Origin of the sequence: Aquimarina algicola, from assembly GCF_006443095.1 — a bacterium.
Classification (GTDB): Bacteria; Bacteroidota; Bacteroidia; order Flavobacteriales; family Flavobacteriaceae; genus Aquimarina; species Aquimarina algicola.
The window spans coordinates 692,058-807,400 of the sequence record NZ_VFWZ01000002.1; the positions used below are offsets into that span (position 1 = coordinate 692,058).

119 protein-coding genes, 2 tRNA genes and 1 pseudogene (2 of these 122 cut by a window edge) are annotated in these 115,343 nt (G+C 33.3%); 43 read left to right on the plus strand and 79 right to left on the minus strand.

The genetic code is table 11. From position 1 onward, the window contains the following. The 7 genes from FHK87_RS06980 to FHK87_RS07010 form a co-directional block, all read left to right on the plus strand. Positions 1-1,029: the final stretch of a TraG family conjugative transposon ATPase gene (locus FHK87_RS06980; RefSeq protein WP_140591967.1), read on the plus strand. It extends 1,374 nt beyond the left edge of the window; only the last 1,029 of its 2,403 coding nucleotides appear in the window; the start codon falls outside the window, past its left edge; the stop codon is at positions 1,027-1,029. Between the two features lie 4 nt (positions 1,030-1,033). Further along, positions 1,034-1,621, plus strand: coding sequence for a conjugal transfer protein (locus tag FHK87_RS06985; protein ID WP_140591968.1), 588 nt, complete (start codon positions 1,034-1,036; stop codon positions 1,619-1,621). A 2-nt stretch (positions 1,622-1,623) separates the two neighbouring features. Beyond that, entirely contained in the window at positions 1,624-2,466 is an 843-nt protein-coding gene (locus FHK87_RS06990) for a hypothetical protein (RefSeq protein WP_140591969.1), read from the plus strand. A 20-nt stretch (positions 2,467-2,486) separates the two neighbouring features. Then, positions 2,487-3,101, plus strand: coding sequence for a conjugal transfer protein TraK (locus tag FHK87_RS06995; protein ID WP_140591970.1), 615 nt, complete (start codon positions 2,487-2,489; stop codon positions 3,099-3,101). Positions 3,102-3,131: 30 nt separating this feature from the next. Then, positions 3,132-4,070, plus strand: coding sequence for a conjugative transposon protein TraM (gene traM / locus FHK87_RS07000; RefSeq protein WP_140591971.1), 939 nt, complete (start codon positions 3,132-3,134; stop codon positions 4,068-4,070). 23 nt (positions 4,071-4,093) lie between these two features. Further along, positions 4,094-4,924, plus strand: coding sequence for a DUF4138 domain-containing protein (locus FHK87_RS07005; protein WP_140591972.1), 831 nt, complete (start codon positions 4,094-4,096; stop codon positions 4,922-4,924). Between the two features lie 70 nt (positions 4,925-4,994). Beyond that, on the plus strand, positions 4,995-5,294 hold the full coding sequence (locus FHK87_RS07010; RefSeq protein WP_226294127.1) for a hypothetical protein: 300 nt from the start codon (positions 4,995-4,997) through the stop codon (positions 5,292-5,294). A gap of 3 nt (positions 5,295-5,297) precedes the next feature. Here the strand turns inward: FHK87_RS07010 and FHK87_RS07015 are convergent, their stop codons facing one another. The 9 genes from FHK87_RS07015 to FHK87_RS07055 all read right to left on the minus strand — a co-directional run bounded on the left by FHK87_RS07015 (position 5,298) and on the right by FHK87_RS07055 (position 14,884). After that, positions 5,298-6,269, minus strand: coding sequence for a hypothetical protein (locus FHK87_RS07015; RefSeq protein WP_226294128.1), 972 nt, complete (start codon positions 6,267-6,269; stop codon positions 5,298-5,300). Between the two features lie 139 nt (positions 6,270-6,408). Continuing rightward, positions 6,409-6,939 carry a hypothetical protein gene (locus tag FHK87_RS07020; protein WP_140591975.1) on the minus strand — a complete coding sequence of 177 codons (531 nt, stop codon included), beginning with the start codon at positions 6,937-6,939 and terminating at the stop codon, positions 6,409-6,411. A 93-nt stretch (positions 6,940-7,032) separates the two neighbouring features. Then, positions 7,033-10,137, minus strand: coding sequence for an HsdM family class I SAM-dependent methyltransferase (locus FHK87_RS07025; RefSeq protein ID WP_140591976.1), 3,105 nt, complete (start codon positions 10,135-10,137; stop codon positions 7,033-7,035). A 221-nt stretch (positions 10,138-10,358) separates the two neighbouring features. Further along, positions 10,359-11,945, minus strand: coding sequence for a type IV secretory system conjugative DNA transfer family protein (locus tag FHK87_RS07030; protein ID WP_140591977.1), 1,587 nt, complete (start codon positions 11,943-11,945; stop codon positions 10,359-10,361). Positions 11,946-11,950: 5 nt separating this feature from the next. Further along, entirely contained in the window at positions 11,951-12,982 is a 1,032-nt protein-coding gene (mobB, locus tag FHK87_RS07035) for a MobB family relaxase (RefSeq protein WP_140591978.1), read from the minus strand. 11 nt (positions 12,983-12,993) lie between these two features. Then, entirely contained in the window at positions 12,994-13,374 is a 381-nt protein-coding gene (locus FHK87_RS07040; RefSeq protein ID WP_140591979.1) for a BfmA/BtgA family mobilization protein, read from the minus strand. Between the two features lie 428 nt (positions 13,375-13,802). Next, positions 13,803-14,000 carry a hypothetical protein gene (locus FHK87_RS07045; RefSeq protein WP_140591980.1) on the minus strand — a complete coding sequence of 66 codons (198 nt, stop codon included), beginning with the start codon at positions 13,998-14,000 and terminating at the stop codon, positions 13,803-13,805. 11 nt (positions 14,001-14,011) lie between these two features. After that, positions 14,012-14,461: a JAB domain-containing protein gene (locus FHK87_RS07050; RefSeq protein ID WP_140591981.1), complete on the minus strand. Its 450-nt coding sequence runs from the start codon at positions 14,459-14,461 to the stop codon at positions 14,012-14,014. 78 nt (positions 14,462-14,539) lie between these two features. Further along, positions 14,540-14,884: a single-stranded DNA-binding protein gene (locus tag FHK87_RS07055; RefSeq protein WP_099543840.1), complete on the minus strand. Its 345-nt coding sequence runs from the start codon at positions 14,882-14,884 to the stop codon at positions 14,540-14,542. 813 nt (positions 14,885-15,697) lie between these two features. On the opposite strand from FHK87_RS07055, the gene FHK87_RS07060 reads away from it, so the two are divergent. Together FHK87_RS07060 and FHK87_RS07065 are read left to right on the plus strand one after the other, a co-directional pair. Continuing rightward, the gene (locus FHK87_RS07060) at positions 15,698-18,217 is read left to right on the plus strand and encodes a DEAD/DEAH box helicase (RefSeq protein WP_140591982.1); all 2,520 of its coding nucleotides are present in this window, start codon (positions 15,698-15,700) and stop codon (positions 18,215-18,217) included. Positions 18,218-18,232: 15 nt separating this feature from the next. Further along, positions 18,233-18,317 (plus strand) — tRNA-Phe (locus FHK87_RS07065). A gap of 70 nt (positions 18,318-18,387) precedes the next feature. Here FHK87_RS07065 and FHK87_RS07070 read toward each other — a convergent pair. The 4 genes from FHK87_RS07070 to FHK87_RS07085 form a co-directional block, all read right to left on the minus strand. Further along, positions 18,388-18,933, minus strand: a complete 546-nt coding sequence (locus FHK87_RS07070) for a hypothetical protein (protein WP_140591983.1) — start codon at positions 18,931-18,933, stop codon at positions 18,388-18,390. A gap of 68 nt (positions 18,934-19,001) precedes the next feature. Beyond that, a complete protein-coding gene (locus tag FHK87_RS07075) occupies positions 19,002-19,838 on the minus strand; it encodes a DUF932 domain-containing protein (protein ID WP_140591984.1) in 837 nt (278 codons plus the stop codon). 264 nt (positions 19,839-20,102) lie between these two features. Beyond that, complete coding sequence (locus FHK87_RS07080) at positions 20,103-21,899, minus strand: ParB/RepB/Spo0J family partition protein (RefSeq protein ID WP_140591985.1); 1,797 nt, start codon at positions 21,897-21,899, stop codon at positions 20,103-20,105. A gap of 624 nt (positions 21,900-22,523) precedes the next feature. Continuing rightward, a complete protein-coding gene (locus FHK87_RS07085) occupies positions 22,524-23,024 on the minus strand; it encodes a DUF456 domain-containing protein (protein ID WP_140591986.1) in 501 nt (166 codons plus the stop codon). Between the two features lie 177 nt (positions 23,025-23,201). Between FHK87_RS07085 and FHK87_RS07090 the strand changes: the two genes are divergently transcribed. The 18 genes from FHK87_RS07090 (at position 23,202) to FHK87_RS07175 (ending at position 40,325) form a co-directional block, all read left to right on the plus strand. Next, a complete protein-coding gene (locus tag FHK87_RS07090; protein WP_140591987.1) occupies positions 23,202-23,639 on the plus strand; it encodes an energy transducer TonB family protein in 438 nt (145 codons plus the stop codon). 167 nt (positions 23,640-23,806) lie between these two features. Then, on the plus strand, positions 23,807-24,160 hold the full coding sequence (locus FHK87_RS07095) for a BlaI/MecI/CopY family transcriptional regulator (protein WP_140591988.1): 354 nt from the start codon (positions 23,807-23,809) through the stop codon (positions 24,158-24,160). Positions 24,161-24,510: 350 nt separating this feature from the next. Then, positions 24,511-25,428: a M56 family metallopeptidase gene (locus tag FHK87_RS07100; protein WP_226294129.1), complete on the plus strand. Its 918-nt coding sequence runs from the start codon at positions 24,511-24,513 to the stop codon at positions 25,426-25,428. 118 nt (positions 25,429-25,546) lie between these two features. Next, complete coding sequence (locus FHK87_RS07105) at positions 25,547-26,026, plus strand: hypothetical protein (RefSeq protein ID WP_140591990.1); 480 nt, start codon at positions 25,547-25,549, stop codon at positions 26,024-26,026. A 52-nt stretch (positions 26,027-26,078) separates the two neighbouring features. After that, positions 26,079-26,636, plus strand: coding sequence for a crossover junction endodeoxyribonuclease RuvC (gene ruvC / locus FHK87_RS07110; RefSeq protein WP_140591991.1), 558 nt, complete (start codon positions 26,079-26,081; stop codon positions 26,634-26,636). A gap of 34 nt (positions 26,637-26,670) precedes the next feature. Beyond that, positions 26,671-27,807 (plus strand): radical SAM family heme chaperone HemW, encoded by a 1,137-nt coding sequence (gene hemW / locus FHK87_RS07115; RefSeq protein ID WP_140591992.1) that lies wholly within the window; start codon positions 26,671-26,673, stop codon positions 27,805-27,807. Between the two features lie 18 nt (positions 27,808-27,825). Further along, a complete protein-coding gene (locus FHK87_RS07120) occupies positions 27,826-28,617 on the plus strand; it encodes a class I SAM-dependent methyltransferase (protein ID WP_140591993.1) in 792 nt (263 codons plus the stop codon). Positions 28,618-28,620: 3 nt separating this feature from the next. Further along, on the plus strand, positions 28,621-29,370 hold the full coding sequence (locus FHK87_RS07125) for a cyclase family protein (protein ID WP_140591994.1): 750 nt from the start codon (positions 28,621-28,623) through the stop codon (positions 29,368-29,370). After that, positions 29,370-29,726: a DUF4260 domain-containing protein gene (locus tag FHK87_RS07130; RefSeq protein WP_140591995.1), complete on the plus strand. Its 357-nt coding sequence runs from the start codon at positions 29,370-29,372 to the stop codon at positions 29,724-29,726. Before FHK87_RS07125 ends, FHK87_RS07130 begins: the two co-directional genes overlap by 1 nt. A gap of 1 nt (position 29,727) precedes the next feature. Continuing rightward, the gene (locus tag FHK87_RS07135; protein ID WP_140591996.1) at positions 29,728-30,345 is read left to right on the plus strand and encodes a DUF4230 domain-containing protein; all 618 of its coding nucleotides are present in this window, start codon (positions 29,728-29,730) and stop codon (positions 30,343-30,345) included. Then, a complete protein-coding gene (locus tag FHK87_RS07140; protein WP_140591997.1) occupies positions 30,345-30,701 on the plus strand; it encodes an MmcQ/YjbR family DNA-binding protein in 357 nt (118 codons plus the stop codon). The genes FHK87_RS07135 and FHK87_RS07140 overlap by 1 nt, the downstream gene beginning before the upstream one ends. Positions 30,702-30,776: 75 nt before the next feature. Then, positions 30,777-32,546 carry a MutS-related protein gene (locus FHK87_RS07145; protein ID WP_140591998.1) on the plus strand — a complete coding sequence of 590 codons (1,770 nt, stop codon included), beginning with the start codon at positions 30,777-30,779 and terminating at the stop codon, positions 32,544-32,546. An 89-nt stretch (positions 32,547-32,635) separates the two neighbouring features. Further along, positions 32,636-33,124, plus strand: coding sequence for a hypothetical protein (locus tag FHK87_RS07150; protein WP_140591999.1), 489 nt, complete (start codon positions 32,636-32,638; stop codon positions 33,122-33,124). Between the two features lie 76 nt (positions 33,125-33,200). Then, entirely contained in the window at positions 33,201-33,950 is a 750-nt protein-coding gene (locus FHK87_RS07155; RefSeq protein WP_226294130.1) for a DUF6882 domain-containing protein, read from the plus strand. A gap of 136 nt (positions 33,951-34,086) precedes the next feature. Beyond that, positions 34,087-34,956 (plus strand): DUF4349 domain-containing protein, encoded by an 870-nt coding sequence (locus FHK87_RS07160; RefSeq protein ID WP_140592000.1) that lies wholly within the window; start codon positions 34,087-34,089, stop codon positions 34,954-34,956. A 3-nt stretch (positions 34,957-34,959) separates the two neighbouring features. Further along, positions 34,960-35,565 (plus strand): DUF1287 domain-containing protein, encoded by a 606-nt coding sequence (locus FHK87_RS07165; RefSeq protein WP_140592001.1) that lies wholly within the window; start codon positions 34,960-34,962, stop codon positions 35,563-35,565. Between the two features lie 313 nt (positions 35,566-35,878). Further along, entirely contained in the window at positions 35,879-39,901 is a 4,023-nt protein-coding gene (locus FHK87_RS07170) for a chemotaxis protein CheB (RefSeq protein ID WP_226294131.1), read from the plus strand. After that, positions 39,870-40,325, plus strand: coding sequence for a response regulator (locus tag FHK87_RS07175; protein ID WP_140592003.1), 456 nt, complete (start codon positions 39,870-39,872; stop codon positions 40,323-40,325). The genes FHK87_RS07170 and FHK87_RS07175 overlap by 32 nt, the downstream gene beginning before the upstream one ends. Before the next feature lie 20 nt (positions 40,326-40,345). Here the strand turns inward: FHK87_RS07175 and FHK87_RS07180 are convergent, their stop codons facing one another. From FHK87_RS07180 to FHK87_RS07210, 7 genes are all read right to left on the minus strand, one after another. Further along, a complete protein-coding gene (locus FHK87_RS07180) occupies positions 40,346-40,807 on the minus strand; it encodes a BLUF domain-containing protein (RefSeq protein ID WP_140592004.1) in 462 nt (153 codons plus the stop codon). Positions 40,808-40,889: 82 nt separating this feature from the next. Next, positions 40,890-41,081: a hypothetical protein gene (locus FHK87_RS07185; protein ID WP_140592005.1), complete on the minus strand. Its 192-nt coding sequence runs from the start codon at positions 41,079-41,081 to the stop codon at positions 40,890-40,892. A 116-nt stretch (positions 41,082-41,197) separates the two neighbouring features. After that, complete coding sequence (locus tag FHK87_RS07190; protein WP_140592006.1) at positions 41,198-41,629, minus strand: hypothetical protein; 432 nt, start codon at positions 41,627-41,629, stop codon at positions 41,198-41,200. Between the two features lie 205 nt (positions 41,630-41,834). Beyond that, a complete protein-coding gene (locus FHK87_RS07195; RefSeq protein WP_140592007.1) occupies positions 41,835-42,935 on the minus strand; it encodes a DUF4407 domain-containing protein in 1,101 nt (366 codons plus the stop codon). A gap of 124 nt (positions 42,936-43,059) precedes the next feature. Beyond that, positions 43,060-44,961: a M56 family metallopeptidase gene (locus FHK87_RS07200; RefSeq protein ID WP_140592008.1), complete on the minus strand. Its 1,902-nt coding sequence runs from the start codon at positions 44,959-44,961 to the stop codon at positions 43,060-43,062. Beyond that, on the minus strand, positions 44,958-45,329 hold the full coding sequence (locus tag FHK87_RS07205) for a BlaI/MecI/CopY family transcriptional regulator (protein WP_140592009.1): 372 nt from the start codon (positions 45,327-45,329) through the stop codon (positions 44,958-44,960). Before FHK87_RS07205 ends, FHK87_RS07200 begins: the two co-directional genes overlap by 4 nt. A 144-nt stretch (positions 45,330-45,473) precedes the next feature. Beyond that, positions 45,474-46,865: a dipeptidase gene (locus FHK87_RS07210; protein WP_140592010.1), complete on the minus strand. Its 1,392-nt coding sequence runs from the start codon at positions 46,863-46,865 to the stop codon at positions 45,474-45,476. Positions 46,866-47,041: 176 nt separating this feature from the next. Here FHK87_RS07210 and FHK87_RS07215 point away from each other — a divergent pair. Continuing rightward, positions 47,042-47,123, plus strand: a tRNA-Leu gene (locus tag FHK87_RS07215). A 91-nt stretch (positions 47,124-47,214) separates the two neighbouring features. On the opposite strand, the gene FHK87_RS07220 is transcribed toward FHK87_RS07215, so the two are convergent. The 7 genes from FHK87_RS07220 to FHK87_RS07245 all read right to left on the minus strand — a co-directional run bounded on the left by FHK87_RS07220 (position 47,215) and on the right by FHK87_RS07245 (position 55,012). Continuing rightward, positions 47,215-47,901 carry a LytR/AlgR family response regulator transcription factor gene (locus FHK87_RS07220; RefSeq protein WP_140592011.1) on the minus strand — a complete coding sequence of 229 codons (687 nt, stop codon included), beginning with the start codon at positions 47,899-47,901 and terminating at the stop codon, positions 47,215-47,217. Continuing rightward, positions 47,898-48,920, minus strand: a complete 1,023-nt coding sequence (locus tag FHK87_RS07225) for a sensor histidine kinase (RefSeq protein WP_140592012.1) — start codon at positions 48,918-48,920, stop codon at positions 47,898-47,900. Before FHK87_RS07225 ends, FHK87_RS07220 begins: the two co-directional genes overlap by 4 nt. Before the next feature lie 16 nt (positions 48,921-48,936). After that, complete coding sequence (locus tag FHK87_RS07230; protein ID WP_140592013.1) at positions 48,937-49,629, minus strand: family 16 glycoside hydrolase; 693 nt, start codon at positions 49,627-49,629, stop codon at positions 48,937-48,939. A gap of 12 nt (positions 49,630-49,641) precedes the next feature. Next, positions 49,642-51,963 (minus strand): TonB-dependent receptor domain-containing protein, encoded by a 2,322-nt coding sequence (locus tag FHK87_RS07235; RefSeq protein WP_140592014.1) that lies wholly within the window; start codon positions 51,961-51,963, stop codon positions 49,642-49,644. A gap of 165 nt (positions 51,964-52,128) precedes the next feature. Continuing rightward, positions 52,129-52,302, minus strand: coding sequence for a hypothetical protein (locus tag FHK87_RS26110; RefSeq protein ID WP_226294132.1), 174 nt, complete (start codon positions 52,300-52,302; stop codon positions 52,129-52,131). A 119-nt stretch (positions 52,303-52,421) separates the two neighbouring features. Then, entirely contained in the window at positions 52,422-53,174 is a 753-nt protein-coding gene (locus tag FHK87_RS07240) for a hypothetical protein (RefSeq protein WP_140592015.1), read from the minus strand. An 89-nt stretch (positions 53,175-53,263) separates the two neighbouring features. Continuing rightward, positions 53,264-55,012: an AraC family transcriptional regulator gene (locus FHK87_RS07245; RefSeq protein WP_140592016.1), complete on the minus strand. Its 1,749-nt coding sequence runs from the start codon at positions 55,010-55,012 to the stop codon at positions 53,264-53,266. Between the two features lie 337 nt (positions 55,013-55,349). Between FHK87_RS07245 and FHK87_RS07250 the strand changes: the two genes are divergently transcribed. From FHK87_RS07250 to FHK87_RS07270, 5 genes are all read left to right on the plus strand, one after another. Then, positions 55,350-55,658: a hypothetical protein gene (locus FHK87_RS07250; RefSeq protein ID WP_140592017.1), complete on the plus strand. Its 309-nt coding sequence runs from the start codon at positions 55,350-55,352 to the stop codon at positions 55,656-55,658. Between the two features lie 259 nt (positions 55,659-55,917). After that, the gene (locus tag FHK87_RS07255; protein ID WP_140592018.1) at positions 55,918-56,613 is read left to right on the plus strand and encodes an ABC transporter ATP-binding protein; all 696 of its coding nucleotides are present in this window, start codon (positions 55,918-55,920) and stop codon (positions 56,611-56,613) included. Between the two features lie 23 nt (positions 56,614-56,636). After that, positions 56,637-59,120, plus strand: a complete 2,484-nt coding sequence (locus FHK87_RS07260) for a TonB-dependent receptor (protein WP_140592019.1) — start codon at positions 56,637-56,639, stop codon at positions 59,118-59,120. Continuing rightward, positions 59,121-60,575 (plus strand): ABC transporter permease, encoded by a 1,455-nt coding sequence (locus FHK87_RS07265; RefSeq protein ID WP_226294133.1) that lies wholly within the window; start codon positions 59,121-59,123, stop codon positions 60,573-60,575. Further along, on the plus strand, positions 60,572-61,918 hold the full coding sequence (locus FHK87_RS07270; protein WP_140592020.1) for a DUF3526 domain-containing protein: 1,347 nt from the start codon (positions 60,572-60,574) through the stop codon (positions 61,916-61,918). Before FHK87_RS07265 ends, FHK87_RS07270 begins: the two co-directional genes overlap by 4 nt. Before the next feature lie 240 nt (positions 61,919-62,158). On the opposite strand, the gene FHK87_RS07275 is transcribed toward FHK87_RS07270, so the two are convergent. The 6 genes and pseudogenes from FHK87_RS07275 to FHK87_RS07305 form a co-directional block, all read right to left on the minus strand. Further along, positions 62,159-62,452: an HTH domain-containing protein gene (locus tag FHK87_RS07275; protein WP_140592021.1), complete on the minus strand. Its 294-nt coding sequence runs from the start codon at positions 62,450-62,452 to the stop codon at positions 62,159-62,161. Positions 62,453-62,678: 226 nt separating this feature from the next. Then, positions 62,679-62,927: a DUF7660 family protein gene (locus FHK87_RS07280; protein WP_140592022.1), complete on the minus strand. Its 249-nt coding sequence runs from the start codon at positions 62,925-62,927 to the stop codon at positions 62,679-62,681. 137 nt (positions 62,928-63,064) lie between these two features. Continuing rightward, on the minus strand, positions 63,065-63,403 hold the full coding sequence (locus FHK87_RS07285) for a hypothetical protein (protein WP_140592023.1): 339 nt from the start codon (positions 63,401-63,403) through the stop codon (positions 63,065-63,067). A 240-nt stretch (positions 63,404-63,643) separates the two neighbouring features. Further along, positions 63,644-64,081 carry a hypothetical protein gene (locus FHK87_RS07295; RefSeq protein WP_140592024.1) on the minus strand — a complete coding sequence of 146 codons (438 nt, stop codon included), beginning with the start codon at positions 64,079-64,081 and terminating at the stop codon, positions 63,644-63,646. A gap of 23 nt (positions 64,082-64,104) precedes the next feature. Continuing rightward, positions 64,105-64,305: a hypothetical protein gene (locus tag FHK87_RS07300; protein ID WP_140592025.1), complete on the minus strand. Its 201-nt coding sequence runs from the start codon at positions 64,303-64,305 to the stop codon at positions 64,105-64,107. Positions 64,306-64,468: 163 nt separating this feature from the next. Next, positions 64,469-64,965: pseudogene (locus tag FHK87_RS07305) on the minus strand (transposase). A gap of 89 nt (positions 64,966-65,054) precedes the next feature. On the opposite strand from FHK87_RS07305, the gene FHK87_RS07310 reads away from it, so the two are divergent. Further along, positions 65,055-65,324, plus strand: a complete 270-nt coding sequence (locus FHK87_RS07310; RefSeq protein ID WP_140592026.1) for a helix-turn-helix domain-containing protein — start codon at positions 65,055-65,057, stop codon at positions 65,322-65,324. A 56-nt stretch (positions 65,325-65,380) separates the two neighbouring features. Here FHK87_RS07310 and FHK87_RS07315 read toward each other — a convergent pair whose 3' ends face one another. From FHK87_RS07315 to FHK87_RS07335, 5 genes are all read right to left on the minus strand, one after another. Next, positions 65,381-65,785, minus strand: a complete 405-nt coding sequence (locus FHK87_RS07315) for a hypothetical protein (RefSeq protein WP_140592027.1) — start codon at positions 65,783-65,785, stop codon at positions 65,381-65,383. Next, positions 65,786-70,570, minus strand: a complete 4,785-nt coding sequence (locus FHK87_RS07320) for a DUF6443 domain-containing protein (RefSeq protein WP_140592028.1) — start codon at positions 70,568-70,570, stop codon at positions 65,786-65,788. It lies immediately after the preceding gene. 4 nt (positions 70,571-70,574) lie between these two features. Beyond that, positions 70,575-73,832 (minus strand): RHS repeat domain-containing protein, encoded by a 3,258-nt coding sequence (locus tag FHK87_RS07325; protein ID WP_140592029.1) that lies wholly within the window; start codon positions 73,830-73,832, stop codon positions 70,575-70,577. Positions 73,833-73,888: 56 nt separating this feature from the next. Further along, positions 73,889-75,121: an outer membrane beta-barrel protein gene (locus FHK87_RS07330; RefSeq protein ID WP_140592030.1), complete on the minus strand. Its 1,233-nt coding sequence runs from the start codon at positions 75,119-75,121 to the stop codon at positions 73,889-73,891. 282 nt (positions 75,122-75,403) lie between these two features. Further along, positions 75,404-75,643, minus strand: a complete 240-nt coding sequence (locus FHK87_RS07335) for a hypothetical protein (protein ID WP_140592031.1) — start codon at positions 75,641-75,643, stop codon at positions 75,404-75,406. A 39-nt stretch (positions 75,644-75,682) separates the two neighbouring features. Between FHK87_RS07335 and FHK87_RS26115 the strand changes: the two genes are divergently transcribed. After that, positions 75,683-75,859 carry a hypothetical protein gene (locus FHK87_RS26115; RefSeq protein WP_226294134.1) on the plus strand — a complete coding sequence of 59 codons (177 nt, stop codon included), beginning with the start codon at positions 75,683-75,685 and terminating at the stop codon, positions 75,857-75,859. Between the two features lie 50 nt (positions 75,860-75,909). Here FHK87_RS26115 and FHK87_RS07340 read toward each other — a convergent pair whose 3' ends face one another. The 3 genes from FHK87_RS07340 to FHK87_RS07350 form a co-directional block, all read right to left on the minus strand. After that, positions 75,910-76,401 (minus strand): hypothetical protein, encoded by a 492-nt coding sequence (locus tag FHK87_RS07340; RefSeq protein ID WP_140592032.1) that lies wholly within the window; start codon positions 76,399-76,401, stop codon positions 75,910-75,912. Positions 76,402-76,476: 75 nt separating this feature from the next. Then, positions 76,477-76,680 carry a hypothetical protein gene (locus tag FHK87_RS07345; protein ID WP_140592033.1) on the minus strand — a complete coding sequence of 68 codons (204 nt, stop codon included), beginning with the start codon at positions 76,678-76,680 and terminating at the stop codon, positions 76,477-76,479. A 97-nt stretch (positions 76,681-76,777) separates the two neighbouring features. Continuing rightward, entirely contained in the window at positions 76,778-77,029 is a 252-nt protein-coding gene (locus FHK87_RS07350; protein ID WP_140592034.1) for a hypothetical protein, read from the minus strand. Between the two features lie 722 nt (positions 77,030-77,751). Between FHK87_RS07350 and FHK87_RS07355 the strand changes: the two genes are divergently transcribed. Beyond that, positions 77,752-78,963 carry a site-specific integrase gene (locus FHK87_RS07355; protein ID WP_140592035.1) on the plus strand — a complete coding sequence of 404 codons (1,212 nt, stop codon included), beginning with the start codon at positions 77,752-77,754 and terminating at the stop codon, positions 78,961-78,963. Between the two features lie 15 nt (positions 78,964-78,978). Here FHK87_RS07355 and FHK87_RS07360 read toward each other — a convergent pair whose 3' ends face one another. The 8 genes from FHK87_RS07360 to FHK87_RS07395 all read right to left on the minus strand — a co-directional run bounded on the left by FHK87_RS07360 (position 78,979) and on the right by FHK87_RS07395 (position 83,257). Then, entirely contained in the window at positions 78,979-79,224 is a 246-nt protein-coding gene (locus tag FHK87_RS07360) for a hypothetical protein (RefSeq protein WP_140592036.1), read from the minus strand. Next, positions 79,211-79,492, minus strand: a complete 282-nt coding sequence (locus FHK87_RS07365; RefSeq protein WP_140592037.1) for a hypothetical protein — start codon at positions 79,490-79,492, stop codon at positions 79,211-79,213. Before FHK87_RS07365 ends, FHK87_RS07360 begins: the two co-directional genes overlap by 14 nt. A gap of 675 nt (positions 79,493-80,167) precedes the next feature. Beyond that, positions 80,168-81,079 carry a hypothetical protein gene (locus tag FHK87_RS07370; protein ID WP_140592038.1) on the minus strand — a complete coding sequence of 304 codons (912 nt, stop codon included), beginning with the start codon at positions 81,077-81,079 and terminating at the stop codon, positions 80,168-80,170. A gap of 46 nt (positions 81,080-81,125) precedes the next feature. Then, a complete protein-coding gene (locus FHK87_RS07375; RefSeq protein ID WP_140592039.1) occupies positions 81,126-81,401 on the minus strand; it encodes a DUF6166 domain-containing protein in 276 nt (91 codons plus the stop codon). A gap of 212 nt (positions 81,402-81,613) precedes the next feature. Further along, positions 81,614-81,907 carry a hypothetical protein gene (locus tag FHK87_RS07380; RefSeq protein WP_140592040.1) on the minus strand — a complete coding sequence of 98 codons (294 nt, stop codon included), beginning with the start codon at positions 81,905-81,907 and terminating at the stop codon, positions 81,614-81,616. A gap of 33 nt (positions 81,908-81,940) precedes the next feature. After that, positions 81,941-82,183 carry a hypothetical protein gene (locus FHK87_RS07385; RefSeq protein WP_140592041.1) on the minus strand — a complete coding sequence of 81 codons (243 nt, stop codon included), beginning with the start codon at positions 82,181-82,183 and terminating at the stop codon, positions 81,941-81,943. Positions 82,184-82,350: 167 nt separating this feature from the next. Further along, positions 82,351-82,746: a hypothetical protein gene (locus tag FHK87_RS07390; protein WP_140592042.1), complete on the minus strand. Its 396-nt coding sequence runs from the start codon at positions 82,744-82,746 to the stop codon at positions 82,351-82,353. 271 nt (positions 82,747-83,017) lie between these two features. After that, positions 83,018-83,257: a hypothetical protein gene (locus tag FHK87_RS07395; protein ID WP_140592043.1), complete on the minus strand. Its 240-nt coding sequence runs from the start codon at positions 83,255-83,257 to the stop codon at positions 83,018-83,020. 1,016 nt (positions 83,258-84,273) lie between these two features. Here FHK87_RS07395 and FHK87_RS07400 point away from each other — a divergent pair. The 6 genes from FHK87_RS07400 (at position 84,274) to FHK87_RS07425 (ending at position 87,952) form a co-directional block, all read left to right on the plus strand. Continuing rightward, positions 84,274-84,468 carry a cold-shock protein gene (locus tag FHK87_RS07400; RefSeq protein WP_140592721.1) on the plus strand — a complete coding sequence of 65 codons (195 nt, stop codon included), beginning with the start codon at positions 84,274-84,276 and terminating at the stop codon, positions 84,466-84,468. Between the two features lie 193 nt (positions 84,469-84,661). Beyond that, a complete protein-coding gene (locus tag FHK87_RS07405) occupies positions 84,662-85,009 on the plus strand; it encodes a hypothetical protein (protein WP_140592044.1) in 348 nt (115 codons plus the stop codon). Positions 85,010-85,093: 84 nt separating this feature from the next. Beyond that, the gene (locus tag FHK87_RS07410) at positions 85,094-85,633 is read left to right on the plus strand and encodes a helix-turn-helix domain-containing protein (protein WP_140592722.1); all 540 of its coding nucleotides are present in this window, start codon (positions 85,094-85,096) and stop codon (positions 85,631-85,633) included. Positions 85,634-86,001: 368 nt separating this feature from the next. Then, positions 86,002-86,352, plus strand: coding sequence for a cupin domain-containing protein (locus FHK87_RS07415; RefSeq protein WP_140592045.1), 351 nt, complete (start codon positions 86,002-86,004; stop codon positions 86,350-86,352). Positions 86,353-86,587: 235 nt separating this feature from the next. Then, positions 86,588-87,631 (plus strand): beta-1,6-N-acetylglucosaminyltransferase, encoded by a 1,044-nt coding sequence (locus FHK87_RS07420; RefSeq protein ID WP_140592046.1) that lies wholly within the window; start codon positions 86,588-86,590, stop codon positions 87,629-87,631. A 9-nt stretch (positions 87,632-87,640) separates the two neighbouring features. Beyond that, positions 87,641-87,952 (plus strand): co-chaperone GroES, encoded by a 312-nt coding sequence (locus tag FHK87_RS07425; protein WP_226294135.1) that lies wholly within the window; start codon positions 87,641-87,643, stop codon positions 87,950-87,952. 75 nt (positions 87,953-88,027) lie between these two features. On the opposite strand, the gene FHK87_RS07430 is transcribed toward FHK87_RS07425, so the two are convergent. The 10 genes from FHK87_RS07430 to FHK87_RS07465 form a co-directional block, all read right to left on the minus strand. Beyond that, positions 88,028-89,821, minus strand: coding sequence for an alanine racemase (locus FHK87_RS07430; protein WP_140592047.1), 1,794 nt, complete (start codon positions 89,819-89,821; stop codon positions 88,028-88,030). After that, on the minus strand, positions 89,803-90,894 hold the full coding sequence (locus tag FHK87_RS07435; RefSeq protein WP_226294136.1) for a DUF1611 domain-containing protein: 1,092 nt from the start codon (positions 90,892-90,894) through the stop codon (positions 89,803-89,805). Before FHK87_RS07435 ends, FHK87_RS07430 begins: the two co-directional genes overlap by 19 nt. Before the next feature lie 41 nt (positions 90,895-90,935). Then, positions 90,936-91,118, minus strand: a complete 183-nt coding sequence (locus tag FHK87_RS07440) for a hypothetical protein (RefSeq protein ID WP_140592049.1) — start codon at positions 91,116-91,118, stop codon at positions 90,936-90,938. A gap of 651 nt (positions 91,119-91,769) precedes the next feature. Beyond that, positions 91,770-92,063, minus strand: a complete 294-nt coding sequence (locus tag FHK87_RS07445) for a hypothetical protein (protein ID WP_140592050.1) — start codon at positions 92,061-92,063, stop codon at positions 91,770-91,772. Between the two features lie 47 nt (positions 92,064-92,110). Further along, a complete protein-coding gene (locus FHK87_RS26120; protein ID WP_226294137.1) occupies positions 92,111-92,278 on the minus strand; it encodes a hypothetical protein in 168 nt (55 codons plus the stop codon). Next, positions 92,278-92,505 carry a hypothetical protein gene (locus FHK87_RS07450; RefSeq protein ID WP_140592051.1) on the minus strand — a complete coding sequence of 76 codons (228 nt, stop codon included), beginning with the start codon at positions 92,503-92,505 and terminating at the stop codon, positions 92,278-92,280. Before FHK87_RS07450 ends, FHK87_RS26120 begins: the two co-directional genes overlap by 1 nt. Positions 92,506-93,255: 750 nt before the next feature. Continuing rightward, positions 93,256-93,819: a hypothetical protein gene (locus FHK87_RS07455; RefSeq protein WP_140592052.1), complete on the minus strand. Its 564-nt coding sequence runs from the start codon at positions 93,817-93,819 to the stop codon at positions 93,256-93,258. Between the two features lie 134 nt (positions 93,820-93,953). Further along, on the minus strand, positions 93,954-94,469 hold the full coding sequence (locus tag FHK87_RS07460) for a hypothetical protein (protein ID WP_140592053.1): 516 nt from the start codon (positions 94,467-94,469) through the stop codon (positions 93,954-93,956). 415 nt (positions 94,470-94,884) lie between these two features. Then, positions 94,885-95,013, minus strand: coding sequence for a hypothetical protein (locus tag FHK87_RS26515; RefSeq protein WP_262711247.1), 129 nt, complete (start codon positions 95,011-95,013; stop codon positions 94,885-94,887). A gap of 226 nt (positions 95,014-95,239) precedes the next feature. Further along, a complete protein-coding gene (locus tag FHK87_RS07465; RefSeq protein WP_140592054.1) occupies positions 95,240-95,371 on the minus strand; it encodes a recombinase family protein in 132 nt (43 codons plus the stop codon). A gap of 943 nt (positions 95,372-96,314) precedes the next feature. Here FHK87_RS07465 and FHK87_RS07475 point away from each other — a divergent pair. Further along, on the plus strand, positions 96,315-97,097 hold the full coding sequence (locus FHK87_RS07475) for a hypothetical protein (protein ID WP_140592055.1): 783 nt from the start codon (positions 96,315-96,317) through the stop codon (positions 97,095-97,097). Between the two features lie 163 nt (positions 97,098-97,260). Here FHK87_RS07475 and FHK87_RS07480 read toward each other — a convergent pair whose 3' ends face one another. The 20 genes from FHK87_RS07480 to FHK87_RS26125 form a co-directional block, all read right to left on the minus strand. Beyond that, the gene (locus FHK87_RS07480) at positions 97,261-97,515 is read right to left on the minus strand and encodes a hypothetical protein (RefSeq protein ID WP_140592056.1); all 255 of its coding nucleotides are present in this window, start codon (positions 97,513-97,515) and stop codon (positions 97,261-97,263) included. Further along, a complete protein-coding gene (locus tag FHK87_RS07485; RefSeq protein WP_140592057.1) occupies positions 97,512-98,741 on the minus strand; it encodes a hypothetical protein in 1,230 nt (409 codons plus the stop codon). Before FHK87_RS07485 ends, FHK87_RS07480 begins: the two co-directional genes overlap by 4 nt. A gap of 28 nt (positions 98,742-98,769) precedes the next feature. Continuing rightward, positions 98,770-99,060, minus strand: a complete 291-nt coding sequence (locus FHK87_RS07490; RefSeq protein WP_140592058.1) for a helix-turn-helix domain-containing protein — start codon at positions 99,058-99,060, stop codon at positions 98,770-98,772. 585 nt (positions 99,061-99,645) lie between these two features. After that, the gene (locus FHK87_RS07495; protein WP_140592059.1) at positions 99,646-99,906 is read right to left on the minus strand and encodes a hypothetical protein; all 261 of its coding nucleotides are present in this window, start codon (positions 99,904-99,906) and stop codon (positions 99,646-99,648) included. Between the two features lie 408 nt (positions 99,907-100,314). After that, positions 100,315-101,013 (minus strand): carboxypeptidase-like regulatory domain-containing protein, encoded by a 699-nt coding sequence (locus FHK87_RS07500; RefSeq protein ID WP_226294138.1) that lies wholly within the window; start codon positions 101,011-101,013, stop codon positions 100,315-100,317. After that, complete coding sequence (locus FHK87_RS26520; protein ID WP_262711248.1) at positions 100,967-101,092, minus strand: hypothetical protein; 126 nt, start codon at positions 101,090-101,092, stop codon at positions 100,967-100,969. Before FHK87_RS26520 ends, FHK87_RS07500 begins: the two co-directional genes overlap by 47 nt. A gap of 118 nt (positions 101,093-101,210) precedes the next feature. Beyond that, complete coding sequence (locus FHK87_RS07505; protein WP_140592061.1) at positions 101,211-102,083, minus strand: hypothetical protein; 873 nt, start codon at positions 102,081-102,083, stop codon at positions 101,211-101,213. 135 nt (positions 102,084-102,218) lie between these two features. Then, on the minus strand, positions 102,219-102,404 hold the full coding sequence (locus FHK87_RS07510; RefSeq protein WP_140592062.1) for a hypothetical protein: 186 nt from the start codon (positions 102,402-102,404) through the stop codon (positions 102,219-102,221). After that, the gene (locus tag FHK87_RS07515; RefSeq protein WP_140592063.1) at positions 102,370-103,311 is read right to left on the minus strand and encodes a hypothetical protein; all 942 of its coding nucleotides are present in this window, start codon (positions 103,309-103,311) and stop codon (positions 102,370-102,372) included. The genes FHK87_RS07510 and FHK87_RS07515 overlap by 35 nt, the downstream gene beginning before the upstream one ends. A 3-nt stretch (positions 103,312-103,314) precedes the next feature. Next, on the minus strand, positions 103,315-104,475 hold the full coding sequence (locus FHK87_RS07520) for a hypothetical protein (RefSeq protein ID WP_140592064.1): 1,161 nt from the start codon (positions 104,473-104,475) through the stop codon (positions 103,315-103,317). Positions 104,476-104,657: 182 nt separating this feature from the next. Then, positions 104,658-105,437, minus strand: coding sequence for a hypothetical protein (locus FHK87_RS07525; protein ID WP_140592065.1), 780 nt, complete (start codon positions 105,435-105,437; stop codon positions 104,658-104,660). A gap of 15 nt (positions 105,438-105,452) precedes the next feature. Next, complete coding sequence (locus FHK87_RS07530) at positions 105,453-106,544, minus strand: hypothetical protein (protein WP_140592066.1); 1,092 nt, start codon at positions 106,542-106,544, stop codon at positions 105,453-105,455. Positions 106,545-106,701: 157 nt separating this feature from the next. Continuing rightward, on the minus strand, positions 106,702-108,045 hold the full coding sequence (locus FHK87_RS07535; RefSeq protein WP_140592067.1) for a toxin-antitoxin system YwqK family antitoxin: 1,344 nt from the start codon (positions 108,043-108,045) through the stop codon (positions 106,702-106,704). Positions 108,046-108,063: 18 nt separating this feature from the next. Beyond that, positions 108,064-109,035: a hypothetical protein gene (locus FHK87_RS07540; RefSeq protein ID WP_140592068.1), complete on the minus strand. Its 972-nt coding sequence runs from the start codon at positions 109,033-109,035 to the stop codon at positions 108,064-108,066. After that, positions 109,032-112,019, minus strand: coding sequence for a hypothetical protein (locus FHK87_RS07545; protein WP_140592069.1), 2,988 nt, complete (start codon positions 112,017-112,019; stop codon positions 109,032-109,034). The genes FHK87_RS07540 and FHK87_RS07545 overlap by 4 nt, the downstream gene beginning before the upstream one ends. Next, positions 112,016-112,504: a DUF4280 domain-containing protein gene (locus FHK87_RS07550; protein ID WP_140592070.1), complete on the minus strand. Its 489-nt coding sequence runs from the start codon at positions 112,502-112,504 to the stop codon at positions 112,016-112,018. Before FHK87_RS07550 ends, FHK87_RS07545 begins: the two co-directional genes overlap by 4 nt. Before the next feature lie 7 nt (positions 112,505-112,511). Beyond that, complete coding sequence (locus tag FHK87_RS07555) at positions 112,512-113,381, minus strand: hypothetical protein (RefSeq protein ID WP_140592071.1); 870 nt, start codon at positions 113,379-113,381, stop codon at positions 112,512-112,514. Positions 113,382-113,444: 63 nt separating this feature from the next. Next, on the minus strand, positions 113,445-114,242 hold the full coding sequence (locus FHK87_RS07560) for a carboxypeptidase-like regulatory domain-containing protein (protein WP_140592072.1): 798 nt from the start codon (positions 114,240-114,242) through the stop codon (positions 113,445-113,447). A 37-nt stretch (positions 114,243-114,279) separates the two neighbouring features. Continuing rightward, entirely contained in the window at positions 114,280-114,957 is a 678-nt protein-coding gene (locus tag FHK87_RS07565) for a hypothetical protein (protein ID WP_140592073.1), read from the minus strand. Positions 114,958-114,963: 6 nt separating this feature from the next. Next, positions 114,964-115,343 carry the end of a hypothetical protein gene (locus FHK87_RS26125; protein ID WP_226294139.1) on the minus strand. 1,072 nt of this gene lie beyond the right edge of the window, so 380 of the gene's 1,452 nt are visible here — the last part of the coding sequence; its start codon lies off the right edge, out of view; its stop codon occupies positions 114,964-114,966.

Here is a 115,343-nt window from a genome sequence, read left to right on the forward strand (position 1 = left end):
GGTGGCTCTTACACCAAATTCGCAAAACTTTATCCCGAAAAATATACGGTGCTTCGCTATGAAAGTGGAAAGAATCTGGGCATTAATCCTTTTTACATAAGTAATACAAATGACCTGACACCCGAACGCTTGGAAGATTTATCAGTCTTTCTGTTTGAGCTTTTTGCTTCAGATTTAAAGGTTACCAAAGCACAATCGGTTTCGGTCAAAAAGATATTGCGCCATTATTATAACAACACTTCAGAAAATCATTCTTTAGATGGTTTCTACAACTTTATAGAAAGGAATCAGAAAGACCTTCTGAACACCTTAAAAATCCATCCCGACTATTTCAATATTACGAGCTTTCTGCACGTAATGTCCGAATATGTCGGCGATGGTCTATATAGCTTCCTCTTTGAAGTCAGCGAAGACCAGACTTATAAAATCGAGGACAAACGATTGATTGTTTTTGAACTGGATGAAGTAAAAGACAATAAGGAAATCCTGTCCGTGATGTTGAAGCTGATTAAGTCAGCTATCCAAAGAACGATTTGGAAAAACAGGGCAGAAAAAGGTATCATCCTTTTCGACGAGTTTGCCAAGCAATTGAAGTTTGACAACGTACTTGAAAGTGTAGAATTCTACTACCAGGCCATTCGTAAACAAAATGGTGCAATTGGGATTATTCTGCAATCCATCAATCAGCTTCCGAACAATTCCACTTCCGCAAGTATTTTAGAAAATACGCAAGTCATTTACAGTCTAAACAACGAAAAAGGCTATGACGAATTGGTTAAAAGGCTCAATCTATCTAGCCACGATTTAAACCAACTAAAGTCCATCAAAAATAATCTTTCCGGACCACGGAAGTACACCGAAATGTTTATCAAGATTGGAAAGGAAAGCAACATCTTTCGGCTTGAAGTTCCTAAAGAAGTCTATGCAGCTTACTTAACCGATGGCCAGGAAAATGAGGAAATAATGAAGCTCTACAATGAGCATAACGATATGGAAAAAGCAATAATTCAATTCACATCTAAAACATAATATTATGAAGACAAAAATCAAAACAATCTTGTTCGGGCTATGCTTAACGATTACCCTTTTATTGCCTAACGGTGCTACCGCTCAGGGGATGCCAGTTTATGACAATACCAACTTTATCAGTTTGGTAAAATCGCTTGTGGAATCGGCAAAACAGACCTCTCAACTTATCAAGTCCGTAAAGTTCTTGAAAGATGCGAAAGAGGCAATTGAGAAAGTGTCAAGTGTTGTCCAACAACTTAGGGCAGTTGAAGAAATAGCAGCTAACAATCAACGCCTTATCAATGTAATGCAAAACGATTTGCAGGATATTTTAAACTCGCCTTATATCAAACCAGAGGAAGTTACACGAGTTGCGGAATCATTTGATGCCATAGTTCAAAACTCTTTAGACACAGTTGATTTTATGAGCGAAATCCTATCCAGTGATAATCTAAAAATGTCAGATGCTGAACGTGCTGAAGTTTTAAAACAGAAAGAGAAAGAATCTAAGGAAATGGTTTCTAATATCAATACAAAAACAAAACGCTATCGCAATATCATTTCCTTCAGAAAAATGCAGGACAAAATTAATAATAGAGAAACAGATTACTAATAATGACCGCAGCCATACTTTTAGGGATTGGACTGGAATACATTGATGCAGTATTTCAAACCATACAGAACAGTAGCTTTTCGCAATATACTATTGCAGGAATGAAAACGCTTGCTGTATTGTTCTTTCTGGTCAATATCCTAAAAAAATATAATGAAGGTATTGCGGATAAGGATGGTTATACTTGGGGATTAAGTCCGGGGGAATTGACCAAGAATTTTGCCATTGTACTTCTGGTTATATTTTCAACGCAGGTTTTAGGCTTTTTTGATGGCATCTTGGTTTCCATAGAAGCGCAATATCGTGGTACAGCACCAGCTTTATTGCCATTACAGATGCAGGATATTCCTATAGAAGAAGAAATAAATTTTTTAGAGGCCGCTCAAGCGGCAATGGCCTTATTATATGAAGCTCTTGTCACACCACTTTACGGATTCAAAATATTTGCATTTATCATTAGCCTTATCCTTTGGATTTTGGATTTGTTCATCTACCCGTTGTTTCTTGCTGAACGCTACTTTTTATTGGGTATAATGCAAGCCTTTTTCCCGCTGGTTATAAGTCTAGCAGTTTTTGAAAAATTCCGTTCGCTTGCTTACACATTTTTCAAGTTATATGCCGCGGTTTATATGTTGGTGCCTGCATTCTTTCTGGTTAATGTATTTGTAAACGCCCTCTATACTGAAATCAATACGAATTTCTGGACAAACCTTTTTGGGACAGATGTCGGCCAGGGCTTTTTTGCACCTGTGGTTCAGCTAGGGTCAGTTTGTTTCATTGTTTTTCTAAAGTTCAAATTATATAAACGCGCCACATCGTTTACCCTCAGATTATTTACTGCCTAGGGCAGATTAAACATATAAATATGAAAACACCATATAAGAACATATACAACGTCTTAAAGTTGAACCGATTTATCGTGTTGGCAGTTGTCATTTTTGCGATGCTATCGAGCACCTTTTCACTTTGGATGGCTTTTAAGACGAATAAAGAAGCACTTAATAGTGCCTTTGCCATTAATACCGATGGCAGTATTATTCCGCTGAAGCTTGTTACCCAAAAAGAAAATTTCAAAGTAGAGGCATTGGCGCATTTGGACCTGTTCCACAACTACTTCTATAATATCGATGCCAGTAACTACGAACGGAATCTTGAAAAGGCGCTTTGGTTAGGCAATAGTTCTGTGGACAACTTGTATCGTCAGAAAAAAGCCGATGGTGTCTATAATCGATTGCTGCAATACTCACTTGTTCAAAAAGTACTAAGTATTGATTCACAAATCGAAGAACAAAACGGAATATACGTCTTTAGAACGATTACAGTATTTGAAATCAATAGAGGTTCAATAATTGACACCTACGAACTCGTTTCTAGTGGAAATTTAATTCCAGTTGATAGAAACTTTCCAAACAACCCACACGGCTTGTTGATTACGAACTATTTCGAGAACACCTTAAAAAAGATAAACGATGAAAGTTGAGCCGATAATCGGCATTTAAAAACCACAATTATGAAATTAGAAAAAAACAAAATAGTATTTGCTGCGGTATTGGCTGTGATTTTCATATTTCTCATTTCCTATTCAATGATGGTTATGGGCGATGACGAAAGTGAGAACGAAAACCTTGAACAGACCTTGGTTCCGGACTTGGACGAAAACCAAAAAGAATACGATTCCAAGCTTGATGCTATCAATGACCTAAAGGAAGTGCGCGAGAATAACGCACCCAGCATCTACGATGAAAAACTTTTGGATTCCACAGGTCTTTACAATCCGGATTTGCCGGAACTTGAAAAAGAACGCATTGTGGATAGTATATACAATGCAGGTAAAATTCAATACTCTGACAAGAAATACAGAAACTTAGGGCAAAAGAAAGTTGTGAAAAAGAGCGCACAACAAATCGATTCAGCCGAAATAAAACGAGAACAAAAAATTCAAGCCAAAGAATTAGGATTAGAACATCAATTATTCTTTGCTGCTTCGCCAAAACCAAATGAAGTTTCAATTATTGGTAATACAGATGAAATGATATATGTGGTTGTCGATGGCGACCAGGTTGTTAAAGCAAACACTAGATTGCGGATGCGTCTTACCAAATCAGCTACTATTAATGGTAAGTTGATGCCAAAGAATACACCAGTTTTTGGTTTTATAAGCTTTCAGCCAAATCGTGCTTTAATCGAAATTGAGAACATAAAGCATCATCCTACCAAGCTAAAGGCATTCGATTTGCTCGATGGTAGCGAAGGCATCTATGTACAGAACAATTTCAGGTCAGAAGCTACCACAGAAGTTTTAGATGATGTTATTGGTGATATCAATATCCCAACTGTTCCACAGGTCGGTGGATTGACACAGGTATTTAGACGACGTAATCGAAGTGTAAAGGTGACTGTGCTCAACAACTACAAATTAATTCTAAAACCAAAATTACAAGGCCTATAATGGGCATTTAAAAACGCACTCTTATGAAAAAGTATATTATAATTTCATCTCTCATTATTTCCACTTTCGCGAAAGCACAAATAAATGTGGCATTAGATACCATTTATGCAAACGATACTAAAAACGTTGCGCTATTTTTTCCAGAACCAATACGACAAGGCATAACCGGTTCGGATAATTTTGTCTTCAGTTATAATCGTGAAAAGGAACAATATTTTGGATTACTCCAGGCAAAGCCCGGGAAGGAAAGTAATCTACTGGTAGTCAATAGAAATGGTGCAATTTTTTCGTATATTGTAAGATATAAAAAGCAGCTGTCAAAGCTCAATTATTTTATCCCATTATCAAATAGTATTGGTAATGAAAAGCCAATCGTAGCCGATTCGATTCAGGTTGTAACTTCTGAAAAAAATATAGATAACAGAACCTACTATTATCAAAAATTCTGCACCTATCTTCTTAACAGAAACCAACGCATCGGTCGGATTAAGAAGTGCACGCAAGGCATCGTCTTGACCGTTGAGAATATTGTTTTTGATAAAGAAGAACTCTACTTTGTCATCCAGATTGAGAATAATTCTACGTTGGATTACGATTTGAATTTCTTGAACCTTTCCATCGAGACTCGACAAAAAGGGAAAAGGAAATCCTTGCAGAGTTTATATCAAGAACCTATTTACAAGCACCATCTGCTTTCAAAAATTGCAGAAGGCGAAATGATACGGTTAGTTTATGTAATGCCCAAATTCTCATTGTCCAATGACCGTAGGGCAATTTTAGAATTGAACGAGAAAGATGGCGAACGCAATTTAAAACTGAACATATCACACAGATATATCAATAACCCAAATTAATAATATTATGAAAAGATTAGTCATTTACTCACTCGCACTTTTATTCATTTCTTGCTCTGAAACCAAGAATATGTCGCCATCAGAAACTGTAAAGATTGTTGTTGAAAGCTTTTATGCTAAGGATAATGGCACTTTAAAAAAGCATACAACTTCTGATGGTTATGATAGTTTAATGATGATTCAAGGTTTAGTGCCAGATGCAGATAATGATGCAAAGGTTATAATATCGGATGAAGTTATTGAGACCGATACTGCGTGGGTCAAATACAGTTCTAATTATGATAATAAGCCTGGTATCTTTAAACTCATCAAGGAAGATGGTCAATGGAAAGTGACGAGCAAAGGACCGAGAGAGAAAGGGCCTTTTTAATGGTTAATCTTTTAGTTCAACACTAACATAATCAAAATAGATTTTCAATTTTTTCTTTACGAAATTCAAATAATCAATTTCATCTTGGTTAGGCGGGTACTGTCCTGCAATGAACAATAATTTTGTTCTATCGTCATCGTCCTTTTGCACATATGACATTATTTGACCTAAACCCTCTCTAATGCAATCAGAGGCAAAGGCCGATGACTTTACTTCATAGAAATGAATTTCATTTTCTAATTTAACTTTTATGTCAACATAATTTTCCTCAAGTATAACGTTGTCCTTACCGTATTTTTGTTCCAGCTGCTTCTGTAGTATTTCTTGAATTTTGTTGTGTTTTTGTTCTGCAATGTAACTGGTGCTTCCCCTTCTTTTCTGTTTAGATGAACTTCGCAATTTAGTTCCCTTTCTGTTAGTTTTTCTCTTTTTTCCGGTGTTTGTCGTTTTTCCGTTATCACGACCAAATTTCTCATATAGAAAATCAGCAAATTGATATATTGATAAATGGGATGGTTTATTGGCAATAATCAAATTCTGAATTTCAGAAGTTTTAGTTTTTCTAGTAACATTCAACCCATAATATTCAGCAATTTTATGAAGTACGGCTTTCTTAAAAATTGGAATCAATCTTTCGTTTGAATAGAGATAGGCTATTTTCCATTTTACAAAAAGAGTTAGATGTAAATCATCAATTTTTTCAAAGTCTCCCTTTTCGGAATATTCAATAATCTTTAAGATTTCAGCTTTTACGTTTTCAAATGCTTCTTTTCTATTCTCTCCATAGTAACGTTGCCAGGAATAAAGATTGTCGTTTATTAAGTTTTTTGGATTTGCATTTGGGTCACTTCGTTTATAAATTCCAAACTTGCTAGAATTTATACCCTTAATACTTCCCAGAGCTCTAGTTTTGGTTTCCAACCATTGGCAGAATGTATCTTTGTTTCCAACCGAAACATACTGTTCTATCTTCATAGATTTGATGGTCTCGATGTCCCACCTTTCAAGAAATTCGTTGAGTATTTCCCTTGATAATTCAGTATTATTTTCCAAATGAAATTATGGTATTAGTTAAAGTCTTTTTGGAAAGTAAAAACACCTCTTTTATAAACTTTTAGGCACTATTTAAAGAAGTAAAATCAAACATAAAATGTTTTATTACCATATTGTCAGGGTGCTCTGATTCGTAATACTTATCGTGAAAGTGATAGGGTTTAGGTTTCAAAAATTCAAGTTCCCTTTCGTCTTTTTTCAAAAGTTTATTAACCCCATTTACGGTTTTGTCCAAATCTCCTTCGAGTACATACCCAAGTAGGCATCCGTTCTCATATTTATGAGTAACAAAACTGTTAATTCCAGTATCAATATATCGTCGTTTTAAACCAGAATCTTTTTCCTTGAGGTTTTTGGCTTCCATATGGTATTCGTATTCTAGGGATGAATTTATGGTTACCAATCTAAGGTCTATTCTAGGAAGTTTCGCTGCAAAACCCTTTTCCTTTTCTATATTATCTTTAGGCAAATGCTGCTCAACATTTGTAACGATGCTCCACTTTAATCTTAGTGGATTTTCCTTAATGTGTTCGTGCAATTCCGAAGTAATGTCGTTTTCATCCCAGTTGAGTTTGATGACTTTTGTTTCCATAGCTGAAACATAAGATTCTGTTATCAGCTGAAAGCATTTTTCTTCAAAGCCTCTTTTGAAGCTGGCAACTATTACTTTGTTTAATCCCATTTACTATACTTCATTAAGGATTTCCAGTATTAATTCTGAAGCATCTTCAATCGCCATCGATTGAGTCCAGAATCGCCTCTGATTGGGACGAACAATAAAAATCTCGTTGCCTGTTTTATAATTTAATTTTTTTCTGAAATAAATATTGGTTGCTTTCTTTTGCCACAATTCTTTATCCAAGTCCTGCAATATGTCGTGTATATCCACACTAGATATTGAAACTTCCTTCTCGGAATCTTCAAACTCAACCTTAGTTATCATTAAAGGTGAGAAATGACTTATGTTTCCATAAATGGTACAATTAGCATAGAAATCCTGATTTTGTAAAAAGTCATTTAAATGCTGCGAAACCTTTATGGCATAATCTTGAATTTCATTTTTGTTAGTTGGACCAAGAACATATTGATATCTCTTAATCAATAATGGAATGGTAAATTCTACAAAATTGTCTACAATTAAGCTTTCATCGATTGAAAATTCAAAACATTTAGATATATAGCTATCAATCTCCTTTTCAAACTTTTTTGTATTTGTATTGAAAATTTTAGATTCCTCAATTATCATCTTATCATAAATATCAGCAAGATGATATAGGTTCTTTTTGGACAAAGAAAATGGAAGTCGATAAACTTCATTAGGTTTGATTTCTTCTCTTTCTATTCCGATAGATGCCGAACATAAGAAAAGATAATAATAGGCAAGCTTTGAGTTTATAAAACAAGTTAGTCCTTTAAGTACTTTTGAATCAGAATGACTAAACCCTAAGACTTTACTATTAAACGAACAGGCTTCATCTTCATAAGAAGCACAAATTTTCCAATTGGAAAGCCCTTCCTTAATTAAGATATGTGGTGCAGAATAAGTTTTTTTTGCTCCGACGCGTCTAAATACATTAATTGTGGGTAAGTCTTCCACTTGCACGCCATAATACTTTGCATATATTTCCTTTGACGGCTGAGTAAGTCCAGAATTCAAATCTGAAAATGAGTGTGAAACGTAACGTTTAATATTCTTAGGGGCAATGTATCTATTTGGAATTTCGTTATCTACTTTCGGGTTCTTTGTAGAATTATTCAAAAATTGTAATCCAGAGCCCTTGTCAATTTTCTCATCCGATATAAACTGTTCCAGACTGTCTAAAGCATTTAGTTTTTGTATTAAATTAATATCTCTAATTCCACCCCACATTGCAATTTTCCAAATTTTTGAAGTTGGTTTATTGCATTCTTCCCGTGGAAGATATTTTAAATCTGTTCCATCAATGCTAACACCTTCAATAACATTAGATTTAATGTAGGTCTTAGGGGCATAATAGACAATTGTGTCCGATTTTTTCTTTGGTGGACTTTTTCTATAAAATGCAATACTGATTGGTCCAGTTGCTGAACCAAACAATTGACCACCGAAATCTTTAGGTGCATTTCGTAAAATCGAGAAATTATATATTTTCTCTACATAGCATTCATTAAAGAGCCACTTTCTAAAATTTTGATACGTTATTTTGGTGTTCGTCAGTATTTTGGTATTGAAAATCAAAGCGATTTCCCCATTTTCAGAGAAATTGGTTGCCTTATGTAAGAATGGTAGAACCATTTCCTTAGCAAATCCATATTTATCACTATAATCTCGAATAGATTGGGATAAGTTCTTAGTGCCAAAAGGCGGATTCCCCACCACCAAATCAAAGTCTATTTGTTCTACTTGTGGATTTTTCTGAATAGTATCACTTCGGAATAGATTATTGCCTTGTTCGACCAAAGTATCATCTGAAGGGTCATTTATCAAATATGGTAAGCGGTAGTCTTTATTTTGCCAGATTGTCTTAGGATTCAAGTTATCTACCAAAGCCAAATAAAGACTAAAAGCAGCTACCTTGATTGACTGAGGGTGTATCTCTATACCAAATATGTTTTCCGTCAGTAGCTTCTTCAGTTCGTTAAAATCCGTGAGCTTTTCTGCATTTGCATTTTCGTGGCGCTTGACTAGACGTTTAAAACTTTCAACCAAAAAAATCCCCGAACCACACGTTGGGTCCAATACCTTAACATTAAATTCTTTTTCCGTCCTAGAGATTGGCAATTTCTCATTCAATATGAGTTCAACCAGGGAAGGTGGTGTGTAATAAGTACCTGTATCTTGTTTTAAAGTAGGGTTTATTTCAGCAAGGAAGTTCTCATAGATTTCACTTAACAATTCTATTTGAATAATGCTAAAATCGAACAGGCGTAAATCTTCAAAAAGATTCTGTTGTAAGGAATTATCATTACCGTTGATGAAACACTTTCGGATAATCTTTAGGTGTTCTCTAGAAATTGACTCATTACTATCTATAGTAAAAACATTACCATTAAAATATTCTTCCAGTTTTTTAAAAAGTGAATATGTCTTATCTGCATCGTCCAAAATGTCGAAATAAGACTTGGACCCTTTTTTTATTTCTGAATAGAACTTTTCATCAGTTGCGCCTCTGTCCTCTAAATACAATAGAAATAGAGAACGCATTATTATTTTATGAATTAGGTTTATTTCTAAACCTTCCGCTTGTAATTGCTTAGCAGTATAGGTAAGGCTCTCTACAAGATATTTATCTACCCTTCGCTGAAGGCTTATCTTCTTTCTTATGTCATACGCTTCCTCCAATGTCCATATAATACCTGTATCAATGGCAATAGTGGAAAAAAGATTTTGAAGCTGTTTAAGTTTGGTTTTATCAGAGAACTTATAAGAAGCTATTTCGAGTGTTTTAAGCTCCTTCTTATAGTCAAAATCATCTGATTTAATTATAAGAGGTTTCTCGGCACAATTATAAATACGGATTTCAGTTTCCGCATAAACATATAGAAAAATTACCTTTTTGAAGTTCCAGATTTTTTTTTGAGCCTTTGCAACTTGATGAAGAGCCAGGTCATCAAATTTTTCAACCTTTTTTAGAAAAACCGCAGGATAACTATTATGATTTTCGTCGGTACTGAAATAAATTTCATCAATACCGAAGTCTCTCACTTGATTGATTACAACTAACTGACTTTCAGAAATTTGATTAGATTCCGAAGTAACAGAGACGGCCTTGTCCAAGCCTAAGTTTTCTATTATATCAAAATCAATCATATCGAAAGTTGCCCAAAATATCTGATAGTTAGTTACATACTAAATTAATTCCAAAGGTACAAATGATTTTGCGATTTTGATAATCGAAGTTTTACTATTATTTGGAATATTTCCAAATTTATGGATGCGATAGTTTAATGTGCTACCGTTTTAATATTAAAATGAGTTCCTCTAAAAATAAGTTCTATTGCACCACCTACTACACCACCTACAATATTATCTCAATGAGCATTGAATATCGACCTCGCTTCATCATAAACCCGCTCAAAATTCTCTTCTAAATCTGCCTGATTAAACTGCTTCGACACCTGCGGAAGCTCTCTTGGAATACTAGCCAATTTAAACTGTACCTTCTTATCCTTCCCATCTGCATAGGTTATAAATTCGCCCTGTTTTAACCTGAAGAAAACATCAGCACGAATCTTAGGGATTTCTTTTTCTCCAGTCGTAATACGTGTATCAAAATCGAGATTATGTCCACGACTTATACTTTTCGTTGGGTCTTTGATAATTTCAAAAAAGCGTTCGTAATATTTGGCGGTGTCTGGGTCGTTAACTTTACCAAAAAATTGATAGGACAGATTGCTTAAAATTGCTTTGCTTGCTTTATCGCCATACATCATATCATTCTGAATTTTGTCTTGCATCACATAAATAGTAGCAATGTCATAACTACGCAAGGTTGCAGGAATACGGTGCATATTCAAAAGGCGAATGGTAGGCGCTTCTTCCATCAAAAGAAAAGACGGCCTCTGACCGCGCACGCTCATTTGTTTGGTAATGGTATGAATAATAGTTGCAATTACGGGCGAATAGGATGTTTCATATTTTGGATTGTTTACCACAGAAATAATCGCAGGGTTTTCTTCTCTATTGATATTCAAGGGTACTTCGTCTGCGGACAATGCCATAAAAATGCGCTGTGTACTAATTCGTTTCAGAGCATTTGCCAATGTACTCTTGACACCAGCTGTTTGCCTATCTGAATCTTTTCCGCTAATAAAAGCATCTGCCATTGCTCTCGATGTGGTATTGGTTTCTAAAAACTGTATAAGACTGTCCGTATCTAACATTTGATAAATCGCTATCAAATGTGGCAGCGTACAATATTTAGCATAGTCGGTTTTCAGTTTCCAAATCAAACCACCTATCAATCCTTCAGCTGCATCGTTAAAAAATTTGGTTGTTCCAGTCGTTCCTGATTCTCTTTGCTCTAAAAGATTTTCAATCAATACCCGTGACACTTCATTTACACTTTCCTCGTTCTCTAAATAGCGAGGTGCAATAGGATTTACCTTATGGATGATTTTATCAAAGGAAATGACCTTAAACGGAATATCACTATCCTTAAACAATGGATATGCCATTTCGGTCAGTTCAAAATCCTTGTAGTCGTGAATAATTCCGCAAAAGTCTTCTTCCCGGAAATGTTTTAGAAATCCATAAACCACACTTTCGGTTTTTCCGCTTCCGGCGGATCCGATGACGGATGCGCCACGTTTAATATTATCTAGTTTGAAGCTTCCTTTATTCGTAGAAAAACTGACTTGGTATTTTGTGTTTCCATTTTGTGTGTTTTCAGTCTTATGCAGAAAAACATACAATCCTATATTAATTAGCATTAGAGGACACACCAAATACAATACTATCGAAACCAATTCATTCCCTTCAGAAAGATAGAATACGAGAAATGAAAGCATTGCGATATTTAAAATAAACGCATACTTATTTACTCGAAATAGCACATAGAAAACAGTACTGGCCAAACCAATAATTGAAAGTATCGTTATGATATTATCTATCTGCATACTAATTAGATTCCAATGGAACTTGATTTTATGGCCACTTCCGCACCACGCCTTAACCGCTTGAAAACCCGAAGTGCAATCTGCGCCTGAGTAACAGGAATACTTGGAACGATTGGCAATCCTGTTTTCGTCATCATTTTGAAAGCCAATGCTTTTTCGTTAGCTGGTAATTTCATTAAGGCTGCAAAGTAAAGCTTGGGGTTTTTCACAAAATCCTTTCGTGCTTTGTAGGTCTCAGCAAAGTTGCGTTTATAGCCAAAAGTCTTGTCAAACGTCTTTTCTGCTTTCTCAAAAAAATTATCTCTATCAAAACCACGTTTTACGTTCTTTCCGTGCATTTCAACTTCCGAAGCTTTGTGTTTACTTCCTGGGGAAAGACTGATTGAATTGGAAGCATCTTTTCTGCTCACGATGATATGAATATGACTTTGGTTTCCATCTTTTTGCATTCCCTGGACTATCCGTTTTCCATTTTGTTGATGTGGTGCTTGGCGTTCCAGTTTAGCGATTTCCTTTCCCATCCTTTTAATATTCCCTTCAGCTCGTCCTTCCTGAATATTTCGGATTTCGGTTTTAAGCTGAAGTATTTTTGTAGCATACGATTGGTTTTCTTTTATCTGTTTATCCGTTCCCTTAAAGGTTCGTTGATGTTCAATTTTGGCATAGTATTTTATATCGTTTATTGAAATTGGTCTTCCATTGATTTCCCGATTGAAGCTGGCAACATAATCTTTCATCAATTCACGAGTGTAGGTTTTTAAGTCTTGGCTATTGTTCTGAAGTTTACGCAATTCATATTTTGAAGGACTGACTGTGATGGAATAAAATTTAGGTTCTTTCTTTTTCAATTTTGCGGTGTTTCCATCAATCTCTTTTACCACTTCTTCAGCAGAAATCTCATCCCCATATTGATTGAAAAAGTGTTCCATATCCTGTTGTTCTATACCTTCATTTTCTTTCTCTAAATAGCCCACAAAATCTGCTGAACTTTGTGAATAATTATTTCCCAATTTTTGGGCTGTTATTGTAATATACATAGCTCAAAAATTTATAGTTGATTACTTGGTTTTTGCTTTTCACGAAAGCGTACTTCTTTCTTTTCTTCAGCATATTTCTTTTCTACGATTAGCGGTTTTTTAGTTGGCTCTTCAGTTTCAAAAAGAGATTGAATCATCGCCACCGTAGGTTTGGTCTGTGTCTTTTCCACATCCCTCATTATAGCAATAACCGCATTGATTCTTTTGAGTAATTTAGCTTCAATGGTGCGTCCCGTTGGTCCTAATTTTTCCTTTGGTGAAATTTCATTGTAGAAGAAAAAATCGAGCATCGTGGACATTGCCTCTGTGTGTGATTTGAAGTAAGTGCGTGAGAATGTTTGGAAACGTTTTGCTGTTTCCTTTTTAAATCTAATGCCAGTAAATGAGTCCATATTTCGCCGATTTGTCGCAAAATCGTCCCTAAAAATGGGCGTTTCCAGCCCGTTTGTCGCAAATCGTTGATTGTCAGGAAATTAAAATATATTCAAATTGTTGGTAATCAGCTATTTGAAAACGAAAAGGAATCAGAAACATCGCGCAGCGTGTTACCCTCTTGCTATTCCTTTTCGTCCCGCTCGCGGGACAAAAATCCATACAATCTGGTTAAAAAACCGATTGCCATTTTAGGAAAATAATTTTCCGATATGTTATTTTTCGATGTATAAGGGTATCGGCGAAAGTCAAAAATTGGATAACCTTACTTTAATTTGTACGCTGAATTTCAGCATTGTAAAGATACATTTTTTTCTTGAATTGAAATGTGAATTGCATACAAAAACACCCCTAACATTAGAGGTGCTTAAAAAGTAACTTTAGGAAATTAGATGTTGAAAACGAAGTTATACGTGTATAGATTTTTAATCATTTCCTCGTCTATCAACTTGTCATAATCTGCCCCAGTTTCGTCAACATATTCTTGAATAGATTCCCCAAAAAGATGTATAACGTGTTCCCTAGAAACCTGAAAAAGTTCCTCTTGTTTTTCCTCGCTCAAATCTTGAAATTTAATGTAAATCATAGCTTTCAGTTTTACAAAAGTCCATTATCAGAAAAACTGTAATAATCCCCATCAGGTGCAAATATCAAATGGTCAAGAATGGTAATATCGAATAGCTTTGATGCCTTTTTAATTTTGCTCGTTAGTCTCTTATCCGCATCACTAGGTTGTAATTTTCCACTTGGATGATTGTGCGTTAAAATTATTGCCACGGATAGAGATTTCAATATAACCGCAAACAATATTCGTAGGTCTATTAATGTTCCTGTTATACCACCTTGTGAAAGTTGATAGACCCCTTTTACCTTATTGCTATTGTTCAACAAAACCACCTTAAAGGTTTCTTGTATTCCGATAGTATCTTTATCCCAATCCTCAAAAAGAAGTTCGGCTGCATCTTGCGAACTACCAATTTTTTGCCATTTAGAAGATTTCAAACCCCCTTTGTAGCTAATCTTTATTTCGTTAACTTGTGCTTTCATTGTTTATAGTATTTAAAATGTGAATAATGAAAAAAGAGGGCGCATCTTTCGACGGTTACGCCCTTTTTCATTTTAGGTTTACTTATCGCCTTTACTTCCAAGTAAAAGGATTTCATCGGCTACAACTTCCGTAACATAGCGTTGTTCGTTATCATCAGTTGTATAGCTTCGAGTTTTGAGTTTTCCCGATATTCCAACTTCTTTTCCTTTAGCAACATACTTTTCTACTATTTCAGCAGTTTTGCCCCAAGCAACAATTGTATGCCAATTCGTATCTGTTTGCTTTTCGCCTTTGCTGTCTTTGTAATACTCATTTGTGGCTAGTGAAAAACGGGCTACTTTCTTTCCGCTTTCAAGGTTCGTAATGGTTGGTTCTTGTCCAACATTTCCAATTAACTGTACGTGATTTTTAATAGTACTCATAATAAAATATTTAAGTGATTTATATTTCCCCTATTGATTTAAAACAGATTAAATTTTAAGGGGTGTTTGTTCTTTTCTTCTGTGCATCGCACAATGGATAGAGTGGGTTTTGTCAAGACTTTTAGGGTAAAATCAGGTGTGTTTGCGACGTAGTAAAATCCTTAGATTTTCAAGGAAGTAGAAACCTTATTTTTCACTAAAACTCGTATAGTCTTGACAAGTTCCATAAGGGCATTAGCAATTCTTTTAAACGCAGTTGCGTTTGAGCGTACCGACAGTTAAGCGAAATAAGTAGCTGTGGTTAAATTAGAATTGGTTATGTCGTGCCTGTTTTTCGACGACCCGAAAAACAATAAAGGCTTTATCCATTATAAACCCCTTAAAATGTGTAAGGCAGCGGTTCGGTTTTTAAGGATTTTCGAGTGAGGGCTCAAGAAGACCGCGCCGAAAATCCTGTTAAGAAAATCGAAGTGATGTCTTTCCGATGAAAAGGCGGACTTAATTCACAATTTTGGCTCGGGAATGTAGTGTTCCTTCCCAGAGCATCGGGAAGGGTTAGCGGAATGGAAAGCTGAAATTGGGGATTGTGTCCAAGACCTGTATAATGAAGCTCTTTTCTCGGATTGTAGCTTTTCGCGAAATGAAGGGGAATGGGCTGAGTGGGTTATAAAAATAGAATATACTTATTTACTAAAGTTTAAAATGATAATTAAATATTTCTAATTTGACTATGTAAGTATTTATGTTAAAATAACTTACAAGCATTGACCAAATTTTACTATTTTGTTGGTCAAGAAAATAATCGCTGAATTGATGAATATATTTAAGAAAAAACTAGAAGATACAACGCCAAAACAACTCAATTTTGAACCAACTGAACTATTTCAAACCTTATTTCATAAAGAGGGATATGCTTACCTCAGAGGAATTCAAGAAGAGGTATTAAACTCTTGGCATATTATAAGAGCCCAACGAGATGTTCTTTGTAAAATGAATACGGGTTCTGGTAAAACGTTAGTAAGCCTGCTAATGTTGTATTCGAAAATGATAGAAGGTGTTGGACCAAGTCTTTATCTCTGCCCAGATAAACAACTCTTGGAACAGGCTAAAATTCAAGCAAATTTATACGGAATACCTGTTTGTGAAGTTGAATATGCAGGGCAAAGAAGTGTGTTTCCTGATGATTTCTTAAATTCTAAGGCTATACTCCTATGCACATTTCAAAAGTTATTCAATTCCCGCTCAATTTTTGAAAGAGATAACATTGATGTGGGTTCTATTGTTCTCGATGATGCACACGTATGTCTAGATAAAGCTAGGGATGCTACAACATTGTTAATTCCTTTCGGTCACGATTTATCCAAGAGATTACTCAAGTTATTTAAAGGGGATTTAAAATATCAAGCTCCAGGTACTTATCACAGACTAATACAAGGTGACCCTTACGCTAAAATCTTAAAAGTTCCTTACTGGTCTTGGCTCTCACGAAATGAGGAATTAATCGAGCTCATTGGTGAATTTAGTGATGATGATGAATTATTTTTCAAATGGGGATTGATTGCCGACGATTTAAAGTCTTATGATTGCTACGTAGGTCCAAGGGGTATAGAAATAGCACCTGCTTATGTGCCATTTCATAACGTAAGAGCTTTTAATGAAGCAAAACACCGATATATTCTTTCAGCAACATTTGAAGACCAAATAGACTTGATAAAAGATTTAGGAATTGATAAAAATAGTATTAAAAATGCTCTGATACCTAAAGACCGTAAAGATGTAGGACAACGCTTAATCCTAGCGCCACAGCGATTTGATTCGAGAATAACCGATGAGCAGATAATGGCCTTAGCAAAAGATTATTCTAAATCGGGAATCAATGTTATGGTACTGACGCCATCTTCGGAACGGGCAACCAAATGGGAAGACATCGGCGCTGAAAAAATTGAAAATGAAAGTATCAATAAAGATATCGGCAAGCTAAAGAAAAAGAAGGGGCTATTCTATGTACTAGTTAATAGGTATGATGGTGTTGATTTGAATGGGGATATGTGTCGAGTACTTATTCTTGATGGTTACCCATCATTCAGCTCCTACGAACAGCTATATGCAGAACTACGTTTGGAATCTGTAAAAGCATCATTAAAAGCACAAATAATAGAACAAGGATTAGGTAGGGCGGTAAGGTCTGGAAGTGATTATTGTACTGTATTTCTAATGGGTAAAGATTTGCTACAATTTGTAGGTAACAAATCTAATCTTCAGTACTTCACTCCTGTAACTAGAGAACAGCTTAAATTGGGGCTTTCGCTTTTAGATGAAGAGTCTAAAGACAATGCTTTAAAAACAATTAAAGAAACAGCAAGTCTGTGCTTGGTGCAAGATATGAGTTGGCGAGAATACCACTCAGATATATTGTCCAAAATCGAAGTAGATAAAACAGATGACCGAATTTTGAAGAATTTAGAAATTGCTGATGTAGAATCAAGAGCTATCGACCAATTTAGAAGAAGGGATTATGAAGGTGCTAGTAACCTTATTTTAAATGATATTGTGGACTCGGTAGATTTAACTTCTAAACAGCGTGGTTGGTATTTTGAAAAGTCTGCCAATTATTTATTTCTTGATAATGCACCTAAATCAAATGATTTACAATTAAAAGCAGCCCAAACGACTTCGCACATGCTTCAATCTAAAAATGGTCATAGCTATACCAAGATTACAGCTAACGAAGGGCAGGCTATACAGGTGCTTCATTTTATTAAACGCTTTGAGACATCACAAGACTTTAAAATGTATATTGAAAGTCTCTTTGAAAATCTTAGTTTCAGCCAAGATATACCGCATACTAAATTTGAAAATGCTTTGGCAGAAATTGGAAGCTTAATTGGTTTTTATGCACAAGAACCAGAAGCTGAGTTTGGGAATGGTCCAGATGTTCTATGGGTAATGACCGACCAGCATTATCTTGTGCTAGAAGCAAAATCAAGGGCAGTACACGACGTTATCACTAGAGATAACATTAATCAACTTCTAGGCTCTGGTGAGTGGTTTAAGAATCTTTACGGACCAGCAGCTAATCATAATTTGGTTACATTGCAACCGCCAAACATAAAAGGGTGGAATGTAAATACAAGCGAAAACACTCGTGTTATCGATGAAGATTCTTTAAATTTATTGAAGGACAATTTAAGAAGATTTGTTGATGGAATCAATAATTCGGGGTTTATTGCTGCTACAACGAAGGAAATTGCTAACTTATTAGGAATACATAATTTCACGCCCATTGGTTTTAGAACTTGTTATCTCAAGCCAGTTTATTCGAAAAAAGGATAGATTAAGGGTTAAAATATAGATGGCTGAGTGGTCGAAGGCTCCTGATTGAAGTTCAGGCGTACGGGAAACTGTACCGAGAGTTCGAATCTCTCTCTATCCGCAGATACGAAAGTATTTTAGCCCGCAATTTATTTGCGGGCTTGTTGGTTAGAACGGTCTCAACTTACTCTTTAAAAAAGTACTTCCTGATTTTTAGGTAAAATCTTTGCCTCTGATTTTTCAGCACTTTTCAATTTATCTTTTAGCGCCTTTCTTCTTTTATCATAAATCCATCTTCTCAAATTATTCAAAAGACCCGTTTCATATTCTGAAAGTTTGTTGGTTCCTATTTCTTTCATTGCGCCTAACTGGTCCTTATTCTTAAACTGACTCGCATATTGAAGCCCCAGCCAAGTATAAATATTTACCCATTCTGTGGGCATTGGTGCTTCGTAAGTTCTAGGCATCATATATGCTAAAGCCTCAGTAAGTGAAGCCATTTCTTCTTGTTGCATTGAACTTAATAGTCTTGATAATTTTATGTTTTTAAGTATGTCTTTAGGAATTATATCCTGCCAGGCGGATTTAAAAACAACGATTGGGCTGGTAAGACAATCCATAAAATTGAAGACGAAATCGTTATCACGCTTTTTATTAGATTTCAATGTTTTTTCCTTTTCTTGTATCGGTTCACACTCAAAACCAAAGTTAAGTTGTACTGTTTTTATATTATTCATAATATTTAGATTTTAGATGTAAGAGAAAATCCAGTTTAGATAGGTACTGGATAAACCTTTAAATATTCCTAAGCCATTTCATAGACTTCATCGAATAATTTTTTATCTAACCGTTCTTGTTGGCCAAAACTCTTCTTCAATGTATTGTGCAAAACCGAGTTAAAGGCATTGTAGCCTAACCATAGATTCGGTTCTTCATTGAGCAATAAGGCTTCATAGTTCAAAATCTCGATAACCTCACGAGACTTTTTTGAAGGGTCACTATTCTTATCGCTACACTCGTATCTAAACAGTTTAGTTTTGTCTAGAATGGCCTTTACGAACTCCTTTGTATCGATGATTTTAAATTCCTTCATCTTATCGAACTTCCTAGTAATGGTATAAAACTCATTATCCAAAAACTTGTCAAATAAGTTGTTCAACCTTGGCATAATCAAGTGCGTATTATTCTTACTATGCTTTATGGAAAACTCGATTTCCGCCTGAGAAACGTGCAGTCCGTTAGAACATACTTTTCGGTAAAATCCGAAGTGGCCAGAGGTCTTTTCGCTACCGTCATAAGAGTTTTTAAAGCGAAGCATCGGCAGTATCAAATCTTCTTTATTTTTTACAGAAAACTGACTCTTATCGTCAATAATGAAATCTGTAATGAACGACCTGTCATTTTTGTTGATGGTACGTTTATGATAGTTCAGTTGTGCATCGGATAGCATTTCTTCAGCTTTCTTGAAGAACAATTGATTTGGAATGTGTCCATAGCTGTTCGATACTACATTGACAATTTTTCCATTGGAAATTATGACGTTTTCAAGTCCACGTCTGGATTCCATCTGCGTCAAAGTTTTTAAGGATTTCATTTCTGATGGAACAAAGATTTCATCCTGTTGTAAATTTTGTAAATACATAGCTTTTGAATTTAGATTAAACAATATTTGAGCGGTAACCCAAACGGAAGCTAAAATCTCAGCTCAAAAGGAAACGGAATAAATAAGTAAGGGAAGAAGCGTTGGCTTTATGCCGTAGTCTTTTGATGGGTGTATTTTACGAGTTTATCTTTGCGTTACTATTGATTGATTATTATTCTACCTCATAGCTGTTTTTACCAAAGTATTATCAAAAAAAAGAAGAAGAGCCAGCACGGATGCCGACCCTTCTTCAAACAACAAAAGCTAATCGTTCAATTCCTGAATTTGCTTTTCAAGAACTGCTATTCGCTCTTTCAAGCGTCCTTCACGCTTGTTTCTTCTTTCTGTATATTCCTTTTCAATATTTGCAATCTTTGTTTTATAGTAACCCTGCATTGCATTGTAAAATGAAATATTGGTTAAATTATTGACGTGATTACTTTCGCCAAAATGTACTTGTTTTGTTAGGATATACCTTATTAACTTATGGAAGATTTCTTTTTTGAACTTCTTCTTGAAATTTTCGATAAGTTCAATTCTCGTCATCTTTGAGGTATCGCCTAACAGTCCTGAAAAGTATTTCTGTTGGCTCATATAGTCAACATTATTTTCAAATAGCGATATTGAGAAAGCCACCATTTCATCTACCGAAAGCGTTTTCTTGGTTTCTATGTATTTGGTATCTCTTATCATTTCGACAACTTCTTCAAACTGCTTGTTGTTATCGATTTGCTTCTTGCGGATTTCCCTTTCGTTGATTTTAATAATTTGTTCTTCAGGGGTACAATCAGCCATTTTTCTATCGGCCAATGGTGCTGAGTGTGTAGTCAATTCACTTTTTGATTTTTCAACAATCTTTACAAAGACTTCTTTGTGTCTATATGTTTCAGGATGGAAAACGATACCATTTACAAATCCATTTTCTTTTGCAGAGTTGTATGTTTCCAATTCCTCTGTGTAGTTTTCAAGGGCAACGTTATATTCCTTTTTTAATTCTTCTTCAGAATAATCGTAATGCTGGTACTCCTTTTTGATTGCCTCTATTGTAGGTTCGATAGGACGCTCAATTATTTCTACATCATCGAGAAGATAGACTTTCAATCCACTATTTTCCAGTTGGGCAATAACAAGCTGATTTCGTTCTTCGTCTGCCCAATACTTTTGTATCTCCGGAATAAGAATAATATTCTCTTTCTTTGATTTCTCAAGCAGGTTCAAGAACGACTTGCTTTTCTTCGATTCATAGCAAGCTGATTTTGTACATACCATTTTACCATCCCCGAACAGATTACCTTGATTTGCTGCATTGAAAGGACATTCATTACAAGCTCCAGCTTTTACAATCAATTTCTTGTCAGCTACGTCAAAAGGTGCTTTTTCTAAATCAAAGGTCTGGTCTTTAATCATTCTGTTGATTTGATGGACATTGAAATCTTCGCCCATAGTCTCAAGCATCATTTGTTGTTCTTCTGGCTCGAATAGCGCAATACCAATCCCTAGGGAAATGGTCATATCTCCATTACGTACAAAGTGCTTAAACCCTTCTATGAGACCAGCTAATTTTAAACGCTGTCTTATAAAATTATCACTTCGCCCTAATCGTTTTGCAATTTCAGACGGTGCATATTTCTCGCTCAGAAAGGCAATTGCCTCCGCTTCTTCGGTCGGTTCTACATCCTGTCTCTGTAGATTTTCGATGATTTGAACTTCCAGAACATCATTATTCTTATAAGTTCTCACGATACAAGGTATCGTTTTCTTGTTTGCCAACTTACTGGCACGAAACCTACGTTCGCCCATCACGATGATATACTCTTTTCCAGATTTACGGACAGTAATAGGTTGAAGTACACCGTGCTTTTTTATACTCTCAGAAAGCTGTTGCAGTAATGCTTCGTTAAATGTCTTTCTTGGTTGCATTGGGTCGGGAATTACCTTATCAATACTCAGGTTCTGAATTTGAAGCCCAATTGCCCTTTGTGTCAATCTTTCTTTGACCTCCTTTTTAACGGCTGTACTTGCCTTACCGTTTCTACTTGTGGTACTTGCTTTTGTTGTCATAATACTTAAATTTTAGATTAAACAATATTTAAGCAGGAACCAAACGGAAGATAAAATCTTGGCTCAAAAGGAAACGGAATAAATGAGTAGGGAAGAAGTGTTGGCTTTATGCCGTAGTCTTTTGATGGAAGTATTTTACGAGTTTAAATTGCGGTGATATTGTATGATAATAAACTCTCCAGATTATCTACGTCAGGAAAGTTATTTTAAATCAATAGAGTATTTTATTATAAAACAGGCTCTTAAATTTAGAAGTGAATTGTTAGTTTTTACGACCTAAAACGTTTCAATTTATTTGATTTTAAATGTTATTAATTGAAAAGAATTACTATTTTTGCATCAGACGAATTAAAAGAAACTATTACCTACGGGAATTAGTTCACAAATCGTCAACATTAATGAAGATATTTGGCAGAAGTGCCACAGCGGCTGGGCTCGTTGAGCAAGGTTCGAGTCCCGTCCAGACCGCAAAATTGCAAAAGCTTCATATTAATTGAAGCTTTTTTTTGCAAAAAGATGTTGTGTTGTCTCATGCAATTGCATGAGCGGTTTAGTAGTAAACCAATGAGAAGCTTTTCCATATAACTTGGAGAGGCTTTTTTAGTTTTATAGCCTTTAATTTCCTTAAAAGAAAGCATCCCATTGCTCCCAAATACTACGAACAAATAAAACAAGGAATACCAAAGACACAATAAACTTAATAAAAGTTCCTGCTAAAAAACCAATAAAAGAACCTAACGCAGCTTTAAAAGCTTTTGAAGAGTTACTACTGTCTTTGATAAACTCTCCGGCATACGCCCCAACAAAGGGCCCTATAATAATACCAAAGGGTCCTAAATATAAAAGCCCAACAATTAACCCCAAAGAGCTTCCTATCATCCCGTATTTGGTTCCACCAAATTTTTTGGTCCCCAATGCCGGAACGACATAATCTAACACCCAAACTATAATAGATATCGCTAGTGTAATTCCTAAAAAAACCCAATCTCGAGTGATTGCATCTGTAAAATGAAGTAACAACAATCCTATCCACGAAGTTATAGGCCCGGGAAGTATTGGCAAAAAACTTCCGATGATACCAAATAAGCAAAAAACGAAACCAATAATAACTAAAATTATATCCATGATAATGACGTTAATAAAAAGTTAGCATTTCTTCATTAAAATATGATTTAATGGTTAACTTTTGTTCTACTAAGAGAATACGGTTTTACAATACATCTACTTTTATTTAGCTTTGTGCTGCAACAAAATAAAAATTAATTTACAACGTACTTGATCTAAAACTACTCCCTTAAAATTATGAAATCTTTCTTAATAACGTTAGTCGTGTTAATGATACAATTTGTTTCATTTTCGCAGGAGAATTATTTTACTACTTCCAAATGCAAAACATCAACAAATGAAAGAGTTCGAAAAAATTGCATCATCAAAGAAATACAACAATTTGTAGACAAAAACTATGATGTTGCATCGGTCATGGCACACGCGCAATCGGGAACAAATCGTATTTATACTCGATTTACAGTTGATGCGACCGGGCAAGTTTCTGATGTTCAGGCAAAATCTTCTGCTTTTCAATTAGAAATAGAAGCAATACGAGTATTACAAACACTTCCTAGGTTGATACCTGTTTCAAAAAACGGAAAATCTGTACAAGAGCAAGTTTTTACACTACCTATCATATTCGAAGTGAACACTACAGAAATTAATGCAAACGAACGATTGACAGGAAATTAAAAAATCCTTAAGCTCAAATTATCAACTTTTATTTTTTAAATAAAGTAAAACAAACATACTAGCGTATAAATAGTTGTGATTTTTCAACTAAATTATTAGTTTGAACTATTTTTTTAGTTATATTTGTTTTATTCAACTAAGAAAATAGTTAAAAAGGACTATGATTTATGAAACAACTTACAAAAGCAGAAGAAGAAGTTATGCAATGGTTATGGCAATTAAGAGAAGCTAATGTGGCTTCTATTATTGATAAAATGCCCAAACCCAAACCAGCATACAATACAATCTCTACTATCATAAGGATATTAGAAAACAAAAAATTTGTAACCCATCGTAAAGAAGGCAAAGGATATATTTATTTTCCTTTAGTAACCAAAGAAGAATATAGTAATCAATCGCTCACAAAACTGATTGATAATTACTTTAACGGCTCGTTCACTAATATGGTTTCTTTTTTTGCTAAAAGAAATGATATGAGCATCCAGGAATTTGAAAATATTTTAAAAGAACTAGAAAAATAATGTTTCATTACATATTACAAATACTTGTTTTTCAAGCAATATTTTTAATTGCTTATGACTTTTTACATAAAAAAGATACTTTTTTTTCTTTGAATAGGTTTTACCTTCTTATCACTTCTGCTATCCCAATTGTTTTACCCCTATTTAGGATTGATCATATTAAAGAAATTTTTATAGATCCGTATTCAATTCACTTATCGACAATTCTTATTGGTCAAAAATCAAAAATAGATGTTGCTACAACCTTTTTTTATAATAGTTTCGACTTAAACAATTGGTTTTTGTTCTACTGCACAATCACCTTAATCATGTTATGCCTTTTCTTGAAAAAGTGTTCACACATATATCAATTGAAAAAAAGAGCACAGCAGGAAACCTATAATAATTATAATATCTATGTGCTTCCAAACAGCACAGAGGCTTTTTCATTTCTAAACATCATTTTTCTGGGAGATCAATTATCTAATACAGAAAAAGAACACATTATTACACACGAGGTTATCCATGTAAAAGAGAGACATTCATTAGATTTAATCTGGTTTCAACTTCTAAAAATATTTTTTTGGTTCAACCCTATAAATTACATCTATCAATCAAGAATGATTACTCTTCATGAGTATATGGCAGACAAAAAGAGTGTTATTACTGTAGACAAAAAAAGCTATTGCAAACAGTTATTAAATAATACTTTTCAAACAAAAGGGGTTGAGTTTACAAATCAATTCTTTCAACATTCATTAATCAAAAAACGAATAATCATGTTACAAAAATCAAAAAGTCGGCCTATCTCAAAACTTAAATATTTAGGCATACTACCCGTTATACTCATAATGCTTGTTTATGTATCCTGTTCTCAAGAACAACCTACTTCTAATATAGAATCTTTTTCCGATAAAAATAGTACTCAAAAAAAAGACATTCCATTTACAAAACTTGATAAATATCCAACGCCACAAAATTGTAAAGGAACAACAGGAGAAGAATTAAAAAAATGTGTGAGTTCTGAAATTAGAACATTTGTAAATACTAACTTTAATGTTAAAGCCGTAGAACAATATGCCGAAATAGGAGAGAATAGAATTTATGTACGTTTTAAAATAAGTAAAACAGGTAAAATTGTTGATGTAGAAGCAAGAGCTGCTATTTCTCAATTAGAAGAAGAAGCCAAAAGAGTTATTAGATCAATACCAAAAATGCAACCAGGTGAAAAAGATGGTCAAACTGTGGGAGTCTTATACTCTATGCCTATAAAATTTATTATCAACTGATTTCATAAAATCTTTAAATTAAATAAAGCCGAAGGGAAATCTTCGGCTTTTGTATTTTTACTTTTTCTTTCTCTTAAAAATTTTACTTAGCTTGGCGATCAGAAATTGTTTGCGGATCATGAATACAAGAAATTTATATATCGGAATACTAATGTTTATTCTATATTCTTGCGACAACTTTGTTCTCAAAAAAGAAAGTAAAGAGGAAATTGTAAAAGAAGAACTACAAAAATTAAATAGAAATGAAGTAGAACAACATCCTCTATTTAAAAATTGTGAACATAAAACAGAAGCTGAATTAGAAACTTGTTTTCAAAATACAATTACGACACATCTGCATAACCACCTTGCCAAACATACTTTTGAGCTTTCACAATCTGTAAACGACACTATTTGGGTACCATTATTAATTACAAAAGACGCAGAAATTATTCTCGAAGATTTTACTATATCAAATGCTATAAAAACCCAAATCCCGGATTTAAAAGAAATTATCCAACAAGGTATTAAAACTCTTCCAAAAGTTGCGCCGGCACACACGCGAAGTACCCCTGTCAATGCTTTATATAAACTTCCTATTGTAATTCATATTGACTAAACCGGTAGCTTCATTTGATTTATGTAGTTTTGTAATATCTAAAAATTAAACCTTGAACGACGAAAAAATCATACTTGGTATAGATCCTGGAACTACTATCATGGGATTCGGCCTCATAAAAGTCATCAATAAGAAAATGTCTTTTCTACAATTAAACGAATTGCAACTTGGTAAATATGATGATCACTATCTCAAGTTGAAGCTTATTTTTGAACGAACTGTAGAGCTTATAGACACGTATCATCCTGATGAAATTGCGATAGAAGCTCCTTTTTTCGGTAAAAATGTACAATCTATGCTAAAACTAGGAAGAGCTCAAGGTGTAGCAATGGCTGCAGGACTAAGTAGAGAAGTTCCTATAACAGAATACTCTCCAAAAAAAATAAAAATGGCAATTACTGGTAATGGTAATGCTAGCAAAGAGCAAGTAGCAAAAATGTTACAAAGCTTATTAAAACTCAAAACCATTCCAAAAAATTTGGATTCTACAGACGGGCTTGCTGCGGCAGTTTGTCATTTTTATAATATGGGAAGAGCTGACATTGTAGGAAAAAGCTATTCGGGTTGGGCTGCTTTTGTAAAACAAAACGAAAAACGAGTGAAAAAATAACCCCTCTTTTTTATAAAATTTAAAGTCAAAAATTATCAGCGGTATTTATATCCATATTCCATTTTGCAAACAGGCTTGCCACTACTGTGACTTTCATTTTTCTACCTCGATGAAGAAAAAAGAGGATATGATTACTGCAATATGCAATGAAATTCAATTACGTCGAAACGAATTAGAAGCGAACACCACAATACAAACAATTTATTTTGGTGGTGGTACTCCTTCTGTATTATCAATACCTGAGTTAAATACCATACTTGATCAGGTTTATAAGCACTACAAGGTTATTAATAATGTAGAAATAACCATTGAAGCGAATCCCGATGATCTCACTGAAGAAAAAATCATAGAACTTTCAAAAAGTAAAGTTAATCGACTAAGTATTGGGATTCAGTCATTTTTTGAAGAAGATTTAACATTAATGAATCGAGCACATAATGCCCAAGAAGCATTACAGTGTTTATCTCTTGCTACAAAAAAATTTGATAACATATCGATAGATCTAATTTATGGTATTCCTGATATGACGGTAGAACGGTGGAAAAAAAATATTGAGATAGCCTTATCATTTGGTGTTCCTCATATTTCATGTTATGCATTGACTGTAGAACCCAATACTGCATTACCCAAACTTATTGAAAAAGGAGAAATAGCGCCTGTAGATGACGAATTGGCACAAGAACATTTCAAAATTTTGATTGCAACTCTTGATCAATACGGTTTTGATCATTATGAATTATCTAATTTTGGAAAACCTGATTTTTATAGCCAAAACAATACTGCATATTGGCAAGGAAAACATTATATAGGCATTGGTCCTTCTGCACATTCTTATAACGGAAAACAAAGAAGTTGGAATATCAATAACAACTCAAAATATATAAAAGCACTTCAACAAAATATAATTCCCAGAGATATAGAAGGCCTCAGCACAACCGATCGCTATAATGAATATGTAATGACTGGATTAAGAACACAATGGGGAGTATCGATAATACGTATCGAAAAAGAATTTGGAACAAAATATAAAAAATATCTACTCAAACAAGCTCAAAAACACTTAGAAGAACACCTTCTGTTTCTTGATGGAGACACTTTACTAGTCACTAAAAAAGGAAAGTTTTTAAGCGACGGCATTGCAAGTGATCTTTTCTTATTAAATTTAGGCTAACTATAAAAAATAAGGGGCATGCAAGAAAAATACGACACTATCGGAATTGACTACAACCATACTCGAAAAGCAGATCCTTATATTTTTGATAAACTATTATCGCTACTTGATCCTAACCTTAATGGAAAATATCTTGATATCGGATGTGGTACCGGTAATTATACTATTGAATTTTCAAAAAAAGGATATCAATTTATAGGTATTGATCCTTCTGAAAAAATGCTTGATAAAGCAAAAAATCAAAATCAGCATGTAAAGTGGAAAGTTAGCAAAGCTGAAGATCTAAAATTACCGACAGCAAGCGTTGACGGAATTATTGCAAGCCTCACCATCCATCATTGGAAAGATCTTAATCAAAGTTTTACAGAATTAAATAGGGTTCTTAAGCCCGAAGGAGTATTTGTATTATTCACGTCAACTTCTGTTCAGATGAAAGGATATTGGCTCAATCATTATTTTCCTAAAATGTTATCTGATTCAATCCATCAAATGCCTTCTTATCATATCATCGAGGAAAGCGCAAAAAATAATAATTTTAATATTATCACTACAGAAAAATACAATATCAAATCAGACTTGCAAGACTTATTTCTCTATTGTGGTAAAAACAATCCCAAAATGTATTTAAACCCAAAAATACGAAATGGTATTTCTTCCTTTTCATCTCTATCAAATGCCGAAGAAGTTTCAAAAGGGCTACATTTTTTAGAAAAAGATATCACATCAGGTAAAGTAAATGATGTGATCACACGATACAACAATACAGATGGAGATTACCTCTTTATAGTTTTCAAAAAAACTTCAAACTGAGATATGATCACTACAATTACACATCAGAATCAGTCTTATCAAATCGATCTTGCAAAACCTTTGGATATTTCTATCGTACTTAGAGCTTCTGAAGAGAATGTAAACGCCTGGTATATTGACAAACCAAAAATAGAACCCGTTACAGAGGGCAATTGGATCGGCAAAGTCTCTGAGGGAGGTTCTGTTAATTTTAATACCATTAATTTTAATCCTCACGGGCATGGCACTCATACAGAATGTGTTGGACATATTACTTCTGAGTTTTATAGTATTAATGATACACTAAAACATTTTTTTTATTTGGCAGAGGTAATTTCTGTTACACCAAACCGAGAAAAAGGAGATTTGAAGATTACCAAAAATCAAATTTCAGAACAATTAAAGCATAAAAAAACCGAAGCACTCATTATAAGAACCTTGCCTAATCCTGTAGAAAAGCAGAATAGACAGTATTCAAACACCAATTGGCCATATTTAGATGAATCTACAGCAATATATATTAGAGAATTAGGCATACAACATTTACTCATTGATTTACCATCAGTAGACAAAGAAAAAGATGAAGGGCAACTATTAGCTCACAAGGCATTTTGGAATTATCCAAAAGCTACAAGACATCAAGCTACCATAACAGAAATGGTTTATGTAGCAAATCATATAGAGGATGGAATATATTTTTTGAATCTACAAATCGCATCTTTTGAAAATGATGCTGCACCGAGTAAGCCAATTCTTTATAAAATTCTTTCATAATGAAAATCACATTACAATTAGAAGAAATTGCCATGTTTGGTTTTGGGATTTTTTTATTTAGCCTATTACCCTACCCCTGGTGGTTATTTCTAGTACTATTTCTAGCTCCAGACTTAGGAATGCTGGGATATGCATTTAATAACAAAGCAGGAGCCTTTGTATATAATCTTTTTCATCATAAAGGCTTGGCAATACTATTATATGGTATAGGAATATGTCTGGAAAACCATATACTTCAATTATTAGGTATCATCCTTTTTGCTCATGCTTCTTTTGATAGAATATTGGGATATGGGTTAAAATTAGAAAAAGGTTTTAAATTTACACATCTGGGTGAGCTAGGTAAAAACAATTAGTATGGAGTTATTATTTATAGGACTATTAGGCGGTGCTGTTTTAGCGTATTTTATTTTTTCAAAATTTAATGCGGCTAGAAACAAATCTGCAATACAAACACAATCTACAGTACTTATGGAAAAAATCAAAAGTGTTTGTAAACTCGTTACTGTAGAGGGCGATTTTGCTGAAATATATCATTATGAAAGTGTAAAAGACAAGTTTTTTAACCTTCTCACCGGAACCAAAAAAGCATTAATCCTTATCGATGCAAAAGCCTATATCGGTTTTGATTTATCACAAGTAAAATTAGAAAGTGACACTAAGAACAAACGTATTATTCTCAGTCATTTTCCACAACCGAAACTATTAACAATAGAAACAGACTTCAAATATTATGATAAAAAAGAAGGTTGGCTTAACCCTTTTACCTCAAAAGACCTTACTGAGTTAAACAAAGAAGCAAAGCAGTTTATCAAAGATAAAATCCCGCAAAGCGGATTAATGGAATCTGCAAAAAAAGAAGCTCTTACTGCAATCTCTCTTATGGAAACATTAGCACAAGCAATAGGATGGAAACTTGATTACTCTGCATTAGAATTAAACAATAATAAAGACACAAAACAGTTAGATGAATAATGAATATAGAAGTTTTTAGAGCATACTGTCTTGAAAAAAAAGGAGTAACAGAAGAATTTCCTTTTGATGAAATCACACTGGTTTTTAAGGTTATGGGAAAAATGTTTGCACTTACAGGATTAGAAAGAATTCCTTTTTCTGTAAACTTAAAGTGTGATCCTGACAAAGCTATCGAACTTCGAGAGTATCATCCTGAAATTACTCCTGGGTATCATATGAACAAAAAACATTGGAACACTGTTAACTTTTCTGGTGGTTTAGCTACTAATATGCTACATGAATTAATAGACCATTCTTATGATTTGGTTGTGAGTGGTTTAACCAAAAAAGTAAAACAAGAACTAGAAAACCTTTAAAAAATCAAGAAAACATAAAAATGATACAGGATAAATATTCTGACCATACTTCTTTTATGTATTCTGCAATACTATATGAATACTCCGCATCAATTTTATAAAGAACAAATTACATTACATACCTCGGCTGTAAAAAAAGTAAAAAAACAGTTAGCCCTATCCAGTACAATAAGAATAATTGCTTTTTTGGCTATAATCGCAGGGGTTTATTTTGGGTATCCAAACATTCAAATTATTATCGGAAGTATTGTAATTGGCGTTGTCGTTTTTATCTATTTGGTATCCCGACATAGTAATCTCACTTATACCAAAAATAAACTAGAAAAACTGATCGAAATTAATCAACTTGAACTCGACGTTTTCAAAAACCAAATAAAAGATTTACCCACAGGAAAAGAATTTATAAAAACTGCTCATCCGTTTAGTCATGATATTGACCTTTTTGGGAGTCATTCTTTCTTTCAATACACAAATCGTACTGCTACACTCGCAGGAAAAATTGAACTTGCCGACCTTTTACAAGCTAATAATTTAGATCATATCCCTCAAAAACAACAAGCGATCCAAAACTTGTCTGCAATGCCAGAATGGAGACAAGATTTTAGTGCGATCGCTGCACTAGTAAAAGTAACAACTTCTACAAATGTCATCAAAAAGTGGTTTAAGAACTACACTCCTTTCGTTCCAAAAATCATGAAATACCTTCCTACTATTTTTTCTGTGATTTCATTGATAATGGTTACTTTATTATTTCTGGAAACTATTACTTTCAACATATTTTTACTTTGGCTTTTTGTTGGGTTCGGCATCACCGGAACTCAAATCAAAAAAATCAACGTTTTATATCGTGAAGCCAATAAGGTAAAAGATACATTTGATCAATATTACAGACTTGTTGATAAAATAGAAAATACTTCTTTTACAGCTAATATTCTAAAAGAAAAACAACAATTAATTATTACAGAAAAAGAAAAAGCTTCTCTAATCCTAAAAAAGTTTGCTAGTATTCTTAATGCTTTTGATCAACGCAACAACATGTTATTTGGCGTTATAGCTAATGGATTATTACTTTGGGATCTTAAACAATGCTATCGTATCGAAAACTGGATAGCCTCTCATCATAACAAAGTAATGCAATGGTTTAATGTAATCTCTTTTTTTGATGCTTATAATTCTTTGGCAAATTTTGCTTTTAATCATCCAGACTATATTTACCCAACAATCACATCAGACAACACAATCATCAAAGCAGGACAAATTGGGCATCCAATGCTTAATCCGGTAAAAAGAGTAGACAATGATATTTGTATAGAAAAAGACCAGTTTTTTATCATTACCGGGGCTAATATGGCAGGCAAAAGTACTTTTTTAAGAACTGTTGCTCTACAAATCGTGATGTCAAACATAGGACTGCCTGTATGTGCCAAATCTTGTCAGTATCGGCCTATAAAACTAATCACAAGTATGCGTACGGCAGATTCGTTAAGTGACGATGCTTCTTACTTTTTTTCAGAGTTAACCCAACTAAAAAAGATTGTAGAAGCCCTAGATAAAAACGAATATTTTATTATTCTGGACGAAATTTTGAAAGGAACCAACAGTGTTGACAAAGCAGCAGGGTCTCGCAAATTTGTAGAACGATTAGTAGCTACAAAAGCTACCGGTATCATTGCCACACATGATCTAAGTCTTTGTGAAATAGCTAACGAATTACCACAGGTGAAAAATCGTTTCTTCGATGCACAAATTATTGATGATGAGCTTTATTTTGACTATAAATTTAAAGATGGAATTTGTCAAAATATGAATGCTTCTTTCCTTCTCAAAAAAATGGGGATAGTATAAGATCGAATTATTAAATCCCTGTTTACGGGGTATTCTTACATTATTTTTTTGTAGATTTTTACAGCATTAAAGTATAAAGCTACAGTAAAATGAAAGATATACTAGTTGGATTGATTTGTATTTTAACATGTTTTACATATCATACAAATGCGCAAGACAGTAATAGTAGTGTCGAAGACTACATAAAAGAATCATCTGTAAAAGAATCTTTTTTAATTATATATGCAAGCAAGGAGTATCATAATGCTCTACAGGTTGCAAAAGAAGCCAACACAAAACTAGACCTTAAAATAGATTTACGAGGATACTATTTTGATGAAAAAGAAGGATTAGTGACCGATGAGATGTATGATGAAGAAACAAACTGGCCATATATTGGTAGAGGAAGATTTGATAGCGGAGCATATATAAGTATTGAGTATACTGATTTCTATAACGAGTTCAAAGATGGTTTTTATGTGGTCATGATAGCTAGTGGAGATCGTAAAAATCTAATAGATCCCCTTAAAAAGGCAAAACAATTTTATAAAGATGCCTATATCAAAGATGCAATGGTTTATGTAGGTTGTATGCATTAAATCAATTTTATATTCTACTCCTTTACCCCGTAATAAAACATAACGTAAATACTAAACGCCATAAAGCAAAAATACTATGAGCATATTCAAAAAAATCTTCTCAAACGGAGACAAAAAGCAAAATACATCAGCAAATCCTCAAGGATTTGACATTACTACCAAAGATGATTGGAAATCATTTGAAGAATTATTTGAACAACATGCCGGACTTTCTTTTGAAAAACAAATAAATTTTAGTGAAGTAATCGGTTCTGAACCCTGGCAGTTTGATATGGGTACAGGATCAATCTCTTTTGGAGAAAACCTCTCGTTTTCAGTACAAATTATAGGTTCTCTCTCTTTCAACGATAACTCTTGGATGTGGGGTTGGGCAAATACCAAAAGTGGAATCCCAGAGCATCTCTTACAAAAATCTAATGCCCTCAAAAAGTTAGGAGAAGAAAAACAGATCAAAGAACTTATAGAGGCACATTATTCTGTTGACCCCAATTTTGAACATAAAATAGGTATGATTGCCTGTGGGGTATTCAACGCCAATAGCTACTATTGTGCCAATTATGGGCAAGGAACTTTGGTCGTAATTATTGATGATAAAAGTATCCCAAAAATCAATATGGATAATATTGAAAGAGTCATGACAAGTTTTCCTGAATTTATAACAACAATGGATATTAATCATAAATCTGCTTTCAAAAATTATCTGCTTGATAGAGGTTTTCAAATCAAAGTTGAAGCATCCAAAATCGAAGGACTTAAAAATGCAAAAACGATAACCGCAGACTTCGACACATTAGACAGACTAAAAAACCTAAATGGAACTTTATAGCTAGTCTATTTTAACCACTATATAGTTGCGAATATAACGCCACACTCATTAAGAAGGCTCGTTCCCTCATTTACTATTTAAAAAAACATTTTCAATATTTAGTTTTATCATATAAAAATCAAAAACAATAAAAGAGATGAAACCTACATTCAAAAAAAGATTCAAAAAACTGATATTATGGCTGGTAGCGCTATTTATTGCTCTATTTGTATTTAGGTTTATCTATGGATATACTAAAACCCCTGACAACACCTCGAGTCAGGCTCAATTTTTTGAAACCATTTCAAGTCCTAGAAAAAATTATGCTTCAAAAAAATATGAAGTTAAATCAAATACAGGTGCACAGTCTACCATAAGAGTAGATCAGAAATACGAGAAAATTGCAGAAATAAAAACAAAATCTTCAACATTTGAAGATGAAGAAAAACTGGCTAGAAAAACCATTGAAGAATTTGATGCTTTAATACAATTCGAACAAAAAAGTGGAAACAAAGGATATAGAAGGCTAAATCTGGTGATAGGGGTTCCTCCAGAAAATTTCGACAATTTATATCAAAAGCTAACTCAAATTGGTAACATACAAGCCAAACAGATTACCAAAAAAGATAAAACAAACGAATACAAAGAACTCAATGCAAAAAAGCAATCTCTGGAAAAAATACGTAACTCTTTAATTGAACTAAAATCAAAAGGCGGTAAAATAGAAGAGTATATGGATCTAGAGAATAGAATTCTAGAAATCGAACAACAATTACAAGGATTAGGAGTAAGCTTGGGAGATTTTGATGATGAAAATGAATTCTGTACTGTTCAATTCTCCCTCCTAGAAGGAAAAGAAATCAAAATCGGAACCATGCAGAGAGTAAAAGTAGCTCTAGAATGGACGATAAAAATGTATCTCGGTATCATAACGATTTTGTTATTTGTAACCTTATTTGGATATATCTTTTTACTCGCAGTAGACAAATTCAAAATATTAGAACAAATTATAAGCAGAAAGGAATAAAATATGGCTAGAACCAACATCTTAAAAAATACAATTTGGATATTTTTTATATCTCTGATATCTATCAATATAAGTTTTGCTCAATTATCAAATAAAGCAGCAGATCTTTCTGAGGCTGCTTTGGCACTTACCAAACAAAAAGTATCGTATGATCCGAGCTATTTTTCTATAGGTTATCCTAACGGAGATGTTCCTGAGGATAAAGGTGTATGTACAGATGTAGTTATACGAGCATACCGGCAAATAGGGATCGACTTACAAAAAGAAGTGCATTTGGATATGAAATCAAACTTCAGCATCTATCCAAAGATATGGGGGTTAAAAACTACTGATCGAAATATAGATCATAGAAGGGTGCCTAATTTGATGACGTATTTTAAGAGACAAGGAGCAGAAAAACCTATTAGTCAAAAAGCAAGTGATTATATCCCGGGAGATATTGTGTGTTGGAATCTTGGAGGCGCAATCACTCATATTGGAGTTGTCGTAAATAAAAAATCAAAAGACAATAAACGCAATTTAATTGTACATAATATTGGTGGAGGGCAAGTTCTTGAAGATTGTCTTTTTAACTTCAAAATTATTGGTCATTACAGGTTTTTTAAATAAAAAATCTAAATATGCCAAGCATAAAAAAATTGTGTCTCCACAATTTTTTTATGCCTTTTAATGTCTTCTCCTATTTGTTAAAGCTAAAGCATTTTAACATAAGCTTTTACCTTTTTAAGCACAACTTATAATAATTAACTTGTTGTAATTATTTTTCGTTTATACAAAAAAACTTAGTACATTTAAGTATAAAACATATTAAAAGTAAACTTAGTTCAGTCAGAATTATAGCTATTTGCCCCCATTATAAATTTAAGTATCAACGTTATTTAGTTGCAAAATGACTATTACAAAAAAAACTGAACTAGCCTCGATGAAGGTTAACTTTCATTTTCCTATTATTGCTATTGGTAGCTCAGCCGGGGGGCTTAGAGCATTAGAAACTTTTTTTGAACATTGCCCGTCGAATACAGGATTTGCATTTGTAGTGATCCAACATTTATCACCAGATTATAAAAGTTTGATGCCTGAATTATTATCCAGGCATACAGATATGGTTGTAAAAGAAGCGATCCAAAACGAAAAGATACAACCAAATCATGTATATTTAATCCCCGGTGACAAAAACATAGTAATACACGATAAATGTTTACAACTGACCCAAAGAGCACCTTTACATCAAGTCAACTTTTCTGTTGATACCTTTTTTAAATCTTTATCATTAGAAAAAAAAGAAAAGTCTATTTGTTGTATCCTATCCGGTACTGGATCAGATGGTACAAAAGGAGCCAAATCAATAAAAGAAATGGGAGGAGCCGTTTTTGTTCAAAGCCCTGATGATGCAAAATTTGATGGGATGCCAAATAGTGTAATATCGCAAGGGTTAGCCGATTTTATTCTTCCTGTTGAAGAAATCCCAAAAGAACTGATTCACTTTATAAAACATGATCAATTAAATATTAATGCTTTACAAGGTGACCCCAAAGACACACAAGCCTTAAAAAATATTCTGCAAATCATACATGACGCTACAGAACTTAATTTTCTTCATTACAAAAAACCAACACTATTTCGAAGGACAATCAAGAGAATGAATATTTGTAAACAAAGAACGTTTACAGCCTATATTAATTACCTTAAAGAAGATCCGGACGAAAAATTTTTATTAGCCAAAGAATTCTTAATCGGAGTCACTAAATTTTTCAGAGATCAAAAAGCTTTTGATGAATTAAGAGAAAAAGTTATTCCACAAATTGTAGATGCCAAACATAAAAGCGGAGAATCTATAAAAGTATGGGTAGTTGCTTGCTCTACAGGAGAAGAACCTTACTCTCTAGCCATACTGATCGAAGAATATTTATCTAAAACTCAAAAAGAGGTAGATTACAAAATATTTGCTACAGATATTAATGACGAAGCAATACATTTTGCGTCAAAAGGATTCTACAAAAAAAATATAATTGCAGAAATGCCCAAATCTTTCTTAGACAAATATTTTATAGAAAAAGAAAAAGGGTATCAAATTAATGCTGTCATAAGGCACAAAATTATATTCTCAAAACATGATATATTGCAAAATCCACCCTTTGGCAAAATAGATTTGGTTTCTTGTAGAAACATGCTCATCTATATGGAAAATGATATACAACTCAAAGCGCTTAATAGTATTCATTTTTCTCTTAATCAATATGGGTACTTATTTTTAGGAAGCTCAGAAAGTGTTTCTTTTTTAGAAGAAAACTTAGAAGAAATCAGCTCTAAGTGGAAAATATATAAAAATATAAAAGTCAATAGATTATTACCAGATCATAATAATGAGGTGGTAAGGGTACGCAGAAAAAAAGATTCCTCTATAAGGATAAACCGAAAAAAAGATAAAACTTTTCAAACTGCAATTAAGGCGATCAACAGCATGTTGATAGAAGAATTAGACTTGGTATTTGCATGTATTGACGAGCATTTTGAAATCATTCAGGCATCAGGAAAACTTAAGGATTTTATCGCTATCCCAGAAGAAGGGTTTACCAATAATCTGATAAAAATGTTACCGGATGAATTGTCTATACCAATAACTACTTTGATCAGAAAACTTAACAATGGTGAAGAAAAAAAGGCGACCCGTAATGTTAAGTGGCTTATAGAAAACATATTAAAAGAGATTAAACTAACGGTAAAAGAAATTAAGTTAGGCAATGATCTAGCAGAGAGTAGTACCGTATATATTGTTTTATTTCAAGTTCAGGAAAGCATAGAGGTTACGCACACGCAAGATCCATTATATTCTTCAGAATTTGATCAAAACTCAAGAGTAGAAGAACTAAAAGAAGCGCTAAACGAAACAAGAGAGAATCTACAATCTACCATAGAAGAGTTAGAAACGACTAATGAAGAAATGCAAGCTACTAATGAAGAGCTTATTGCATCTAATGAAGAGTTACAAAGTACTAATGAAGAATTACAATCTCTAAACGAAGAATTACATACCGTTAATACAGAATTACAACAAAAAAATATTCAACTTCTAGAATCTAATTCTGATATAGAAAATCTAATTAAGAATGTAAACATAGGAACTGTATTTCTGGACAGAACCTTTAATATTAGAAAATTTACTCCGGCTATACGACAGCATTTTCAGCTTAGAGTAGAGGACATTGGCAGACCTATCAGTCATTTTTCGGGTACTTTAGGTGGCCAGGATTTGATGAAGCTTTCTGCCAGAGTTATCGACACACTGCAATCTTATAAACAAGAAGTACAAAATACAGAAGGAGTCTGGTTTTTAATGCAAATTTTTCCTTATTTGAATCAAGAACATGTGATCAAGGGAGTCGTTATCAATTTTATCAATATAGATGATACCAAAGCCGCCTTGCAAGAAACAGCAAAGCTCAATACATTTCTATCGCGAGTTATAGACACCAATCCCGGTATTATCTATATATACGACCTTATCGAAAAAAGAAATGTTTATGCCAGTGACAATGTTGCAAAAATAGCAGGATATACAGAAGAAGAAATCAAAGGATTAAAATCAAGCTTATTAGACATTTTAATTCATCCAGAAGACATTGAGCGTATTGGTGAACATCATCAAAAGATGAAATATCTTAAAGATGGCGAAGTACTATCTCTAGAATATCGCCTAATACATAAAGACACAAAAAAACCAATTTGGATTTTGTCTACCGACAAAGTAAATGAACGTAATACAAAAGGAGAAGTTGTATCGATATTAGGAGTATCACAAGATATCAGCCAAACAAAAGATCTTGAAGATATGCTTAGAATAAGTGAATCAAGATTACAATTAGCGATTAAAGGAAATCGTGCTGCCATTTGGGAATGGAGCGATTTTTCTCTAGATAAAGCATGGTGGTCAGATGAGTTTTACAAACTATTAGGATATTCTTCTAGAGATCTTAAACATGAGTTTACTTCATTTTTAAACCTCATTCACGAAGATCAAATTAGTCATTTTAAAAACGATGTCGAGAAGCATATTAATGAACTTACTGATTTTGAAGACGAAATACGAATTAAAACAAAAAGAAATGGTTACAAATGGTTTAGGGTAAATGCCAAGGCACAAAAAACAACCGGATGCAAAATTAAAATTGTGGGTACTTTAGCAGATATTAATTACAAAAAAGAGGCAGAAAACAGAATGAAAGACCTTAATGTAGAACTAGAACGTTTTGCCTATCTTGCCAGCCATGACCTCAAAGAACCGCTAAGAACCATATCAAGTTTTACGAAACTCTTTAAAGACGAATACCACGAAAATTTTGACGCAACTGCCATTCAGTATCTCGATTTTATAGAAAAAGCATCTGCCAGAATGATCGTATTGACAAATGACTTGTTACAATATTCGCAATTAGACAACAAATCCCTAAAATTTGAAACTGTAAGGCTGAATGAAATACTCAAAGAGATTGTACAGGATTTACAAAAGCCCATCGAAGATAATTATGCAACAATAACCATTGATGTACTACCTTCAATTTTTTGTGATAAGATTCAGATCAGACAACTGTTCCAAAATCTTATTTCTAACAGTATAAAATATCGTAAAAAAGAAGTGAATCCTAGAATAGAAATTGGTTGTGAAGAAAAAAGCGATCATCTTCAGTTTTATGTAAAAGACAACGGAATCGGTATTAATGCCAAATACCATGCAAAGATTTTTGAAGTTTTTAAGAGATTACACAGTCAAGACGAATATGAAGGAACAGGAATCGGATTGGCTAATTGCAAACGGATCATAGATAATCACAAAGGTAAAATATGGTTGCAATCCTCTTTAGAAAAAGGGGCTGTTTTTTACTTTTCAATACCAAAAATAGAATCCCATAAAAAAGATGAAAAAGATAAACTGTATACTGCTAGTTGATGATAGTATTTCTACAAATTTTTATAATAGGAAATTAATAGAAGTTTGTGGGGTTGCAAATCAAGTACACGAAGTTCATAATGGACTCGAAGCACTGGACTATCTGAAAAAAAGAGGCAATTTTAAATCCTCTTCAAAAAATAAGTATCCAAGGCCCAACCTGATATTTTTGGATATCAACATGCCCAAAATGGATGGCTTTGAGTTTTTGCATGAATATGAAAAACTAAATGAGAACCAAAAATCAGATATCCTGATTGCTTTTTTGACCACTTCTAATTGGGAAAAAGACAAAATAAAAGCATTTGAAAATGATAATTTGATTTACGACTTTATCGAAAAGCCATTACAAAAAGAAACACTGTTAAGCATTTACAATTATTATATTAGTGAGCCCAAATATGCAGAGTACTGTGTAGAATAATATATAGACGAAATCAACAATCAACTATCTATTGTGATGCCTTTATTTCTAAAACTGGCCAGCTTATCTACCATACTCCAGGTATTTTTAAAATCATTGGTAGAATGGTTCGCTTTTGTATATTTTTTAATCCAGTAGAGATAATCCAAGATTACATCTTCAAATTTGATTTGAATAAGTTTGTCGTTATCTAACCTTCCCATACGCCATTCTACAAATCTTCTTTGTTCAAGTTGATCATCGATAAAGTAGTTAATAATAGTATGCCTGGAATCTTTTTCTAATTGTTTGAGCAACTGTTTTACCTCATCAGGATGGCCTTCTATATACTGTAAGAAATACTGTTGTCTATAGTAAATAAATCCTGTAATTTGATGAATTTGATTGGCTTTTCTAGCAATATCGACCAAATCGATAATACTTTCGTTGGTAAAAGAGATGTTTTCTTTGCTGATATAAATGGCACAAGAAAGTTTTGACATTTGTTTGCGTGATTCTGATTAAAACGTAACAACAAATTATAAAATTTTCATAAAAACGACAAGCTATTACAGATAAAAAACATTAGTGCGATGTTGATGCTACAGAACTACCATTGGCTATATCTTCGTCTGCAAAATCTGCAGCAGCTTTTATGGTATATTCATCCAGTGGTGTTACGAGCAGAGGCAACATTAACGCAACCCCGTTGAATGCAAATCCATCTGTAAAACCACTACTTTTTGTACCCCAAACGGCTCTAGATCGTGCAGTCACTCTAATAATTACTTAACCACAAACCAAGGACAACAATTATAGGCATAAGCAGCAATGCAAAAACTATACATACTTTTTAATAGCTTTTAAAAATAAATGCATTAAACTCAAAAGTCCTATTCATAATAGGTTATCGTTTTATCTTTTCTTTTTACTCGTTTTTTAAGAGTACCTATACATACAAAGAGTATAAATATCATAAGTACAACTGACTTAATCGACTTTATAATTTTTATCTCTCTTATATCTTCTTTTGTAGGCAGATATATTGCATTTATTCTATCATTACACGATTTTGTGGTATCATAGATGATATCAATAACATCTCCTTCCTTTTTTGTTGTTCCTATAATGGTCAAATACGGTATTATAATTACATTATAAGCCTTACAGCTTAATGCTTTCTTATATTGATACTCAACACCAAACAATACTTTATTAGGTTGTGTTCTTGATCCATATATCTCATTTACAAATACAATTTCTGCTTTGGTTTTATGATATTTTTTTGGATCGATTCCCATTTCTTGCAGTTCTTTTTCTGCCATGTACTTCTGAGGTTTAACGATAAAAAATATATCATTCAACACAAAAAAATAAAATATAAAACATGCTCCTATAAGAGTAAAAACCTTTTTCATTCTTTATTTCTATCCCCTATTTATTTAGAAACAACTATTCATGTAAAAAAATATGAATCTCTTTAGATTAAACTTAAAAACACTTTTCAATATTATCTCATATTCAATCCTATTATAAAATTCCTGTTTGACGTTTATAAAAAGCGTCTTGTTGTTTTTTCATCATTTCACGAGCAATTTTCTTTTTATACTCGTATAGTTCTTCTTCTTCTGTTAGATCTTGATATACTTTATCATTAATAGTATGATCTGTATTCAATACTACACTGCGTTGCGCTTCTTTTTGCATCACCCATGTTTTTACTTCATCTTCTATATCTTGTATTTTAAAATCATATTCTCCTTTTGGTGAAAGTAGTTTTGCAAAAATAGGAGAGGTTTCTATAGCCAAAAATAATAGGAAGATAAAGAATGATGGTAACCAAGGTAGTTCGTTTAAAGCATTTACTCTAGCCATCAGACCATCAAAATTATCAATAACAGGCTGAGAGTTTATCACTTGATCATCATATTCTGTGGCTAATTGTGCTTTTTTTGCTTCTAAATCTGCGATTTTTTGAGCGTTCCCTTTTTTGAGCGCTGCCAATGCGGTCAATGCAGCATCATGCTTATCTCTTTTTTCTTTGTATACCGGACCTTTACCTACAATCTCTGTTCCTTTTCTTCCCTCTGCCTCTGCAATATAAGTTTCATAAAGCGTATTTACCTCTGTTTCTTTGTCTGTTATTTCTTGTTTAAGGCTATTGATCTCTTGATCTATTGAGGAAACAACAGGAGTATATTGTGTTGCTATTTGCTCTTTATTTGCTAATGTGAAGTCATTTTTTTGTTCTAATAATACACGATCTATTTCTTTTTCAAAGATTTTTAATTCTAAAGGTTTAGAAATCACAATGGCAATGATAATGGCTAGAATAATTCTTGGTGTTACTTGCAGTAGTTCGTCGGTAAAATTATCTTTTTTTCTAATGGTAGAAACAATAAAGCGATCCAGATTAAAAATGAGTAGTCCCCAAATAAAACCAAAAAAGGCAGCGGCAAAATAATTATCAAATACTGTATACAAGGCATAACTAGAAGCTATAAATGCCATTAAGGCGGTAAAAAATACAGTAGCTCCAATACCGACATACTTATTTTGTTCTCCATGAGAACACTCTGCCAAAATATTGGCATCTGCACCTGAGCACAGAATAAAAAAACGTTTTAACATATCTAGGGTTTTTGATTAATGACAAACTTATAACGCTGATTTACAGAAAAATGTTGTACAAAAAAACTCCCATAAAGGGAGTAAGAAATTACTACACTGCGATGTATAAAACAATTATTTGTTTTTAATTCTTCTGTTTTCTTGCTTCTCTTCGAATTTTTTCAATTTCTTTTTTCGCTTCTTCTCTCACTTTTCTCACTTCTTTATAAACCTCTTTCCTAGCTTTTTCGGCTTGTTTTCGAGCCTTCTCAGCTTGTTTTCTGGATTCTTCAAGCGTTTTTCTACTTTCTTCTCTTGCTCTTCTAGATTCTTCTACAGCTTCTCGTCTCGACAGTTCTGCTTCTCTCATGATTCGTTCTCTTGTTCTATTAGCCTCTTCTCTTGCCATTCTTTCATTTACTCTTGCTAACTCCTCTGCTTGTCGTCTAGACAGTTCTGCCTGTCTCATCATTTGCGCTCTGGTTCTATTGACCTGTTCTCTTGCTATTCTTTCTTGTACTCTAGCCAATTCTTCTGCTTTTCGTCTTGACAGTTCTGCCTCTCGCATTACTCGCTCTCTTGTTCTATTAGCCTCTTCTTTTGCCATTTGAATATCATAAGACGCATCTGCAAGTGCCATCTCTTGCTCTTCTACTAGCTCTTGATATTCTTCAATTTCTTCATATTGGTTGCTCTCTATATCTTCATCTTCTGTATCATTTTCTTCAGATTGATACGAAGGGGGCGTTGGTGGCAATGGAGGTTTGGTTGGTAATACGGGTCCTTTGCTTTGTTTGTTTTTTCTTGGTAAAGGAGTACTCGATCTTATTTTTGCTATTTCAGGTAAATCAGGTCTTGGTGGTGTAGGTGGGACAAGATCATGCCCATCAGGATTTGCTTTATACAAACGTGTTTTTCGATATGCATCATTGAGGTTTTTCATAAAACCATCATCTGAGTTAACAATCTGAACATCAAAATGAAATTCTGTAAGTTCATCATCTTTCCATTGCTCGGTTTCCTGATCAATTTTATCAGCAAAATCAGATAGTGGAGTCGCTTTTCCGTTTACTGTAATTTGTTCACCTTTTACCCGAATCCTAATTTCTTTATCAGGATGAGTAGGAGCAACAGTGTTTTCTGAAATATTCGTCTTTTTTGGTTGTGCTACTATTTCATTATTAAACACTAGCATACAACTCAATAGCATGGGCAAGAGCAATAGCCATCTTGCTACTGCTCTCTTTTTTGAAAATTGTTTTGACATCATTACAATTCGTTTTTTGGTTAATGAATAATTAATAGGGCTCGATAACTCAACTTGATTAGGGTTGTTTGCATAGTCAACGAGTAATTGCATATATGTTTGAAGAGAAAACTCTCGTTTTATTATGGTTTGATCTGCCAGAAATTCGTGATTAAGCTTAATTGATTTTTTAAAGAGTAGAAATAAAGGATTAAACCAAAAGATCACATGCAAAATTTCTATAAACAATATGTCTAATGTATGTTTTTGTATCGCATGTGTTTTTTCATGAAGCAAGACTTCTTTGGGAATCGTATTCTTTTGATATTCATTTTTTGACAAAAAGATATAGTGCAAAAAAGTATGTGGAACGATAGACTCGCCTAATAAAACATTCGTATGAGAAGGTTTTTTTAAGCGCTCGTTATTCCTGATTTTTATGACTATTCTTTTAAGGTTTAGGACAAATCTACATCCAAAAATCAATACTCCTATTCCATAAATACTCCATAAAAATGCTGTGATATATTCTTGAGTAAGAAAAGGTTCATTTACTTCGGGTACTGGCGCTATATAAGAACTAGTTACCGGGGCAACAGTTTCTGGCAATGCCTCTGGTAATTCTTGAATCTCTGCTGTTGTATATGTAAATGTAATTAGGGGAATAATTAGTGAGAAAGCAATACTAAAAAGTAAATAAAACCTTTTGGTATAATGCATATTTTCTTTTTCTAAAAGTAGCACATAGAATCCCCATAAAAGTAGCATGCAAAGTGTAGATTTTATAACATACAGGATCATTTTTGTTTCTTTTTAAGTTCTTGATCTACTATTTGTTTGAGTTCTTCTAATTCTGAAGCAGACATATCGGTTTCAGAAGTAAAAAACGAGGCAAATTGCGACGCTGAGTCGTTAAAAAAATTCTTGATTAGACTATTTACATGATTAGAAAAATAATCTGTTTTTTTGATCAAAGGATAATATTCTCTTGATTTTCCATAAAGCGTATAGTCTACAAATCCTTTATCTTTCATTCTCTTAAGCAATGTCGCAACAGTGGTAGTTGCTGGTTTTGGTTCAGGAAAAGCATCTAGCAAATCTTTCATAAATGCTTTTTCAAGTTTCCAAAGGTATTTCATAAGCTGTTCTTCTGCTTTAGGTAATTGCATTGCTCTACATAATTAGAATTAACTCTACAAATGTAGAATAAAAATTAATATTTTCAAATACTAAATAAAAAAGACCTGATAATTTTAAAAAACTATCAGGTCAACATACGTGAATATTATATGATTAAGCAGTTAAATACACTATTATTGCTTACTTAATTCTGTAAAGTATTTATAGAATAATGGAATTGTTTCAATACCTTTTAAATAATTCCATACTCCAAAATGTTCGTTTGGAGAATGTATGGCATCGCTATCTAAACCAAACCCCATAAGTATTGTTTTGCTTTTTAGTTCTTTTTCAAACAATGAAACAATAGGGATACTACCCCCACCTCGTTGTGGTATAGGTGTTTTTCCAAAAGTATCTTGATATGCTTTGCTTGCCGCCTGATATCCAATGTTATCTATAGGAGTTACATACCCCTGCCCGCCATGATGCGGAGTCACTTTGACGGTTACTGCTTCTGGTGCAATACTTTCAAAATGTTTTTGAAATAATGTTGTAATCTCTTCCCAATCCTGATTTGGTACCAATCGCATTGATATCTTTGCATAGGCTTTGCTGGCAATCACTGTTTTTGCGCCTTCTCCAGTATAACCACCCCAGATCCCATTTACATCCAATGTAGGACGTATGGAGTTTCGCTCATTGGTTGTGTATCCTTCTTCTCCGTAAACCGCATTGATGTCTAGTGATTTTTTGTAAGCGTCTAAAGAAAAGGGAGCTTTCGCCATTTCGGCTCTTTCTTCTTTCGACAATTCTTCTACTTTATCATAAAATCCGGGAATGGTGATATGATTGTTTTCGTCATGTAGTGAAGCGATCATTTTTGTCAGGATATTGATCGGATTTGCTACTGCTCCTCCATACAATCCACTATGCAAGTCTCTATTAGGCCCTGTAACTTCTACCTCAACATAACTTAACCCTCTTAATCCAGTTGTTATAGAAGGTACATCTTTGGCGATCATTCCTGTATCACTAATCAAAATAACATCGTTTGCTAATTTTTCCTGATTGCGTTCTACAAACCAACCCAAGCTTTTACTCCCAACCTCTTCTTCTCCTTCGATCATAAATTTTACGTTACAAGGTAACTGGTTCGTCTTGGTCATCAGCTCTAATGCTTTCACATGCATATACATTTGTCCTTTATCATCACAGGCTCCTCTGGCAAAAATAGCTCCTTCGGGATGAATTTCGGTATTCTTGATTACAGGCTCAAATGGTGGACTATCCCATAAATCAATAGGATCTGGCGGCTGTACATCATAATGACCATATACTAATACCGTAGGAAGATTAGCATCTATAATCTTTTCTGCATAAACGATAGGATACCCAGGTGTTTCGCATATTTCTACATGATCGCAACCTGCCAATTCAAGACTATTTTTGACGGCATCTGCGGTTTTTATAACATCTTTTTCGTAGGCAGAATCAGCACTGACAGATGGTATTTTAAGTAATTCTAGAAGTTCATTGATAAATCTATCTTGATGTTCTTCTAGATACGATTTTATATTTTGCATGAGGTGAGTTATTTTTTTGCCTAAAGTACTAAAAGTTGTACATATCATAAAGGTTTTTGAAAAGCTTGACAAAATACATCTCAAAAAAAAGTAAAAGGTTGTTTTAATTTTAAAACTATTGTTTATATTTGCACTCGCTTTTGCAAAGAGTCCTAAGTATTGTAAAAGTTTGTAATGCGGGCGTGGTGGAATTGGTAGACACGCTAGACTTAGGATCTAGTGCCGCGAGGTGTGAGAGTTCGAGTCTCTCCGCCCGCACGATAAAAAAAGCTTCTCAAAATTGAGAAGCTTTTTTTATTAGATCAATATTATGTAGGATATATAGTTTTCTTTTGTCCACAATATTTTTTTAAAACATCCCTATTTCTTTTAGCGTTTTTAGAAAATGTTCTTTATAAGTTCTTCCGATAGGGATCGTTTGATTATTGATAAAAACTTGATTGCCTTTAATTTTTTCGATTTGGTCTACATTAATAATATAAGAACGGTGTACTCTAACAAAATTAAAATGTTTTAGCCTCTCTGACCAATTGTGAAGACTATCTAATACAAGAACGGTTCTACTTTTTGTTATCACATTTACATAGTCTACTTCTGATTTTAAAACAACGATATCCTCTATATCAGTTTTATAAATGGTCTTATCTGCGTATAGAAATATTTGATTTTTAGTCGTTTTTTGCTTTTTTTCGAGTAGCTCTCTTACTCTACCGATCGATTTATAAAAGCGTTCATAAGAAAATGGTTTTACCAAATAATCTGTAACAGCTTCTTCAAAAGCATCAATGGCATAATTAGGAAAAGCAGAAGTAACAATAACAATTGGTGGATTTTGAATTGTTTTTAAAAATGATAATCCATTTAATTCAGGCAATTGTACATCCAAAAATAAAACATCTGCTGCATTTAGTTCTTCTATCGGAATATCTAAGCCACTTTCGTAAATTCCTAATACAACTATAAAAGGTGTTTTTTGTATATAGCTCATCAAAACCTCTTGAGCTGCTTTTTCATCTTCTAGAATAATACACTTCATAACGTTATAGAAAGATTTATTGTGTAAGTGCTGCTTTCTTGATCAATTTCTAATTTATGCCTTTCAGGATACAATAATTGTAAACGATCTTTAACATTCGCTATACCAATACCGCTTTCTAACCAATTCATATCTATAGTGTCTTTGGCATCAGCATTAAAGAAATTGGTACATGTAAACAAAAAGTTCCTTCTAGAGCTATTCAAAATAATAGTAACAGGATGTTTTTTACCTTTTAATATACTTGTATACTTAAAAGCATTTTCTACAAAGGGAATCAACAATAAGGGAGCTATCTGCTTCTGCATATCATCGATATCTACATTAAAACGAACTTCAACTTTATCTGACAATCGTTCTTGTTGAAGCTCAATATAATCTGTTAAGTGTTGGACTTCTTGTTTGAAGGTCACATACTCTTGTTTTCCTTCATGAAAAAGATATCGAAATCCATTTGATAGTTTCAAAATTAATTCGGGGGTTCTTTCATCTTGTTTTAAGGCATTTGCATAAATGGTATTTAGGGTATTGAATAAAAAATGTGGATTTATATGTGCCTTAAGCGCATCAATCTCGGCTTGTTTTTTACCCTGTGACAAGGTGTCTAATTGTACTTGTTGCAAATACATACTTTTAACTGAATATACTGCAAAAAAAACCACCGAAAAACTTACATAAGTCAAGACATTAGCAAAAAAATGTTGCCAAAAATAGTGATCTTCTTCTGCATGAAAATACATATCTGCATATTGGTATAGTATGGCATTGATGAATATGGCTAAAAATGCCCAAAACAGATATCTCTTTTTATTTTGTTTTGGAAAAAACCAAAAGTAAAAGAAGTAAGAAATGGTCATTTTAAAAAATAGAGAGTTGAGTTCGTGGGCAAAAGACATCATATATCCATTTTCTCTCTCAGCATACTTAAGATAGGGATAAAATAATACGATACTCCATAAAAAAATATGAAACCAGGGTTCTATTCGTATAAACTTTTGATATGAATTTAGGGTTTTCACTTATACAAGGTACGAGCTATTTGTATGAAATCACAATATCTTTGAAAGCCGCTTTCGCAAAAATGACTTTTTCTCCAGTAGAGCCACTTATCCTAAATAATAAACGTCCGCCTTCAAATGGATTGCAATCTTCAACATCAAAATAAGTTTTGTCATTTAATTTAAACCAAAGTCTATTCCCTTCCTTCCCTATTTCTACATCATACCAATGCCCTACTCCTATGATGTTATTTGGTAAGCTTTTATAAAATCCTCTGAAATGAGGGGATATATTCTTAAAAAAGAACGGTTTATTACCGTGAGAAGCATTATTGATTGTCAAATTATAATGTTTCATTTTGGTACGCCACTCCCAAACTTCTCTTGGGGTTGCTGTTTCTTTTGGTAATCCAAATTGTTCTGACTTTTCATCTTGTATAGCAGAAAATAATGTAATCAAAACTGTAGATTTAGAGATGGGTTTTACCTTGTATTTCAACACAAAATCTTTAGCATAAGTCTTTGGGCTTATTAAAAAATAACCGTCAGCACCTTCTGTTTCTTCTACAATCAATTCGTTATCCCGGATATAGCTTTTTCCTTTATCAAATGTTTGCCATGTTACTAACTCTTCTGGAGTTATTTTTTCCTCTTTTAGTTGTATTTGTCCATAACTTAACCGGATTACGCTAATCGATAGTAGTATTGTAATCTTTAGTATACTTTTCATCTATTTTGATATTTAATCTGTTGTTCCACCATATTGATAATTTCTACTTTTTCTATTTCTCGATTTGCCTTTATTTTGAAATAGCTTATAACTTGCACTCAACAAAAACCCAAATGTTTGAGATTGAAATCTCCATACTTCATCTTGAACTACATTTTGTGTTACAGTTCTTCTAAACATTAAATTATTATCAAGTATATCGACAATCCTTAGGTTCATCATGAATCGATTTTCTAGCAGCTTAAGACGAATTGCAAGGTCTATGCGGTTTCTGGGTTCTATAAAATTAAAGGTGTTTTGCGTTTTAAAATTCTGTCTAAAACTGATATCTGCCTGTAAAGCTTTATTTATTTTAAAAGTATTTTTTAGAATGAGGTTGGAAGAATATAGCTGATCCCAGGTTAAAGAAATCGTTGAATTTACTATGGTATGATAATAATTTGTAGATATTCCAATATTCCAAAAAGGCATTGCTTTATAATCTATATTGGTTTCAATACCATAAGAAGACTTTTCTCCTATATTATCAAAACTAATCGATTGCACCCCATTTTCGTCAATTTCTTGAACCTGTTCAATCACTGCAGTTCTATATCTATAAAAAAGCGCTGCAGAGGCATTAAATTTACTTCCTTTATATTGGTAATTGCTCTCCATATTATTACTGAATTCTGGTTTCAAATTTGGATTAGCAACCCATTCAAAATATTGATTCCTAGACTGAAAAGGATTTATATGTCTAAAATTTGGCCTTGATACTCTTTTACTATATCCTAGGTTAACGGTATTAGAGTCATTTATATCATAAGAAATATGAACTGTTGGAAAAAGATCAGAAAAAGTAAGGTTCAATGTTTCATCTGCTGTTACATTAACAGCATCCGACATTAGTTTTTCATATCGTAAGCCTAATTGCCAATTTAGTTTATGTGTCTTTACTCTTGATTGTAGATATACTCCATATAGCGATTCATTGTAATCAAATGCTTCAAAGTTTTCTATTTCTTCTCTGGGAACAATGCGGTTTGTACTCTCAAGCCCTCTCCCGTTATAAGAAAAACCCGTTTCCAGTACTATGTTATCACTTACCGGCAATGAATAATCAATAGCGAGAGCATGTAAGGTATTCGTATTCTTTCGTTCTTCTTCAAATAAAAAAACATTAGCTTCAAAATCTATAGCAGGAAACAAATTTCTGTTTTTAGAAAATTGATAATCAAACTCTAAAAAATGATTGTCATCTCTAAATCTAGTTCTATAATTAGCATTTACATCCAGAGTATTATGGGTATGAGAGGAGTTTCGGGTATATACAAAATCTTCTCTACCGGTTACATTACTATAAAAAGTATCATTATAAAAACTATGATAGTCATTTGTATAGTCTAAACCTAGAGAGAGTTCATTATTATCATTGATAAATATGTCTAATCCTATAGCCATTTTTCTAACCAGACCATTAAAATCATGAGGAGCAAAAAAGTCTCTGGTTGCACCATTAATATAACGCTGTGCAATAGTTTGTTTACTATCCATTTCTCGCCCTGCCTGAGATGCATTCCATCTCATATTAAAAGATGAAAAATTATAGTTCCCGTCTATACCATAGTTATATCGTTTTGTTCCTACCCCTGCATTCAAATTAGCATTAAAACCCCGAAACGTATTTTTGTTTGTGATGATATTTATGATCCCAGACAAACCATCTGCCTGATTCTTTGATGAAGGGGATGTTATGATCTCTACTCTTTGAATAGACGCAGCCGGTAATTGTTCTAAAATTTCTGTTGCGTTTAGTCCAGAAGGTTTACCATTGATTAATAAACGTACATTACTATTTCCTCTGAGCGAAAGGCTCCCTGTGCCTAAATCAGTTTGAATTTCGCTGATTTGATCAAAGGCTTCTAATGCCGTTGCTCCTGCCTGCTGTACATCTGCACCCAAATTGATAACCTTTCTATCAATCTTGAGTTGTGTCGTCGTACGTTCTCCTTGCACGACAACCTCATCTAATTCTGAAATTAAAGCCTTGAGTCGAAATGTGATTGCTTTTTCATTCTTGATGTCAATACGCTTTGCGATAAGGGTTTCATATCCCATAAAACTAACTTTAAAGCTAGTAAAAGGCGCTCTGATGGTTATATTAAATTTACCGGTATCATTTGTAGAAATTCCACTAACAAATGCGCTTTCATTATAAACTGTAACCGTAGCAAAAGGTATTATTTCGTTGGTTTTAGCATCTAATACAACTCCCTTATACAATTGGTTTTGTTGCGCGATAAGCACGCGTGATGATAAGAATAATAATGTAATAAGGAGATGTAACCGCATATATGGATTGAGTTTTCAACAAATGTGGGCAACGATCTCTCCATATAAAATTTTATTCTGTTAGTGTAGTCAAATTTTCTGTGAACGATAAGAATTCTCATTTTATTTATATCCAAAAAAACCTCTCAGTTTTGAGAGGTTTTTGTTATTTTTCTAGAGTTTCTTTTAAAGAGGAATGCATGTTCTATTTACGCATGCCCAGTCAAACTCTCCTGTTACATTAAAACAATCTCTTCTTGTTCTACATCCAATCGGAAATATAATCCCTCCTCCATTTATACTACTTTGTTCTTTTTTTGATAAAATAACAGCCTTCTTTAAATTTTTAATTTGATTCATAATGATTAAAGTTAAAATTATAATTGTTTTCATAAAACTATTTATAAGTCTCTGTTTTTCAAACTACAAAAACATCAGATTAATAAATTTGATCTTCTTTATGGAGATCACAAGAAGGGTTATTTTTTCAAAATCCGTCCTCTATATTTTTTACTACCAATGGATAAAGAATAGGTTAAATATCGTCCCATACTAGAAGTGACTTTATACGCTATTGTATGTTTTCCTTTCGAATATACTTTATTGCTTATTACAGAAAGTTCTTTGGCAAGTGTTTCTATGCCTAAAGATACTTTTTCTTTAGTATTAGTAATTTCAAAATCAAAATACAGTACTGATTCAAAAGGTATAGGATATACCTTAATATTTGGACTTGATTTGATGCGTATCAATTGCCTTGATTCAAATACAATTTCTTTATTATCTATAATGACATAAATTTTTAATGTATAAAGAGTACTTAATCTGAAATCTGACAACGCAATACTAATATTTTCATGTACAGCATATTCATTATCAGCATCTTTGGGTTTTATTATTATAGGATTTGTTCCTCCCCCAGGAATAGGGTCTAATGCCATCAGCTCAACAATTACCTCGTCTACCTTTTTAATATTATTATTCATTGTTTTTGCCGTAATCAATAGATTAAGATTACCCTCTTGATTGATCTCCTGTGGAAAATCATTCGGTAATACCATTATTGGCTCCGATGCTAATTCTTTTTCTAAATGTATATGTAGTCTTTCTCCTTGATAACTACTATTATTATTTAATGGCAAACGTTCTAAATGATGTTGTGCATTTATAATTGTTGTGATAAAAAGAGAGAAATAACTAAAAATAAGGAGGTGTAAAAAATTGATTTTCATGTGTATTTAGATTTTAACTATATACACAAATATATACTTAAGCATGATTGGCATTAACCTTCATTAATATCAAATTTATAAATTTGATATTAATGAAGATCGCTTTCGTTTTTATTCTTTTTAATCTGTTTTAGATAGTATGACGGTGTTAAACTTGTTTGATTCTTAAACGCTTTTACAAAAGTATTTACGCTTTTATACCCGAGTTCTTCTCCTATTCCTTTTATAGTATAAGACATAAACCTCGAATCTGTTTTTAGGATTTCGAGAAAATAGTCAATTCTTAATGTATTCAGATATTCAGTAAAAGATTTTTGTTTGTATTGATTAAGTACTTTAGAAAGATAGACAGTATTCGTTTCTAATTGTTTTGCTGTATTATATAGATTACAGTCCATTTTGATGTAAAACAACTCTTTTTCTAATATTTTAAGTTTCTCAATTAAGTTTTGCGCTTTTTCATCTGTCAAAACACTTGTCTTTTTACTTTTACTTTTCGCAGGAGCAGTATTAATCTTTTCCTGAAGCTGATTAAAAAGTATTTTACTCTTTTTTATTTTTTTATTGTAAACGACAGTTTTATATATTGAAAATATGATGACAATTGCCAATAGTATAATGACGATAATCAAGGTTTTCTTATTCTCTATATTTTTTAAAGACAAGGTTTGATTTTTATGTCGTAGCCCCTCGATATTTTCTTTATAAATTTCTCTTCGGGTATCTGTATCGTTTTGATAAAGGATTTTTTGTATTGATCTGTAGGCATTGCTATATGCTAACTGCTTGGCATCATCTTCTAATTTTTCTGCACATAGATAAGCTAAATCATACATTTCTAGTATATTTTTGATTTCACTTTTCTCTCTATCTTTTATCAGTTCAAAATTTTCTATTAACACATTATGTGCACTATTATATTCACTTTTTATATATAATACTTTTGCTATGTAATAATTCGTTAGTAAAAAATTGACATTCGAATTGTTATCATCCAAAAGCTTTTGGGATTCATACAATTTTTTTAATGCTACATCAGGTTCTCCTTTTTTAATAAATACCTCTCCTATATTCATCAAAAAAATACCCTGATTCTCTTTCAAATTATGATCTCTCGATAACTCAAGTCCTATATTATTATATTTAATGGCATTATCTATATCTCCGGTCTCATAATACGAAAGCGCTAAATGTAATATTACAGAGGTATAATCTTCGATAAGAAAATTTTCATCGTCTTTTAAAGCTTCCATGAGCTCAAAAATTTCTTTAAAAGAAGTAAGCGCTTCTTCAAATTCCTGAATTTCGATTCTTATGATACCAATATTATTAAGAAAGCTTATTCTATATTGAGTGAGATCATCTTTGGGGTCTATTAATTTTTCTCCTAGCAAAAAAATTTCCAGTGCTTTTTTGTACTGCCTGTTATCTACATAAGCACTTCCTTTAAGCAAATAACCACTCAACGTTCTAGTCTTTTTCAAGACTCCATCTGGTATCACCGTTAGTGCAGAATCTACATATTTAATTGTCTTTTGATATTCAGAATTGCGATAGTATGCAACTCCCAAATCATAATAGGCCAAATACTGCATCCCAAGATCATTTTTCTTAGACTTAGCAAGAAATGCATGTGCATAATCAACTGCCAAAAGAATATCTTGAGACATCGTAGTATATATAAGGTCTCTAATACTATCTGTAGATTTACTTTTATTGATCCATTGAATTAGTGTAGTATCTTTTTTTTGAAATCGTTTAGGGTTTTTCTGAAAAAAATACCCTTTAGCAAAACAAAAAGAAAAGAACAAAAACAGTAGTACTGTTCTAGTAGTCATAAGAGTGAGTGTGAATTAATTTATAAAAAGTGATGTCTTAAAACTACTTACAATAATATAAAAAAACTACTCTTGCTTTATAATTATAGAGATTAAATGAATTGATCTCTGTAGTGACAACCTTTCAAAGCTTTTTCTCTAATTGAATTGACAGAACGATACATGTATATAGGTACTCTCTTATAGATAAGTTTTCTATATAGACTAAAAGTAATTATGGTAACGCGCTCTAATAATATATCAACATGTAGACCGAAGAATTATCTATAACGATTATAAATAACTAAAGTTTTGTTAAAATAAAGTATCTCTTTTCAATATTTCTGAAATTGCGCCGATGTATCAGCGTATACTCACATATATCATTACTCTCTTATTTACTGTTGTATTCATCGCTCCTAGAATAGTAAACTTGCATGTCTTAAGTCACCTGTCTGATGAGAATGATACACCTATTTCTTGTGAGCTTTGCGATGTTTTGATATATACATCCCAACTTGATTTAGCCAAAGATGATGTATCTTATTTTGAGAACACATCACAAAATCTATCCGGTTTATTTGTGGTAGTACCTCAATATAATACTCCACAAGAAAAGATTGTTTCTCCAACTTTTATCTATAATAAACCTCCACCTCTTTTATAGAGAATATCTTTACAATTTTTGCACAAATTTCATCTACAAAGAGAACTTATATTTAAGTAGTTTTTCTGTTCAGCATCCTATTATCCTTGATATTTATCTAATGATTTAGATAGTATAAAATACGATCATGATACATTTAGTGAAAAAAACAACGTGTCAAACAGAATATTTAGGTATTCCTTTACTTTTTAAAAAGTAAAGTTTCCAATCGAATTTAAGAACATTAATCGTCAATATCTTATTCTAATAATCATATCATATGCTCGAAGCAATAAACCTTACCAAAACATATGGTAAGCATCAGGCACTTAGCCAACTCAATCTATCTGTCGACAAAGGGGAAATTTTTTGTTTACTAGGTCAAAACGGTGCTGGTAAAACGACAACCATCAATCTATTTTTAGGGCTAATCGAGGCGACAAGTGGTGAAGCCTTAGTTAACGGAATTGCTGTTAAGCCTAATCATAATAAGACTACAAAAATGATTGCCTATATCCCCGAAGTTGTACAATTATACGGTAATCTCTCAGGAATTGAAAACTTAAACTTCTTTAGTAGATTAGCGGGTTTTAAATACAACCCTACTGAGCTATCTCGGTTTTTATCAAAAGCAGGACTTCAAGAATCTGCACATCAAAACAAATTATCCTCTTACTCAAAAGGGATGCGACAAAAAGTAGGGATAGCTATCGCACTTTCTAAAAATGCTGATTATATTTTTATGGATGAACCTATTTCTGGTTTGGATCCAAAGGCAACATTAGAATTCACCAAAATCTGTAAAGAATTGAGTAGTGAAGGCAAAGCTATTTTTATGGCTACCCATGATATTTTTAACGCCGTAAATGTAGGAACCAAAATTGGCATTATGAAAGAAGGAAAATTGGTCCATACCTCAGACACCAACACCATCAATGCTACCGAACTACAAAATCTATACTTAAAAACCATCTAAACTTAAAAAACACATTCAACAAAATGAACATTTTCAAATCATCAACCTCACTATTATTTATATTCATTTGCTTTGTCTCTTTTGCACAGGCGCAAGTGAAAGGAACTGTCGTAGACAGTCAAAATATTCCTATTATCGGAGCAACGATTTCATTAAAAAGTGAAGCCAATACATTTGGTAAATTAACCGATGACTCCGGACAATTTGAGATCAGTGCTCCAACAGGAAATTATAGCATCGAGATACGATATTTAGGATTTCAATCGTATAAAAACACTATAGAAGTTAGTGAAGATACCGCATACGACATAGGAACCGTAACCTTAGAAGACGGCCCCGAACAATTACAAAGTGTAGAAGTAATAGGTAGAGCAAGAACCGATTACAATAGTGATTATTCATTTTCATCTACCAAAATCGCTATCGCAAACAAAGAACTGCCACAAGCAATTTCTACGGTTACCAAAGAGTTGTTTCAAGACAAACAAGCTTTTCAGATCGCTGATGCGATTAGTACCGCAAGTGGTGTGAATCACACCGGTAATTACAATCATTTTAGCATTAGAGGACTAATTAAAGTAGAAGATGGTCAGGTGGTTAATGGCTTGAGAACCCGCCAATTTTATTTCTTACAACCCATTACTTCTCATATTGAGCGAGCCGAAGTAATCAAAGGACCATCATCGGTAACGTTCTCTAGTGTAGACCCTGGTGGAACTGTGAATATGGTGACCAAAAAACCACTTAAAGAAAAAAGAAGCGAAATAAGTGCAACTGTAGGAAGTTTTGGTACCCTAAGAGCTACTGCAGACTTTACCGGACCATTAAACAAATCAGAAACTTTATTATACCGTCTTAATGCTGCTGTACAAGAAGCCAGATCTTTTCGTGATTTAGTACAAAACAATCAATTATTAGTGAGTCCTTCTGTCACTTTTAAACCTAATAACACCACTGCGCTTAATGTAGAAATGATCTATAGTAGTGGTGAAGGAAATCTGGATCGTGGTCAACCTCTGTTTGGTGCTATCAATGGTGAATTTGACTTAAGAAGCACAGATGTTTCTACAAATGTTGCTGCCGCCAATGATTTTTATATTTCAAACGAGTTTTTAATGATTGGTAATTTCAACAAACAGATTACAGACAATATTGGTTTTAATGCTTCTTATATGAAACAAACTTGGGAAGAAGACCTTGCTGAGCATCGAGTAGCAGGTTCGGCTGCTGTAGATATCGCAGGAAACCCAATACCTACATTAGCAGAATTACGCTATACAGAAAGACAGCAATTTTGGATTACCGACAATTACAATGCTTATATTAATTTTGACTTAGAAAAGAACAATATTACCAATAAACTCTTGATAGGATATGATGGGAGCCGATGGGAGCGTACTATAGGTGGAGCTTCAAACGGAGCTCGTCGATACAGAAGACTAAATGGAACTGCAACTTCGTTTGACCCTGCAGAGGCAGATCAATTCGAAACTATAGAAATTGACGGAGTTATTGCTCCCAGACCTAATGTTGACCATTTTAATCTTGCAGACCCTAATAATACGGCACGAGAAACTTCAGGATATATCATTTCTGAATTTGCCGTACCTGGTAATCTTACAACATCAGATGGTATTTATATCCAGAATCAATTCAAAATAGGAAAATTTTCAGCGCTGCTAAACCTGCGTTACGATTTTTATGAAGATATATTCGATTATAAGGGCGAAGAGCAATCTTTTAAGAATGAAGCTTTTATCCCAAGAATCGGACTCACATATGAAGTTTCTGATATCGTTAGTGTTTATGGTTCGTATATAGAAGGGTTCCAACCTCAAGCCAATACCATTAGTTTATCGCCATTTACAGGAGATTTCTTTTTTGGTGCATTACCCTCTAATTTTGATCCTTTAGAAAGTAGTAATGTAGAAGTTGGTGCCAAAGCAGAGTTCCTAAACGGAAGACTAGCTATGAATGCTGCAGTATATTCAATTACTCAAAAAAATCTACTAATTCAGGATCCTAATGATGAAACAGTATTAACACAAAGAGGAGAGCAGCGTAGTCGCGGTTTTGAATGGGATGTGAACGGTCATATATTACCGAATCTTCAGATTAGTGCTTCTTATTCATTTATAGATGCAGAGATTATTGAAGATGATGATCCAACTTTGATAGGAGATCGCGTTGGTGGTACACCAGAGCATAGCGCTAATTTCTGGGGTAAATATGATTTTTCTAATGGATATTTAAGAAATTTTGGCGTAGGCTTAGGAGTTCAGTACCGTGGTGATAGCTTCTCTTGGTTTGGCGATCGTTTATTATTGCCGGATTATACTGTTGTTGATGCTGCTGCCTATTATCGCCCCTCAGGAAGTGACATACAAATCTCTTTAAAGGTTAATAATGTTTTTGATAAAACCTATTGGAATGGAGCACTTAATGGATCTAGACTTTTTCCGGGGGCTCCTCGCAATATATTCTTAACCACAACGTATAAATTTTAAATGATGAAATGGGCAAATGTTAAGTTATTTGCATTGAACTTATGGCACAATGCAACCACACCAAAAACTTTTTATCTCTTATACACAATTTTTATACTACTCACAGCGTATGCTGCTGTGAGTAGTATTCAAAATCATATCATTCAAAATGATATCAGAAAAGATCATCAAGTAAAAGCCAGACAAAGTTGGGAGGCCAACCCGGACAAACATCCACATCGAATGGCTCATTTTGGCACTTTTGCCTTTAGAATAAATTCGATTTTAGGAATATTCGATTATGGTTTAGAAAGCTTTACTGGTAATACCGTTTTCTTAGAAGCGCATCGGCAAAATAGTGTTAACTTTTCTGAAGCTACATTCTCGACAGGTACATTGAGGTTTGGTGAGTTAAGCTTAGCATTATTACTGCAATTAGTATTACCATTAATTCTTTTTTTTATTGGGTTTTCTAGTGTTGCCGCTGATAGACAAAATGGAACTTTGAAGATACTGTTATCACAAGGCGCCACTTGGAAAGAGATTCTTTTCGGAAAATCAATCGGGCTTTTAGGCATCTCTTTACTATTCTATATCCCTATTTTTTTGATAGTAACGATTACCTTTTTGGTATTTGGAGATCAAGCTGTAAAAGATTTTCGTTGGACACGATTATTGATCATCGGTTTAGGATACTTAGCATTTCTATTTGTTGTATCTGCGTTGACTATTATTGTATCAACAAGTAGTAGTAATCCAAAAAACGCATTATTAAGGTTATTAGGCATCTGGTTATTATTGGTAGTACTTTTACCAAAATCTGCTCAAGCAATGGGTAATTATTGGTTTCCGACGCCAAGTAAATTAGCTTTTCAGTCGGCTATAGAAAAAGAAGCAATTCAAAAAGGAGATAGTCATAATCCAGATGATCCACATTACAATAAGCTACGTGACTCGGTTTTGACTGCTCATAATGTAAGTGAAGTCACTGATTTACCTTTCAACTATTCTGGTTTTGTAATGCGCGAAGGCGAAAAGATCACATCGAACCTTTATAAAAAACACCACGCAAATCTGATCAATATCTATAGAAATCAAAATGATGTAACTCGATTTTCATCTTTTATCAACCCATTTACTGCGATCAAACAGTTATCGATGATTATGGCAGGAACAGATTTTTCGTCTTACATCGATTTTCAATATCAAGCAGATACATATCGCTATCAATTAGCTCAAGCCATGAATGAACTGCAAATGGAATATATAAGCCCAAAGAAAAAAAGCGGTTCTGAGGGAAAAACCCATGTTGTAGGGCATGAACACTGGGAAGAGTTCTCTGATTTTAGCCACAAACCAATGACATTTAGCAATTCGATTAAAGAAGCTTTTCCTATATTGACCTCAATGATATTATGGATAATTATAGCTTTTGGTTTATTACTATTCACTTCAAAAAAAGCAAGGGCGATATGATCACTTATAAATTATTTTTAAAACAATGTATTCGATCAAAAGAAGTTTGGATTAGCTTATTGTTGATTATACTCTTGGGCATTATTGGGATTATTATCGGTAATAAGCATCTCGAGAGGCAACAACAAGCCATCGCAGAAGTAAATTCATATCAAGAAGAACATTTTGATCGACACGTGTCACTTCATAACGACGACTTGGGCTTATTGCTGTATTATGCGAATTTTGCATACATCAATACTTTAAACCCATTAGCAGGCTTATCAATTGGTCAGGCAGACGTTAACCCTACCGTAAAACGGATTACCATCAAAACTTTTGAGGCGCAAAAATTTGATACCGATCTGGTAAATCCTATGAATTTACAATCGGGTAACCTTGATCTTTCTTTTGTGATTATCTATCTGTTTCCTTTGCTTATTATTGTTCTTACATTTAATATCGTTTCAGAAGAGACAGAAACAGGCACATGGCGATTAGTTGCTATTCAGGCAAAATCCAGGTTAGGATTTATTATTTCTAAACTTTTGGTTCGGCTCGTTTTATTATTCGCGGTACTGATTCTTGTTTTTTTAATTGCAAAATTTGTACTTCATATCCCTTTTAATGCAAACTTCTTATTAATGATAGGGTTATCCCTGTTATATATTATATTTTGGTTCACTCTTACTTTTTTTGTTATTACCTTCAAAAAGTCTTCAGGGTTTAATGCGCTATTACTTTTATCAATTTGGTTGGTATTGATTATTTTATTCCCTGCGGGAATCAATGCTTACATTTCGTCAAAATACCCGGTACCAGAAGCTTTGAGTACTGCAATAGCGCAGCGAGATGGATATCATACCAAATGGGATACCGATAAATTAGCTACGATAGAGAAGTTTTATCAACATTATCCACAGTTTAAAAAATATGGTTACCCTACTGATGGATTTAACTGGTTGTGGTATTATGCCATGCAACAAATGGGCGATGATGACTCAAAAACCCAGCGAGAGGCACTAGATCAAAAAATCAAATTGAGAGAACAAACCAGTATGCAAATTGCATCTGTGGTTCCTAATATGCATTTACAACTTGCTTTTAATCAAATCGCCGGGACCAGCATGGGGCAACAAATAGATTATTTGGAGGCTACTCATGCCTTTCACGAGAAGTTAAGGCTGTTTTTCTATCCAAAAATATTCGAAGGGAAACATGCTGATACCATCGACTGGGATCAATTTACTCCAGAATATTATGAGATAGAATCAAAAGTACAACCTACAAAATATCTAGTTCCTCTACTATTGGCTTCGATACTTATGGTTTTGCTTTCTATACCAAAGGCAAGAAAAGTATAAAATACACAACAGGTTATTGTAATATACTATGATATCACTTTTTGCATTTTATAATTTTTAACAAATTAAAAGAGTAGGGTAAATACAGAATGATACGTTTTAGTATAAAAGCAATATGATGAAATCATTTTTTACTAAAATCTTTAGGTTAAACTTAAAATCTATGATCAAATTTATAAGAGAGCTTCCTGCAGGATCATCAAATGCGATTCATAGATAAAATTGTAGAACGCTATCAACTTATTTTGCAATAGTTGAAAAAGCAGTTACATGTTTTGCGTGTAACTGTTTTTTGTTTTTATGATCACGATAAAATCCAAATTTAAAATCTACATTTTTGATATACACAAAACTTGATAGACTGGGATCATATTCTATAGGAGCACCAAAATCTTTCATCATATTGAGAGTACGGTACAATGTTGGTTTGGATATTTGTAATCTATCTGCAAGTTTATCGGGTGTTCCTGTGGCTTGTAATCTAATTAATTGATCTAGTCTCTTAATAAGTTCTACTTGTTTAATAACTATCATTAGGTTTCCTTTTTCTTTTTTTGTTTGTAGCAAACCTACTATTAAAAAATTGTTAAAACAATACCTCCAGCAGGGGGTTTTTCCCCTGTAGCAGTGACTTTTAGCTCAAAAGATCAAGTTAATAGACCAACTACACAGATTTTAAAGAAAATAGTCAACTTATATCCTGTATAATTGAGATTTTTATACAATTTGGGATATCAAACTTTGATTATTATAGTATTAATTACTCATACATCTTAGATGCATATAATATATCGGCAAAGATTTTCCAATCGATATGTTCAGGGATAGGTAATCCCATGTTTTCATAATACCCTTCCATATCATCTACCCATCCATGCATCCCTTCGAGAAAGGTATCTATAGATGAATTTTCCCAAGATTCTTTTTCTTCTCTAAAGCTTTGTATATACCTATCAAGAAAATTTAAAAAGTCTTCTTTAGTTTTAATGTTATGTATATTTTCATTCATACTACTTTCTTAACTGTTAATTTTTTATCATCTCATGGTTAGTGATAGTTTGCAACTGTTGCTATCAGAGTCCAGATTATAAACTCGAACTAGCAACATACTATAGTCCAGCAGGGGTTAATAGGTATTAGACTAATTCATATTAGTAATTTTTCAGCTTCTTTTGTATCTGGTTGAGTACCTAATTTTAAAATACTAGCCATCACTTCTAACCAATGTCCTTTATCATAACTATTATGAAATGAAGCTCCATAAATTGAAGCTGTAGAGGGATAAGAAGGAATAGCTTTTTCTTTTGCGATTTTAGAGAGAATAATAGCTAAATTTTCATTATCAAGTTTTATTGATTGAAATTTATCTGGTAAAATACTAACATTACAAAATAATGTCAAACATAAATTTGATAAATCTCTATATTGGATATCATTTGGTAGTGATTGATTTAAATAATGATAAAAATCGTTTAAGCTATCCATTACTTTTTACTTATTATTTTTTAATAAATTATTTTATTTCACTACTAACCTTCGCTGGCGCAAGTTTGTAACTTGTAACTAATGTAATCATTTTGATAATCCCAATAACATTACATCACTATCAATCATTAAAATAGTATGATCGCCATTATAGTTTCTGGCACTACTATATCTCCAATCTGCAGGATTAGTTACAAACTGGCGCTAGCGGGGATACCTCATATCCTGCGATTATTTAAATTACTCTATGATCGCTCCTTGATCTGGAAGTAATTCTCCCCTAAGAAAATCAAATGTAAAGCAATTATTATTTCTGTATTTATTCTGTGTTGGTATACCTCGATCATCTACAGGTAGTGTATTAGAAAATCTAAATTTTGCAGGGTCTAATTTGTTTTCTATAATTATAGATTTATCATTAACAATATCCCATTTAAAATTCCCATTATTCCAACAGCCAGCTAAACCATCTCCAATTGAAGCAATACCACTTATGTCTAATTTTATATAATTATCATTAGGAACTGAAGAATGTTTCCCATCTATTATATATCTTATCTTACCAATATCTTTTACCGTTATACAATTTTTTTTATCTAATGAATAAATATGATAAGTATCTTTCTTACAATTAGTAAAAAATAATATTATTAGTAATGATGTTAAAAACAATTTCATTTTTAATCTTTTAATATTTGTAATTAATATTCTCCAAATCTTTGTACGGTATTATTAGAAGGTAATCCGATTCCTTCACTAGCGTTTAATGCTTTACCTATTTGAAAACCTAATTTTTGAGCTAAAACACTTGGAGTTCCTTCTCCTATAGCATATGGAGCAACTAACCAAGAAGCACTTCTGTTTTGGAACGTTTCTAGTCCATCAAACCCTACTCTTGTCATACTCCAAGATAAACCTTTTCTTGCGGCAACAATACCAGCAGCTTCATTACCAAAGTCTCTAGCGGAGCCTATCTTTCCATTACTAGCTTTACTTCCTCTATATCTATGTTGTATAGGAGTTTGACCCTAGCTAGCGCAAGTTTGTAACTTGTGACTAATGTAATCATTTTGATAATCCCAATAACATTACATCACTATCAATCATTAAAATAGTATGGTCGCCATTATAGTTTCTGGCACTACTATATTTCCAATCTGTAGGATCAACTACAAAACCAGACTCAACCGGATTGTTATGAATATACTCTATCTTTTGTTGAATAACCTTATCTGTCCATAATCCAATAGGTTTGTTGTGATGTTGCCAAAATTGATATGTACTTACATTACTTTTTGCTGTTCCTGCTTTTTTAAACATCCAAAGCAACCATTCTTTTCTACTTTCTTGAGGATTATTCTGGATTGTATGTAGCATTTTCATGACTAGGCATAAAACAATATACATATACTTCCATTCCTTTATATTTTCTGCAATACTCAATACTGTTTGCCAAAATTGACAGATATTTTTCTCTTATAAAAAACATCAATCCAATACACAGTAGCAAAGCTTACAAAGTATAACCCTTGCTTGTTATAAAATTTATATTCTCTACTCATCCACGCAAAATATAAAATACCAGTCTCAAAAAATGAAACCGGTATTTTTATTGGTACTGATATTATTTCTTATGTTGATATAGCACCAGTTGAAAACTGGCGCTAGCAGGGGAGCAGTAATTGGTAGGTATGAACGGCAAGAGATTACACCTTCTGTAGAGATTGCAAATAAAATTGCTAAAGCTCTTGAGGTATCACTGGATTATCTGGTCGGTAACGCTTCTACGGTAGTAAAAGACAAAAAGATTTTAGAACGCATCGAAGCTATTGCCGATATGCCCGCAGATAACCAAAACCAGATCTTTAATGTGATTGACGCACTAATACGTGACTATAACGCTAAAAAAGCATATTCTTAAAACATAAAAAAAACCACCCCTAAGAGTGGTTCTGTTTATTTCGATTAAGTTTTTTATCATTTATAGATATAATCTCGATTACTAGGCTTTTCTAACCATAAGATCGTATTCCAAAGGGATTTCATTGTTGATTTATTTTTTAGCCATATTCTATCATTATCAATCGTAATGTATCTATAACTAGCAAAAATTTTCCCTTTCTTCAATGCGTTATCGTGTAGAATATCTGAAAAATCACTTAGTGTAACTTTTCCTTTATTCCCATTTAATGAAGAATAAAAGACATGTTCTTCTCCCAAAATAGTATACAAATCATCATTTTTTTGAATCCCTAGTAATACCTTTTTACCTTCATTTCTTAAATTACTTATGGTTTTTGAAGATTCATCTACAAAATGATTCCCAGCATATTTTTCTAAATTATTAAGTTTAATTCTTTCTTTCAAATAATTTGATTTCATTTACTTTAGGGGTTTCGTTAAAATATATCTATTACCAGTAATCCATGCACGCCATCCACTTTGAATATTGTATCCCATGAATCCTTGTCCCGATTGTATCCTTTTATTTAAAGCATTTACTATAACTTTATCTACAGAAATACCAGAGGAAACTCTCATACTAGAAGCTCCGTTAGCTTTAAAAGCTTCTTCTACTAATTTAATGTCTCCTGGTTTAAAATTTTTCAAAAATCCAATGTTAATATGGGCTACTCCATTTTTTATCTTGGCAAAAGCAGTTAAATTTCCTAATCTTTTAAAAGCTGCAGCGGCTTCATTACTAAACTTTACTGCTCCTTGAGCAACATTCACCCCTTTAGCTATATTCTTTGCTCTAACGAATCTGACAACCCAAGCACCTCCTTGTAATACTTTGACTGCTGCCCATTCTCCAGAGTAAAATAGGACAACCTCACCTACAGCAGTATTTCTTTGTTTTTCAGCTTCGGCAAAATCTGATTCAGTTGGATTCATTGGATCCCCACTATTTTCAAGAGCTACACGACTTGCTCCACCATTGCGATATGCTTGAGCATAAAAGGAACCAGCATCAGCCATAGAGGTTGGCTTCTTTTTCTTCTTCGGGTCAGTTCCGTCAGAATCACTATATTGATTTCTTAAATTAAGGAATGCAACTTTAGCATCTTCACCAGTATATGTAGTTCCATTTTCAGTTTGTTCAACACTTGCTCCACTTGGATCTGCCCAGAAAACAGGGTTATTATCAAAACCATTATAGGTTGACTGTGATACATGATCTACTGGATCAATAGCTGTCCATCTTGCAATAGCAGGATCATATGAACGTAATGGCATTTCGTATAGATCAAGCCCTAAAACTTCCTCATGTTCTATACCATTAAACTTAAATTTCTGTGCAGAGCTATTTCCATAGGAACTCACGATATTATTGTATCCTTTGTGTTTAAGCCCAAAAGGATAATAGTTATTCTCTTCTATGAGCTCTACATCTCCCGTATCATTTTTAGTATAACTCAGTCTGGTGTTTCCTAAATGATCCACATAATTATATACATATCGATATCCTGTACCATTTGGTGTCGCATACCCTTCTGGTGTAGGCATATATTGTAATGTTCCATTCTTGTACACATACCCAGATGCATACTCGGTATTTGTTAAAGAACTTCCCTCAGTCACTATTTTCTTTTGTTTCGCTCCTGTGGCGTCGTAAATATAACTAATATTTCCTGTTCCTTGTGTATTACTGATCGAAACTGTCTCTGGTAAATTCAAATGATTATAGGTAATCCCTGTAATCCCTTTGTTACGGTCTAGGATCATATTCCCATTAGCATCATACTCAAAATCATCATTGGTATTGTTACCATCCTTAAAACCGTAGGTTTTATTTCCTGTATCGGTTACTCCTCTTAGTTTATTTCCTGCATCATAGGTATAGGATAATATATCCATCGCTCCAAAAGCAGTAGCACCTATATTGGTATGTCCTGCTCTGGATAAAGATAAAATGTTCCCCATTTGATCATAGATTACACCTGTAAGGTCGTAATTCCCACTAGTACTAGTTGCACTAACAATACGGCTTAAGGCATCGTAGGTATAGTCATAACTTCTCAGTACATTGTCATTTGCCGTTTGCCATGTGGTTTTAGAGATATTTCCGTTGTATAATGGATTTGCACCTTGATGATATCCTAAAGTAAAGTCAAACAGGTCATTGTCATTTTTGGTATCACTGTTGATCTTTTGCAGCCATCCCCGTACATTATAGGTGTAATCCACTTCCTGTAATCCACCACCTACTTGTTTACTCACTAGTTGCCCTAAAGCATCATAGGTATTGCTTACGATCTGCTCTGTCGTTCCATTATTAATGGTCTGGCTTTGAGTAAGCAGTCTGCCCATATGATCATAGGTAAAGGTATCTACTGTTACAATAGGAGCATTGCTACCTTTGGTATGGGTGGTTCTGCTTTCTTCTACTTTTCCTACAAAATCCAACTTGCTCTCTACAATATCGGTAGTGTTTAAATACTCATTTTTACTAGCTACATAAGTTGGTCTGGCTTTGCCATCATACCAGGTGATTGTAGTAATCCACTGATCTGTACCCAACACTTTTACTTTGCTTCCTGTAGCTAAAGATTTCGTACGATCTGTAACAGCTTGTCCGTATACCGTAGTTGGTACAGTCAATCCTACGACATCAAAATCATACCCATCGTAGTAATTGATCGTTAGTGTTTCACCACTAGTTACTTTTGGATAGCCTCCATCATCATAGCGGATGCCCGTAGTGGTTTTTGTGACCCATAATTGATTGGTATAGGCTGTGGCTTCGTCTTGTATGATCTTTCGATCTCTGTTATCGGTAAGTTTCCCTGTATAGGCAACCCTACCAAAGGCATCATATTTCGTATACAGCCAAGCATCTTGTGCTTTTAGTAAAGCATCTTGTGTTAAGATCGGTTGGTCAAGTTTGTTATACACAATATACTCCCATCCCTTACCAGGAATTTTCTTTTCGATCAGACGGTTTCTGTAATCATACTTATACTGGTAAGCAAGTTCATTTAACTCTTCAGTATCAACCCCGTTACTTGTATCTACCTTAGGTGGTAGTACGTATGAGAGATTCCCATACCTGTCATATACATAATAAGTATCATGAGGGATGTTCTTATTATAGGTGCGTTTTAATACCACTCTGCCTAACTTGTCTGTATATTCTCTAGTGGTATGATCATAAGGGTGTGTTTGTCCCTCTTGCCAGTTCTCGTCCTTGGTAATGGTCACCATTAATTCTCCTGCTCCATACACTCTGGAGTGTTCTAATATTGGAGCTTCGGTATTTGCTGCTGTTGGAAAACCTACCATAAAACAAACAATCCCTTCTGCCGTAGTATTCGCTTTCCAATCAAACTTAATGGTATGATCATTATTTTGATCAGGCTTTGCCTGCCAAGCTTTACCCGGTGCGCCTTGTTCTAATACCCTGTTCAATGGAGAGTGCTCATAGATCTTTTCACTATAGGCATTCACCTCTGATAGGGACATTTCTGTAAAATCATCACTATACTTGTTTTGGTAATAGCTGTTGATATCCCGCTCGATATCCACTATACTATACCCTCCCGATGGGATGTGATCTCTTCTAAACGGTAAGTACTCCTTGGCCTGTCTGCCATATTCATCATATGCCATATGGGTCACAATGTCTTTGGCATCGGCAGAGGCTCTGATCGCGACTTGTTGCTTTGGCCTACCCAATCCATCATAGAAGGTAATCCCCTCGATCACCTGATCTTCGCTACTCAATGCTGATTCTGACAGCATCGCTTGTTGATAGGTACGAGTAAACACAAAATTCTCCGGAGAGTAAATACATCCCTGTAATTCCCCAAACTCCCCCGGACATACATCACTAGAGTTGAGTACATAGCCTGTAGGGGCACTACACTGTTTTTTGGTGACATTCAGATCCCCAAAGCCATCATTGTCCCCATCAGCATACCAAACCGTATTGGGGTGGATCTGATCATCATCATCATCGCAGTCACCCAAGGGGATCTCACGGATCGAATAGTGTGCCCCGGGATCTTCGCACTGTGTTTTGATCAGCTCTGCAAAACCATCACCATCCTTATCCTTATACCAAACCGTATTGGGATGAACGCGCTTATCCCCATCATTACAATCCCCTAATTGTAATATGGTACGCGTATAGCCCTCTCCGGGATATGCACACTGTACTTTGGTTAACTCAGCAAAACCATCGCCATCTTTATCTTTGTACCAAACTGTATCAGGATTTAGTAACTTATCGTCATCATCACAATCTCCTAAAGGCAGTACCTCATAGGTAAAATCGATCCCCGGATAAAAACACTGTGTTACCGTACGTTCGGCAAAATCATCGCCATCATGATCCTTGTACCAAACCGTATTAGGGTGTACATTGATATCATCATCGTTACAATCCCCCAGTCTGATCACATAGCCTATCGGTTGCTCACATTGGATCAAAGTAGGAGGCTCATTAACTTCTATCGGTACATCATTACTTCCCCAATCATCACCGTCTCCATCTCGGTACCAAACGGTATTGGGGTGCCTGGCCACATCACCATCATCACAATCCCCACTTTTATCTGCGTAACCGGTGGGCTGTTCACTACTATAGATCCTGATATTCTCTAAACCAAACCCATCGCCATCACCATCTTTGTAATAATACTTAGGAGGAATATTGGTGATCAGTGCCGCCCTGTCATTAAGATCGGTGTGGTTGTCAACATAACCTGAAGGACGATAACATTGTCTTTTTACAATATTTTTATTCCCATATCCATCTCTGTCATAGTCCTGATACCATACCAGATTGGGGCGTACCCAACCTTTGTTATCATCACAATCTGTATTATCGGTCACATAGCCCGTAGGACGAGCACTACGATATACCCGTACAGCAGGGTTACCAAAGGTGTCCCCATCTTTATCCCTGTAAAAATATCGGGGTGCAATATTGGTGATCCATTGATTCCCATCATCAAGATCACGATTATTGGTCACATAGCCCACTGGTCGGCTGGTCGCGGCTCGTGTACGATTAGGATCTCCATACCCATCACCATCACCATCTTTGTAATAAAGGGTACTTGCACCAGGACCACCACCACTGATAGGATCCTGACCATAACCCTTTCCCATCCAAAGTACTGCAAACAACAGTACCACAAATCTTATATATGTTGTATTCATCTTCTTATTGCTGTTGTTTTCTGTAGTTATACTTGTACTGTGTCATCAAAAAATGGTCTTGATCCTTCACATTGATAAGTCGCCCTAATCCATCATAATCATAATGTGCCGTGTATCCTCTGGGATCAGTCATCTCTTTTACCCCCATAAGTGGGTCATGGATATAGGTGGTGATCTCTGCCTCAGAAAATGTAGTGCGTAGGGTAGCATATAAACTACGTAACTGCGCATCGGTAGTTGTTTTTAGGTCTATCGCTGCTGTAACCCCTGCAAGGTCTGAGGCGCTCACTCCCTTTAGGTTTGCCAGTACATACTGATAACTACTGTCCCATAATACCGAGGTAGGGATCCCATCCTTGGGATGGATCTCTATAGGTTTGCCCTGGGTTGTCTTATAGGTAGCCTGTAATTCATAATCTGATGGGATATGGCTTGGAGTGGACGTATCGCTTGCCTGACCCTTATGATGCCTGTATCCCGCAATCACATTACCATTCCCATCATAATCGGTATACTGCCCCTGGATCAGATTGCCTTTATACAGCACTTTCTTACTCACCGGCATACCAATAATGTTTTTATTAGATAATGTTGCCATCGTGGTACTTGCACTCTTGTGATCCTGTGGATAGGTATACCGGATCTCACTATATTGACCCTCAGAATGCTCTTGCAGGTTTCCTGTGGTAATCCCAGCAGCACTGGTAGCATAATATCGCCCGTCTAAAACCTCTTTGGTCACTTGTAAATCATTGTTGTATTCATAACGATATCGAGATATAGACGCATTAAAGGGTTCCCCTTCCTGATGCAAATAGTCAACTGTTGTACGCTGGGACAACAGCAGCTTGCGGTGGTTGTAATAATGATACTCCGGGGTGTCGTAACCAAAATATTTCCCTAAAACCGATAGCGCACTGGTTTGTGGTTCAATACACAGATCCTTGTCCGGTAGGGTATAGAAGCGCGTCACAGCTTCAACAGTATTGCTGTACTCAAAATCCGAAGCACTCAGCAAACGGTCTCCACTATACTGTTCCTGACGCGTCATCACTGTTTCATAGGCCTTATTACGATACAAAGGTGAAAAATACTCGACTGTCTTTTGCGGACCTGATGCTCCCATCGTTGCTATGGTAACTTTACCATAATAATATCCGGATTTGGTATCTCTGGGATCCGATTGGATATCATTGGAAGAAAATACCGTTTTCACACCATAATTTTTCATGTAATCTGTGATCCCCGATTCGTCGTGTTGAAACGCATCATACGTATATTGTGTGGTCTTAGTGGTCTTATTGTATTCATCTTTCTCTGTAATCGACCTTACATGCAAACCGCCTGTATATACTTTTTCTGGGGTGGTTGGCGGATCATTCTCTTCGGTCCAGTCGGCTCTTACATTGATAATAGGTAGGTCGTTCTCATCGGATAATAGTTCCCTCTCAACAATAAGATCCATAATGTAGGTGCCGGCAGGTAAATTGATACTGATAGGACCAGGACCAATAACACGCATAGAACCAAATACAGAAGCACCACGATTGCCATTGCTGAGTTTGGGATATACATTCCACCTGGAACAATCAATATGAGGGTTATCTTCACTATAGTTACATACTGTAGAGGTTCCTGTAAAGGTCACAGGAGTACCCTGATTACCCAATAAATTTTTACGAATTGTAAATTCCTTGGTAAATGGAGAAACGCTTCCATCATATGCTGGAAATACCGTCTGAGAATCCGGGGTAAATGTCGGGTAATCTACACGCGTGGTCATCTCATAATTCCCATCATAATCAAAAATAGTCGACCCTCCCGTTGGGTAGGTGATCTTTTTCAAGGTCCCTCTTTTAAGGTAGGAAATATCTACTTTGCGGTCAGCAAGCTGTGCCCGCTCTCGTGTATTCAACTTACGGTATGCCTCAAGAGAAAAAGGAATCAAGGTCTCATTGTTTTCCTTGCCATTATTATACCCCAAAAAATCCTTACACAAACTTCCTTTGGCAGGTAAAGCCCCTGAGATATATTCAAAACGATACGGGGGCTTTGCTTCTCCGTCAAAACCAATTTCTTGAACCGAATCCAATCGCAAACGAGGATCTCCAGAGAATTTGCCATAGCTAAATTTAAACTGCTTGGTCTTATTTTTAATCTTATCCAAAATATCGATGGACACTAACTTTACCTTCCAATCTGATAATGTAGCATCTTCCTCATAATGGAAACGAACCCGTATATTGTTAGACTCAATGGTATTGATCAATTGATTGGTCGGTTGGTGGATCATCGAAGTACGGGTAAGGTTGGTCTCATATACGTCTATAGGATAGGGTGTCGTACCTTCACATCCGCAAGGACCTGTAACTTCTACAATGTCAGGACCATTAGGCTGAGGCATTGATGTTCTTTTACATTTCTCCGTATGGCTCATATTGTAAGAAACATTATTGATACGATATTCAAATGAATATGGAACATAATCAAAGGTAATCAGCGCATTATTCCTGGTCTGAATCTTTTCCAGCATCCAACCCGTAAGGCCTGTCTCTCGCTGAAAGTTTAGGTTGGCTCCACCACCGATAACGATAAGCTTAGAATTCAACTCTTTTGTATCTTTAAAGGTGAACCTATTACCCAAAAGGTCTTTGCCTAAAAAACTGATATTACCACCTACTTCTTCTACTTTTTCGATATGCATCTGGTCCTGCTGTTCATCACCAACACTCCCATCTCTATGAAAAATAAAAGAACCTGAATGCCCTGCAAAACTATAGTTAAAATCATCTGGATGATGATCATGGGTCTCTCCCAAAGATTCCATCAATCGTTGGGTATCGTCATCTGTGATATTATGCTGTGCAATCCAATTGTCATCAAAAAATCCCCTGCGAGCACTGCGCAACCATCCACTCTCATCGGGCTTGTCATTGATCTGCCTAAAAATACCTCCTCCGGCATTAAGGGTCCATTTTAAACCCACAACACCAGAAAGATCATCTACCTTAACCCCACCAGCATGATAGGATAAACTGATAGGGATAGAAACCCCATCTTCTTCAAGGGTAAATAAAGGAATCGAAATCTGAGGAACACCCGTCGCATGATTGACAGGCGTACTCCCATAGGTTAAAAAACCACTCGCATTAGGAGTAACAGGGGTATAGTTCTCATGAGAAACCATATACCCCGAATCAAAACCCGATTGGGCATAAAAACTCCCGTAAAAGAGCAAAAACCCTATTAAAATTCTGTTCATAAATATGTAATTAAAGTGACTGACTATTGATGTGCAGTAGTTATACTGCCTTTATATTATTTATCAAATATTGTATATCCAAAGTTGATTGAAAAAGAACTGAAGTTTGGCTCCCATATAGAACTCGCTAACAAATTTCTACTAGTCGTTTGTTTGATCTCTAGACTGTATTTGTCTTTAAATCGATATCCAATACCAAACATCCAGTTATCATCTGTAGAAATATCACCTGTTAGTGCACTTATACCTCTTGCTCTGATCTCAGAACTAAAGTTGAGATCAATTACAAAAGATCCTGTAACAAACAGTTTTGAGTTTTTGCTGAGTCTAAAAGTATGCCTGATGCCTAATGGAACTTCTATGGATTGGTATTCTACTTCTACATCTGTAGTTCTTTCTGCATCCAAAGTTTCTGAACGGAAGATGACAACATCTCTCTTTTCTGCATCAAAATACTGATAGGCAGGTTCTAAGACAATTGACCACTTATCGTTATTAAAAGGTAATATGAATGCTGCTTCTACCCCAAATCTAAAACTGGTATTCGAATCAAAATCAATATCTCCTCTATCCATTAAGTTTTTGATAGAAAATGAAGAAAACTGTGCTCCGGCTTCCAAACCTATGGTAAAGGATTTACGATCTTCTTTTTTGGTATAATCCAGTGTTGGAGTATCGGTATGATATGAATTAAACGTATTAAAATATTTTGCAAGGTCTTTGCGGCGGTAACGAACACGCTCAATAGCGCTCATCGCTACATTCTCATAGCGGACTTTTTGCCATAGTTGTTGTTTGTATTTTTCATTCTTGGCAATTTGATCATCTTCTATTTTATAAATCTTATAAATCAATGGCTCGACCTGACCCTTATCAATAGAAAAAAAGTATCTACGCTGTTTATTGCTTTCATACAAAAATAAGCTTGCTTTGCCCTCTACAACAGATTTTAGAAATACCGTCTTTTCTACAAAATCCGGCTCTCGCACTGTACTCAATCTCTTAACATCCTTAGAAGATTGATCGATCTTTACGGTATGGCGCTCATATTTAAGGGCTGCTCCTATCTTAAATTCTTTGGTGGTATTGATCGTTTTTTTTGCTACTTCAGAGTCTAGGGTTAGCTTATATAAAAAATCTTCAGGGTTATTTTTCCAATCCAGGTTTTTAATATAACACACTGTCTTTTTTCCGCTATTATCTATATAATAACCTTCTTCAAAACTGATCTGTGCATAACTGTAGATACTGATGATAACAAAAAGAATTGTAAGTATAGTTTTCTTCATTACAAATAATATATAAATGGTTTTTATTAATGTTTCCTATTTAAAAAAAATCAAGGCGTAAACACAATTCAATTGTGATGTTTAAACAAGACTCTAAGCAAGAGGAAAATCGTTTTTTTAGTATATATGTTTCCTCTTGTTGATCCTTACACAATACGCCTATATTGGGTTTTAATTTTTCCTTTTTTTGTTTTGCAATAGTAAGGCTTGCGAGTTTCATTTTTCGGGACTCTGTGATTTCAAACGTTAAAGTTTTGTTATAATTACTCATTCCTAAACCACTCATTCTTCTATATAAAATCCAAAGGTAAACCTCGCTTCTTTGTCATATACATAGCTTTGTAAGCTTGCATTATACGATATCGGGGCATCCAGCATTTTCATCAAAGCAATGATGCGATATAATTTTGTACGAGAGATCGCTAAGCGTGCTGCCAGCTGCTCAGGGGTGCCTGTACGCTGTAAAATAATCAGTTGATCAATACGGCGGATAAGGTCTATAGTGGCTATAAAAACAGTCATAAAATAGCTGAATATGTATCATGTAAGGGTACTTCTTAAGTGGGGTACCCTACTGAAGAAGTACCCCCTCCTGCTGCTATACAGGCATGGGGTACACATCTTGTAGGAACACCCGGTAGATATGCAGGTTGGGGTACTGCATTTGTTAAAGATTGCGGTAGATTTCTTAAAGCGCCCAGCGCATTTGTTAAAGAACTCGGTCGTTTTGTACGATGACCCACTGCGTTACTACCCCAGAGGGCAATCATCGCAGGTTTGATAGCAGTTTATGAGGTACTTTGCACTGTATCGGTAGTTGTACTCGTATTCGTACTTTGTGAAAAACGGGTTTTTAACAACTGATACGAACTCTGCGCGCCTTCCATGGGGATTTTTCGTGCGGCATCGGCGAGGCTATATACGGATAGCGCTACGCGATATGCCTCGCTACCGGCGATGATCTGGGTATCTTTCATTTGGCGTAACAAGCTTTCTAATTCTAAGATAATAGGGTCTAATTGTTCAAATAAAGAGAGGTCTTTTCTTGCCTCTTCTGCCGTCAACATATCCGGAATCCATGCCGGCCTATTCTCTAAAATATGAATACTGTCTTCTGCAAAAATCTTATTGGCACTATTGATCTTTGGCATGTTTTTTCGCTCCTGTGGCGTCAAATTTTGCAAAAAATTCAAAGCACTTTTCAAACTCCCGATACTGTCTTGTATCGATGTGATTTCTTCTGTTGCTAATACTCTGCTAATTCTGTTCATTTCGCTCATAATTTTTGTTTTAAGAATTAATTTTGGGTTTTTATACTCATCTGTATTTGTTGTACTACTTTATTCGTTTATCATTTATTTATTGGGGTTTAGCATGTTTCGTAGTGTGACATACGTGCCGTGCAGCAGCATTACTTTTTTATCTACAATTTTTACATGGGGGTTCATGCCCACCAGTAATCGATGTGCTTGATCTATGGTAGTTTTGGCACGTATTGCCAGTTTTTTGGCAACTAATTCTTGTTGCAAATCCTCTAGTTGATTATAAGGTGTAAGCATATTTTGGTCTGTACTATACTATCTAGGTTGTTGTATTGTGATGAATAAAGAATCGGGGGTTAGGGGCATCTATCACTTTATTTTTTTAGGTAAAGGTTTATTTCTGAAATGCTTTGCAGGTCGTTTTATAATAATTCAACATAAAGAGATTGCGAGCTTTGTAGATCAATTGAATTGCCTCATCACTGCTTTTCCCTTTTTTATAAAGTTTTGTCATCCATGCATACAAGATCACTTCATAATGATGATAGTGTACCAGATTGTACATAAACTGATTTGTACTTAGGTGCAAGGCTGCCAAAACTTCATTGATAAATACATTTTTTTGCTGTTGTCCTTGGGTTTGCATAGCCTATTTTTTTGCTGTGTTTTGATGTTCCAAATGTATGGGGAGCGTGTAGAGAATTGCAAAGACTATAAGTCGCAATTTATAAATTAAAGGGTATCAATTTATATATTCAGAGTACAAGTTTTCCTACTTTATCTATTGATAAACAAATACTTATATCATGTTTCAGGGATTAGGTGTGAGGTTTGAGGAAAATTGGAAATATGAAGTGGGAAATACAGTTTGAAGGGGTGAGTTTTTGAGTAAGTGAGTAGTGAGTAGTGAGTAGTGAGTAGTGAGTAGTGAGTAGTGAGTAGTGAGTAGTGAGTAGTGAGTAGTGAGTAGTGAGTAGTGAGTAGTGAGTAGTGAGTAGTGAGTAGTGAGTAAAAATATAAAACGCAATGTCAGTCTGAGCCTGTCGAAGACTTTTTTATCCCAAATCTATAAACAATGGATAATACAGGTCGTAACCCTCTTTCAAGGTCGCAAATTGACGAGGGAGTCACTTGTGAGATACCGAATCGAGTTCGGCATGAAGAAACGAATTGTCAGTCTGAGCCTGTCGAAAGCTAATCTTTTAATTCTTTAATAAACACTAATATACATAAAGTACTAATAATCATTGATTTTATTGATCTTGAAATGTATGTTAGTGTTTATTAATATCATTTAAAATACCTGATTTATTTAACCTATGTTTAACCATATTGTTTATATTTGTCTTGTAACCAATTATTTACAATATGGCTTCAGTAAAAATATTACTTTATAAAAGTAAGAAAAATTCAGAGGGGAAACATCCGATTGCTCTTAGAATTACTAAAGATCGAATTCCTAAATATAAATTCCTTGAATATATCGATCCAAAAGATTGGAATGAAAAAAAGGGAGAGGTTAAACAATCTCACCATAGTTATAAAAGAATTAATTCGCTGATCGATAATGAATATATACGAGCTAAAAATCTAATTTTCGATTATGAATCGAAAGACAAGAGCTTTACCTCAGGTCACATCATGTCCATCATAAAAGGGAATAAAGATAATATTACCTTTTTCCGATTGGCAGATGATTATTTTGAACAACAAGAAAAGGCAGGAAGTAAATGGCTACATACCAAAAAATCACGTGTTAAAAAGTTTAAAGATTTTTTGAAAGGAGAAGATATTCATTTTGAAAATATCACAATACCTTTATTAAAAAGATATATTGTTCATCTAAAAGCAACAGGGTCTAAATCCAAAATGACTATTGCAAGCTGTTTATCTGTCATACGAACTATTTTTAATGTTGCTATTACTGATGGAATTGTCGATGCTCAGTATTATCCTTTTGGAAAACGAAAATTACGGATTGATCCTGGTAAATCGATGAAAATCGGATTGAATAAAGATGAGATTAAGCGAATCGAAAATCTTGAGTTAGATAAAGGCAGTTTTATATGGCACACTAAAAATGTATTTTTATTTTCTTTTTATTTAGCGGGAATTAGAATTGGTGATACCGTTTCCATGAGATGGGAGAATATTACTAGTGGTAGGATTCACTATCGAATGGGTAAAAATCAAAAAGTAGATTCCCTTCAACTCCCTCCAAAGGCCATGGACATTTTAAAACTATATAAGGAATATAAAGAAGAAAATAATGGTTTTATTTTTCCGGAAATGAAAGATACAGATTTGAATGATTTGGACGCAGTAGAAAAGATAGTTAGTAATGCAGGGAAATATTTTAATAGAGAACTAAAAAAAATTGCTAAGCTTGCTAAAATAGATAAGAAGATTACTAATCACATTTCAAGGCATAGTTTTGGAAATATAGCCGGATCTAATATTCCTGTGCAAATGCTTCAGAAACTATATAGGCATTCGGATTTAAGTACGACCATTAATTACCAATCTAATTTTGACCATACTCAAACTGATGAAGCACTTAAAAACGTGCTGGATTTCTGATAGTTTTCTTAAACTTTAAATTCCTTTCTGATTTAATACGACAAAACTTTGTTTAGTTTCTGGGTCACAATAAGGAGTAACAAAATCAAGCTTTTCAACCTTGATTTTTGTTAATTGAACTTTCATGGGAGCACCGTTTTTTCTATATTCAATGAAACTGGTAAAGATGCCGGCATCTTTTTTAGTTCTTCTATTAGTTCTTGTACTGTTATCATCGTTTATTACCAAAGTTTCTTTTTTTCTACTATTATAATAGTTCAATTGATCTTTTTAAAGATTTTAATTGTGCATATGTCATTTTATTTATGGAGGTTCCTATGATTCCTTGATCTCCTTCTGGTTTATGAGTCAAGCAAGATTTAATAATTGACTGAACCAATTCCAACTTGTATTTTGGTACTTCATATTCTTCCATCAAATTTATTTCTAATACAGCATCCTTTAATTGTTCTTTGAGGATTCCATGACCTTTAAGCTTATCCTGAGCTTTTTCTCTAAGCTCTTTAAATCTTTCGTAAGTTGTTCTCATTTATTGTTTATTTAGACTTTTAATTTTCATTAATTTTTTTCTCCGCTAGAGAGCGAATGAATTTTAAATATATGTACGGAAAAATAATAATAGTCATTATCTGAACGAATAGACCGATAATAGCATTTAACATTTCAGACATATAGAAGTTGATGTATAAATATGAAACCGTCCATGTATTAAAATAATGACTCATTATAAAAACCAAAAGAATAATAATGAAATCATATTCTAATATATATTTTGCAAGCTTCTTATTCATCGTTTTATTGAACTTTAATCAAATTATAAATAATTAGTAATGACACACAAATAATACTGAAAATCAATAAAAACCTACCGAAATCCCTAGTCGATTTATTAAACTTGTGTTTTTTATTTTCACCTTCTCCTTTTTTTCTATAAATGATATACAAACTAATTACTATTCCAACCCAAGTAATTGAAGGAAAAATTAATAGTATTTTTGCGAATAATGGGATTTGATGTTCTGGTACATTTCTTTTATAAAAAACCAAATACAATGGAAATATAAAAAACAACAGAAGAAGAGCTTGCCATGGTCCTAACATATTTATATCTTATTTATTATCATCGTTTTATTGAACTTTTAACGGTTTATATAAGTAGTGGCTGACTTTAGGAAGCCATTACTTATATACATGTTAGTGACTTTTATTCATTTTTCAGTTTAATTAGCATATACTGATAGATCTCATATTCTTTCCAGAGTTTCTCACCAAAATGTAACCATCTATCTATTATTTGATCATTCGAACTAATATTCTTTTGTGAAACAATATTTTCGCTAAGGTCTTCCAATAAAGACATTGACTCCTTTAGATTAATCATTTCCGTATTAGGTTGACCATCTCGAAATTTCAAAAAGTCATAAATTGTTTGTCCAAGATTTTGTCCGTTATCAAGTATAGTTGGTTCATGAAAACAGATTTCTTTTCCAGATTCTAAATAGCTATATCGGTGTTTATGAGTTGTAACTTTTGCATGAGGAGGAATAACAATATGCTCCCTAAGGATTGGAATGTTTTGAAATCTTATACTTCCTGTTTGAGTTAAGATATTCTGTGTTTGTTCAAAAAAAGGGTCATGTCTATACCAGTGCCAAGGCCTCCATGATAACAAGGAAGACACATGAACAGCTAACAAATATGCTGTTCTATTGAGAAATAATGGTGCAGTGTAAAAAGCTTTTCCCTTTCCCGCTTTATCCAATTTGTTCTTTAAATTAAAAAGTATATTATGTTGAAAATCCTTATGCTTGGGTTTCTTTGCTCTCAATTCAAAGTATAAAGTTCTTGGAGAACAATTTGCCTTCAATGCTTTTCTATCTTCTATGAATTGTGCAGAGCTATAATCAGGATATGCTAATGACCTTTTAAATTGAATGTAAATTGGACTAATGGATTCAATTCTCACATCAGCACCATAAATCCTTTCTTCACTCTTAGAAAGAGGAACCATCGCAAAAGTTGCTTTAGGAAAACGAACGATAGTCAACATACTCTGAACCATAAAACCGACAAGGTCTTCTGTAAAATCTGGAGTTATTTGATTGGATTTACTCATTCTGTTTTAATTGCCACTAACAATGGTTTATTTAAACTTTTAATCTTTAATACTCTATTTCTTTTTCGAATGATTGATCAAAAGGCAATTTTGATATTTCAGTTTCCAACAAATACAAATACTCATCAAGAGCCCATTGTTTTGAATAAAGTTCTAATAAAATTGCTAATGATAATTGTTTTGGTCCAGCACCATCATAACCCCATGAAAATCCACTTGGAGAATAAAACTTAACTTTGAGGGATTTTTTAAGTTCCAATTCTTTGTCGTTAAGCCAAACTTTACTGGTAGTTTTATCTCCTTTTAGTTTAAATATTGCCATGGTTTTCTTTCGTTGATCGTTTATTTAGACTTTAGTCTTGCTAGTTTAGCATTTGCAGAATCATTAAAAACAATTTCCCCATCACCACCATATATGATGTTCAATGATTTCTTGGTCAATACATTTATTTTCAAATTTAAGTTTTTCCATGATTTTTTTGTTTTCTTGTTTTATTGAACTTTTAATTTATTATCCTTAAAATTTAATGTTACTTAATTAGGGTTAGATGTATCTATTGACATAAAAAAGTTTGGATGTAAAATTACTGGTAACTCAGTATTATATCTTTCATTAATCTTATACTCTAAAAATTTGACCAACTCGTCCGCTAACTCTTTCTTAATTAGAATTAAATTATCTTCAGCCCATGATGTTTGAATTAACCACAAGGAATCATCTATTTTATCAACTGCGAGCAGCAATTCATCATCTTTAGACACTTCAACCTTAAAATCTTTATAAAAATCAACTTCCAATTCTGATATTTTATAATTAAACTCATTCATAATTATTTATCTAAAAGTCATAGTATTATCGGTTTATTGAACTTTATTTGTTGTAGTCGGATTATTCATTAAGCCAACTATTTCGACCACTTCGCACTCCCCAGTTTTATTTCCCTCTATAAAATAACCTTTCGTTCCAACCTTTATTCTCTCTTGATGATAAGATCTTAGTACTTTATTTACAATCCACATTCTAGCTATACTTTCTCTTAAAACAACCCCTGATTTAATTAAGTCGCCAGTTATGTTTTCAAACTCTGGCCAAATAATAAACATTCCTTGCATTTTATGATTATATGTTCATACCAAAAATCAGAACGTATTCCTTGAAAGGGGAGCGATTCTCGACCTCCTTCGTCTTTAGAATAAACCCTATATTTTACCTTAAAGTCTTCGAGATGACCTAATCTTTGTTTATATGGTATATGTTGCTTATTCATCGTTTATTTAGATGTTTGTATTATCTCTTCTAAGTTAGAAACTTTCATTATTATGTATATCAATTCTTTAGCCAAATGTTTATAACATTTACTTAAACTTAAAGGAGATACTTCATTAATTAATTTATCTACACGGGGTTCTTCATTTAACAGATTGTCAGGAAAATACTTAATTGAAGGAATATACCGTATCGTTTTGCCAGTCTTACTAGGTCTTTCAAGAGCAACTATTCTCAAACCTAATTCGTATGTTAATTCATCAAAAAGTTGGTAATAACTTTGAAATTGAGGATCAAATTTTTCTATTTCTAGAATCTTTTTCGAGGCATTAGATTCAGGTTGTTCGCGGAGAAATTTCTTAATTCTACTATTAAATGCTTGTTCTCTTACTCGGGTCATTTTCTTTTTTTACTTTTTATAGTTTTCTTAAACTTTAAATTCCTTTCTGATTTAATAATACAACAAAACTTTGTTTGGTTTCTGGGTCACAATAAGGAGTAACAAAACCAAGCTTTTCAACCTTGATTTTTGTTAATTGAACTTTTATGGGAACACCTTTTTTTCTATATTCAATGAAAGTGGTAAAGATGCCGGCATCTTTTTTAGTTCTCCTATTAGCTCTTGTACTGTTATCATCGTTTATTATACCTAAGTTTCTTTTTCTCTACTATTATAATAGTTCAATTGATCTTTTTAAAGATTTTAATTGTGCATATGTCATTTTAGTTATTTCAACCTTAATATTTTCTCCTTCAAAGATTATAGACTCTACTCCATTGTCCAAATGATCAAGACTATCTCCATCTAATTCGATAGGTGATATTTCAATTATATTGTCTTTAGTATCTACAATATTTTCAATTAATTCACCAGTAATGGGATTAATTGCTATTAAATTATATAAATTCATGTATCAAAATTTATCGTTTTATTTGGACTTTAGTTTAGCACCGTTATAAGCTTATATTTGTCTACTTTTTGATCTTGCCTAGTTCTTTTATGTTCGTTGATAGCAATATTAACTTCTTCAACTCCCCTAAGCTTAGTTTATGGACCTTTTATTAGTTCAAATCTGTTACTTCTTAAAATAGGCAAGTCCATATTCTTGACCGTCCACTATTGCATAAACTCTAATTTCTTCCATCAAATTATATTACTAAAATTTGACAAGTCGAAAGATGTGTCCGGAAGCATTTATCGTGTCTTACAATATGACACCCCCTTTTTAAGGGATCAATATTTAACATATGATTTGGAGATAACACTTAAATTAAAGGTATCTTTACAATGATAAAATTCGTAAAGCTCCAATTTAATTTTGTTTTTTCAAATTCAATATTCTTTTCTTGCTCTCTTTTTTTCTCGGCAATAGTGCAAAAAACAATTTTAAGTTAAATATTAAGTATAGCAACATAGGTTTGAGTATTGTTTTCAATGTAGAACAAGTCTTTACAATTGGATCTCCCTGTTTGTTTCTCCATCTATTACGTTTATACGTTGTCTCGTAATTATAAGAGGACCGGCCTAAAACAAAAAGTTGATATTATCAAAAATCTAAAATTTTCAAAAAGAACAAACTCTAAGTTTTCAAAAACATTGAGAAACAGGGTGAACAATTATTTTAAAACAAATAAAATCGAAAAGCATGTAAATAACAGTATGATCTTTAAAACTATTGTAATGCTTACGGTATTTTTTGTGCATTAATATTGGTATTGTGGATACAGTTAATGAATATGGAATACCCTATCATACAAAAAGAACATTTTTTTAGCTATTATGGACCATATTAGAATTTTGTGAAAGTTGGGAAAAATACAAGTCATACCTATAGAATAAGGATAAAATTTTAAGACAATAAATTAAATAACAATGAATATTATAAAACAAACATTAAATAGAATAATAAATAATAAATACAAAGTAATGAAAGAAGGAACAGTAAAATTTTTCAATAGTACCAAAGGATTTGGCTTTACTAAACTCAAAGATTCCGATGAGGATATTTTTGTACACCAAAGCGGTATTATAGATGAAATTCGCGAGAACGATAATGTAAAATTTACGATGGAAAGAGGTCAAAAGGGAATGAACGCAGTCAATGTTGAATTGATTAAATAAGAATTCCTGTCGCTCTAAGAATATTGAAAAGCCATCTATTGAAGATGGCTTTTTATGTCTTATATCCTATACTGACAATACGCTTAAATTTTGAGTATCTAACATCCAGTCTCAAATATAATAGAGGTGTTGTGATCGTTTGAGAATGCTTAAAATATATTCTCAAAGTAATACTCCATACAAAAAACAAAAAATGACAATACAGATAAAACTTTTCTTAATAGTGCTGATTTTTTTTACCATTGGCTATTCCCAACAAATAAACCGAATAGAACAACTAGAGGGAGTGTATCAAGGACGTGTTGAAGGAGGTTATTCGTTTTGTTGTAAAACCGTATCTGGATTTGATGAGATATTGGTTTTTAATGAAGTTCTGTCTGTTATACTTGAGAAATATACATTACATGCGGATAAACATATTGGAGAAAATTTTATCATCTCGTTTACTAAGGATATAATTATTGAGAAAAAAAAGAGTAGAGAAGTGTCAACCATATTACGCTTACAAAAACTTGTACCTGGACAACATCTTCGAGAATGATATAAACCCTAACTCTTGAAGTATAAACAAATATCTTACATATAAACCTTTATAAATATGAGTACAAAACTATTCATAAAATACATGGTTAGTTTACGATGTAAACTGATGGTCAAAGAAGAGTTAAAAAAACTTGGATTGCATTATATGGTTTTAGAATTAGGTGTTGTTGAGCTCTTGGAAGATATTACCAAAGACCAACGCCTCGAACTGAAAAAAAATCTAAGTAAATCAGGCTTAGAATTGATGGAAAGTAAAAAGAGTATTCTAATTGAAAAAATCAGAAACGTTATTATTGAAATGATTCATTACACAGATGAATTGCCCAAAGTCAATTATTCCGATTATTTAAGCGAAAAAGTTGGTTATAATTATACATATTTAGCAAATATATTTTCAGAAGTGAAAGGGGTTACTATTCAGCAATTTATTATTGTCCATAAAATTGAAAAGGTTAAAGAATTGCTTATTTATGATGAACTAAATCTTACAGAGATCTCTTATAAACTACACTATAGCAGTGTTGCACACTTATCTAATCAATTCAAAAAAATCACAGGTTTAACTCCTACTTTTTATAAAAAACTGAAAGAAAAACGTAAACAAAATCTGGAAGATTTATAATAGCTAAACATCATATTGTATAGTTTGTTCGATGTTCATAATACTTGATCCCACAGAAAAGTGTGATATGTGTAATATAGGCTTAAACCTGTGTAACACATTAAAGTTTTAATTATCTGATTTTTGTATCCGTTTCAAACTCCTTTTTATACTTGAAGGGGTATTAATAATCTAAAAAACGGAAAATCATGTCAAAAGGAAAAGAAGGTAAATCTAAGTCAGGTAAAAAAGCCCCGGCAAAAAGTTTGAAAGAAAAGAGAGCTGCAAAAGCTGCAAAAAGAAAAGAGAAAAGGAGCGAGGAATAAATAGTATTGACAAATCGTAGCTAACGTATTCTAGTTTAACATTAATCTTCTATAATATCATTTATGAAAAATCAAGAATTAGAAAAATCCTTTAAGCACAAATTGGTGGATACCATTGATTATGCGCCTGGATCTGTGGTAATGAAAGCAATTCTAAAGCAAAAAACAGGAATCGTAGCCATATCATCATTTGATAGTGGAGAAGCATTGACTTCTAAAACTTCTCCTTTTGACAATCTTATTCAAATTATAGATGGAGAAGCTGAGATTATTATTAATGAGGAATCAAATATCATTGAAACAGGTCACGCAATTATTATCCCTGCTCATGCAAGAAATATAATGATGGCAAATAAGCGATTTAAAATGATATCGATTATCATTAAAAGTGGTTATGAAGACGTAAGTATCTAAAATTTGAAAATAAAGTATATGGAAAGGCAAAAAAGTAAATTCAAACTGGGCGATACTGTTTATTCGAAAGTAAACCCTGAAGTTAAATTGATTGTACGGCTATATTATAGGCGAATATACTATTGCAAATTTGCCGAAGATCCAGAGAAAAAAGAGGTTGTGTTTTTTGAAAGAGAGCTTTTATAATAATGTTAATTAAGACAAAAGTTAAGTGCTAAAATAATATACATGCTAAATGACACAGCGATTAGATATAACAAAAGCTCAAAGCTTTCATTTTAGGATTTTAGAAAGAAGACCAAAGATTGCCTATTTTATTATGGTTCAAGGTTTCCCCCAACAGTTTAAGAGATTGTTTAAAGCTATTTATCATCCTGAAAATCACTACTTAATTCATATCAATCAAAAAACTGACATTAATGCAAAAGAAGATATTAAAACTTTTTTGGCAGATTATTCTAACTCTTATTTCTTGAAAAGTACAACCATAGACATAGGAAAATACAATATGGTTCAATCTCAACTTAATGGGATTGAATATCTTTTAAATCGTTGTCTGAAATGGGATTTTTTTATTAATCTAAGTGATCAGGATTTTCCTTTGAAATCCCAAGATTCTATTCTTGATTTTTTGCACAGGAATAGAGGGAAAAACTTCATGAAAGTAGTCAGTCAAGTTAGAGTGCGCCCTGATACGCTGAACCGTATTGAAAACTATTTTCAAGGCATTGATATTGGTTTCTCAGGCATACCCTTTAAAAGATCTTTTATGAAAAATGTGATTCTATATGTTGGCGAACAATGGATGATCTTGACCAGAACTTGCTGTGAATTTATCTGCTATAGCCCTGAAGTTAAAAAATTTGAAGATTTCTATCATAATACACTAAATGCTGATAAATCATTTTTTCAGACCGTACTTATGAATACGTCATTTAAAGAAATCGTTATAAACAATGATAAAAGAGCTGTTATATGGATAGCCGATAGAGACGCAAAATTGAAACCAAAAACCTTAACAGAATCTGATTTTGATTTTTTAATGCAAGAAGAAAATTTATTTGCCCGGAAATTTAATGAAAGAGTAGATGAATTTATATTACATACCTTGGAAGAAGCTTTGATAGCAGATCAAGTAACAAATAATGCTAATAGTATAGATTTTAATCTTATTCCAACAACAGATACGGAAATGAAAAAAAGTATCTCATTAGATAAGGAAACTATTATAAATCCGTCAGCTCAACTAAATAAACGACTACTTAATGGAAGTAAATAAATAATAAAGATGATAGATAAATTTAAAATACAACCGCTTAGGGACTGGGTATTGATAAAGGTGGATGTAGCGGAGGAAAAATCTGAGGAAGGGATTGTCATCTCTGATACAATTAATGGCAATCAGAAATTTCAAAAAGGAATCATACTGGCAATTGGAAATGGTAAAAAAGATAAGCCTATGATTGTAAAGGTTGGAAATCTTGTGTTATTCGGAAAGGATTCAGCAACAGAAGTTTCTATGGAGGGTATTGCTATGTTTATTATTAAAGAATCAAACATCTTTGGTATTATTCGATCAGTCAATTTGGAAGTCATATAAAAAGACCTAATAAGTTTAGTTTTAACTACAATGATGAGCCATACTAGAAGAGAACGTGAAGATTAATAAATAAACCTAAAGATAAAAGGGAGTTTTGTTAGGGTATTTAAAAACAGTTGATTGCACATAAGACTCTTCTAAAATACCATAGTGAGCATATTTTTTATTTTTTTCTACCGCCCAACCAATATTGCCATAGTCAAAATGCCAATATTCTTTATGATCACACACAAAACCTTCATTTTCAAAAAGTTCCATAAGAAACTTTCGGTTTTTCTTTGCTTCTTCACTAATGTCAGGATGTTTGGGGTAACATTTTTCATTTAAATCTATATGTAGTCCATCGTTGGTTCCAAAATCCAATACACATTTCTTTCGTAAATCATAGATCAGGGTATCAACTGCACCTCCAGTTGCATGGGTAGATTGCACTCTTGGCGCAATGAAGTTTGACACTATTTCATTAATTTCTTCTACAGTTTTTTTGGGGTATTTCTTTTTCAAAAAACTGACTTTTTGATTCCATAATTTTTGCTGATGCTCAAATGATCTCCAGGCTGATCTAATAATTAGTTTTTTCCCCTGATTATCCAGAAGTCTACTAATCCGTCCTATTTTTTCGTACACTTCTTTTCTAACTAAATAACGATAGTTTTTTTGAATGGACTTTTCGAATATTAGATTAAAGCCTGAATCCTGAAGACTTATCAATGGCGAGTTATTCTCCATGACAGTCATCATTGAGGTTTTCTTTTTGTGCAACCTGTCTTTTTCTTCTACTATTGTGCAATACTCTTTTGCGGTTATTGGTGTCTTGATGTTTTTAAAAATATAGGATGAATTCATAGCGGTAACTAATGCTCCATATTTTAATGTAAATGACACCTCGTCTCCAACTTTTAAGTCTTCTTTTTTGGCATTGATTATAATGTGATCCCCACCCGCTCCTAGGATTTCAATATCTAATTTTGGGGTTAATCCAGTCACCATTACATCTTGAACCCCCATGGCTAAGATAGCTCGCTTTATCATGCCTTGGTCTTTAAAATTTGGTTTGTTACCAAAAGCGTTAAGACCAATTTCGCCATCTGGTACTGATGATTTGTTTTTCAGTTCGATAACCTCGGCTGTCAACATAAAGGCGTCTTGATAAAGTTTTGGAATCGGCTTTCCGGTTAAAGGTTCATAACCTAAAAATATAGACTCTCCAAGTCTCAAATTATTAATCTTGCCTAAATCTTTTGTAGTATTAAACCAATTATAATTAGCTGAGTTCCCTCCTGAGATTATAGATAGCTTTATGTTGAACTTCTTCTCAATACTATTAGCAATAGAGGATAGTATGTCCATTTTTTCCGCGGTGGGTTTAACTCCGGAAAAGCAGGCAAGATTTGTACCTATACCTTCAAGTTTAATACCTTTTAGAGTCAGTACCTTTTTGATAGTATTTTCTAATTGTGATGGTAATATTCCTTCACGTAAATCTCCTAATTCTATCATGAGTATAATTTTATGAATCTTACGGTGTAGGATAGCATATTCTGAAAGTTTTTTTATTACAGATAACTCAGAATTTAGACTCATATCAGTATCTAATACTACTGATTCTGTTTGACTGATCATTGGGGTTCTAATCAACAAGAAATTTGCTTTGACTCCAGCAATACGCATTTTTTTGATATTTGATATTCTGGAGTCAGCAAGAATTTTAATCCCGCTCTTTACCAAAATATTAGCAATATGAGGATCTGCACAAACTCCTTTAGTAACAGCAATGACGTCTATGCCTTTTGACTGAAAAATAGAGCTTAAAATCTTAGTATTATGAGCAATTTTACTAAGATTAATATCTATTCTTGGGATTGACATAGTAGTGGATTGACACGAATTAAATCAGGAAATATTTCTTGAAGTTTTTCTACTAGCTTACCACAGTCGTTTTTTAGGACATCAGTAACAGGTAATTGATATTTTTCTTCATAAGCCTTTGTTATATCTTCAACTTCTTCGTCATTCATATCTTCGTGATTGATTGTTATTGCAATTACTTTGGATCCGGAGAAGGTTTCTAACATTTTTATTTCACTCTCAAGTGTTGGCATTAGAATATCTGGAAAATCACACCTAGTGCGTCTTTTTGGTGGATGCTGAAGGACAATAGCCTTAGGCATAGCCCCTCGAAGGATTGCACTTGAAGAGGTAAATGCCGGATGACTAAGTGCTCCTTGACCTTCTACTACGATAATATCGGGCTGTTCTTTCATTGCTTCTAGAATAGCATTTTCTACTTCTCCGGTAGCAAAGCCAGAACTTAGAACATCTATGGCAATACCATATTTTGAACCTTGAAGTATTCCTGTTTGGCCTGTAGTTACAAAGATAGCGTTTAAACCTTTATTTTTTAGAGCTTCTACCAATTTAAGCGCGGTGGTTCGCTTACCAACTGCGCAATCTGTTCCGGATATCTTTACTATTGGTATTTGAACATCTCTTATTTTGCCTGTAAAGTGGTGAAGATTTTCTTTCGAAGGTGGTTTTCTTACATCAAAAACAGATACATTATATTTATTTGCAAGCTCCATACAAACTGCATCATCTGAAAGAAACTCTGGTAGTCCGTTTACAATATGCATTCCAGATTTAATGGCTGTGTAAATAACTTTTTTCTCTTTATTATTAAGTAATGGTGCAAGGGGAGCAATCCCGTAGATGAAGTATTCTGGAACGCTGTCTAATATTTCAATCGCTTTATTAAAATTTTGAAATATTGGTATCTCATTTTTAATTCCGTCCAGATACTCTCCGGCATCAAGACCTGATTTGGTGCTATCTATAATCCCAACGATTTTATACTTCCCAGAAAGCCTGACAAGACCATTTGCGACTTTACCATCTAATTTGCCAAATTCATTTTCGCAATAAACTATTGCCGATGTTTTCATAATTTGCATGATTTAAGATAAAAAATAGATTTTGGAATAGTTTAACTTCCTACCAATGCTCTGGCGGTCAAACCTAATTCCCATCTATCAGGGTCATTTTGAAATCCACAGTAATAAACTCCATTAATATATCTTCGAACGATCAGGGAAATGTTAGGGTTGATTTTAGTGAATACGGTATCTCCTATTTTGTATTTACCAATTACCTTATTATCAAGTTTCATATCTACTATATTATAATTTTTTAAATACCTCTTTTAATACAATTTGATCCTTCTAGTCTTATCCTTAAAGTTGTTAAGTTTCTTTAAATCCCGGTGACTATATAAGGACGGAAATAATCGCCGGAACCTAAAGTTTTATTAGTAAATTACTAATAAAAGGAAACAGAAAATGATTCAATGGATTATCTTGTATAATGTCTAATTCGCTCTAAGAATTATTTTTTACTATAGTCTTTTCTTTGAAAAGGAACTGTATAACAAATCTCAATATAAATTCTTCATCGTTTGAATTTTGAAACAACAAAGTGTAAATTGTTAAGGTAAAGATCTTTATAATTAACTGATAAAAGGTTATATAATAGGAGTTGAATGTTACATAAATCACAGTTTTGGGACTATTTGATATTATTGTAGGGAAAGCAATAAAATTTAAGATTTCAAAGCATGGTTTAAAATCACTTATATGTTTTATTAGCTATTCTTTTATCCAAACTGTTCAAAAAATCTTTTATTTTTTAACATACTATTTAGAATTATAAAGTTATAAGTATTGCGTTTTTTTGTTGAAATAAAATATAAACGATGCTCCCTTTTAGAGCATGATTTTATTGCTTATAGGATTTTTATTCTATCCTTAAAATTTAATGTTACTTAATTAGGGTTAGATGTATCTATTGACATAAAAAAGTTTGGATGTAAAATTACTGGTAACTCAGTATTATATCTTTCATTAATCTTATACTCTAAAAATTTGACCAATTCGTCCGCTAACTCTTTCTTAATTAGAATTAAATTATCTTCAGCCCATGATGTTTGAACTAGCCACAAGGAATCATCTATTTTATCAACTGCGAGCAGCAATTCATCATCTTTAGACACTTCAACCTTAAAACCTTTATAAAAATCAACTTCCAATTCTGATATTTTATAATTAAACTCATTCATAATTATTTATCTAAAAGTCATAGTATTATCGGTTTATTGAACTTTATTTATCCTTTGAGTATGGTATTTTTATAATCGATCCACTTTTTAATATTGTCCTTGGATTTTTCGATATTAAAAAAATTCGGTGTTGAACCATCCTCAGCTTTTAAGTCAAGTGTTTCCAAGATATTCCCGATACAAGGTATTGCTAACTCGCTTCCTCTGACGTGCATTACAAAACCATTGATAATCTCGGAATCCCCATATTAAATTCGATAGAAAAAAACTCGTTTTCCAAAATACCCCATGAAGTATCAGAAAAATTCACCATTGGCTCTATCACCTTAATTTTCTTGATTATTTCGGATCGTTTTCCAATGAATTTTGGTTTAAAACTATCCGGAATCTCATCTAATGTTTCATATTTCCCCCAATCTTGTACAAACAAATCCCAACTCATTTTGTTATTTTTTATCTTTTATTTGAACTTTAGTAACGTTTAATGTAAAATACTTTTTAATGCATTTTTACATCTTGTGTGTGCCCAGCATGGGCATCTTTTATCTACCGAAAGGTAACTATTAATCTAGAGGGTGCGAGTCCCTTATGGGCATGGGTAACGCCTTGAACCATTAGTAAGCCGCAAGCTGGTTTACCGTGAGGTATACGGTGAAGGAAGCGGGACTACAAAACTCAGTACAGAGGAACACGAACCGCATACTGAGACTAAGAGACGGGATAAGTAGGCACATCACTGTGAAGTCCAAAATGCTGTTTTTTCATTAGGTGTTGAAATAGTAGATGTGGCAGGGATCGGGGGAAAGAAGATGTCCTTGCCTGGGGGAGGTCTCCTAGTCCACGGGTTGGGTACAAGGAGAAGTAACGCTAAAGACGTTATTTTCAATAAGCAGAAGTCATAGTACCTGTGGGAAACGAACCACGCTGAGAGTGTGGAGGTCTCACAAGCAGGGAAGGACGGAACGGTATACGTTCTAAAATTCGATTAGGAATACTACCCTTGAGGCAGTATAGCCTATTATTAAACTAAGAACTACCTATGAGGGTGGAAAGGGCCTTATGATAATGTATGCCGAACCGCCATATACGAGATCCGCTCTTGGCTTGGCCTGAACTTGATTCAGGATCTGGTGGTGTGAGAGCCTTAACACGGTGAACTATCATCGCGTCGGACTACTCGATTGTACCTCGTTTATTTGAATATTTTTATTAAATTAAAAATATTAGACTCTAGTGCTAGTTTACATCCAGTTTTCCTAACCTGCTCTCTCCATAGCACCCAATCCTTAGATTGAGGATTATTTAGAAAAAAACTCGAGTTTGAACCTGGGCTAAAAATAAAATACTGATAAATATTTCCGTCACGCATTTGAACTCCAAAAGCCGTTCTATTAAATACATCCAACATGTTATTTAAAGTTAAATCTCTTATTTTATCAGTAAAATTTTGTGTTTGTGTATCCGAATAAAAGTCCTCAATATTTCCATCTATATCAGCAGTAAATATACCTTGAATTAGTAGTTCTGGATTCTCAAGTCCTCTAAAGTCAGATTCTTCGAGTTTAATAGAGAATAACCACCATTCCTTTGACATAGGACCCATAAAGTGTTTAACTAGCCAACAGTAGTTAATCTCTTTTTCATTAACTCTCCAATTTAGTTCGTCACGAATTATACATATCCCACTTTCCAGAGTAGGAAGTCCTAATTTAGTTGATAAACTTGAAATTATGTTTTTATCACGCTTATTTATCATTTTCGTTAAATGAGGTAAAACAATCGTTTTATTGAACTTTGATTGTTAATTCTTAAAAATTGTTTTTCAAAATCAGAAAGCCCATTAATATATTTTTGTCTATTTGATCTAAAATCTAAAGCTATAGTTTTTAATTACAATTTTGAAATATAACCTTCATATTTATCATAATAAAATATTTCAATTGGCTTATTGCTATTATAAACAAGTCTTGCATTTTTTTCATCAATTTTTTCAATTGTAACAGCCTTATTCATTTCATCTATTGTTTTAAGATATCCTTTTGTAGACCATTTATTTATGATAGAGAAACCTCCAGAATCAAACAATAAAAATTTCGGGTCTCCAAGATCTCTTGTATCAAGAAGTTTGATATTCAAGTCAGGTTCATAATCTATAAAATCATGTTTGTGAAGTTCTGGTTGATGAAATCTATAAGTACTTTCGGAAAAGCAGTGACTTGCTCCTTGGTTCATAATATATTCATATCCTTCAACTTCTCCTTCTAATACAAAAACATTATCTCTTTTCACCCAAAAGTAAATTCCTCCTTGGCTATGAGATTTCCCAAGAATCAATCCACCCATAGTAGCATCGATTGCTAATCCATTCTTCAAATATTCATCCATTTTTTCCAATGAATATTCCATTTTGTAATAATAAAACATGTTCTTTAATTTATTAGCTTATTCAAGCTTTCTCTAAAGCTCTCTAAATCCCCTTTTACCTTACACGCCCTAATAAGGGTTGAATCAGATTTAAAATATTCGAACAGTAATTTTGATTTATGATAGCATTTATTGTCATTAGTTGTAAAAGCTTTACAAATTGAACCATATGCTGAGTGCTTGGAATCGTTTAATAAATTATTAAATGATTGTTTCCCTTCCAATGAATCAGGGAAGTAACCAATTAAATTCAAATTCATATAACCTGTCATATAAAAATCTATATAAGTTAATGGATTTCTAGAAGTATCTCCTCTTAACTGTAAACCAAATTCGATAAACCCTTTTATTGAATCACTGATTCCTATTCGTTTAATTAATTCATCGTTTAACTATACTATTTTTTAGTTGATTTAGAGGGCTTTAAACTTGGTGTGTTTCCTGGAGTATTTTTATTATCTCTCTGTCTTCTATCGGGTTTTCCTGTGGATTTTGCCTTTCTTTTAGGTCCTGGTTTAAGTGCCATAATCTTCCTATTTTTATAATATTTTACTGAGTTTTTTCAATCTACAATATCTACAAATTATTTATACAATAATTACGGTTTTCCACATTAATGTTTTCTATTACTTATATGGTTTTATTCTGTGTATTAATTTCTTTTAAAAAGAAAAAACCTTAACGGGAGCTAATCCAGATAAGGGGGTAATTTGTATGTTTGTGTTTATTCTAAAATGAAGATTATTATTTTTTCAATTTGCTTTTGCTCCCGAGGAAACATCTTTATAAATATTTTTTTCTTTTACTCCTGCTTTTAATAAAGCATCTATTTGTAAATCAAATTTCTGAGATGGGGTACTTATACGTGCATATCCAAATAACATAATAGTTCATTTAAGTATTAATTGGTAAACTTAGAAAATGAACCGTTTTATTAAACTGGGTAGGTTTTATTCTTATGTTTCTAACTAAAAGTTCAATAAAACCACCAAATAAAACAACAGATAATAATTCCAAGAAATCTATTTAATAAATCATAACATTTCTATTTGTTCTTTTGAAGAAACCTCTGCAGCTCCTATAATATTTTTTGTAAAAATATTGTATTTGATTCCTATAACATCATATCTGTTTTTGGTGGTTACTGCATAATTATTATGAAACGTATCATCAACTTTGATAACTTCAATATTGATCCCGGCATCATATAAAGGAGCTGTTCCCCCTCGTATTGTTTTTTGAGTAGTCCGTTGGAAAATGACAATAAAAATAGTATTGGGGTATTCTTTTCGTAATCGGTCAAAATCTTGTGATAGTAAGCCTGTTTTATTCCAGCTGTCAATAATAATTACATCAAAGACACCAGCAGGACTTGCAATAGTATTATAACCATTAGGAAGTCGATCCGCTCTGAAAATACGATTCCTATTTCTGTGGACTTAGGTATTCTATACATTCCTGTTTCTCAAAATGTGGAAAACCTTCCTTAAAAGGGTTAAGTAACCTAAAAATTAACGTTGTTTACACCTATCTTTTTGGGTTAGTTAACTATCGATTTAGAATAAATAAAATCTGAATTTTGGTATAAGAAATTATTCATTCTATAATCCAAAGATATCCTTATGGTTGAAAGTACAAGGGCTAACCTTCCATTTTCATGAGAAATGGTGGGATTGAGGAAAACACCACCAAGTAAAATATCAAAACATATTCTCCGAGCTTTAAAACAACAACTTTATTCAATGCGATAGTGAGTTAGAAAAGTGTATATATAAACCGCCAAAACTCTTCACAAAATCAACAGAGCAAGGTATAATAAATATCATTATGACTAATAAAGCCTTTAAAAGCATTCCATTTGCAATGCTATTGTTAGCAATTACTTTTTCATGTAGTGAAAAAGAAGAAACTATTGACGATCAAACCGATAGTAAAAACAACCCGGTAATTACAACAGGGAAACTTCACAATGAAGGATTGGCATATGTTTATGAAAAAAGCTTATTAAATCAACACTATAATTCAGATAGTGATATGAACGAACAAGTGATCCAAGATGGTTTAATGTTTTTGCATTCCAACAATGAAATCATTAATTCAAATGTTATTGACGAAATGTTTGTTTCACATTACAATGGGACTGAAGAAACTGTACTATCTGAACCTTTACAGATTGAATTACAGAAGCTGATTGATTATATAGACCAAGCGATAACAGAAACTGATGAAAATGGAGGTCAGGAAATATTTGAATACTCGCAAAGCATCATCAATACTCCACCAGATCAATTAAATGAAATTGAAAGAATAGCTTGGCAACATGCGGTTGATGTAATGGGCTATTCTGCACAATATTGGTATGAACATTTTGGAGACTGGAAAGATGAAACAAATTTAAAAGGAGAATTTTCTATAGCATTAAAAGGTCCTAGAAAGGGATGGTGGAAAAAGTTTTGGAAAAAAGTTAAAAAAGTCGTGGTATCGGATTTGAGTGGTACTGCCCAGGGTGCAGTCGAAGGGCTTATCAGAGGAGGAAATAGACAAGAAGTTTTAACTTCAGCGTTAGCGACTGGAGTTGGGTCGTCTATTGGAGCAGCCATTAAGAATTAGTTTTTTTATATGTTGTGCTTTCTAAGTTAATCAGTTTAGAAAGCACAGTATTGGTTTACAGGATATAACAAGACAATATTTTATGCAAACTCCTATTTATATTAATGTTGACAATGGAATTGCATATATAAATCTTACTTGTTTACAAAAATGTTTACAGGGATTACAGCACTCGAATACCATTTTTGTATTTCGCAATTTCCTTTCCTTTTGGGAGGTTTTCATAGATAATTGCAGTCTCCCATGTCCCTCTAAAACGAAACATCAGCATCTTTTCTAATCGTCGTATTCCAAGAGCCTCGTTGGGTTTCGCTCGTTTATGGCTTTTATCTAAGGAATAAAACGTTCTGGATTCCCCATCATGAAAATATACAATACATTTAAAAAGTGCGGTATTGGCTAGATTAGGAGCGATCATTTTGTAGTAGGTTTTAAAAGAGTCCGTTGTAAACTTTTCTCATAAGCGCGTAGTAGTGCATCGTCTTTGAAGGTAGATAAGCGTTGCTGTTGTATCCTAAAAAGCTGTAAACGACTTTTATGCTTGTGCCTTCCTTTTCCCTGGTTGTGATCTTCCCATTCTTTTTCGGTGTTCTGGATCAGGATTTGATTACGAATGGATTTTTTAAGCAATTCCTGCCTGATAAACCATTCGTAGGTTTTATTAAACCCATTGCGCTTGTTTTCAGGATAGAAATACAGATGCGGTGGGGCAATCCATCGATTCGGATTGCGCTCCAGGTATCGGGCTACCATATCCACCCGTTTGTACAAGATATCCTGATAGCCTTTCCAGTCCTCTTTGCTACCTTTGATTTTGAATTTTCGATACACCGAGGCCCAGATGTGATTGAGGATTTCGGTTTCTTCAGGCTCGCTTAAGAGCAGCTCTGCAAACAGAACCAACTTCGCATAGCTCCAGAAATCCCGCACCAATTGCAATAAAAAAGCCGACTCTGACTCTTTTTGAGACGATTTTTTCGCGCCCCGGGTTTGTTTTTTTGAGTCAGAAGTTCGGCTTTCCCTCGTGTTCATGTCTTGTTCATGTCCTGTTCCTGTAACGGAGTTATTTTTGGTCCTGTGAGCCGATAGGCGAACTCCTTTCTTTGAAGTTATCAAGGTATCCACACTGCTATTATTATTTTTTTGTTCTTGTTGTTCATGAACTAATGGGGGTAAATTTTTCACTTTATGCTCAGAAACAGCTTGTATCTGTTCAAGTACAGGTTGCATATCCACATGGGGTGTTGATATCTTTTTTGGAGCAAATATCTGTGGGTTGATCCAGAGTTCTATCCCTGTTTTCCCTCTGTGGACCTCTTCGATAATAAAGCCTGAAGCTTTTAAACGTTCTTTATGATTAATGATCGTTCGAACCGTACATCCTTTACAGGACGCTAAGCTCGGATTAAAGGTTTTAAACCCCGGGAGGGAGGTACTGACATCTTCTCCTAAAGAAATGGCTTTATTGAGTTGTTGGGCGTATAGGCGAGTGATCAATTCTGCTGTAGCCCTGTGATTAGCATTCAACCGTTCTGTTAATCGATCATGCTGCTCATTGTATCGGTCTATAAATACTTTTGTAGCTTTAAAAATGCTCCCAAAATCATAATGGGGACGTAAAGGGGCTGTATCGTTGGTATTCATATGCATATTTTTTAAGTGTTGGGTACGATTAGGTAATTTTTTGACCATTGAGATAGGCGATAATACTTTTCTTGGAATATAGTTTTCGTCTACCGTGTTGATAGTATTCTATGATTTTCTGATCCCTAAGGGCATAAAGCCTGGTCTTACTCTTTAAGCCCATCAACTTCAAGGCTTCCTTTGTGGTCAAGAACTCTTTTTCTTCTTCTGCGTTGGCGATCGCTTCTTTATGTTTTTCTTCAATAACCTTGTACATAAGGGTCATAGTTTCTTCCATGAGTTTGTAATAGGTTTCTTTTTCAAATACAATGACTTCCATTGTGCTATATATTTAATACTGTTCTACAAGTTTGAAAAGAGTGAAGAAAGGCACGTTATTTACTGGTTGCAGTCTTTAAAAAATGGATCCTACTGCAATTATATATCCCGAACTTGATCTTTCGGGATTCACCTTTCAACAGCTCCGGAATAAAGAAAACAAAAAAACAAACGTGAATGTAATGCGCAGGGGTTGCGCAACCCTTTGAAAAATCAAGTTAAATAATTGAATATGAATTATTTAAGTATTTAGTGCCAGTTCACTAAATGACACTAAATGACAGAAAAAAAAATTATGATCTATAAAAAAACGCTGGGAACCCCAGTAAAATGGTTAAAGACCGCACTGAAATGCAACCCCTATAAATACTGGGGGTTTCAGAGGTTGTTAAAAAATTAACACTTGCAAGCTGTATTTTGATGATGAAAGTAGTCAGAACAAAAGCAAAATATAATATCAAGAAGGGTTCAATATCAAACAGAATGACAGCGTAGGTGTTTCCATATCTTTTCTGAATTTTGAGCGGTCCGATTAATCCAGTATATCCATTAAGAACAAAAGAAAATACGTCTTTATGATAATTTTTTAGCGGGAAGCTGAAGCTTTTAGTTTTTGAAGGGTATTAAGCATTCTAATTAATACCCGTTCTACATTTTCAAGAGTAGTATCAGAACTGGAGTAAAACTCATTTTTAATACTATGTTCTGAAATATCGGTATTGTCCCTTGAAGTATAGATTTGTGAGAGAAACTTAAAATATTGCTGCTTGTTATCCTTTATATTGATCACTTTTATTTGAGAAAACAATCGTCCCAACAAGGCTATTTCAGGAATGCTTAGGTTCACTCTTCTTTTGACAACTTTAGAATCGACAACTTCTCTAACATCAATATTAGACCCTGAAACTTTCTTGCCATTCCACTGTTCAATTTCTAAGGTTTGATAGAATACTTCAATCTGTTGGCTAATAAAGTTTAGTGAGTCAAAAAAACTTGCTAAACTTTTTTACAGCTTTTCTTAAAATAAGACCTGGAAAGCAAAAGAATATTGCTCAGTAGGGTAGGGTGCAAACAATCACATATTTTACATATCCAAATCCCTTATAAAAATATTAGGATTCTTTAATATTTACAAGTAAATAAAGAAAAACCATTCTTTTGGTTAATGAAATAGATCTTTACAGAAGTAAATAAATGTTGACTTTTTAATTCTTTGCTACTTTTCTGTTGAAGTAGTATTAGATATAATTAATTATCAATAAGGACTACGCCAAATTTGATTTTTGTATTTTCCTAATCGTTTTAATGATTCGGAGTTGTCCTTATTCTTCAAAATTTTAAATTCCCAAACTTCATCAACAATCTCACACCCTTTTACCTTTGCCATGAATACTTTTACATCATAGTTATAATTGGATTGTAAATAAAAGCTATACGGTTTATAGCCTACAAATGCAATCTCAACTTTCTTAGGAATTTCCGATTTTTTAAATGTAAAAGAAACAAATCCATCTTTATTTGAAGATTGAGTCATTTCTTGTTTCTTGTCAATAATCACATTAGCGTAAGGGATTGCTTGACTGCTATCTAAGTCCAAAACTTTAATATTAAAAGTAATGAAATCTTTATCGGTTTTAGACCTTTCCGTATTGTGGTAGTCTCCAAAACTGGCATTTGTTAAATCAAAATTAAGAAATAATGTATTATTGTCTTTTGTATAATGACCCACCCCAAAATCAGAACCCAAGTCTCCAATACTACAGGGACCTTCATATATAAAATAGTCACCTTCAAAGGTTATACAATTTTCTGTAGTTTCTACTCCATATTGAAGGCAATATTTACCCTTAATATCTTGAGCTACCATAGTTGATCCTAAATTTAGGATCGCCAAAAGAAATATCGTTTTAAGGACATTTATTACCTTTTGCTCCAGATTTTGCTTCGCGTTCATTTTGTATAATGTTTTGTATTTCTCGTTTTTCTAACTCTGGTAATGCTTGATATGCACTTGATGTTTCTTCTATAGGCATTTCATTGGGAGGTAAAGTGATTGCTTTCTTGTATTTTGATCTAAATTATAGTTTACAAATTAGAAGATATACAATTGACTCAATTATCAAATTATAAATTATAAGTCTTAGAGTTTCATCAAAAATCACAAAATTCCTTTCTAAATTCTTCTAATACTAAAACCCATCTATGATCAATAGGGGTGTCGTATTTACAAAACTTTTGGATTAACCCTTTGGGCATATCATACTTATACTCTATTTGGGTAATATTAATAAAAGGAGCCATTTCCTTAAACCATTGGGCTGTAGATTTATGCTCCTTATTAATATAAGGGTTCTGGTTTGTGTTTGATACTTCCCAGGGGAGCTTTAATAGCTTCTTTAGTTCTTCTAGTCGTTCTAATTGATGTTCAGGGATAGAGATGTATTCTTTTGCTGCATATCTACCTCCTTGAGAAGTCAACCAATCTTTATCTGAATCAGATATATCTTCCCCCTTAAGAATTGCATTTTTAATGTTATAATAGTAGTAATTAAAAATGCTGTTTCCTTTCTTGATTATTATATCCCGCCAACTGAAACCGAGGAGTTCTGTAAGATCATCTAATTGCCTTTGTTGTTGAATACTTAAACTCTTAGGGTTTCTTTTAAAAATACGTTTTTTGGATTTTAACCACTCGAATTGATTTGAATCAGGAGCACCATTATTAAAAATGGTCAGCTTAATTTCTTCAATTCGTTTTTTAAAACTCAGTAATTTTTTACCATTACTTTTTTTAAAGCTTCTCCAATCATACCCCAATAAAGGTATAAGTTCATCTAATTTTTCAATTTTATAAGGTGTTATTGGATCTATACCGCCTTCTTTTTGATGACTGAGCCTTTGTAAGCGTAACCATTGTTTTTGTGTGGTTGTTAAAGGATGATCAAATTCTAGATTTGTTTTGATCACTTTATACTTTTCATCAAAACGGTCCTGATAGTATTTCTGTTTTCTGTTTGTAGTCATAAGAGAGTGAATGTTCTACAGAACAAAAATAAAAAAGATGCTCTATATCAGATCAATTTAAACAACGCTAAACCAACAATTTTTATATGGTTTTAGGCTATTCTCAAATTATTATGTTTATAAAATCAATGCGATTTAATTGTTATAAATATTCCAAGTACCTTTATCAAAATCTACTTCATGTATTCTGATTTGCATATTAGGAACTAGTTTTTTGCCAAGATTAAGACGTAATATTTTAATGAGTTTTACACATATCCTATATCCAATAAAGCTTTTGATACCACTAAACATCTGTCCATTTTTTGCCCAATAATACATTTAAACTATCTAGTTTTATGATTTCAATTTCAGAAAAATCTTTCTTGTTCTCCAAAAAAAGATTTGCCTGAAATTGAAGCCATTTTTTTTGGGTTTTACTAATTCCGAGTTCTTTAGACAAAGAAATAGCAATAGAAGCGATCTTAAAATCAAATGTCCTTTTATCATCAATGATCAAATTCTGATCAGTTCCTAATTGCTCATTGAGGCTTTGCAGCTTTTTTAAGGTTTCTGGTGATACAGTTGACTGTTCATCGTCAAAAGTTATCCCTCGGGTTTTTAAAAACCGTAATTGTGCTTTTGTAATAGGTTTTTTTGAATGTATTATTTTTTTAAGAAATTCATCTAATTCTCTTTCTTTTTTATAAATGCGCCAATCATAAGAAAGATAAGGTGTTAGTTCATTAAGTGCTTTTAATTCATTTTTGGAATAGGTAACGATTAGATTTCTATAGTTTCTACGAATCTTAATTAACCAACTTTTATTATATGAAGAAAGGTTTTCTTTAGCTTTTAATGTTGTTTTTATTTCTTTGGCACGTTCTAATATTGATTTTGGCTCTTGTACTCCTTTTTGATAATGATTCCAAGGTTGATCCAGATACGGATTCAAAGAATCCAAAAGTTTTATATCGCTCGTTGAAAAAGAATTGGGATCCTTGGCATATTTCTTTTTTGCTCTAAAAAGAAAAGATCTAAGACGTTGCGTAATCTCTTTGTCTTTTTTTAAAAGATTGATCAATATGGTTACACTTTCTTCTATAGTTCTTATTTTTGGTTTCGGTTTTGTCATTAATTTCCAATCATAGCCTAATATCGGGATTAAATTATCCAAGGATTTTTTTATCTCCTTATTAAAACTATCTGGATGATTACGATATTTAGTGCTTTGTCTTCTAAGCCACAAAAGTTAGGTGTTTGTTATCTTTTTTCCTTCTGTTATCCTTTTTTTGATCGATTTGACATAATAAGAATAATGTTTTTTTGGGATAGGGTTACCTTTTTTTTCTTTCCAATCAAATCCTAAACTTTTATTTAATGTATCTAATAATACTATTTTCTTAGGGTCATATTTTTCAGAATCTTTTATAAACAGTCGCTGTTGCGTATTGAGCCATTTGACTTGTTTTGGAGTTAAATCTATATTGGCTTCTAAGCTTTTTTGAATATGATCAACATGATTTGCAAAAGGAATTGGTTGTGATCGTTCATACTTATTTATCTTCCAGTCATATCCCAACATCGGAATTAATGAATCCAATGCATTAATTCTTTTTTTGGTCATCAATCGATGTTGTCCTTTATAATATTCTTTTTGGCGAGCCAACCATGATTTTTGACGACTATTCAATTTTTGATTGTTAGAAAGTTTACTTAAAACTTCGCTAAACTGTTTATCAAAACTCTTTGATTTGGCAGCTTTGACTAAGTATTCTTTCCAATCATATCCCAGAAGATTATTTAAAGAATTTAGTATTTCTTCATGCGTTTTATCAAATTCATCAGGGCTATTATGATATTGCTTTCTCTTATTTCTAAGCCATTGTTTTTGCGGCAGAGATAAAGGTTGATTTGAATGCAAAGATTGCGTAATTATGGCGATGTGATCGTCAAAAGATTTGATAGTAGTGGGTACTTCTATAAGAGTATCCCGCCAATCATAGCCTAGCAGTGGTATGAGTTGATCCATTTTTGTAATCTCGTTACTACTTAAGCCTTTGGAGGTTCTGTTAAACTTTGTCCTTATGTGTTTGATCCATAATTTATCACGGGCATTAAGTTTTCTTTCTTTTTCTAATTTTTTTTGAACCTCTTTATGCCGCTCAGAAAACGATTTTCTAGGATTTTTTATATCTTTTTGATACTCTTTCCAGTCATAACCTAATAATGGTATTAATTCATCTAATAAGGCAACATGAACTTCAGTTATTTTTCTAGGCTCAGCAAGATACTCTCTGCGTTTGCGTAATATCCAGTTTTTTTGAGATCTTGACAACATCAACCCTTTGGATAATATGTTTTTATACTCTTCGATTCGCTGCTCAAAAAATGTGTCGGTATCTTTTTTCATTAAAATTCTATTCCTTCAACTAATATATTGTAATCCTTCTCAGTCTAACTTCGGCATATTATGACGATAGCTTTTCAAAAGTTTAAACGTTTACTTTTCTTTTTGGATGAACACCTAGTCTGCATCTAAATTCTGGATGCAAAATTGAATAGATGGTATATTCTAACAGGTCACTATTCATGTCAAAATCTCTCTCTCTTAGTTTCTCTGATATGTTTAATTAACGATGGAGTAGTTGAAATCAAAACAACTAAAAATATAGCAGCTGTTATAATTCTATTCCATTCTAAAGTGTTATATTTTTGTACAATAAAGCATAGGTACAGATAATAAGAAGTTACTATAATTCCACCTGAATACATTACAGGTAATATAAAAAAAGAAAACAAAGCAGATGCAAATGTTTCTGGAGAAATAGTAGTTCCAAAAGCATACATTAATGCATAAATATTTACAAAAATCATAAAGAAACAAAAAAATAAACCTACACCTCGCATAGCTGTAGCAGCTAGTGAAACTAAATATAATTTATTTGCAGAAGTATCATAGACCACTTCTTCTGTATCTCCAATAATAGGTTTTGTAGAGCTACCTAGATTAAGTTTCTGAATAACTTCTTGATTATCTCCAACAATTGCTTTTACAATAGGATAATACATCGTCTTTTCTTCATGGGTCTTTTTATCTTCTTCAATTCTGATTTCGATATCAATAATTTCTGCTTGAAACGATTCATTTTTACTAGTTAAACGAAACTCTTTGATAATAGCTGGAACACCAAGAAATGGTATCAGTAAAAAGAAAAATAAGACCCCAGAGATGAAGATAAAAGAGATGACCCAAGACAAATCAAGGATTTCAGAATTATGCCTTCTTTTACTTGCTTTATATCCTATAAAAAATGAATATAATGTAAAGCAAGGTATAACTATTAAAAAAAGTATTGCGCTATCTATATCCATTTTTGAATTATTGATCTATTCTACAGGGTTCAACAATTTTTCTTCTCTATAAATATTAGCAGCTAGTTTCAAAGATTTTGAACCTTTAGGTTTGTAGAAGAATAAATATAGTTCTTGTTCTATCTTAGGGATTATTCCTTTTTCATACATATTAAAATGTTCTACATCGACAAGCATCCCATCTACAAGCTTATCCAGATCTTTCTCATATCTTATTGATAATGCACTTTCACTATAAAATTTCGTACTATCACTTTTCTTTTCTAAGGTTACTAACTTGCCATTTGCATAAAATTTTAGTGTATAGTTCTCATCTAATTTTGGTTGCGATTTAAAAAAGAATGGGTGAAGACGTTTTATGTCTAATTTATAACCTAATCTGTTCTTTTTTTCTTTTGTTGCGTAAACTGATTGTGCTTCATCTTGAAAAACAGGTTTGTATAATTCTAATAATTTATCTAAATCTCCTTCCTCATACAAATGCATTATCTCTTTGTAAATCGCTAAAACCTCTTGCTCGATATTTTTCTGTTCTTGTAAATTGACTGATTCAGACCAATCTATTTGTCTTTTGTAAGGAGGTAATTTAGCTTGAAAAGTGAAACTACCATTATAGAAATTGTTTCCAATATATTCTTTGGATTCTTCATCTTCCTTTTGTGTAAGTAAAGGTTCAAAAAGAAAGATTTCTTTAGAGTCATTAAGTCCATTATAACTTTTAATACTGATATCATTTATGTCATAATTTTCAAAAGACTTTTTATTTAATGGTATCATACGATAGGTAACCTTGTGAATAGATTTAGATCCCATCGCATGATTAAGACTGAATTTTTTAAAACGCAAGTAGTATTTGTTGTCGTCTATTCCATAACGGTTTACTATGGGAGTGTCGTTCACTCTTACTTCATATTTTGCGCCAGGAGCAAAAACAGCTAGGTCAAAAACGGGTTCTTCTGGATAGTGTTTTACATTTTCTACTATTGTATCTACATACGTATTTATTTTTATAGCTATTTTTTCTTCTTCAGTTTGTGAGCAAGAGAGAAACAAAGATGCAGCAAGGGCATGAAAAATTGATAACCTTACTACTCTTTTTACTTTCATTATCATTATTTTCTTATAGAGGTTATTACAGCTTTTGTCAATATATTCTGGTAGTAAAAAATTAATCGCTTTATGATTTGAAGTTGTTTCTTATTCATGAATTCGGTTTAGAAAAGGAATTCTATGCCATTTTAATTTACTTAGAACTTTTTCACTTTTAGTGGATTGAAATTGATTTTATAAATTCTCCATTCTTGTAAAGGTATTTTTTTTGCTCCTTTCCCTTGTTATCATATTCTATTACATACCCTTCTAATTTTCCATTTCTAATGGTCTCTTGTCTTTCTAAAGTTCCATTTTCTCTATAATAAGTAAAGTCTCCATCAACAAATGTGTCTCCATCTGGAAGATTTTTGAAAAAACCGTCTGTTCTAATATTTCCTGTCTCATAATATTTTTTATAAGGTCCATATTTTGAGCCATCATTTTTATAGGTAGTTAACTCCTTTAACTGTCCGTTGTCATAAAACTTTTTGTGTAAACCTATTTTTGTATTATCACTTAAAGTATACTCTTCTTCTATTTTACCATTTTCAAAGAAATACTCGTAATTACCATCAATTAATTTATTGTTTTTAAATATTTTTTTGTGCCATAATTGACCATTCTCATAATATTTAATTATGTACCCATTTCGGCCGTTGTCACGATAACGTATTTCTTCTACTTTGCCATTTTTATAAAACGAATATTGTGTAGTTTCCTCTTTGATAGAATCCTTAGTTATTTTGGTATAGGTGTAATGGGTAGAATCAGACAATACTTTATCACGATCAAAACCCTTTTCCCAAATTAATTCATTGTTGTCAAAATGCCTGATAGTTTCTACAATACCATCATCATAATACTCTTTCCACTCGCCATGAGCTATTCCATCTTCCCAAAGAGAAATACTTTTTACTTCCCCTGTTTTATAAAATTCTTTTTCCGTTCCTTGTTTTTCTCCATTGTTATAATGGACTATAAACTCTAATACACCATCGCGATTATAGCCTTTATATTCACCTTGTTTTAGACTATTTTTATATTGCCCTGTTTCTCTTATAGTAATACCATCTGAATAATATTCTATATGCTCCCCATTAGGAAAAATGGCGATTATCATTTTCTTACCATTTTCATGAAACACTTCCCAAGTTCCTATTTGGTTCCCATTATTGTCAAAAACCCCTACACGCTTGATCTGTTTGTTTTTGTAAAACCATTGCCATTTCCCTATTGGGATGGTATCATTTATAATTTTTCCTTTTTTGGAAACTTCTCCATTTTTATGATAAACAACCATTTTTCCGTTTCGATACCCATTAGAATAGGGGATTGAAGCTCTTAAATTTCCATTTTCGTGATATTCACGCCAAGTACCTTCTTTTTTGTCGTTCTTATATTCTCCATCTTCTTTAATTTGTCCGTTGCTATAAAACTCTCTTTTTGGTTCTTGAGAGCAGGAACAAAAAAAACTGAAAACCAATAATACAATTGTTATTCGATAATACAGAGACATGATTAATTATAATTTTAATTATCGTATAATCTCTAATTGATCACTGTCTTTGGGTTTGTGAAGGAATAAATAATAAAATTGATAAACTTTATATTTACCATTTTCATCTTCGTCCTGTTCGATTGTAAAAAAGGCTGAATCACCTAAATTCTCTAAACTTCTTAATGTTATTAAACGCCCATCACCATAAAAAGTCATTTTATAAGGGTCTAAGGGTTGTACTTCTAAAACCTCATTATCAAATGTATTTATATATTCTGAAGTTCTTATATTAATATCTTCTTTGTCAAAATAATCAACCGCGTGAATCCTTTCTTTTTCTCTCTTCATTACAAGATTTACCCATTTCTCTTCATCTCTATTCCTTAATACTTCTCCGTATTCTTTATAAAAATCTAAAACCTCTTTTTCTAGCTTTTTTTGATCCATCTCTGTTAATACCCGAGATTCACTCCACCCTTTTAATTGATAAGGTACTTCTGCATCAAAGGTAAAAGTTTCTTCATAATACGGCAGCCCGTCTTTGAGTTCGGCATAGTGTTCTTTTATCACCTCATAATCCCCCGCTACATAAGGTTGTTTTTTATCTCGTTTAAAGATTTTAAGCCTAAAACTATCATCAGCATCTATGGTCGTATATTCTTTACCATCGATTTTACCCAATGGGAATAGCTTGATGGTTACTTTTTGAGGACCACTTTTTAATATTAAATCATTAATCGGTGTGGCGTGATTCATGAGCCCAACATTCTCATAATGTTTGAATGCTAAAACGTCATTAATTAAAATTTCATAATAACAACCACTTTGGTAGCCCTCTATAAAATATTGTGGCATAATTGGGTACTTCACTTTTTGATTGTATAGTTTATGAATTCTATTAATCGGTCTATTTTTCATTGCTTGATTATTTTTTTTATGATCCTGTGCGCAAGAGATAAGAGTAAACGTACAACATAGTATTGCTATGATTTGTTTAAGGCGTTTCATTTTTGTTTGTAATATTTTTCTGGTTTGTGTGGATTAAAAATTTCAAAGATATACATTCTACCTAGACTGGCTGTGCCATAGCCGAATTTTGGAATTGATGTAGTTTTATTTGTAGGATTTGTATCAACTCGTTTTCTACTATTAATCGCTACAGTTACTTTCTGAAAATATTCTCCTGTAATCCCATCAAAGAATAGGGTGTCTTCTAGAAAGGGACCTTTGTTGGCATCGATCCCAAAGCGTCGGGTAATCCCCGCAGCACTGTGTAGATTTACTTTTCCTTCAGCTTTAGTATGTACTTTTATAGGAAATAGCTTAAAGACCCTTTTCTGCCATTTTCCTTCTACTTTGGCTTCTCCCTCTAGGGTAAGCGCAATCTTTCCTTCTAGTTGTATGATATCGCCATCTTTTAGTACATTACCACCACCCCCTTCTTGATGCACAGCAGTATTGTTGAGTGTAAATGTTCCTTCAAGCACATCGTATTGGATATTGATATCAAAACTGATAATCCCTTCTGCCAATGCGGTCACTTTAAACTTTTTTAATTCTTTTGGCAATCGTTCGGGAGCAAATTCATATTCTGACGAGATGGCAATAAGGGGGTCTGCCCGTAATGTGTATTGTATGATTCTAGTGACTTCGCCTAGTTTCTCTGTACTTTGTTCTCTATGAAACCCAAAATTGCAACTTACCTTGGGCATATGAAAGGTAAGGTTGTAATCTTCACCAAATTTTTCTGCTCTCTTTTTTAGTTTTTTGAATTTTCCAGCAACTCTGGCTGCTTTTTGCATACCGGGTGCTACCTTACCTCTAGTCAGATAAATCAACAGTACATCTATCGCAATAGAAAAGAGCACCATCTGAAAGATGTAATAGTTGAGTACTGCTTTGTAAGGTTGCATTTCTGAGTAGTTGATCAGGCGTTCTTTGTCTATCCTGGCATGAAACCCTAAGGCTACCTTTGTGATACTTTCTTTTACAAACTCGTCAATGATCTCCTGAACTTTGTCCCAGCCTTTTTTACGCTCTTCATTATCTCCGATCATATACTGTTCTACAAAGGGCTTTACTTTGTTGTTGACCCACTCCAGACCTGCCGCTAGATACGACATGTAATCGGCATACCCTGTTACCAGTGGTACTTTTGTATCGTTGTAATAAAGGATATCTTCTTCATCTACCCCATAATTAAAGTGCATTGCCCATACCACATCGGGGTGTATCACGAATTTTGGGGTGCGTACATATCGACAACTTTGTACAGAGATATCGATAGGAAAAGAGCTTAGTTGTAGGGTAAGGTATCTAGCCAAAAATGTGCCTTCGCTATAGGAGTTATATGGATAGGCTACCGTAAACTTTAACTGGTCTGCAGCTCTTTCCTCATCACTATAGGGTTGTACATTACCAAAAATATTATTTTTAGTATTCAAAAATTCTTTAAACTTACCCCAAATGTTATCCTCATAATTCTTATCATAATCATATAACTGTACACTAGAGGTATTGAATACATTGTTGGGATATTCCGGATGATCTTTGTTTTCTTTGTGCGATATTTCGTTTTCACAACTATCTACTCCTGTAAAACTGCCATTGCCCGAAGAAATATCTATGATAATCTCTTTTTTATTTTCATTATTACCTGCCACAAACTCATAATAAGGGGTTTTATTATCGATCAATGACCCGTTATCTTGTTCTTGTAGTAGTATGATAGGATTCTCGTACCCAGCCATTGATATGGTTAGCTCAGTATACCTACAAGTTTCATAAGATTGAGTGACAAGTGGAGGTTGTTTAACCTTGACCACTTGCTCTACATATTGATGTTCTTGTTCTTCAAGACTAAAATCCCCTTTATAATTTACTGTAAAAGTGACTTCTCTGGTGATGGTCGGTCTGGTATCTTCTTCTGTGTGCTTGCCTTTTCTTTTGATAGGGGTAAGCGTAAGTACCATTTTATATTCTTGCAAAGAGTCTTCGAAATCATCTGCTTCGTCATGATCGCTTTTGTTTGCCCATCTAATATCGACCAATAATTCATCGATAATATCCAGATTATAATCCGTTGAAGGGTTTTCTATATCTTGATATTGAGACAAAGGAATTACCTTATTGTATTCGTCCATAGGCTCATCGTCACAAAACACTTCAATACTGGCAGTGTAGTTGATTATATTGTGAAGACGTAGGTGTAGGTCCAAAATATCCCCATAGATCAGTTCTTTTTCAACATGCTCTGTATCGCAGTCTATGATTCCTATAGCGTCTACATCGGATTCTTTTCGAACTCTTTTTGCTACATAAAAAGATAGAATTTGGGGTTCTCCCACGGCAATGATGAATGCTCCTTGAGATTCAAATTCAGGAAGATAATTAATCCCTTCTAACCATATTCCTTCTCCGAGTGTGTCGGTGTGATAAGTGACATTACCAAAATAAACCCCATCATTGAGCTCTCTTTTTTCTGATTTGCTTTTATAGGGGTTTGTAGGAAGGTAATTTTTTTTAACCCCATTGGTGTTTTTTTCAGTATATTCTACATATTTGGGGTTCAGGCTACCATCTTCAAGTAGTTTTTTTCCATAAATGGTTCCTTCATTGAGGTTCATTAATAATTCATGAAGGTCATACTTATTGTTTGCCCCTGTCCAACTTAACCATTTTTGACTTTTGAAATTTTTATTGGTTTGGGCGACCCAATATACATTCTCTTGGGTTGCTTTCATGTTACTGGCTTTAATCACTTTTAAATGAAAGTGTACCTCTTTATTGACCGGTATCTCAAAAAAGTAATATTCCCCACGTTCCCTGCGTTTTATGTTAAGGTTTTGGTTGTCCTTTTCATCTACAACAATTTCTTTTTGGTAGCTTCCTTTACTTCTTTTAATCGTACTTGTGTTGCTGGTCCCGCCATTTTCTTTCTGACGATCACCTCTATTTTTTTTGGGGTCCTTTTCGTTTGTTTCGTCACTCATGATTTAATCTTTAAAACGTGATTAGCAGGTTTTTCGGGTGCTCCTTTAGGTCTTGCCAATGGATTTAATTGGCTATGGATCTCTTCGTCTGCCTCTTCGGCTTGTGATTGTGTAGGAGAAGCTGTCTGCCCATGAAAGGTAATCTCTACATAAGGTGCTCCGGCAATGGCACATATCGCCTTGCTCTTTTCTGTTAGGATTTTTCCTTGATTGCTTACAGTAATCTTATCATAAAAATCTTGCCATTGTGTGATACTTGGTACGCAAGGGAGATAACCACTGGTACTGGGCTGCAATTTACACTGACCAAACGTCTTTGCTTCAAAAGGCTGACCGATATCCATAGTGGTAGCGATCATTTTTTTACTCCCCTTGGTTTCATTGACATATTCTTTGTGAGTACTCACAATCTTTAGCTTATCCGGAACAGTCCCAAATTTACATTTGCACATTGCACCTTGACATACTATGGCTACATCACTCATGGTTGTATTATTTTTTATTACGCTTAAAAAGGTTTGGAAACCATTTTTTCTTCTTGATCATCTCTTTTGGGATTTCCTCCTTAGCTTCTGGTTCTTCTTCGTATTGTTCGTCTCGTTCTTCAAGATAGGTAATGCTGTACCTAATTTCTTTTTGTTTATCTGCTGTAGTGTACATACCTCTTACACGTTGCAATGTAAAATCCAGGTCATTGATCAAATGCTTTAGTTGTATAGTATTATTGCTTTTGTCTTTTCCCGTATATTCAAATCGGAAGCCTTTTTCATCATTCAAATACATTTTCTGATTGCCTATAAAATCTATAGAAGGTTTATAAGGTAATACAGGCAATGAAATTGTATAATTATGTTGTATTCTTTCTGTTTGATATAATGCAGGCTTTCTAAAAAACATCAAAGGAAAAACAATATCATAATGCAAAGCATCCAAAAATGTTTTAGCATCTGACAGGGTATTGTTGATCTGGCTAAAATACTCTTCTGCAACATCGCCTTGATATTCGTTTTTAAGATCAACAAGTGCAGCTTCCCATCTCTTTTTGATCTGATCAAAGTTTAGCAGTTCTTGTATAAACCCATACTGACTGATTCTAAATTGAATCGGGTACATACAGCTCATACATTTTTCTGCCAAAACATCTACTAATCGTTTGGGTTGTTTACCATTGATAAAAAACTGTTTTCTACTTATTTCGCAACGGTAATCCTCTTCTATGGCTTCTATATAAGCAACTTCAAAAACATACTGAATACTGTTTCCTGAAGGAGAATAATCAACTTTTACCCCATAGGATTTCTTGGTCGTATCTACCCTTTTTTTGATAGGGTGATTAAATGATATGTTGGTTTCAGGGCTCATATATTGTCTCTTCTCAGAATTGGGAATTTCTTGTTTTTGTTGGTGTTTTTAATATAATTTTGTTTAATTCTGGTTACTTTTAGTGTTCTTTTTCTTTCTGAATATATTTCTCACTTTATACCAAATTCTTTTGTGTAATGGTGGTCTTACCGTTACTACAAATTCAGTAAGTTCAACTTTATTATCTTCAAGAAATACATCTGATTTGAATTCATTGAAGTTTAAGAAATCTGATTGTTTGATTGTTATATTTTTTCTTCCATATCCTATAAAATTAAATCTCAAATTCAGGGTATCAGATTGTTTAAATTGATCGGTCACGTCAATACAATATTCTCCATCAAAATCCGAGATTACCCCATTATTGGTCCCTTGAATAAAAACAGAACATCCCATTACTGGTTCCCCGTTTTGATCTCTAATGATCCCTCTCACTATTTTCACACTATCGATCGGTATATCCTTTTGCATCGGGTTTTGGTTAGGCATTATCAAGCTATCTTTTTGATTTTGCCTTACATAGTTTTGGGTTACTGGGTGGCTGGTGTTTTGTTTTTCTGATATCTGAGAATGTAGGATGGTTGTAAAAAACAATCCTATGGCACTGACCATAAAATGTGGTTTCTTACTAGGTATAGTCAAATTATTTGATGGCTCATACCTAAGTTGTTTATCATCATAAATCCCACAAACTTTGGTGTTACTCTGGTTATGTATAGATACGATCTGAAAACTTGACATACCTCTGAAATCATGAATTGTATTTTGACATTGTTGACAAAGTCTTCCCTTGTCAGTTTTAGGCATATCATTCCAAACCTGATTGCATTTTTTTATTTTAGAAAGGTTTACGCTATTCATTTGCAATAATTATTCAGGTTTTTTTCACTATTTTCATTTACCTATGAACAGTAATTACTTTTAGTTTATCTATTAATTTACCATTTGATGCGTTAATACGATAAATCCAAGGCTTATCTTCTTTGTTTTCAGAGATTTCTCGAACAAAGACATCCCAATAATACAGGGTGTCTTTTTCTTTGATTACTTTTTTTTCTCTATTGATCGCTACTATAGAATCTTTTCCTTTTAATTTATTTTCTACGATATCTATGGCCTCTTTAAAACAGATAGGGTAATTGTAATAGTCATTATCATTTTCGGTTTTAATAACTTCTCCCGATTTATTATAAAATTTAGCTGTTCCAATTGGAAGATCTCCATAATTATAAGTAAAATCTACAATGCTTAATTTACCGTCATTTACATTATAGAACAATGATTTTATTATATTGGTTTTCTTGTTTAGTACCATTTTGGTTATAAGACTGTCCTGGTTACTAAATCTAAATAGTTTAATTGAATAATCTTTTGAGTTGACAATTTCAACTTGTTTATATTTATTTAAAGTATTTATCTCAGATTGAGTTAAATCTTTTAAAAAAAATGTTTTCTCATTTTTTAATATAGTTTGGTCAAATTCACAAAGTTCATCATTTTCGATGAATTGCTTTTGTGCAGTGCAACCTATAACAAAGATGAAACAATGAAGTAAGAAGTATTTATATTTTTTCATATGGCTCTATCTTGAATAATTTGAGTTATACAGTTTCTTCCATTGCCAATGCCATAATTGTTTTCTACTGGATTCATTATTATAGTCCATATAATTATCAGTACTACCTGGTTTAAAATAATGAGTTTTTCTAGCATCTTTTGTCGGATTTTCTTTAAATGGATGTGGTAATCCAGCTCCATGCATGATCTCATGAGGAATTTCTTGATTAGGTTTTATATCTCTATTTTTCATTAACATCAGTGATTTACCATCTAAAGTAATACCGTTTACGTATTTAGGAGGATTTCCTCCATCAGTACATTCCATGTTGGTAAAAAATAATAATAATTCATTGTTATTATTATTATGCTGAGGGTTATAGTGCTCAAAAGTGTTAGTAATAT

Excerpts from the sequence above, each read along its gene's own strand:
- FHK87_RS07560 (WP_140592072.1), bottom strand. The coding sequence starts at position 114,242 with ATGAATAGCGTAAACCTTTCTAAAATAAAAAAATGCAATCAGGTTTGG.
- FHK87_RS07445 (WP_140592050.1), bottom strand. The coding sequence starts at position 92,063 with ATGAATGAGTTTAATTATAAAATATCAGAATTGGAAGTTGATTTTTAT.
- FHK87_RS07140 (WP_140591997.1), top strand. The coding sequence starts at position 30,345 with ATGAATATAGAAGTTTTTAGAGCATACTGTCTTGAAAAAAAAGGAGTA.
- FHK87_RS07440 (WP_140592049.1), bottom strand. The coding sequence starts at position 91,118 with ATGAAACTTGATAATAAGGTAATTGGTAAATACAAAATAGGAGATACC.
- FHK87_RS07195 (WP_140592007.1), bottom strand. The coding sequence starts at position 42,935 with ATGTTAAAACGTTTTTTTATTCTGTGCTCAGGTGCAGATGCCAATATT.
- FHK87_RS26120 (WP_226294137.1), bottom strand. The coding sequence starts at position 92,278 with ATGCACGTCAGAGGAAGCGAGTTAGCAATACCTTGTATCGGGAATATC.
- FHK87_RS07415 (WP_140592045.1), top strand. The coding sequence starts at position 86,002 with ATGAAAAATCAAGAATTAGAAAAATCCTTTAAGCACAAATTGGTGGAT.
- FHK87_RS07175 (WP_140592003.1), top strand. The coding sequence starts at position 39,870 with ATGAAAAAGATAAACTGTATACTGCTAGTTGATGATAGTATTTCTACA.
- FHK87_RS07460 (WP_140592053.1), bottom strand. The coding sequence starts at position 94,469 with ATGGAATATTCATTGGAAAAAATGGATGAATATTTGAAGAATGGATTA.
- FHK87_RS07075 (WP_140591984.1), bottom strand. The coding sequence starts at position 19,838 with ATGTATTTACAAAATTTACAACAGGATGAAATCTTTGTTCCATCAGAA.
- FHK87_RS07070 (WP_140591983.1), bottom strand. The coding sequence starts at position 18,933 with ATGAATAATATAAAAACAGTACAACTTAACTTTGGTTTTGAGTGTGAA.
- FHK87_RS07220 (WP_140592011.1), bottom strand. The coding sequence starts at position 47,901 with ATGAAGTGTATTATTCTAGAAGATGAAAAAGCAGCTCAAGAGGTTTTG.
- FHK87_RS07455 (WP_140592052.1), bottom strand. The coding sequence starts at position 93,819 with ATGATAAATAAGCGTGATAAAAACATAATTTCAAGTTTATCAACTAAA.
- FHK87_RS07235 (WP_140592014.1), bottom strand. The coding sequence starts at position 51,963 with ATGCGGTTACATCTCCTTATTACATTATTATTCTTATCATCACGCGTG.
- FHK87_RS07390 (WP_140592042.1), bottom strand. The coding sequence starts at position 82,746 with ATGACCCGAGTAAGAGAACAAGCATTTAATAGTAGAATTAAGAAATTT.
- FHK87_RS07475 (WP_140592055.1), top strand. The coding sequence starts at position 96,315 with ATGACTAATAAAGCCTTTAAAAGCATTCCATTTGCAATGCTATTGTTA.
- FHK87_RS07260 (WP_140592019.1), top strand. The coding sequence starts at position 56,637 with ATGAACATTTTCAAATCATCAACCTCACTATTATTTATATTCATTTGC.
- FHK87_RS07275 (WP_140592021.1), bottom strand. The coding sequence starts at position 62,452 with ATGATAGTTATTAAACAAGTAGAACTTATTAAGAGACTAGATCAATTA.
- FHK87_RS07510 (WP_140592062.1), bottom strand. The coding sequence starts at position 102,404 with ATGTATTATTGGGCAAAAAATGGACAGATGTTTAGTGGTATCAAAAGC.
- FHK87_RS06990 (WP_140591969.1), top strand. The coding sequence starts at position 1,624 with ATGACCGCAGCCATACTTTTAGGGATTGGACTGGAATACATTGATGCA.
- FHK87_RS07090 (WP_140591987.1), top strand. The coding sequence starts at position 23,202 with ATGAAATCTTTCTTAATAACGTTAGTCGTGTTAATGATACAATTTGTT.
- FHK87_RS07280 (WP_140592022.1), bottom strand. The coding sequence starts at position 62,927 with ATGAATGAAAATATACATAACATTAAAACTAAAGAAGACTTTTTAAAT.
- FHK87_RS06995 (WP_140591970.1), top strand. The coding sequence starts at position 2,487 with ATGAAAACACCATATAAGAACATATACAACGTCTTAAAGTTGAACCGA.
- FHK87_RS07240 (WP_140592015.1), bottom strand. The coding sequence starts at position 53,174 with ATGAAAATCAATTTTTTACACCTCCTTATTTTTAGTTATTTCTCTCTT.
- FHK87_RS07490 (WP_140592058.1), bottom strand. The coding sequence starts at position 99,060 with ATGGAAGTCATTGTATTTGAAAAAGAAACCTATTACAAACTCATGGAA.
- FHK87_RS07155 (WP_226294130.1), top strand. The coding sequence starts at position 33,201 with ATGAGCATATTCAAAAAAATCTTCTCAAACGGAGACAAAAAGCAAAAT.
- FHK87_RS07020 (WP_140591975.1), bottom strand. The coding sequence starts at position 6,939 with ATGGAAACAAAAGTCATCAAACTCAACTGGGATGAAAACGACATTACT.
- FHK87_RS07060 (WP_140591982.1), top strand. The coding sequence starts at position 15,698 with ATGAATATATTTAAGAAAAAACTAGAAGATACAACGCCAAAACAACTC.
- FHK87_RS07370 (WP_140592038.1), bottom strand. The coding sequence starts at position 81,079 with ATGAGTAAATCCAATCAAATAACTCCAGATTTTACAGAAGACCTTGTC.
- FHK87_RS07315 (WP_140592027.1), bottom strand. The coding sequence starts at position 65,785 with ATGAAATCAAATTATTTGAAAGAAAGAATTAAACTTAATAATTTAGAA.
- FHK87_RS07135 (WP_140591996.1), top strand. The coding sequence starts at position 29,728 with ATGGAGTTATTATTTATAGGACTATTAGGCGGTGCTGTTTTAGCGTAT.
- FHK87_RS07200 (WP_140592008.1), bottom strand. The coding sequence starts at position 44,961 with ATGATCCTGTATGTTATAAAATCTACACTTTGCATGCTACTTTTATGG.
- FHK87_RS07080 (WP_140591985.1), bottom strand. The coding sequence starts at position 21,899 with ATGACAACAAAAGCAAGTACCACAAGTAGAAACGGTAAGGCAAGTACA.
- FHK87_RS07405 (WP_140592044.1), top strand. The coding sequence starts at position 84,662 with ATGACAATACAGATAAAACTTTTCTTAATAGTGCTGATTTTTTTTACC.
- mobB (WP_140591978.1), bottom strand. The coding sequence starts at position 12,982 with ATGTATATTACAATAACAGCCCAAAAATTGGGAAATAATTATTCACAA.
- FHK87_RS07450 (WP_140592051.1), bottom strand. The coding sequence starts at position 92,505 with ATGAGTTGGGATTTGTTTGTACAAGATTGGGGGAAATATGAAACATTA.
- FHK87_RS07425 (WP_226294135.1), top strand. The coding sequence starts at position 87,641 with ATGATAGATAAATTTAAAATACAACCGCTTAGGGACTGGGTATTGATA.
- FHK87_RS07410 (WP_140592722.1), top strand. The coding sequence starts at position 85,094 with ATGGTTAGTTTACGATGTAAACTGATGGTCAAAGAAGAGTTAAAAAAA.
- FHK87_RS07130 (WP_140591995.1), top strand. The coding sequence starts at position 29,370 with ATGAAAATCACATTACAATTAGAAGAAATTGCCATGTTTGGTTTTGGG.
- FHK87_RS07555 (WP_140592071.1), bottom strand. The coding sequence starts at position 113,381 with ATGAGCCCTGAAACCAACATATCATTTAATCACCCTATCAAAAAAAGG.
- FHK87_RS07145 (WP_140591998.1), top strand. The coding sequence starts at position 30,777 with ATGAATACTCCGCATCAATTTTATAAAGAACAAATTACATTACATACC.
- FHK87_RS26110 (WP_226294132.1), bottom strand. The coding sequence starts at position 52,302 with ATGAATCAAATTAAAAATTTAAAGAAGGCTGTTATTTTATCAAAAAAA.
- FHK87_RS07420 (WP_140592046.1), top strand. The coding sequence starts at position 86,588 with ATGACACAGCGATTAGATATAACAAAAGCTCAAAGCTTTCATTTTAGG.
- FHK87_RS07165 (WP_140592001.1), top strand. The coding sequence starts at position 34,960 with ATGGCTAGAACCAACATCTTAAAAAATACAATTTGGATATTTTTTATA.
- FHK87_RS07350 (WP_140592034.1), bottom strand. The coding sequence starts at position 77,029 with ATGCAAACCCAAGGACAACAGCAAAAAAATGTATTTATCAATGAAGTT.
- FHK87_RS07295 (WP_140592024.1), bottom strand. The coding sequence starts at position 64,081 with ATGAAATTGTTTTTAACATCATTACTAATAATATTATTTTTTACTAAT.
- FHK87_RS07330 (WP_140592030.1), bottom strand. The coding sequence starts at position 75,121 with ATGAAGAAAACTATACTTACAATTCTTTTTGTTATCATCAGTATCTAC.
- FHK87_RS07005 (WP_140591972.1), top strand. The coding sequence starts at position 4,094 with ATGAAAAAGTATATTATAATTTCATCTCTCATTATTTCCACTTTCGCG.
- FHK87_RS07485 (WP_140592057.1), bottom strand. The coding sequence starts at position 98,741 with ATGAATACCAACGATACAGCCCCTTTACGTCCCCATTATGATTTTGGG.
- FHK87_RS07285 (WP_140592023.1), bottom strand. The coding sequence starts at position 63,403 with ATGGATAGCTTAAACGATTTTTATCATTATTTAAATCAATCACTACCA.
- FHK87_RS07500 (WP_226294138.1), bottom strand. The coding sequence starts at position 101,013 with ATGAACGCGAAGCAAAATCTGGAGCAAAAGGTAATAAATGTCCTTAAA.
- FHK87_RS06985 (WP_140591968.1), top strand. The coding sequence starts at position 1,034 with ATGAAGACAAAAATCAAAACAATCTTGTTCGGGCTATGCTTAACGATT.
- FHK87_RS07270 (WP_140592020.1), top strand. The coding sequence starts at position 60,572 with ATGATCACTTATAAATTATTTTTAAAACAATGTATTCGATCAAAAGAA.
- FHK87_RS07320 (WP_140592028.1), bottom strand. The coding sequence starts at position 70,570 with ATGAATACAACATATATAAGATTTGTGGTACTGTTGTTTGCAGTACTT.
- FHK87_RS07160 (WP_140592000.1), top strand. The coding sequence starts at position 34,087 with ATGAAACCTACATTCAAAAAAAGATTCAAAAAACTGATATTATGGCTG.
- FHK87_RS07230 (WP_140592013.1), bottom strand. The coding sequence starts at position 49,629 with ATGAAAAGTATACTAAAGATTACAATACTACTATCGATTAGCGTAATC.
- traM (WP_140591971.1), top strand. The coding sequence starts at position 3,132 with ATGAAATTAGAAAAAAACAAAATAGTATTTGCTGCGGTATTGGCTGTG.
- FHK87_RS07245 (WP_140592016.1), bottom strand. The coding sequence starts at position 55,012 with ATGACTACTAGAACAGTACTACTGTTTTTGTTCTTTTCTTTTTGTTTT.
- FHK87_RS07205 (WP_140592009.1), bottom strand. The coding sequence starts at position 45,329 with ATGCAATTACCTAAAGCAGAAGAACAGCTTATGAAATACCTTTGGAAA.
- FHK87_RS07150 (WP_140591999.1), top strand. The coding sequence starts at position 32,636 with ATGAAAGATATACTAGTTGGATTGATTTGTATTTTAACATGTTTTACA.
- FHK87_RS07010 (WP_226294127.1), top strand. The coding sequence starts at position 4,995 with ATGTCGCCATCAGAAACTGTAAAGATTGTTGTTGAAAGCTTTTATGCT.
- FHK87_RS07300 (WP_140592025.1), bottom strand. The coding sequence starts at position 64,305 with ATGACAAGAGTAGGGTTTGATGGACTAGAAACGTTCCAAAACAGAAGT.
- FHK87_RS07025 (WP_140591976.1), bottom strand. The coding sequence starts at position 10,137 with ATGATTGATTTTGATATAATAGAAAACTTAGGCTTGGACAAGGCCGTC.
- FHK87_RS07435 (WP_226294136.1), bottom strand. The coding sequence starts at position 90,894 with ATGAAAACATCGGCAATAGTTTATTGCGAAAATGAATTTGGCAAATTA.
- FHK87_RS07355 (WP_140592035.1), top strand. The coding sequence starts at position 77,752 with ATGGCTTCAGTAAAAATATTACTTTATAAAAGTAAGAAAAATTCAGAG.
- FHK87_RS07345 (WP_140592033.1), bottom strand. The coding sequence starts at position 76,680 with ATGCTTACACCTTATAATCAACTAGAGGATTTGCAACAAGAATTAGTT.
- FHK87_RS07565 (WP_140592073.1), bottom strand. The coding sequence starts at position 114,957 with ATGAAAAAATATAAATACTTCTTACTTCATTGTTTCATCTTTGTTATA.
- FHK87_RS07325 (WP_140592029.1), bottom strand. The coding sequence starts at position 73,832 with ATGAACAGAATTTTAATAGGGTTTTTGCTCTTTTACGGGAGTTTTTAT.
- FHK87_RS07170 (WP_226294131.1), top strand. The coding sequence starts at position 35,879 with ATGAAGGTTAACTTTCATTTTCCTATTATTGCTATTGGTAGCTCAGCC.
- FHK87_RS07395 (WP_140592043.1), bottom strand. The coding sequence starts at position 83,257 with ATGAATTTATATAATTTAATAGCAATTAATCCCATTACTGGTGAATTA.
- FHK87_RS07190 (WP_140592006.1), bottom strand. The coding sequence starts at position 41,629 with ATGGCAGAAAAAGAACTGCAAGAAATGGGAATCGATCCAAAAAAATAT.
- FHK87_RS07040 (WP_140591979.1), bottom strand. The coding sequence starts at position 13,374 with ATGGACTCATTTACTGGCATTAGATTTAAAAAGGAAACAGCAAAACGT.
- FHK87_RS07385 (WP_140592041.1), bottom strand. The coding sequence starts at position 82,183 with ATGTTTATTATTTGGCCAGAGTTTGAAAACATAACTGGCGACTTAATT.
- FHK87_RS07535 (WP_140592067.1), bottom strand. The coding sequence starts at position 108,045 with ATGTCTCTGTATTATCGAATAACAATTGTATTATTGGTTTTCAGTTTT.
- FHK87_RS07050 (WP_140591981.1), bottom strand. The coding sequence starts at position 14,461 with ATGAAAGCACAAGTTAACGAAATAAAGATTAGCTACAAAGGGGGTTTG.
- FHK87_RS07055 (WP_099543840.1), bottom strand. The coding sequence starts at position 14,884 with ATGAGTACTATTAAAAATCACGTACAGTTAATTGGAAATGTTGGACAA.
- FHK87_RS07545 (WP_140592069.1), bottom strand. The coding sequence starts at position 112,019 with ATGAGTGACGAAACAAACGAAAAGGACCCCAAAAAAAATAGAGGTGAT.
- FHK87_RS07095 (WP_140591988.1), top strand. The coding sequence starts at position 23,807 with ATGAAACAACTTACAAAAGCAGAAGAAGAAGTTATGCAATGGTTATGG.
- FHK87_RS07430 (WP_140592047.1), bottom strand. The coding sequence starts at position 89,821 with ATGTCAATCCCAAGAATAGATATTAATCTTAGTAAAATTGCTCATAAT.
- FHK87_RS07400 (WP_140592721.1), top strand. The coding sequence starts at position 84,274 with ATGAAAGAAGGAACAGTAAAATTTTTCAATAGTACCAAAGGATTTGGC.
- FHK87_RS07335 (WP_140592031.1), bottom strand. The coding sequence starts at position 75,643 with ATGACTGTTTTTATAGCCACTATAGACCTTATCCGCCGTATTGATCAA.
- FHK87_RS07255 (WP_140592018.1), top strand. The coding sequence starts at position 55,918 with ATGCTCGAAGCAATAAACCTTACCAAAACATATGGTAAGCATCAGGCA.
- FHK87_RS07085 (WP_140591986.1), bottom strand. The coding sequence starts at position 23,024 with ATGGATATAATTTTAGTTATTATTGGTTTCGTTTTTTGCTTATTTGGT.
- FHK87_RS07015 (WP_226294128.1), bottom strand. The coding sequence starts at position 6,269 with ATGAAGATAGAACAGTATGTTTCGGTTGGAAACAAAGATACATTCTGC.
- FHK87_RS07045 (WP_140591980.1), bottom strand. The coding sequence starts at position 14,000 with ATGATTTACATTAAATTTCAAGATTTGAGCGAGGAAAAACAAGAGGAA.
- FHK87_RS07210 (WP_140592010.1), bottom strand. The coding sequence starts at position 46,865 with ATGCAAAATATAAAATCGTATCTAGAAGAACATCAAGATAGATTTATC.
- FHK87_RS07340 (WP_140592032.1), bottom strand. The coding sequence starts at position 76,401 with ATGAGCGAAATGAACAGAATTAGCAGAGTATTAGCAACAGAAGAAATC.
- FHK87_RS07505 (WP_140592061.1), bottom strand. The coding sequence starts at position 102,083 with ATGACTACAAACAGAAAACAGAAATACTATCAGGACCGTTTTGATGAA.
- FHK87_RS07375 (WP_140592039.1), bottom strand. The coding sequence starts at position 81,401 with ATGGCAATATTTAAACTAAAAGGAGATAAAACTACCAGTAAAGTTTGG.
- FHK87_RS07520 (WP_140592064.1), bottom strand. The coding sequence starts at position 104,475 with ATGAAAAAAGATACCGACACATTTTTTGAGCAGCGAATCGAAGAGTAT.
- FHK87_RS07465 (WP_140592054.1), bottom strand. The coding sequence starts at position 95,371 with ATGTTATTTGGATATGCACGTATAAGTACCCCATCTCAGAAATTTGAT.
- FHK87_RS26515 (WP_262711247.1), bottom strand. The coding sequence starts at position 95,013 with ATGGCACTTAAACCAGGACCTAAAAGAAAGGCAAAATCCACAGGAAAA.
- FHK87_RS07250 (WP_140592017.1), top strand. The coding sequence starts at position 55,350 with ATGTATCAGCGTATACTCACATATATCATTACTCTCTTATTTACTGTT.
- FHK87_RS07380 (WP_140592040.1), bottom strand. The coding sequence starts at position 81,907 with ATGAATGAGTTTAATTATAAAATATCAGAATTGGAAGTTGATTTTTAT.
- FHK87_RS07180 (WP_140592004.1), bottom strand. The coding sequence starts at position 40,807 with ATGTCAAAACTTTCTTGTGCCATTTATATCAGCAAAGAAAACATCTCT.
- FHK87_RS26520 (WP_262711248.1), bottom strand. The coding sequence starts at position 101,092 with ATGCCTATAGAAGAAACATCAAGTGCATATCAAGCATTACCAGAGTTA.
- FHK87_RS07525 (WP_140592065.1), bottom strand. The coding sequence starts at position 105,437 with ATGGATATAGATAGCGCAATACTTTTTTTAATAGTTATACCTTGCTTT.
- FHK87_RS07480 (WP_140592056.1), bottom strand. The coding sequence starts at position 97,515 with ATGATCGCTCCTAATCTAGCCAATACCGCACTTTTTAAATGTATTGTA.
- FHK87_RS07540 (WP_140592068.1), bottom strand. The coding sequence starts at position 109,035 with ATGAAACGCCTTAAACAAATCATAGCAATACTATGTTGTACGTTTACT.
- FHK87_RS07265 (WP_226294133.1), top strand. The coding sequence starts at position 59,121 with ATGATGAAATGGGCAAATGTTAAGTTATTTGCATTGAACTTATGGCAC.
- FHK87_RS07365 (WP_140592037.1), bottom strand. The coding sequence starts at position 79,492 with ATGAGAACAACTTACGAAAGATTTAAAGAGCTTAGAGAAAAAGCTCAG.
- FHK87_RS07105 (WP_140591990.1), top strand. The coding sequence starts at position 25,547 with ATGAATACAAGAAATTTATATATCGGAATACTAATGTTTATTCTATAT.
- FHK87_RS07550 (WP_140592070.1), bottom strand. The coding sequence starts at position 112,504 with ATGAGTGATGTAGCCATAGTATGTCAAGGTGCAATGTGCAAATGTAAA.
- FHK87_RS07125 (WP_140591994.1), top strand. The coding sequence starts at position 28,621 with ATGATCACTACAATTACACATCAGAATCAGTCTTATCAAATCGATCTT.
- FHK87_RS07030 (WP_140591977.1), bottom strand. The coding sequence starts at position 11,945 with ATGCAGATAGATAATATCATAACGATACTTTCAATTATTGGTTTGGCC.
- FHK87_RS07120 (WP_140591993.1), top strand. The coding sequence starts at position 27,826 with ATGCAAGAAAAATACGACACTATCGGAATTGACTACAACCATACTCGA.
- FHK87_RS07530 (WP_140592066.1), bottom strand. The coding sequence starts at position 106,544 with ATGAAAGTAAAAAGAGTAGTAAGGTTATCAATTTTTCATGCCCTTGCT.